Genomic DNA, 115,343 nt, shown 5'->3' on the forward strand with positions numbered 1-115,343 from the left:
GATTGGTCGTCTCCGGTTAAAAAGCGTGCGGCAACTTCCACTTCTACACTTTGATCGCCAGTATCAATCCATTGGTAGTTAAGCCACTGCGTGACAATCACACCACCATCTTGCGGCGACAACATCACATCCAACGTAGGGGTTACATCACTTAGCCAGCCCATATCCGCTTTACCGTTCCATGCAGCCCACGCTTCCAAATCCCAACTCCAGTGCAGCATTAGGTTATGCTGAACGATATTGGCATGCTGAAACCCTTGGGCGTAGCTTGTCGCAAGTAGAGCGCTGCTAGCCAACAGAGAGTTGTTAGGTTCAGGGATCTGAGAGAGTAATTCGCCACGCTCTATTGCTTGTTGCCATTCGCTTTTCGACCATGCTTGGCTGTCGTACCAATATTCAGCAATCACGTTGTGTCCGGCTTGGTTTGCCCAATTCACCCCAACTAAGGCTTGGAATGCGCTGCCCTGCTCCTCAACCGAAACGGGTTGGTAAAGATCATCCTGATGAAACTGATAGCCAACACTTTGCTTTTGCCACAGCATGGAACCGTGCATGGCGATGGATTCATCCCACACCGCAATGGCACTGGCTCCGAGTAAACCTCGGCGCACATCATCGTAATAACCAATAAGTTGATACTCGGTATCACCCACCAGCGCATAACGACGAATACCAACACCTTGCTGCTCTGCGGCTTGATCCAGTGCACTTTGGTCTTGTTGCCCCCAACTTGAATCCGTTGCAATCACCGTCCACTCGCCTGCCATATCGTAGTGTGAGAGTGAAAACACACCCGCACCTTCTTCTGCTACTAAGCCAACAGGGTTTTGTCGATACGGCTTAAACAGATCCAAAGGTCGGTAGCCATAACCCACGCCCCAATCCACGCGCAACTTACCCAAACTCACATCAAGAGTGGTATCTCCGACTTGCCACTCCCCTAGCCAAGCCAGCTCTCTAATCAGCAATTGGTTATCAGCTTCACTCCACCAATCACTCTTTCCTTGTTGATTGAGGTACAAACCTTGGCTGTACAGAGCAAACAAGCCACTGAAGTTCTGATAATTCACCTGCACATCCAACAGTGCATTAAGTGAATCACGAGAACTGCCCTGCGCCTGCATAAATGCGCTGTCACGCTGCTTGGCAGTTTCGTAACTGACAGCCCAATCCCACTCAAAACTCAGCTCATCATTGGCAAAAACAGGGGCTGACGCGCCCACACACAATGAGGCAGCAATCAACAAACTGGTGCTTTTGTTAAGGTTAGGCTGGCGCGATTTCATGTGTCTTCCTTGCTCGTTTTAATGGTTCTATTTACGAAGCTCAGACTAAAGCTGAGTCGTGTTGGCTTTTGGCAAATAACTTGGATTGTAGAACTTGTTATCCAGCTGCCAAGGCACGATTTCTTGGTACTCGATAACGGTCTTTTTGCTCGGCTGAATGCTATCAAGCAAAGTCATCTCACTGACGTAGTCTTCGCCATTGTCGCTTGCACGTCCGTATTGCGCTTGCTTGGCGAGTTTGCCAGAGCGCAAGTAGAGATCAGCTTTAATTGGAAACGCATCTTGCTCAGACAACCATAAGTCGATCTTCTGATAGCTCGCCCCTTTGGTTTTCGCGGTTAAGGCAAGGTGATAAGCCGCAACACTTTCTCCATTCACCGAAACAGTTTCTGTCGCTTTCCATTCACCTTGATAATCTTGGCTCCACGTCAGGGTTGAGATGTCGCCGATAGACGCTTCACCAAGCAGCTTCTGCATTGGCGTAATGCGAATCGGACGGCGGCTCTTTGGCATTTGCAGCCAGTAGTTGTCGCCCATCATCAACATCTTTTGCCCTGCTTCAACCGCTGATTTGAATACCACCAACGATTCACGATTTGGACGCGTGTACACGTGGTAAAGGCGAGTTTTATCTAACTCTTGGTCTTGATATAAGCGCACCAGTGACACCACTTTGGAGGAATCATCTTGCAAGCGGTAGCTGTCGGCTTTTTCAATCAATTGCGCGACTTGCTGTGCATCTAACGCTGTTTCATTCGCACTGGCATTCATGCTTACAACGCCGCTTGCCGTCAGCAATGCAATTGGTAATAGTGATTTGAAATTAAACATAAATCAGTGCCTCCGTAATTGGCTTGTTCACCCCTTTGCGCGCCGAGAAAAACGCCGCAACCAAACAAATCATCAATACTGCGAATCCTGCTATAGCCACCAGCTCCCAAGAGAAGTAAATCGTTAATGGGTAACCTTCTGTGCGTCCTGGCGGTGGCGGCATTTGCACATCCACGACCATCAGTAAGACGGTGACTAACGCAGTAAACAAAGCGCCGATTAAGCTGCCAATCACGGCAAGTAACCCTGCTTCGCGCAAGAACCCAGCAACAATTTCGCGAGGGTAGCTACCAAGTGCTGACAAGGTGCCAATTTCACGGGTACGCTCGGTGACCGACATGGTCATGGTGTTAAACAGCGCGACAAATACCACCAGTGCCATTACTGCACCCATGATGCCGAAGATACGGTCGTACAAATCTTTCACTTTGAGATAGAAGAACGCGCGCTCTTGCCAAGGCGTAATCTCAATATCTTGGTCGCCAAAGTTCTGCTTTTGCTTACTCAGCACCGAAGCCACTTGTTGCTCGACTTGGTTAGTTAAACTGGTATCGAACAGGAAGACAGATAACGCACTGACTTTGTCTGAACCGAGCAACGATTGCGCGCTGTTGATGTGTATGTAAAGTTGGCGTTTATCAAGCTCAGGCACGCCAGTTGAGTAGATGCCACGTACTTTGAAGTCATACGCATTCAATGCACCGTCGGTTGTGGTCGCCAGCAAGGTGATCCAATCGCCAACGTGCACGCTTAAGTTGTTCGCCAAATCAACGCCAAGCATCACTTCCGGCTCTGCTGGGTCATAACGCGATGCATGAATGTTGGACAGCGTTTGCCCTTCGCGCACATCCAAAAACGGTCCTTTCATATCGAATTCGCGCTCGTTCACGCCAATACCGATAAAGATCGATGATTTGTTGCCGTTGGAAATCAAACCACTGAACTCAACTCGTGGCTGCACGCCTCGCACTTCGTTTAAGCCAATCAATTGCTTGGTGATGTCGTCGGCGTGAGTTAAACCGTTACTCAGTGGCATCTCTTCTTCTTTAGCGAAGTAACCCGGCGTGGTTAACGTCAGATGCCCCGTGTCACGTGCTGTCGATTCTTTCAAACTGTCGTAGGTGTAAAGACCAAAACCACCCGCACTGGTTAACGCAAACACGGCAATGGCGATGATCAGCATCGACAACAAACTGCGGCGGCGATTGCGTTGCAGGTTCAACCAAGCAAGGCGAACGGAAACTGGAATTAGCTTGCCCATGAAACCTCCTCCACACTTGCGTGCGTTTGGGTAATTTTGCCATCCACCAATTCAATGGTGCGATCACAGCGGGATGCCATACGAGGGTCGTGTGTGGCGACGATAAAAGTGGTGCCAAGCTCATGTCCAAGCCCTTTCATAATGTCGATGACCTTGTTGGCAGTTTGGCTATCAAGACTTGCGGTTGGCTCATCAGCAATCACCAACGCTGGTTTGTGCACTAACGCACGAGCAATTGCCACGCGTTGCTGCTGACCGCCAGATAGGTTATCGGGCATGTGATGAATAAACTCACCCAAGCCAACGTGTTCTAGCATTTGTGTGGCGAGCTCGGTTTGTTCTGCTTTTGAAAAACCGTTGAGATGTAGCGGATAAGCCACGTTCTCTAACGCTGTCATCACAGGGACAAGATTGAATTTTTGGAACACAAAACCAAGCTTTTCACGGCGCATTTTCGCCGCCTGCATTTGTCCGGTTGGGTATGGGCTGCCTGCAAATGTCACCTGACCTTGGTATTGAGTATCCAGCATGCCAAGCACGTTAAGTAAGGTGCTTTTGCCTGAGCCAGACGGCCCGCATAATGCCACCATTTCGCCGGCAAACACTTCACCAGACACGTCTCGCAATGCACGTACGGTTTGGCTGCCAAGGGCGTAATCGCGACTGAGTTGATTAAAAACGATCATGACGCCTCCCTAATACTTGGCTAACAACGCTTTCGCGGTTTGCGTTTCTAGATTGCTGTCGCCCAATTGCTCCATTTGCGCTAACCATATTTTGGCTTGTTGAACATCTTCAGCGCGCAGTGCCGCTTCAATGGCATAACGGTAAATCCACGAAGTAGCCGCGAAAGGTTGTTGGCTAAAACTCGGTTCATCGAGCAGAGAAAGGTACAGCTCGTAGCCACGCTCAAAGTGATTGAACATGTCTGGCAGAGAGGTAAACGTAGTAGCTGCCATGGCGGTAGCTAGCTGGTATTCCGGCAAGCCTTGTAAGCGTTGTTGCTCTTGCAGTGGTACTGGCTGATTCGCCATTAAATCCAAACCTTTTTGGATTGTGGCAAGACCACGCTCGGTAAACTTCATCTTGTTCCAAGGCATAAACGCCTCACGACCTTGCAACGTCTCCGCACTGCCTAAGTAAACCAAGGTCACTGGCGTTGCGCCCTGCTCTTCGAGTTGTTTGGATAATTCGCCGTAAACGGTATCAACTAAGCCAGAGTCACCTTGCGCTGCTTGGTTGAATTGACTGAGTGTGCGCTCGCTTGGATTAGCCAGAGCCAAATTGCTGCTGAGTGCAAATGCGGCGATAAACGTACTTGCCAGTTTAAGAGCTTTGATTGAGCGAGATTGAGAAACCATCATGTACTGTCCTTAGTTGAACGTGATTTGATGGTTTCAGGTTAAGGGAGAAGATCGCACGCTGCTTTTGCATGCGACCAATGGCAGTTATGCGGAGTGAATGGTATTGAGAGAGGATGAATGACATTCACTTAAACAGAAAATACAATTCCGTTCATTCGTAACGCTACATTTTTACGGCAGTCACAATAAAAACACTGGCTTAAAATCTGAGGCTAGTGTATTTATCCATCCCACAACTACCCATAACAGACAGTGCGCACTCTCCTTTCTTACACACCTTTACATGGTGTCTGTTGTTTCCAAATCGAGATTCTTAGCATCGGAATAGTTTGAACTCTTCGAGTTTTAGTTGTTTTCGCACTCAAAATAGGTGCGTTATTAGGTCGTTGACAATGAATAAGCGTTATTTCCCAAGAGTTGATTTGCCACTACTCATGGCGATCATTCCGATCATGCTGTTAAGTTCGCTCACTCTCTGGAGTGCCAGTAGCTTTAATGAGGCGATGCTCTTCAAACATTTGGCGCGCTGCGGACTGACATTAGTTTGCATCTTGGTCATGTCCTCGATTCCAGCGTCCAGCTATCAGCGCTCAGCTCCATATCTCTACATTATTGCGGTTGCGCTACTACTTGCTGTTGCTTTATTTGGTGATAGCACCAATGGCTCTCAACTTTGGCTCGATATCGGCTTCTTCCGCTTTCAACCGTCTGAACTAATCAAACTTTCCATTCCAATCATGATCGCCTGGATGCTTCATATTGAAGGAGGTCGACCAAACAGTCGGAAAATTGCGTTTTGCTTACTTATTACAATGATTCCTGCCGGGTTAATCGCGCTACAACCGGATTTAGACGGTGCAGTTTTTACCATCATTTATGCATTGTTCGTTTTGTTTTTGGCTGGCATGAGCTGGAAAATAATCTGCGGGTTTATTGCAAGCATTTTAACGTTAGCACCTATTTTATGGTTCTTCGTTATGGAAACCTATCAAAAGAGCCGTGTAACACAGTTCTTGCACCCTGAGTCCGATCCACTGGATTCGGGCTACCAAATCATCCAATCTTTGATTGCGATTGGCTCAGGCGGTATGAAAGGCAAAGGTTGGATGAATGCAACGCAGGGAACACTTGGCTTTATTCCAGAAAGTCATACGGACTTTATTTTTTCGACCTATGCGGAAGAATGGGGCTTTGTTGGCAGTTTAGTCTTACTCGCATTGTACTTGTTTATTACTGCACGCGTTATGTTGCTTGCATGTCAGTCTGACCACTTTTTTAGTCGGCTGGTAAGTGGCGCATTAGCGATGAGCTTTTTTCTGTATGCTTTTATCAATACGGGCATGGTGAGTGGCTTGTTGCCAGTAATGGGTAGCCCACTTCCCTTCTTTAGCTATGGCGGCACGGCGATGCTAACTCAAGGTATCTGTTTTGGTGTAATCATGTCGCTGTGTTATTCCAAATATCGTAACGCATAGCTCTGCTTGAGAAAAAGCGATCAAAAAAAGGCTTCCCTGAGGAAGCCTTTTTACAACGATATGAGCGAGTTAATTACAGCTCTGCGTTGTGGTAGACCTGCTGAACATCATCACAGTCATCTAGAAGATCTAGGAATTTCTGGAACTTCTCAGCATCTTCACCCGATACAGGCGTATGAGTTTGCGGAACGAATGTGATTTCTTCAACATCGATCGTTAGATCTGGGAATGCACCGTTAAGCGCAGTTTTTGTTTTGAAGAATTCTGTGTGAGGTGCGAATACAGTGATAACACCGTCTTCTAGCTCAACGTCAGTAACGTCTACGTCTTCCATCATTAGCGTTTCTAGGATGATTTCATCATCGTCGCCTTTGAACTGGAATACCGCTTGGTGGTCGAACATGTGAGAAACCGAGCCCTCAACACCAATTTTCGCACCGACTTTCACAAAGCATTGGCGTACATCTTGGAAAGTACGGTTACCGTTGTCTGTTAGACAGTCAACGATAACGCTAGTACCGCCAGGGCCGAAGCCTTCGTAACGTGCTGGAGTGTAGTCTTCACCACCGCCACCGTTCGCTTTGTCGATCGCTTTATCGATAACGTGCGCAGGAACTTGGTCTTTTTTCGCTTTTGCGATCAGGTGTTTCAAAGACAAGTTCATGTCTGGATCACCACCACCGTTTTTCGCGCACATGTAAATTTCTTTACCGTATTTGGAATAAACTTTAATTTTCGCGCCTGCAGTTTTCGCCATAGAGGCTTTGCGCACTTCAAAACTTCTTCCCATCGGGATGTCTCTCTAAATTCAAATTTAATGCGAAGGATTTTAGCAAAAAGCGAAACCTTTTCAATTTCGCTTAGCAAAGGAATAGGGAGGTTACCTCATTCGTCGCATTGGATTGAACCATTACCACGGTTCGCGTTAAGCGACACCCATTACTCGTTTGTACTTTTCGACCGATTGCTGGAAAAACGCCTTTTCATCAGCATCGTTAATCTTGGACAACTGTTCTTCTATTGCTTCAGGACCAGATTTGGCCTCTCTGAGCTTCCAAACCAAAAACGACGCCTGCTTATCCAGTTCGATTTTGTTTTTTTCGTCAGGCGGCAATAGGGATAGATTAAACGACATTCACAGCCTCAAGGTACTTTAAATACTAGCCGGGCACTATATCACACAGAGTTACAATTACAGAATAGAAACGCACTTAACTTGATCGATTTCAAGTTAACTATTTAGGCACAGCGCTGATTTTCAGTGCTTTTGGTAAATGCTGTTCGAATATTTGTTGTAATCGAGTCTTGGTAACGGGTTTAGCCACGAACTCGTTCATCCCAACATCGAAGCAATGTTGCTGATCCTCTTTAATGACATTGGCACTTAGCGCAATAATTGGAACGTGTTTCCCCCACTCTCCCATTTTTCGAATTCGCTCCGTAGCAATAAACCCATCCATCACAGGCATTTGGCAGTCCATAAAAATCAAATCGAAAGGCTGCTGATCACACAGCTGCAATGCTTCTTCGCCATGGTTGGCGACACTCACTCGCACACCCAGTTTTTCTAACATGATGCGAACTACCTTCTGATTGACGATGGTATCTTCAACAACCAATACCCAAGGTTTATCATTATCTTGAGGGCTGATTTCGTTGTCTTCCGCTTTCGGGAAATCTAATACATTAAGTTGGTCGGTATAGGTCGATTGCGCATTTATTACAGCAACAGGAATCGAAAATTCAAAACAGCTTCCCAGCCCAAGCTCACTTGTTATTTGTATTTCCCCTCCCATCAAGTTAACCAACTGTGCAGCTATCGCCAAACCAAGCCCTGTCCCACCATACTTTCTGGTGGTACTACCATCAGCTTGTTGGAAGCGTTCGAAGATTGCTTGTTGGTGCTCTTTCGCAATACCAATACCAGAATCCACAACTCGAAACCGTATATGAGCGGTCTCTCCATCAAGTCGAGATAACGCTACAAGAAGCTTCACATGGCCGCGCTCGGTAAATTTAATCGCGTTGCTCAACAAATTGTTCAGAACTTGTTTCAATCGTGTGGCATCACCTTGCACTTCCATTGGCAAGTGGGGATCAATATCGCTGAGCAGCTGTAAGTTTTTCTGCTTGGCTTTGACACTATGTAAACTGATGACATCGTCAAGTAGCTCGCGAAGATCATAGCTCGTGTATTCTAGCTCTACTTTGCCAGCTTCAACTTTAGAGAAGTCCAAAATGTCGTCGATGATCGTCATTAGTGAGTGAGAAGAACTGTCAATGATCTCTACAAACTCTTTTTGCTGGGGATCGAGGTCGGTGTCATTGAGCAACGACGACACACCAATAATGCCATTCATCGGTGTGCGGATCTCATGACTCATAGTGGCAAGAAACTCACTTTTCTTACGATTAGCGACTTCTGCCCTATCGCGTTCAGCCTCTAACTCAGTCTGGTGCTCTTTCACTTTCTCAACACTTCGGTTGTATTTCTCTGCCAAAACACTCACTTCATCAAAGCACCATCGTTTAGGGAGAGTCACTTTACTCGGCACTGTACCGCCACGAAAATCGCTCACCGCACCAGACAGCAATTGTAACGGATTGACCAACAAGCGAAACGCCACCCAAAGAACACCAATGATGAGGACAAGAATTTTGATCGCTTCTGTCGTAAGTAGAAAAAAGAACTGCTGCCAAAGATCTTCATATATCGCGCTAAGATCCGATTGAACCGTTAATATCGCGAGATCATACGTTTTATCGCCGACCCGATACTGCATCGGCCAGCTTCTCTCGACAACATCCTCAGAAAGCGCCGAACCTAATTCAATGATAACTTCGTCTTCACTAGCAATACGTAAGTAGTCCACCGAGGGCATACGCATTGCACCTTGAGCTTGTGTCAGCAACAGCTCCCTATCCTCTACCCACAAACTCGCAGAAAAGCTCGATAAATAGCTAGACTCAACCTGCTTTAATTCAACATCTAAATGGGCTAAATCTTCGTGAAAAACTCGATATAAGCTCACTGTAGAAATGATGACCGTAAAGATTAAACTCAACGTTAATACCGCCAACATAAGTTGGTTGCCGATACTAAAACGACGTTGAGATCGCTCTTTTTCATCCATATGAAACCGCTCCGATAAACTTGCGCTACTCTAAATATAGCTACGCACAAATAATAATCGAGGATACGATGAAAAGACTTCTACTTAGATTGGCTTTTAGCTTAATTGTTGTAAGTTCTCATGTGACCGCAAATCAAGTGAACTATTACGTCATTGCTGAACAAGCTCGACCATTTCAAATTGAACAACAGGGACAAATGCACTCCGGAATTGTGACCGATATCGTCAGCGCTATCTTCGCGGAGTCGGATTACCAAGTGAATTATCATACTTATCCATTTAAACGTATGATTTCCATATTGGAAGAAGGCGCTGAGCCAAACTGGTTAACTTATGGCAGCCCGAACTGGGGCAAGGTGCAATCGGAAAATTTATCTGAGGAGCCCATTTACACTGTAAAACATGTACTGGTGTCGAGTAGCGAGAAGCCTTTAGAATTCAAAAATATGGATACGATGCATGGTCGTTCTATTGTATTACTGCTGGGGTTTGATTATCCAAATTTAACACCGTTCTTTGAAAATGGCGTTGTCAATGAAATGCGTGTGAAAGACTACAACGCCGCATACCGAGTGATAAGCCGAACCCCTGGAGATACAGCTTTTGTCGAGATGGAATCCCGAGTCCTTTACAACTTAAAGCGACTCAATTTGCCGTTAGAGAATTTTCAGATACAGCCTTTCAGCTCGGTTATTCCTGACTACTCAATCTACCTGGCTTTTTCACCTCAAATGCAACCAGAAACTCAAAATTACATCAATACACGACTCGTTGAATTAAAAGCCTCAGGGGAAATTGATGAAATCATTCAAAAGTATCAATGAATCAACTCATTAACAAAAACGCCAACGATGATACGTTGGCGTTTTTGTTAATGAGAAATCTGTAGAACTTACTTAGTGTGGTTAACAAACTTAGGATCAAACATATGCCCCAATTTACTCGCCTTGGTTTGCAGGTAATGTTGATTACTTGGGTTATTCCCTTCTTGTAATGGCACTCGTTCAATGACGTTAATATCAACCGCTTTTAAGGCGGCGAGCTTGCGTGGGTTATTCGTCATTAGACGCACAGCGTCAATCCCCAAATGCTCTAGCATTCCTTTACAGAACGCGTAATCACGCATATCAGCGGCAAAACCTAAACGCTCATTTGCTTCCACGGTATCTGCGCCATCATCTTGTAAGTGATAGGCACGAATTTTATTAATCAAGCCGATTCCACGCCCTTCTTGACGTAAATAAAGCAGCACGCCACATCCCTCTTTGACGATGTTTTGTAGCGCTCTATTAAGCTGAAAACCACAGTCACAACGCGTGCTAAATAGAGCATCTCCGGTAAGACACTCCGAATGCAACCGAATAAGTGGAGCTGCACTTTTTGTTGGCTCACCATAGACCAGAGCAAGATGCTCTTTATTTGTCGCGGCTTCAATAAAGCCGTACATCATAAATGTGCCCCACTGGGTGGGCAATTTGGCTTTATCGATAAACTTCACGAGATTGTAAGGCTCAACATGTCTCAGCTCTGCCCGCACATTCATCAGAATCTCTCCTAGATGATTTTCTCCTTTACCATCTCCCCCGTCTCCCCAAAAGGCATCTTTATGAGAATGCTCTGTTAGGCAAGCGTTACCCGTTCTCATCAATTGCTGCGCTAATGGTGGATTTTGTAGAAACTTTTCCCTAACGATGAAAGCCATAACAGCCAACTTTATATCGTCCCAATCGCTTCTGACAAAGTGTTCGTATTTGCGGCTTAAAGCAAACGCTTCGTCAGGGGTGCTTGCGTGCTGAATTTTACTTTGCAACTGAGCATCGAGAAACTTTTGGGCTTGGTAATAATGTTCGCTGGTGGGCCAAGTTTGGGAGGAGATATTGACTGGGGCATGGCAAAAATTTGAGAGAAAACCGTGGGGCTCATCGGGCTCATAAAAAAGGATTTGATCAACCATACTTGCGCTCCTTGCTTTGTGGTTGCGATAATCAACAAAAAGCATATCGCTACTGATATATCTAGTAACACAAGGTCAGATTGTCAAACTTCTTCGGGACGGGACGTGAGTGTGAAACTCGTGCTTTTGAGGCGCAAGACAGATAAATGGAGGGTTTGAATAAGAGAATAATAGAGTGAAAAAATAAAAAGGGCAGTCCGTCGACTACCCTATGGGTTGCTAAACCAACCTGAGGCGATCAGTGTATCAAGCCAAGCTCCCTTGCTTCTTCAATGGTCAACCCACTTTCACGGATCTCACGTAACGCTTCAATGCGTCTTCTGGCTTCTGCTGATTTCACTGTTTTCTCTGGCTTCACAACGGTTTCCTCATCAGGTAATTCCCATTTGTGAGCGATGTTGGTCATCTCGTCATGGTCGATAGAATTAATAGACATATTTCCTCCGAACACACCATGTTTTCGATGCGTAATCTATAGCAAAACCGGAACAAGGTGGTAAGAAAAACTGTAGGGAAATGTGACCCCTCCCGCCCTTTCGTTAACTCCTTAATAGATTCATCATTTAAGTTTTGCCAAGGGACAAATTTACGATTAAATTTGAGTAATTCCCCCTACGAAAAGTGTGCTGATCTAGCTCTCAATTCTGCTCTTCTTTAGCTTTATCAACGACGAATTACACCACTTCCTGTTTCATCTAACTTTCGAGTCACTTCACTGATTCATGGTTTGATACTTTCTAAAAACCGCCACACCTGATAATGATAATAATTATCTTTTAGATTGGTTAGGTGTTTATATGGATGGTATTAACTTAAGTCATGCATACCACAATGACCCGGTCATCCAGATCCGAGATTTGTGCGTCGATTACATCACTGATAATGGTGATTTTAATGCGGTAAAGTCCGTCAGCCTTGATATCGGCAAAGGCGAAGTATTTGGTCTTGCCGGTGAATCTGGATGTGGTAAAAGCACAATCGCATTCTCAATAAATCGTCTTCATAAGCCGCCAGCGTTCATTTCTGGCGGTAAAATATGGTTTGATGGCAAGGATATCCTTAGTATCTCAGACTCTGAGCTGACCGCTCTAAGGTGGAGTGAAATCGCCATGGTGTTCCAGAGCGCGATGAACTCACTCAACCCTGTCTTAACGATACAAGAGCAATTTGCAGATGTGTTACGACACCATCAAGGCCTCACTAACGCTCAAGCAAAAGATAGAGCAGAAAAGTTGTTGGACTTGGTCAATATTCCTCGAGAACGCTTAGCAGAATATCCTCATCAATTTTCAGGAGGAATGCGTCAGCGGTTGGTGATAGCCATTGCTTTGTCTCTAAATCCAAAACTGATCATTATGGATGAACCCACAACAGCATTAGATGTAGTGGTACAGAGAGAAATTTTACAGCAAATTTATCAGCTTAGAGATGAGTTCGGTTTTTCAGTCCTCTTTATCACTCATGACCTGGCACTCATGAGCCAACTATGTGATCGAATTGCAATCATGCGTCACGGAGAAATCGTCGAAGTCAATCGAGCATACGATATACGCAATCATCCTCAACACCCCTACACGCAAAAGCTATGGGCTTCTTTCCCAAACATCCATGACGTCCACAAACAACCAGAGTTACAAGGAGCGTAACCATGAGCCAGCCTATCATCCAAATGAAAAATGTGATTAAAGAATTCAAAGTGGGCGGTGGTTTAGCGAAAGAGGAAACCTTTCGTGCGCTTCAAGGAGTGACTTTTGATCTGTACGCAGGAAAAACCTTGGCTTTGGTTGGAGAATCAGGCTGCGGTAAGAGTACTTGCGCTCGCTTAATAACCAAAGTCTACCCTGCAACGCAAGGCGAGATCCTTTTCAATGGCACTGACATAAATGAGATCACGTCACGATCGGCTCTACAAGAATATCGCAGTAAAGTACAAATGGTGTTTCAAGATCCGTTTGACTCTCTCAATCCAACTCATACCATTCGCCATCACCTAACACGTCCTTTAAAAATTCATAAACAAGTCAAAAACGAGCGCGACATCCCAGCCCGCTTGGAAGAGCTCCTAAAGCTGGTGGAACTACCAGAAGAGACACTGAATAAGTTCCCTCACGAACTCAGTGGTGGGCAACGTCAGCGAGCAAACTTAGCAAGGGCTTTAGCGGTAGGTTCGCAAATCATTCTTGCGGATGAGCCTACGTCTATGCTGGATGTTTCTATTCGCTTGGGAGTGTTGAATTTAATGCAACGAATGAAGCAAGAACTGGGAATTGGTTTTTTATACATCACTCATGATCTGGCGACTGCGCACTACATCGCGGAAGAAACCGCAGTAATGTACAAAGGGCAAATCGTTGAATGGGGCGACACTCATTCAATACTTAAGAACCCGCAGCATCCTTATACTAAGCTGTTGATTTCTGCCGTTCCTGATCCTGACTTACCTTTTGGTAACTTAGTGAAAAATGAGCCAAACTATTCGATAGATGCCGATGAAATTCGTCAACGTAGCAGCATAATTGTCGACGAATTTGATCAAATAGGGCCAAATCACTATGTAAAACAATGGACTGAGGCAGCGTAATGGATTTGAGTACTTGGCAAGATCAAATAGCCATGTGGTACGAACAGCGGAAACATGATCAAGTAGAAAAATTGGAAACGATCTTATATCAGGTGCCTGATGACGTGTTTGGACCCGAATTGAGTGATCTTCAAAGTAAAGCGATTGCTTGCTGGTTGGATGGATGTTTACGCGTGTTTCAACATGCAAGGTACCAAGACCCTCAGAAAGCATATCAAACCTTGCTTTATACGAGTGCAAAGCTTGAACAAGCAGCATGCCAAGTCTCGACTGATATTCTGATCAAAGATTGGTGTTTGAGACGACTTCAGCATCTCACCGTTGTGGCGTTAGAGTTTTGTAATCAGCAGTGTGATCAAAACAAGTGGCAGGAACAAGCCCATAGCTTAATCGAATCACATGTTGCGTTGATGCGTTCATTACATTGGAATGAACCTAAGAAGCATGATCAAGGTTTGCCTCATTAGTCCGGAAAAATGATCAAGGCTTAATTAGCGGAATTTTAGGTAAAAAAAAGCGAGTTTCCTGAGGAGAAACTCGCGAAGTCTATTCAGAATGAATGTAACAATATGAGCCAATCTATTAATCATCAGAAAGGACAAAAGGTTGTCTATTCGGGATAAATAGTAGTAGTAGGCTTGGCTTCTAATGTCAGTGGTTTGTAAGAGTTAAGTCTGTTTTTTATCATCGAAAGACATTGTTACATTTCAAACCGATACATCACACCTATAGCTTGATACACATCAAGCGACACTTTTAAATCGCCATTTCATCCAAGGCACGAAATACCATTTCATCCATGTGACCATCGAAGATTTGACGACAAACTTTCCGACGCACCGCTAACCCCGCAATCAAGCGCTCGATGGTAAGATGCTTAACATCGTTCTGGGTGTTAAACAGCTCGACGGTTTTACTTAATGTCTCATAAGGAATCGGCTCATCCCCTACCCTTAGCCAGTCGAGCTTCTCTATGTAATCTGAGCACTCTTCTTTGATTGAGGCATACGAGTGCCCTGTCATCGCAGACAAAGCCGTTATACTGCGTTCTAGAGCCTCTGGTGAGGTGTATTTAGATAGAGTAATGGTGATCTCATCAGCATTGATCTCTACCAAATGCTTTCTTTGCTTCACGCGTCTCCCTAAATTTCCTCTTGGAGACGGTGCTTTGCGTTGAATAGGCTCAAATTCGCCGTCTATGATGCCTGAGAGCTCCTCAAGCTGTTGTCGGGTTACCATCTCATTACGAAGTGGATTTGGCAGCGTAGGCGCCATGTTACGCTTTCCTGCGTTGGTCGTTCGCGCTCGCGAGTAACGTAAGACCTCTTCGACATCACATTTGATGTCGATCTGGTAGTCCATCACTTTGTCATTTTCGATCATGGTTTCGATCGTCAGGTGATAACCCCACAAATTAACGACGAATAGATCATCATTCCCTTTTCCATCAGACAAACGCTTTAGTTCTCGGATCAGATCCATGGAGAAACGTCGCCATTCAATGTTACGTGCAAGTTTCTGGTTTAACTCACTCAATAGCATGCAATCCGTGTGACGACGAACCATGCGACTACGGAAGAAAGAGTACAGTTGAAACACCAAAGTATGTTGTTTCAAGATCTCTGGCGGAAACAAGAAGAAATAATCGCGCGTTAACAGCTCTTCATAAAACGAAGGTTCCCAAACTAAAATATATAAGTTTGGCTTGATACGAATTTCACCATCGCTTCCCTCAACTGGTGCCTCTTCAGAGGCTGTGATGGTTCGAGCAAGAAAACGAAAACGATCACTTTTGAAGCCCTCTGGCATGTTTTCACTTAGCCAACGTCCAGTAAGTTCATGGAGCTGAAAATCAGTGAATTCAATGCGATCAATGCTATCGCGAATGGAATCACGAGCTGGGCCACTGTCTTTTTTGCCTCTGAGCGACAAAATATCAGTGATGTATAGCGGCGTTTTGTTTGGTACGTGAGCCGCATCAAGCTGATACTGATCTTTGTGATGATCATGATATTGAACCGTTAACGTGAAGAGAGCGAACAGGGTCATGAGATCATCCACAGTCATGATATTTTTGGATGATCGCGTCTCAATAACGGCTTTTGTGCCAGAGATCGACACCATGGATTTCTGATAACTTTTTCGAGTTCTTGGTGGCGCAAGTGCTTGGTCAATTATCCCAGCCCAATTTGTTGGAGATACAACAAATTGATCGGCTTCATCTTTCATCGTGGGAGGTGTGTTTAACCCGTGCTCATTCAACAAACGTTTGTTTACTTGAGTCTGAGCCAATGCTTTCGAACGTTTTTGTTTCTCGTTCTGGCGAACTTTGTCGGTAACAAGACTTGTTGCTCCCAACACAGATATAAGCTGATTGGGATTCACAAATTTATGTAGCATCGTTTTACCAGCAAGTCCCTCTTCAAAACGCACTGGAGTTTGAGTAAATAAACCAATATTTACTGCCGCGCGCAAACGTTGTTGCAGGGCTGCGCGTGTGAGTTGCCCATCTGTTGCTTCCACAATCTCTGTGGTTGAAACCAAACCATCCTTGCTGCTGAAGCCTCGTAATGAGATCAGATTAAGCAACTCTAAGATGCTTTTGGTCACCCCTTTGAAATGTTGGTACTGCTCTACCCAATCCGCAGAGGATTCATGTACCTCAAAAAGATGGCCATCTTTGTGGCTTCTCGGTGCTTTAATCAGAATTTTTTCATCAGCCGTCATTTTAGATCCAGATCACACTAGCCGTAGTTGTGCTATGGTTCCGAAGAATAAAGAAAAACAGATCATAAATAAAGAAAAAAGATTGTTTTTTAAATAACTGATCTTTTTGATTAATCTGATCTTAATTGATTATATGATCTAATGATCTGGCTTGAAATTTCTTGCTAAGCTTTTGTTCTATAAGACTATTATTTCCATGTGCTTCGGAACTATGATCATAAGAAGTCTGAAAGTATGATCAACAATAACCTGAAAGCATGATCATATTTATTCGTAAGCATGATCATTAAGGTTATGAAAAGATGATCAAAAGAGTCTTGAAACGATGATCATGATGTTTTTACAGGTTATCCACAGATGCAGTATTTAATAATGATCTTCACGATGATTATATTGTGCATTGGTGATGTTATTTATACTCGGATCGATGATCAAGAGCCAATATATCTATCGTTCTGGCGCCCATATTGATGAGATATCACTCATCTGATTAAAATATATTCAAGTCGCTCATATTTAGAAGTAAATCCTAGTCTCTGCTTATTTACAGGAAGCATGATCATGAGAGCGTGATTTATCATAGCAACTTGAGCAATTTCATTGTTCCGGCTTCTATAACGTCAATTTCTGCTCAATCCCCCATTCTGTCTGCACTCAACCGTAAATCAGAGAAGAAAACTCATGCTTCCGAGAGATTCTAAGGCTTGATCATATTTCCGATTAATGGATCTTATTTTATTTGCGTGTTTACACCGTACTCTGCTCAATTTTGCCATGATCATGCTTTCGGATTTGTTTATTAACACGGAAGCATGATCATAAGTATACCTTGATCATACTTCCATAGATGTTTCGCTGGAACTGCCCTATTTTGTTCGGAGACATGATCAAGGTGTTCAGGTCTTTATTGTTCCGATATTACTTACTATTTTTCGTTTAAATTAGGTTGGTCTAACATAATCCGTAATTTAGCTTAAGATTATAATCGTTCCGGTAGAAAATTGATTTACATTGTAAATGAGTGACGCTGTAACACTTTTTATTTTTAAGTTTAGGTGTCCACTTATGAGAAGATTATTTGATTAAAAATAGTTATCTTTTTGACCATAAATCATAAAAGCGTCGATTTGGGTGTTTTTTTATGTGATGGTAATTCAAAATGTTCGTGCACCTTTTTGTTGTTTTTGGTCTTTACTGCTGTACAATTGCAATTATAAATCCTTCCAACGGAATTTGGCATGAAAAGAGAAAAAACGATTGAAAACCTTCTTGAGTTAGCGGAGCTGACTCAGCAGGTTCAAGCTGACCGTATTGAAATTGTTTTAGAAGAGCGAAGCGATAACTACTTCCCACCAATGTCGAAAGCGATGATGGAAACCCGTTCTGGTCTAACTCGCCGTAAGCTCGACGACGCGATTGGTAAAATGGAAGCCGCTGGGCATCAATTTACTAAAAACAACGCGAATCATTATTCAATTACGTTAGAAGAAGCACACATGCTCATGGATGCGGCTGAAGTGCCTAAATTTCATGAGCGTAAAAAGAATTCAGGTAACAAACCTTGGATTATTAATGTGCAGAACCAAAAGGGCGGTACAGGTAAATCAATGACCGCGGTTCATTTAGCGGCATGTTTAGCGCTAAATTTGGATAAACGATACCGTATTTGTTTAATCGACTTAGACCCACAAGGCTCGCTACGTTTATTCCTCAACCCGCAAATCAGCATGGCAGAGCATGATAATATCTATTCTGCGGTAGACATTATGTTGGGTAACGTGCCTGATGGTGTGGAAATTGACAGTGAATTCTTACGTAAAAACGTATTGCTGCCAACGCAATATCCGAACTTAAAGTCGATTTCAGCGTTTCCAGAAGACGCGATGTTTAATGCGGAAGCATGGCAAACGCTATCTGAAGACCCATCACTCGATATCGTCCGTCTGCTGAAAGAGCAACTGATTGATAAAATTGCTGATGACTTCGATATCATTATGATTGATACCGGTCCACACGTTGACCCATTAGTATGGAATGCTATGTATGCATCAAATGCCTTGCTAATTCCTTGTGCGGCTAAGCGTCTGGACTGGGCTTCAACAGTAAACTTCTTCCAGCATTTGCCTACGGTATATGAAATGTTCCCGGAGGACTGGAATGGTCTTGAGTTTGTTCGCTTGATGCCAACCATGTTTGAGGACGACAATAAGAAGCAAGTTTCTGTTTTAACTGAAATGAACTATCTTCTAGGTGACCAAGTTATGATGGCTACTATTCCTCGTAGCCGTGCGTTTGAAACCTGTGCCGATACCTACAGCACAGTATTTGATCTGACAGTAAGCGATTTTGAAGGCGGTAAGAAGACACTAGCCACCGCGCAAGACGCTGTTCATAAAAGCGCACTGGAATTAGAGCGTGTGCTGCACTCTAATTGGCCGTCATTGAATCAGGGGTAATAAGTAAATGGCTTTGAAAACGTCTGAATTAAACGCGAAATTATTTGGCAAAACGAATAAGCGTCGTGTTGTGACTCCGCAAGAGGCGCAAACTGCGGCAAAAGAGAAAGCTCAAACGATTGAACTAGCAGTTGCAGGTGAAAATATTGTTCAGTTTGAACTTGTGCGTATTCCTGCAAATAAAGTTGCGACAGAAACAACAGTATTTGTTGATAACGCTCGTGAGCAATCGTTCTTAAACGAACATGCTTTATCTGATGTTTTAGTCACACTCAAAGAGCGTGGCCAACAATATCCAGCTGTGGGTCGTAGAACTGAAGATGGCAAGATCGAAGTTTTAGATGGTAGCCGTCGTCGCATGTCTTGTATCCTCGCTGAACAAGATTTTTTGGTTTATGTTGCTGACAACATCAATACTGACCATGCTAAGTTTTTGTCTGATGTGGCAAATGCTCACAAACCGCTCTCTTTATACGAAAAAGGTAAAGAGATGCAGGCTAAGCTTGATAGTGGTGAAGCTGAGGATCAGAAAGCATTGGCAAAAATGTTCCAGTGCAGTGAAGCGTTGGTAAGTGGCGCTTTAAAAGCCGCAGCATTACCGTTAGAACTGCTTCAAGCGTATCCGAATGTTGGCGATCTCGGTCGCCCAACAATCGTGAAACTGCACAAACAGTTTTCAACGCTAACGCCAGAGCAGCAGCAAGAGCTGTTAGATAAATGTCGCTCTAGCGAAGGGTTTTTATGGCAGCGAAGCACAGCTCAAGGCGTTGCTCGTCTGACAAAAGAAGTCACGGAAAGCATCGAAAATTGGATTACTGAACTTGCACCAGCAAAACCTGGTAAGAAGACGGAAAAAGTCGACTTAGTTAAAGGTCGAGCAAGCTATAGCCGAAAAGGTAGCAGCCTGGCGTTGAACTTGAAGAAAGTTGACGACAGCTTAATGGAAGAGATTCTTGCGTTTGTACAAACCAAACTGCAATAACAAATGATGATTGAATCAACCGCCTCCGGGCGGTTTTTTTATATCTCAGAAGCGTCAAATTAAAGATGTGATACCATTGCGTCAGTTCAACGTTGGATAGACAAAATGCAGACACAATCTGATTTCCTTTCATCACTTCAACATCAAGCTCACCAATCTTTCCAAAGGATTGGTGTTGTCATTCAAGGCGAGGCTTCTTGGCAAAATGCGTTGATGTCAGAGTTCCATAAAACGCAGCGCCATCAACGTTGGTTTTCTGTTGGTGATTTTGGTTTGAAAAACGTATCCAGTGTTTCGTCTAAACAAGGGCACATGTTGCTAGGCAGAGAGTGTGACGTTCTATTGTTTGATGCTCGAAATGACTTTGACGCAAATAGTTTTACCGCCGCGCTTGGCTCATTGGTTGGCGGCGGTTTTCTTATTGTCATTACTGAGCCGCGACAAAATGCGAATTTTGCTCAGCAATGGATGCACAAACAATGGGAGAAGCTCGTTGTTATTGAGCAAGACAAACCATTGCCAACGGCTCCAGACATCAAGCAAGCAGAAAAAGAAAGCCACTACACGGAACAAGAACATGCCATTTCTCTAATTGAAAAGGTGGTAACTGGACATCGAAAGCGACCGTTAGTTTTGACCGCTGATCGTGGGCGCGGAAAAACAAGTGCCCTCGGCATTGCGTGTGCGAGCTTATTACAGCAGAAGCCACTTAGAATCTTAATTACGGCACCATCTATAAAAGCCGTTGAGCCTGTTTACCTGCATGCTTTGCGGCTACTTCCTAATGCGCAGCGTATTAGGAAGGACAGATTAGAATCAGGGCAGGGATCCATTCAATTCATTGCTCCAGATGAACTATTATTGAGTCGACCTGAATGTGATTTGTTACTTGTCGATGAAGCGGCTGCAATTCCAGTTCCTATGCTCAAAAGCATTACCGAACATTATCATCGACTCGTTTTTTCTACGACTATTCACGGTTATGAAGGTTGTGGCCGGGGCTTTACGATTAAATTTGTTGATTGGCTTCAGAAACAGCGTTCGGGAATGAAAACATGGCACATGACACAGCCCATCCGCTGGAGCATGAATGATGCGCTTGAATCATGGCTCTATGACGCGTTTTTGTTGGATGCGGAGTTAACGCACCATCAACTTAAACAGGTCGACTCAATTTCCCTTTCTAAAGCCGATAAGAACAATTTGATATCGCAGCCTAGTTTGCTGCGTGAGTGCTTCGCTCTTTTGGTGAATGCTCATTATCAGACCTCGCCGAATGATTTGATTCACCTATTGCAAGACGACAACAGTCAGCTCTATTTTGCTAAGCAAGATAATGCGGTTGTGGGGGTGATATTAGCGGTCGAAGAGGGGGGCCTTGACGATGAATTGATTGAAGAAATCCAGCTTGGTAAGCGTCGTCCTAAAGGACACTTAGCCCCAATTACGATTGCAAACCACCTAGGATTCCCGAATGTCGCGAATCTATCGACGCTGCGAGTCATGAGAATTGCGGTTCATCCAGCATTGCAAGGCAAAGGCATTGGTCAAAAAATTCTGCAGCAACTTGAGCAAATGGCTGCTAAACACATTGCCTACTTATCCACGAGTTTTGGTGCGACGGAAGAGTTGCTCTATTTCTGGCGACAATCGAACTTCCGTACAATTCGCTTAGGGTCAATGCGCGATGCTGCTAGCGGTTGTTATTCAGTCTTGATGGTCAAACCTTGTGATTCCCAACAGACGGCTTGGGTCGATGAATCTCAGGCGCTATTTGAAGAAATGTTGTCTAACAATGTGGCTGACGTCTATCCAAAATTAGAAGCCTCTATTTTTCGAGCTCTATTACCGCAACCTTTGGGAATGAGTCCACTTCATCCCGCTAAGTTATTACTAATTGAATGTTATGCTGATGGTGGTAACAGTTATGAGTCTGTGTCTGTGTGGCTTCAACAGTGGTTACTTAATTTAGGTTTGAACTCTGCTTCCGACTTGATGATTAGTAAGCTTTTTCTTAACCGTAGTTGGACTGAATGTGCTCAGCAATTTGGTTTACCTGGAAGAAGGCAAGTTGAGCAGCAGTTAAGGGACGAAGTAAGACACATTTGGAGCGATTTACACTGTAAACAATAAAGGGAAATTTACACTGTAAATGAAGTTATTGGGAGCTGATTTTACACTGTAAATCCAGCTCCTTTTTGTTTCAGCGTGTATTTTGATTGAGCTTTAGGTTAAATCGAGTTTTCTCTTAATATGCTGTTTAACCGTTATTGATGGATTACTTTCTTTAGTGACGTGAGCCCTATAATAAGAAATGCGAGGTTTGTTCAGAAAACGGATTTGGTTAGACTGAAAGTGTTGATGGGAAGCAAAGTGGTAAGGGTATGTGGAAGCTGTGTCTTGAGTTATCTGAAGATAAGACCAAGGTGATAGCCCGTCTTCCGGGAGAAGTGGACCTCGGTGGTGAGCTAAATCAAAATGAATTAAACGAGCAGCTCGTCGCAATGAACGCTGAAAGGATGTTTGTTGTTGAGGGGGAAGTCGTGAGATTCATTAACTGCGCCAAAGAACGTAAAGCCGAAGCTTACGAAGGCATCGTCATTGCGGAAAAACGCAACGCGCAAGTTGAGGTCGAATTATCGAATAATGACATGCTCGCCAGTATGAACGTTGTCGGTGCGTACGGAGGCCGAGGTTTACGTGGCCCCGAGATTGTTCAAGCCCTTGCTCAAGCGCGAGTTTCGAAAGGCATCAACAAACTGGCTTTGAAGAAAGTGTTGGTTGTCAGCACTCAGCTCAAACCTGGCGAAACTTTTTCTCAACCTGTAGCGGTTGGTAAGCAACCTAGCAAAGGCAAAGACGCTCTTTTTACTCCTCTTGTTAAAGACATCACCAAACGCATCCTCAAACCCAAAGACGGCCAATCTGCTAGCGACAAAATTGATTTACGTAACCTCGGTGAAACTATCGCGGTTGACGTAGGCGATGAGGTGATGCGCCGCACGCCTGCGACCAAAGGTACGCCAGGTTTTACTGTTCAAGGGCGAGTTATTCCTCCACAAGCTGGAAAAGACAGCCCAATGAAGCCAGGCAAGGGCACCGAGATAAGCAAGCACGACCCAAACCTATTGATTGCATCGGTATCCGGTACGCCTCTAATTAAAGACAAAACCATTGAAGTTGATAACGCACTCTGTCTCAATAGCGTTGGCGTGAATACAGGTCACGTGAAATTCAAAGGGAATGTGATTATCGGTGGCAACATTGAATCCGGCATGATTGTTAAAGCGACGGGTTCTATTACTGTAGGCGGCTTCATTGAATCGGCTGACGTACAAGCGCAAGACGACATTCAAGTTGGTAAAGGGATCATTGGCCACACCGTGAGTGATGGCCAGCCAAAGAGTTGTCACGTCAAAGCCAAAGGTTCGATTCGCGCAAGCTACGCCCAATATTGTGATTTGCAAGCCGGAGAAGATATTGAATTGGCGGTGCACAGCATGAATAACGATATTGTTTGTGGGCGCAATCTGACGGTGCTGGATGCGAACGGTAGGAACGGCACGCTCAGCGGCGGAGATGCAAAAGTCGGTGACAAAGTGGTGTGCTTACAATTGGGCGTAGAAGGCGACACCGCCACTAAGGTAGAAGCGTTCGCGCACTATTCTGCATTTAAGGAGCGATTAGCTGAGCTCAAAGATCAATACAAACGCGCTCAAGAAGGAACGATGGATGTGATTCGTAAAGAGCTCGAATTTAAGAAACGTCCTAAAGCCGCACGTACCGACGAAGAACAAGCTCAGATTGATGTGATGAAAACACAAAACAACGAGCAGCTTGAAGCGATAAAGCAAAAGCTAGAACAAACGGAACATGACTTTGAAGTCGCGTTAGAAGAAAATATTGTCGAAGCCAAAGAGCGTGTCTTCACTCGCGTGACGGTGCAGTTTGGCGACGAACAAGTAACGACAAAGCGTACTCATGGCGGTTGTTCGTTCCGTTTCAATCAATACGAAATTAAAGTCTCGGCGAACTTGGAAGAAGAGGACGTCGCTGCGGTTTAAGCTTTCTTACTCACTGAGCCCACACGTCGCAACAAGATGTGTGGGCTTTTGTTTATCTACAAATCGACAATGTGCTCTTGATAGTAGTCCGCAAGCGCACCGACTTGGCTGCTACACATTACTTTCATTGCTTGTTTAATGTGTTCTATTGGCCAGTTCCACCATTGGATATTGAGTAGAGTTTCAATCTCTTTATCGCTGAATCGTTGACGTACGACTTGGTTGTTTCCAACCACTACCGAATAAGGTTGCACGTCTTTCGTCACTACGGTGCGTGTTCCGATGACGGCTCCATCGCCGATGTTTACTCCGGGCATGATCATCGCCTCGCTGCCAATCCAAACATCGTTCCCCACCACTGTATCTCCGGCACGCTCGAAACCGTCTTGTACGCCTTCTCCAAATTCTTCAGGAGAGAAGGGGAAGGTCGAAATCCAGTCAATGCGATGACCTTGGTTTCCTGCCATCATGAAGGTGGCTCCAGAAGCGATGGAACAAAACTTGCCAATGATTAATTTGTCGATGCTATCGGGTTCTCTACTTTGCCATTCTTGAAGTGTGACGGGGTCACCCAACAAGTAGCGTACCGCTTGCTCTTCGAAGCTTTTTTGATGATAGAAGCCCGAGTAATAGCTGTAATCGCCAACGATGATATTGGGATTAGTGATGTGATCTTTAATGACTTGACCTTTTAACCACGTGTCGAAAACACTCATAACTCATCCTTTCAAATTTAGGTTGTACAGAGTTTAGAGGCTTTCTATTATTTCCAGTAGTTTGATTTTAGAGATTCAGAATTACTGTATGGAAATAAAATGGCTCAGCTACGTACCACTTTACGTCGCTTTGTGTGAGGAACGAAGTATTGCTGGTGCAGCAAAGCGACTGAATTGTTCGAATGCGCATGTAAGTCGGCAACTTAAACAGCTTGAAGACATATTGTCGGTGCAGCTTATTCAGCGAACTACGCGCCAGTTTAATTTGACCTACGATGGTTTGCGGTTTTATCAGCAGGTAAAGCAACTGCTCGAAGGCGCTGAGCAGATCAATGAGCAAGTCATGGCAAACGAGATCGTATCGGGAAAATTGAGAATAGCGGCGTCCGCTTCTTTCGGAGCTGCGTTACTCAGCCAAACATTGATCGAGTTTCGATTGCAACATCCACAAGTGAGTGTTGAAGTGATCTTCACAGAGACACCTCTCGACTTGATTGAGGCTGGGTTTGATATCGCATTCTACTTTACCGATACTCCCCCAGAGGGATACGTCGGCCATCAGCTACGCACTTTACACTGTAAACCGATCGCTCATCGCTCGTATTTAGCTGATAAACCAAATGTAAGTACGCCAGAGGAGCTTGGTGACTTAGAGCACATCCTTTATAAAAGTCGTGACTTGGTGTTAGACAAGTGGACGTTTACGCATAAGCAAACTCAACAGCAGTGCAGCATTGAGTTAGAAAGTACGCTGAGTTTTAATCTTGTCCAGTCCATGTTGGATGCTACTTTGACTGGCTGTGGTGTAGCCATGTTAGATGAATTTGCACTGGCTAAACTCGACCCTGCACAAAAAGAACAACTCGTGAGTTTGCTGCCAGAATGGCAAACGGATGCGATTTTGCCGCTTTATCTGCTTTACCCAAAACGTGAGCACTTACCAAGAAGAACGCGAGCGTTCATTGATCACTTTAGGAACATATATTCTGTCGGCGAATAGCGACAACAAACTTAGCAACAATTGAGGAAGCAAAGGAATGCGAAAACACTGTATTGCGATTGGCGGTGGGGGCTGGATGATGGGAGAGAATCCGAGCCCGCTCGATCAATACATTTTGTCTTTGTCTGGTAAGGAGAATCCAAACATTTGTTTTCTACCTACAGCCACGGGAGATGCCGATGAAGTGATTGAACGTTTTTACGATGCGAAGCTTAGTGAAAACGTGACCCATTTTCCGCTGTTTAAGTTTGAAGCTGGTTGGAAAGAAACGCTATTTGAACAAGACATCATTTACGTCGGTGGCGGTAATACGCGTTCGATGTTGGCCATTTGGCGCGAATGGGGAATCGATAGAATACTCAAGCAGTGTTATGAACAAGGCATCATCATTTTTGGCATGAGCGCTGGTGCAATTTGTTGGTTTGAGTTTGCGGTGACAGACAGTGATCCCGAAGCATACCAAGTTATGCGTTGTCTTGGATTTATTGACGGTTTGGCTGCGGCGCATTTTTCTCATGTAGGTGAGAAGTTCGAGGTTTTCCAAGCCTTTGCTCGTTCTCAACCGAGCATCACTTGTTATGGCATTCACGATTATGCGGCATTGCACTTTGTCGATGGAAAATTGTTAGCTACAGTCACCAGCTTTCCTGATGCAGGCGTGTTGATCAAAACAGGTAACGAAGAAAACATATTGCGAGGGTGAGCTTCTTCAAATCAGCATTAAAGGCAATAACTACTGACCGGACATAGAAGAAGCTCATGGATTCAGCTAACTTACATTAAGTATCGTGCTTACAGCTCGTAACGCAGACCTAAGTGGTAGTAGCTTTCGTCTGCGTGTGCACCGCCAAACGAGACTTCTTGTCCATTGCTGTAGCCATGCGAACCGCTACGATCAACGTAGTTTGTGTAGATAGAAGAACGAGGCGTCAGTTTGTATTGCACTTCTAGCGTTGTATCTTTCAGCTCTAGCTCGTCACCATCACTGTTTTCTAAAGAACGATAACCAGCACGCAGTGCCCATTTGTCATTTACACTGTAAACCGCCGTCAGTTCCATCACTTTGTCGGTGCTGGTTTGTGAGTAATAGCCCTCTAGTTCATCTTCCGAGTACAACGCACCCAACATCAAATCACCTAGGTAGTAACGCGTACCTGCGCCCCAGAATGTGTAATCGGTGTCGTTGCTTTCACGTGCATTACCTTTATTTTTCTGCATCGCTACCACTGGTGCCAAGGTACCCAAATTCCCCATGTCTAGCGTATAACGCAGTGCAGCGTTGTAACCGTAGTCGAGCTCAGAAGTGTTGTTTCCTAAAATGTACGCGACAGAAAAATCGAAATTACCTAGGTTGTTTTGGTATTGCAGCGTGCCATCTTGACGGAAAACTTGCGTCGCGGTTTTGTCGACTTTATTCGCTTGGCGCGCCATAGAAACATCGGAAGAGGCGAACACATCACCAATGTCGGTAAACATAATCAATCCAGATGCCACGCGACCACCAGTAATGCGACCATAATCTTTCGCATCAATCCCCGCCCATACATAACGTGCGGTCAGAGACGGTTTGTCGTTTACTTGGTTTGCGTATTCAGCTGCACCCACTTGGTATTGCGCTTGGCCGATGATCGACGCGTACTCGTTGATGGTTTGTGAACCGTTTAAACCAATACGGCCATCAAACTCGCCATTTGCATCGCCGTGCTCGTCATTTTTACTGGTGACATTGAAACCAAGACGAGAGTAAATATTTAAAACTGACCCATCTTCCGCTTGATACAGCTGCGCTGCCATTGCGTTTGATGCCATCAATGTAGGGAGAAGTAGAGTCAAAATGTGCTTTTTCATGATTAACGACCTTTCATTTCTATTGTTTTAGGTACGACAAAGCCCCTTCCGAGTAACGGAATAAGAAAAATTGTCGTGAAGTAGAGAGAGGGTGCGCCCTTGTTTGCCAAGGGCGCGAGCTAGTCCATTCCTATAGGGGAAGAATGATTTAGCTTAAATCGACGTCTTTGCAGCCAAAGAAGTAAGTCGCGAGGAAGCCGACGATGTAAGAGATAAGCAGGCCAGCAACAAACACCATCATGCCCGGGAAGATGCCATTTTCAGATGTCATGAGAGGAATCGCCACGATACCGGACGGGCCAAACACCGTATTAAGACCAACTGGTAAGCCAAGGTAAGAAACTAAACCGATAAAGAAGCCGCCCGCAGCACCACCAATACAGGCGGTAACAAATGGTTTTACGCGTGGTAATGTCACGCCGTAAATCAATGGTTCGCCAATGCCTAGAAGGCCCGGAATAATAGCGCCTTTAACTTGAGTGCGCAGTAGAGCGTCTTTTTTTGCTTTGAAATACAGCGCCATTGACGCGCCAACCTGACCGCCACCAGCCATCGCCAGGATAGGAAACAGCGAGTTAAAACCCTGTGCTTCCATCAATGCGAAGTACACAGGAACAAAACCCTGGTGGATGCCAAATACCACAGAAATTAAGAACAAACCTGCCAAGATTGCAGCGCCTAATGGGTTATCGTTTAAGTTGAGGAACAACCAAGACATCCCTTTAAACAGCTCGCCGCCGATTGGCATGATGATCAAGAAGGTTACCGCACCCATGATCAACAGAGTGATAACGGACGTTAAGATCATGTCCAGATCATCTGGCATGTATTGACGAACCTTACGCTCGACTTGCGCACCGATGATCGCCGCCAAAAGTACGCCGATAATGTTGCCGCGCGGATCAATCGCAAAGCCGAAAAACTCGTTCATGCCAGAGTAAATACCGGATGTAGCCTCTGGGTTGTAACCCAGCACAAACAAAGAGGCGAGAATGGCACCATTAACACCAGAGCCGCCAAACGCTTGCTGCGCGTTGTAACCAATCAGAATACTTAGGAAAGCAAACAGACCCTTACCAAAGACTTTCATGTAGGCGATCAAATCCAACATAAACTGGCTTGGTGTCTGGTCGAGAACAAACATTTGTTCCAATAACGTCGCAAAACCTAGCAACAAACCAGCGGCAATAAAACCAGGGATCAACGGCGTAAAGATAGTGGCAAACTTGCTTAAAAAACGCTGAACCGCACTGGTTTGTTTGCTCTTCATCTGCTTTTTCTGCTCGGCTGCGACGGCAGAAAGATCTTGTTGCGGCATATCTGCTTCTTCACTGTCACCAGAGGTTAATCTGTTGATCAATTGATTCATCATCTCAGCCGCTTGTTGAGCTTTTCCGGGACCGAGAATGATCTGAAACTGCTCATCGCTTTCCACCACACCCATTACGCCGGGAATTTGCTTGATAACTGATTGATCAGCCAAGCCATTGTTGGCGAGCGATAAACGCAAACGCGTCATACAGTTACCACATTTGCTTACGTTGCTACTGCCACCCACTGCGGACAGCAACTGCGATACTGTGTTTGAAGTTATTTTTGCCATAGGGTCTATCCTTCAGAACTCGGATTATTTAGTTATTATTTAGTGCTGCGCGAATAAAGCCGTTGTGCGCGGCGAGGCGTGATTTGGCTTGTTCGGCATCCAAATCGGCCAAAATCATTAAGATGGCAGTTTTGCAGTGGCGATCGCAGGCATTTAATGCTCGCTCTGCTTCTTCTTTTGATGCGCCAGTTGCTTCTACAACAATGTTAGTTTGGCGTTGGATGAGCTTGGCGTTGGTGGCCTCTACATCCACCATTAAGTTACCAAATACCTTACCGCTACGAATCATTGCACCTGTCGTGAGCATGTTTAGCACCAGTTTTTGTGCGGTGCCGGATTTCATGCGAGAAGATCCAGTGACAACCTCTGCGCCAACTATCGGCAGAATCGCGATGTCGGCCGCTTCTGCCATGGCACATTCTGGATTACAGGCGATAGATGCGGTCGTGGCTCCGATGGATTTAGCGTAGTCCAAACCACCTATTACATAAGGTGTACGGCCACTCGCTGCAATGCCTACAACCACGTCATGCTTGGTGAGGTGAAGTGCTTTTAAGTCGTCTTGACCCATTTTCGCGTTGTCTTCTGCGTTTTCTACCGCTTTTAAAATCGCTTGATGTCCACCAGCAATTAAGCCAATCACCATATCTGGATGCGTGCCGTAGGTAGGAGGACACTCGCTTGCATCAAGAATGCCTAAGCGACCTGACGTACCAGCTCCCATGTAAATTAAACGGCCACCATTTGCAAAAGCTTGGGTAATTGCGTCAACTGTCTCTGCAATTTGTGGTAGCACCGCTTTTACCGCGAGCGGGACTTTTTGATCCTCTTCATTAATGACTTGCAGCATCTCGATGGTCGAAAGCGTATCGATCTCGGCACTGGCTGGGTTACGGCTTTCTGTCACCAATCTGCTTAAATCAATTTTCATGTTTTGCACTCTTCGTAATGTTCAATCTGAGGGCGATTTTATGGAATAAAATATTCAGGTTTGGTGATAAAAATCACACTTGAGGTTATTCTTTATGCAGGAGAAATTTGGAATAATGAGAGAAAATATACGTCTATTACATCCGGGATTAACTGTCTTGGTTAGAATAATCAGGGGGTTAAATCAAACGCCTATTATTTCTGTTTTGGAATAATTTATTTAAAATTTTTGAGGTTTTTGTTGTGTCAGTTATCAATAGGATAGTCGCGAGGCGTACTCAGCTTTCGCAAAGTGGTCGTTTGGTTGGCGATTGGATTGTTGAAAACGCAGAAAAGGCGGCGCTGCTCACCAGCCAAGAACTTGCGGCGCAAGTAAAAGTGAGTCAATCGAGCATTGTGAAATTTACTCAGCGTATTGGCTTTAAAGGTTACAGCGAGTTTAAGTTAGCTCTGAATGAAGAGATTGGCCGTAAGCATGCGATGCAGTCGACACCGCTGCACAGTGATATTTTGGCTGACGACCCCATTGCGGTTATTTCACAGAAACTGGTGAAAGCGAAAACCGACGCTATGTTTCAAACCACCAATACGCTGTCTTACGAAGCGTGTCACCAAGCGGTGAAATGGTTGAGTGAAGCGCGTCGAGTGCAAGTGGTCGGGATTGGGGGCTCTGCACTGACCGCGAAGGATTTAAGCTTTAAACTGCTTAAACTTGGTATTACGGCGCTTTCTGAACAAGACAGCCACGTGCAGATTGCTGTTGCCCGCACGCTCTCTCCAGAAGATGTTCAGATCGCAATCTCGTTTTCGGGTGAGCGCAAAGAAATTCTCGTCGCGGCAGAAGCGGCAAAAGAGCAGGGCGCGAAGGTGATTGCGTTATCTGCGCCTGGAAGAAGTCGCTTGCGCGGTATCGCCGATATTACGTTTGATACGATTGCCAATGAAACGGAACATCGCAGCTCATCCATTGCTTCGCGTACCGCGCAAAACGTGATCACCGATTTGCTGTTTATCATCTTGGTTCAACAAAGAGACGACAGTGCCCGTCAGTTGATCAGCGATATCAGTACCGACATTAAACAGATCCTCACATGATCGCTTAACCAACAGCGGACTAAAGATCCGGATCGTGCATCAGTAAAGCAATAAAAGCGGACAGATGCTTTTCAATGGTGAGATCGGCAGAAATCGCGGGCAATTCCAACGTGATGCAAGGTAAATCACGTTCATTACACCAAGTGCCGAATGAGCCGGGTGTTTCGTAGTCGACATCGTCAACGATTGGCAGTTGAAACTGCTCGCCGAGCCATTTGGCAAGGTTGGAATGTTTGGGATCATCCACAAACGCAAGCGGTTCATGAAATGACACCACAAACTTTGGCCTACGTAGTTCAATCAAGTTAATTAATGCGCCAACTTCTGGCTCTAGCTGGTTTTTAGAGCCTGTTTTCACCTTTACGTCTCGAACGGGTGTGTGAGAGCTCCATCGATACACGGTGCCATGCTCTGTCCAATTTGGGGTTGGAAACGCGCGATTGAGATCCACTTGGTTTGCATTTGCACGTGTGCCTAGCTGGTTGCCGTCCGGATTCATTGACAGAATCACATCATGTCGTAAGTTTTCAGCAGGCAAGCTTCTTAGCGCGCAGGACAAACCTGCAATCGAGGCTGTCTCATCCCCGTGAGTGCCTGCCAAAATCAAACCTCGTGAAGCACTTTCGACTTGAGCCGGAAAATACAGTAATGGCGCACCAAGCACGGATTGACCGTATGATGTTGGCCGAATTAAAAATGCCGCTCTTTCCGTTCTTGGAATTAGACTCACCGTAATCTCCTGATTGATGAAGTAGTATCAATATCTAAGCTAATTACACCTAGCTAAACTGAACCGTTTAAACTCGTCAACGGTTGAAATGTTAATTGTGGCACTTGCTTCACAAGACGCGTTAGGAGAACGAAAAACGATATGGATTTTAAAAAACATTCAACGGCGTTGCTGATTTCCTCTTTATTCACCCCTTTTCTTGCTACATCGGTTGCTGCGGAGACCTTACCTAAAGGCATTCAACTTGCCGCAGAACAGCATTTAGTACGTGCGAATGACGCAGAGGCGGCGACGCTTGACCCAGCGAAAGCCGAAGGTCTGCCAGAAATGCATGTGATTCGTGACTTATTTGAAGGGCTTGTGATTCAAGATCGTGACGGAAACATTATTCCCGGTGTGGCAGAATCATGGGAAACCAAGGATAACCAAACCTTTACTTTTCACTTGCGCAAAGACGCGAAATGGTCGAATGGCGAGCCTGTGACAGCGGATGATTTTGTCTATTCACTGCGCCGAGCGGTGGACCCGAAGACCGCTTCTCCAAATGTTTGGTATCTCAAACTCACCAAGATCAAAAACATCGCCGATGTAGCAGAGGGCAAAAAGCCTTTGGACGATCTCGGTATCAAGGCAGTGGATAAATACACCCTACGTTTTGAGTTGGACAGTCAAGTGCCGTACTTTGTTGCTATGACTGGGCACACGTCCATGATGCCAGTGCATCAAGCGACAGTGGAAAACCGCGACAAGCCGTGGAGCGATCCAGACCAATTTGTTAGCAACGGTGCATTCACATTGGATAAGTGGGTCGTGAATGAACGCATTGAACTGGTTAAGAGTCCAAGTTACTGGGACAGCGCAGATACGCATCTAAACAGAGTGACTTACATTCCGTTTGAAAACCAAAACGCGTCTATCAATCGCTTTGCGGCAGGAGAGCTGGATATCACGTCAGATGTGCCGACTCATATGGCGCAGAAGCTTAAACAAGATTACAAGCAGGCTTACACGGTGGTGCCATTATTGTGTACGTATTACTACGCGTTCAATACCACTCGTCCGCCATTTGATGATGTGCGAGTGCGTCAAGCGGTGTCGTACTCCATCATGCGCGATGTGATTACGAATGGTGTCACGCAAGTGGGCAACCTTCCTGCTTATACTTTTGCGCATCAGTACACCGCAGGGTTTGATGCGACGCCGCCTGAATACAGTAAGTGGAGTCAGCAACAACGTGACGAGAAAGCGCGTCAGTTGTTAAAAGAAGCGGGTTACAGCCAAGACAAGCCGCTCGATTTTAAATTGCTGTACAACACCAGTGAGGCAAACAAATCGATCGCGGTTGCGATAGCGTCGATGCTACAAAAAAATCTCGGTGCAAACGTGGAGTTAGAAAACCAAGAGTGGAAGTCGTACTTAGTGGCGCGTAAACAAGGCAATTTCGATGTGATGCGCGCTTCCTGGTGTGGTGATTACAATGAAGCGTCTACTTTCCTGAGCTTACTTCGCTCAGGTTCCTCGGGTAACTTTGCACGTTACAGCAGTGAAGCGTACGACAACGCGATGAACAGTGCATTGGCTGCAACCAATGAGAAAGCACGCCAAGGTTTCTATGATCAAGCCGAGCAATTGTTGGCGGCGGATATGCCAATCGCACCGATTTACTACTACATGCAAGCGCGTTTGGTTCGTCCTACGGTTGGCGGTTTTGCCAAGAACAACGTAGAAGGTCGTATCTACTCGAAAGACCTCTACATCAAGAAGTAGCGCTCAAAACAAGCGATAAATATGAAGCCCCGAAGATGTATCTTACGGGGCTTCTTTTTATTGTTAGCGAGTGGAGAGCTTATTCACGAGCATAGCGACTCGTTTGCCAAGATACTCCGCCGTTGCAACATCAGAAGCATGCAACTGACCACCTTCACCACCTTGTGCAACAATACCACCTTGTACACCATAACGATTCAGGTTTTGCTCCCCAGAATTGCTGATCTTATCCAACCCGACCCACATCATGCCGTGTTGGTTAGCGAGCGTTTGTAGATATTGTAATGTGCAAGATTGGTCGCCATTCATTGCCCCACCACTGGTAAAGCCAGCCGCGATTTTGCTCGCCCATTTTTGGTAATACCAAGATTCACTGCTTGCATCTGCAAATGCTTTAAACTGCGCTGCTACACCGCCCATATAGGTCGGTGAGCCAAAGATAATCGCATCACACTCAGCAAGTTCATCCATTAGTTTAGGGTTCACAAAACGTCCCTCAATAATCTCACTGCCTTCAATTCGGTGAGAGAGGATTTCACATTCATCTTGCTGCTTAATGCCTTGTTGTTCAACACCTGCGGCAATCGCGCGAGCAAGCTGACCAGTAACGTCGGTTTTAGAGAAATAAATAATCGCAATTTTGGACACAATGGTTCCTTTTTTCATTGTTGATTTTTAATCGTGCGACTAAGGCTAAAACCTCAAGATAAGTTGAGGTCAACACTAAAACTTAAAAAGAAGTGCATTAAAAAAGCCGATGTAGATACATCGGCTTTTTAGTGGGTTATTTCTTTCTGCGAGTATAAATCCGAGATTTTGCTTTACTTGGCTCTGGCTTGTTTTTTGCCAGCTTTAGCACTGCTTTTTGCAAAATCTGGTTGTTTGGGTAAGTGATCAAGTTACCGTTGTCGTGCTTAATTAACACGTGAAACATGCTGATTTCTTGAATCTCACCGCAGATGTCTTCATCTTTGTCTACGACTTTAATTCGGTCACCCACTCGGTATGGGAAGACAAAAAAGATCAAAAAGCTGGCAGTGATGTTGCTCAGAATTGACCACTGCGCAATAAACGCCACACCTAATACGGCAAAAATGGACGATAGGAACAAAGACACATCGCCATAGCCAATACCTGTGATAATGGCAAAAATAGAGGCGGTCAAAAATAGCAGCGCGACATTGAAACAGCGCTGAATAAAACTCAAACGAGCCTTTTTTACACCTTTCGTTGTTGCCAAATTTAGGATGGCTCTATTTACAATCCTCTTCAGGATGCGATACGCGATCAGGACAAAAATGCCCATCAATAGTTTGTAACCGAGGGAGCCCGTAGTGAAATACTGGCTCACTTGCTCTAATTGGATCCAATCATTCATTTCTTCATCTCGACGATATCTACAAAGCGGCTTTTATAGCTGATTTTTTGCTGTAAGTAATCACAATTTTTCTTTACACCATTTGTCTCTGTGTTGAGGTACCACAGAGTACTATATTGGCTAATCAAAGACTTAGTGAGCATTGCGAACTCTTTGGCTTTATTACTTATATTCAACCAAAGCTGACGTGATTTTGAATAGAGCAATCTTTGAGCTGTATCCCATATCCGACATTCTATGATGCTAGTTCCTCATAAACGAGCTGAATATGACTTTTGTCCTGATAACCTAAGGTGTATTAATTGAAATAGCTTTTAGGGCGTTGAAAAATGGAAGAAGATGAAAAGGCGATTATGATTTTATTCGTGATTGTTGGCCTTGTACTCGTTTGGGTCGCGCTTGAAGAACTTAATTATCTCGGGCTCCCAATAAAATAAGCCCCGTTAAACACAAGTTAAACGGGGCCCTTGTCTTTTATCAATGTGAATTCAGGCTAGCTAACCGCACGCACTTTGCCTTGTTTCAAATCGTTCAGCACTTGCGCTTTAGGGCCATCTGCGATGATGCTGCCTTTCTCCATCACAATTACGCGATCAACGATGTCGAGCATAGACGTTTTGTGCGTAATCAGAATCAGCGTTTCACTAGGTTTCAACTGTGCTAATTGATGTTTAATGTGCATCTCTGAGCGATTATCCATCGCACTGGTTGGTTCATCCATTAGTAGAACAGGAGGACGACCCAAAAATGCACGAGCGATCGTGACTGCTTGACGTTGACCCCCCGAAAGCATTGCACCACCTTCACCAACTTGGCGTTCTAAGCCCGCTGGGTCAGATTGCGTAAACGCAGTAACACCGGCACGATTCGCTGCGTCTAGTACGTCACGGTCATCGGTTAATGGGCGACCTAGCGTAATGTTGTCGCGGATAGAACCAAAGAACAGATTCGAATCTTGCGGCACACAACCAATATTACGGCGAATGTCGACATGATGCAGCTGTGCGATGTCGGTATCATCAATGCGAACATGACCTTCCGTCGGCTGATACAAGCCCATGATGAGACGCTCTAACGTGGTTTTACCCGAACCGATACGGCCTATGATCGCTACTTTTTCGCCTGGGTTAATGGTCAAGCTCAAATCTCGAATCGACGCCACCGGTGAATCTGGGTAGTGGAAGGTCACGCGTTCAAGTTCAATTTTGCCTTGTACTATTGGACGGTGAATGTAACGTTTACCTTCTTCTTGTTCATCCGGCATTTCCATGACTTGATTGATAATTGTCATAGAAGACTTCGCTTGGTTGTAGCGCGTAGAGAGTAAGGATAACTGAACCAAAGGACCAATCGCGCGGCCGCTAAGCATGGTTGCGGCAATCAAACCACCCATGGTTAAGTCGCCCTCTGCAATCAAGTAAACGCCTAGGATGATCATCCCTACGTTACTACTTTGCTGCACAAAACCTGCTGCGTTTTGAATGCTATCCGTAATTCGGCGGCTTTTTATATTCCAGTTCGCCATGTGTGCAACTGCCTCTTCCCAGCGGTATTGGAATTGGCTTTGCGCACTGAGCATTTTTACGGTTTCTAACCCAGCCAAGCTCTCTATCAAATTGGCATATTTTTGCGATGCTAGGCGTGAACCCTCCTCAATGGAGCGGCGCAGCGGCCCTTGTATCAGTAGCGAATGAATAATCAAAATGACCACGCCCACCATTGGAACATACACAAGATCGCCAGCCATTAGCCATATAATCACTAAGAACAGAATGGCAAAAGGCAAATCAATGAGAGCACTGACGGTCGCTGAAGTAAAAAACTCTCGAATAGATTCGAATTCTTGTAAATGGCGAGCGAAGGCACCGACCGAAGGCGGCTTCGATTCCATTCTAATCCCCATCACTTTGCTGAACAGTTTGGATGAAATCAGAATGTCAGACTTCTTGCCCGCCACATCAATGAAGTAATTTCTCAGCGACTTGAGAATGAAGTCGAACAGGAACACGACAAAGATGCCACTTGCTAGTACCCATAGGGTTTCAAACGCAAGATTCGGAACCACTTTGTCGTACACCAAGCGAGTGAATAGCGGAGCGGCAACCGCAAAGAGGTTGATGAGAAGTGATGCGATTAAAACATCACGGTAGATGCGTTTTGACTGCCACAAGGTTGACCAGAACCAGTGGCCTTCGTTGGTTTTGAGCACTTCGGGAGAGCGCTCATCGAAACGGAATTGCTTTTTAACTAAAAAGTACCGACCAGTGTATTGCTCAAGTAGGTCTTCTAATGGAATAGAGATCGGCACCATTCCACTTTCTAGGGTGGTGACTTCGGCCTCGCGTTTCTCCATATTGATGCTGTTGAGAACGCAAGAGTCTCCGCCTTTAAGAACTAAGATTGCCGGCAGAATTAGGCTGGAGATGCTCTCCAGCTCTGCGCGGTTTTCCTTGGCAACCAATCCGGCCCTTTCCGCTGCTCTTGGTAGCAAAAATGGGGTCAGTTTACCGTCAGATAGCGGTAGTCCGTTGACTAGCGCTTCTGGCGAGTTAGCTAACCCATAGTAACGGCTAACGTAGATGAGCGAATTCAGTAAAGGGTCTTTCATCGTTGATAAACCTTTTTATTCCTTGTCGACGATGAATCCTTGGAATACCTCAACAAAATGTTCAGTGAGGAAGTCCAACTGGATTTGAGTTTCGATGCGCGATGCGATAGTCGTAATACCAAGGTTGTGGGCAGTACGAGAGATCGACGTTAGCGTGAATTTCTGTTTTTCGTCGTGCAAGTTGTGTGTGAATAGGTAATCGAGCTTCACATAGTTCGGGCGGAACTCTTGGATGTATTCCAAAGATTGGAAGTTACGTCCGTAGTTATCTACGCCGAACTCAGCACCTGATTGGCGAATGGCATTACATAACAGTGCTGTGTGGTGAGGCTGATCGATAAAGCATTCCTCTGGAATTTCAAAATGTAGCTTAGAGGCCACTTTGGCGTGTTTTTCCAGCATGCTAGTTGTCCAGCGAATAAACGATGGTTGAGATAAGCTGCTTTGCGCGATGTTAATCGCGACTGGGTCATTAAGTTCACCATTTTCTAGCATCTTAATCATTGATTCAATGACATACTGGTCAAAGATGTTGGTGGCGTCTAACTGTTCTAGTGCGAATAGGTATTGATTCGCACGATACGTTTCACCATCTTTTTCGATGCTTGAAAATACTTCGTTGTGGAATACTTTACCCCATGTGTTTTTCGCAGCTTGGAAACGGAATTTAACCCAATCACTATGAATGGCTTCTTCAACCAACGCTTTCCATTGCTGTTTACCCATCAAACTAGAAGGTGTATCACTGCCAATGAAGCCGTATGGCTTGTCTGGTTGCGCTTTGGCTTTCGATAGTGCGTTGTCCACCATCGAGAGGATTTCAGAGCGCGTTTTCTGATCTTTGCTGTGTGCAACCCCTAGTGACGCTTTAGGTTTTGCTAAGCCTGTTGGGTCAGTATTTAGGCCGTTAACACAATTGACGATGCTGTCCGATAAAATGCGTAACTCGCTCTCATCCATATGAGGGAAAAGCAAGCCGAACTCATCACTAGACAAGCGAGCAATAGTGGCACCCGGTACATCAATGGTGTTTTTCAAACGTTGAGACAGTTCTTTAACGTGGGCATCTGCGCGTTGGTAATCTTTGGTCTCGTAAATGTCCCCAATGTATTCAGCATGGAGTAGCGCGATACCCCCTTGCGTTTGCTCTGCAAGCCATTGGTCGATTTGGTTGATGTAGAATGAGCGGTTACCCAATTTAGATATAGGATCGAGGTAAGCCTGAGCACGCAGACGTTGCGCCTCTTTGGCTTGCTCTTTGAATGATAGCTCGATTTGAGCAGACATCATGTTAATGCCATCTACCACCGCGATAAGATCTTTGGTTCTTGGACGAGCAAGCGGTTCACCAAATTGGTTATTCGCGATTTCATGCATTTTATTTACGATGGCCGTTAATGGTTTTAGCGAGCGACGTAGGATGTATGAAATTGCCACTAAACCAGCTAGAAAAATAACACTGAATACAGACAGCAAGCCAATAAAACCTTGCCAGAGCTGCTCGTAAGCTGCGCCTGGGTGACTAATGATTTCTACTTCGGCGAGCTGCATCCAACCACTGGTCACAACACGCTTATCGTGAATCGCTTTAAATAGATTCATGTCGATAAACCATTGTGGCACCGTACTTGGTTTAACTGGGTAAGTACGCACGATCTGGTAGTCAGAATCTAATGCTGTAAGACGAACAACGGAGTAGGTGCTGCCGTCAAATAGAGCATTAATCACGGACTCAACCGCGACTTTATCTTTGTCCTTTAGGTAAGGAGCCAGTGCCAAACCTACGGTGTTAATAGTGTTGTTGACCTCTGAACGTTGCTGTTGCTCCAAGCTGTCTCGAGTCGTGTTGAATTGGATTACGAATACTGATGCCAACAAGAGTATAAAGACCGTAACCATCCCCACCACAAGCTTCTTATATAGGGTCATGTTTCTCACTCGTCATAGTTAATTTTAGGTTTATTTAACTGCAACTTACGTTCGCGCGAGCGTAAGTCATTCCAAAGGCTCAACCGTGATGCTTTCCCTGCTAGCTCTCCAGTGCTAGCAGATGACTTCATCAACCACAGGTTTGTACCATTAAAACTGTATATCGGTAGCAAGTCGCTACGCTTAGAGGCTCGGACAATGTCAGGATTGATATTATCGAGAATGAGCGGCTCAGAACTTGGGGTAGGGTAGTAAGCTAATACCATGTGAAACTGATTCAGTTCGATGGCTTTTACGTATATTAAACGCATCTTTGAATCTGGTATTCCTAGCTCGAGTAAAGAGAAGTACTTAGCAATAGTGAAATCTTCACAGTCTCCTGCGTTACTCCCTAAAAATTCGAGTGGCGTAGCCCAATAATCTGTCTTTCCCCACAGTTTTATGTCGTCAACGAAATACAGCTGATTAAAAAAGTCGTTAACGCCAGCGAGCTGTTCATGAGTCTCTAATTGTTTAAATAAGTCGAGGTTCTTTCGCCATGTATTTACGCGCAATCCCGCACGTTCGCCGTACACCGCTGTGACCGTATTGACCCATCGTTGTTCTTTACTGTTCAGCGCACCAAGTTGGAACGACAAACAACTTAAGCTGATTAATAATGTAACTTTACGCTGCAAATTGGATCGCATATTCGACTCGTATCACAAGTATACTCTTCTAGAGAGTTCGTCAGTGAGAAATAAGTGCTTTTTATTTAATCACTTATCGCTCAATACTCCCTATCGCGAGTATCTTAATGTGGTTTACTCCTTCAAGGCGTTCGTTTTGGCACTTAAAATCGGTTTAAGTAGATATTCCAAAACGGTTCGCTTCCCTGTGATGATATCGACCGATGCTGTCATTCCTGGAATGATTGGTAAATCTGCATCTTGACCAAAGTTTGTTTTTTCGGTGCGTACACGAACAATGTAGAAGCTGTTGCCTTCTTCATCTTGAGTGGTATCCGCGCTGATATGTTCCAACTCTCCCTCTAAACCGCCGTACTTTGTGAAGTCGTAAGCTGTAAATTTCACGATAGCATGAAGATCTGGGCGTAAAAATGCGATGTCTTTTGGCGCAATTTTCGCCTCTACCAATAGTGTGTCTTCTGTTGGTACGATCTCGACGATATCCATACCAGGTTGGATAACACCACCGACAGTATTGATGTTCAGTGTTTTGATTTTGCCTGTTACTGGCGAATTCACAACCGTTCGGTTTACTCTATCTTCCAAGCCCACCGCTGATTCAACCAAAGCAGATAACTGGTCTTGGGCGCTGTTGAGTTTCTCTTGCTGTTCAGAGCGGAATTTGAGTGCAACATCAATACGGTTGAGCATGGATTCTCGAATCGCTGATTGCAATACGGGAATCTTGAGCTCACTGGACGTCATTTCACGACGGGTATCGTTGACTTGGCGCTGTAATTTGAGCAGTTCAATACGAGGAACAACGCCCTCGTCTGCCAAAGGTTTGGTGATATCGAGTTCTTTTTTCGCGTATTGGTAGCTTTGACGCAAGTTCCTTACTCGTGCTTGGATCTCTACCAAGTCCTGCTGCTTTTGCTGCACTTGTTGGTCAATAACAGAAAGTTGGTTGCGTAAATTATCTAGATCTTCGCGATATTCTGCTTTTTGACGCTGTGTGAGTTGAGGTCGAGTCTCTTCCAAGGTTGGTGGGAAGGTCAGTTTACCGTAATCAAGTAGTACACTTTGACGCCAGTTTTCCGTTTCAAAATCACGATTAACGGCAACACTGTTAATAGAAGCGGATAGTTGCAGCACAGATGCGGTAAGGTTGGCAACTTGTTGCTCACGTTCACGAAAATCTGAGCGAAAGCGGGTGTCGTCGATAAGCAGTAACTGTTGGCCTTTTTCAACCAACTGGCCTTCTTTGACCAAGATTTCTTTGACTAAGCCACCTTCTAAGTTTTGGACTACTTGTATCTGTGAGGAGGGAATCACTTTGCCTTGACCAACCGTGACTTTGTCGATTTCAGCCCAAGATGCCCAACCTATTGCTGCAATGAAAAATAGCACCATAACCCAGAGCATAAAACGCGCGCTGTTGGGGGTATTGAGGAGCAATGCTGCAGTTTTGTCATCAACAAAATCCAACTCTTCATCGTTGAGTTTGTTGTAGTTATCTCGGCTCATCACAGTCCCTGCTTATATAATTACGGATTATCTTTTTGATCTTATTATTATTAACCGATCATGTCAGCATGCTCGGCTAATAAAATATGAGAAGAGGGTTATTCTCTCTTCAAATGAGCTTTCTTACACTTTCTAAATCAAACAAAAGCATAATTAGCGCCGGAGTATAGCTATTACGCCTTGAACTTGGCTTTATCCAACTGATGTTTTTTTAGTTTGTCGTACAAGGTTTTGCGTGATACCTGTAATTCTAGTTGAACCTCTTTGAGTCTGCCGCGATGTCTTTGCAATGCATCGAATAACAAGCAATATTCAAAGTATTCTGTGCGCTGAGTCATACTCTGAATTTCAAGACTTTTCTCACTGTTCCAATCTTCCATTCTAAAAGTATCTGGCTTGAGGGCACGAAGTTCAGCAAATTGGCGTAGCTGCTTAACGTTTTCTGGCCATTCGAGACTGGTGAGGTGTTTGACCTCTTCTAGGCTGATATGTGGCGGCTGTAACTGATATCGACTCGCGGTGTGGCGCACAAAGTGCTTGTATAAAGGCCCTATATCTTCCTTTCTTTCATCGAGCGTCGGTAAGTGAATTAGAGTCGCCAGGGATTTTAGAGGTGGCTCGGCTTGGGTGGTCGCGCCAAAAACACGCTCAAGTTTTGGGTGCTTGAATAAGTATTCCCATTGCTCAAATGATACATGCTCTGCGCTATGTAAGTACAAACTGCAGTGGCGTTTTCCTTCACTTAAGCGGTGTATGGCTTTGTCGAGCGCTTCTAATGAAAGCTCATAGAGGTCTTCACCAGAAGCGGCGATTAGCTCACTATCCGGTGTTGCATGTATGTCGTGGGCAAATTGTGCAGCGAGTCGCCGACCCGTACCATCTTGACCTACAAAAATGAGCGGCTGGCTTGTGGGCGCACTGATCAAGGCGCGACGAATGCTCACCATGGCCTTACTGTGACCAATCATTTTCGGACCAACATGAGTTTGCATGTCGAGCTCTTTCTTAAGCCAGATGTTTTCTTGCAACAAGTTCAGTTTATCGCTGGCATTGTTGAGCGATTTCATGAGCTGTTCCGTTGAAAACGGTTTTTCTAGAAAGTCGTACGCGCCGCTTTTCATCGCATCTACCGCGGTTTTCACATCTCCATGTCCAGTAAGTACGATGAATTGAAAGTGATCGTTTTTGCTTCGCAAAGTTCGCATAAACTCCAAGCCATCCATCACGGGCATATGGATATCGGTAATGATAATCGCAGGCGTATTTGAGTCGATTACGCGTAAGGCTTCTACTGCGTTTGGTAAGCAGGTGACGTCTATCCCTTCAATCAGCAGGGCTTGAGACACGGCATCACGAATGTGTGGTTCGTCATCAACAAAGAAAACTGAGTTATTCATGGTCGTTTTCCACTTCTGGAGTACGTTTATTCTGATTGACTATTGGTAGCGTCACGATAAAGGTCATGCCTCCTGCTTGTTGTTCTGTGTTCTGATGTTTATAGGCACAGAGGGAGCCGTGATAGCTCTCTAAAATGCGTTTGGAGATGGTCAAACCTAATCCTAAGCCCTCTGGCTTAGTCGTAAAAAATGGGTCGAACACTTTTGCTAGGGCTTCGTCTGACATCCCTGGTCCGTTATCGGAAACAAGAATGTCGCAACTGTCATCATGACACTGAACAGCAATGGATATTTGCGGATCGATACAGTGGTTTTCCATCGCTTGTGCGGCGTTGTGGAAGAGGTTTATCAGCACTTGTTCTAATTCAACGCTGTGAATGGCCAGCTTCACATCATAGTCGATGGCCGGAACTTTTAGTGTTACTCCTTGCTTAATAAGCTTGTTGCTCAAAATGCTGGTGGCAGTATGTACCGCGTCGTGCAGTACCGCGATTTCATTGTGTGAATCGTGCGTGGCTTTCCGAGTAAAGACTTTTAAGCGGGCAATGACTTCCGAAATGGTGTCATTGAGTGTCAGCATTTTGCCCAAGTTGTCAGCGACCATTGGGTATTTTTCCATTGCCAACAAACGCTGCGAGTTTTCGGTATAGGTTCTTAGTGCGGAAAGTGGCTGATTTATCTCATGATTAATACTGGCTGATAGCTCGCCCAACAATGCCAATTTCGCGGCTTGCGTCAGTTCTTGTTGTGTTTGTTTAAGCTCTTGTTGGCTTTGCTCATATTGGCGGATGGTCTGTTGTAGTTTTTGGTTGGCTTCACTCAGAACTAGTGTCCGTTGCACTACTTTTTCTTCTAGGCTCACATTGAGATGGGCAAGGCGTGCTTTGTTAACTAGGGTTTGGAACCACGCTAACGCAATTAGAGCAATGAGCGCATATAAGATCAGGAAGACGATATCGGCCTGTAAAACGGCGGCAAGAACGCTGTTGTGGTTAATTAAGGCAACGACGCGAAACCCTTTATCCAATAAGTGTGTTGCGTATGCGAGGTAATTCGGTGATAGAAGCAATTGATTGTCATCAAACTCCGTGACACCACTGTGTGCCGTTAACTCACCAAAATATTCGGGTAAGGTATCGCCATATTGACGCGTTTCGGTAAGTTCATTTATTGCGCTCGATGACAGTGGGAAAAGTGCACGATAGCGCCAGTCTGGTAAATTGCTCATAAACACGACATTGTGTTTATCTGTAATGAGTACGTCAGTCGTGGTTTGCGAAAGGCGCTGTTCTAATTGCTCCAAATTCACTTTTACTGTGATCACGCCAACGACTTCCTCATTTACCCACAGCGGAGATGAGAAGAAGTACCCACGTTTATTCGAGCGCACGCCTAATCCAACATATTGAGCGGGCTCACCGCGTCGCGCATTTTTAAAATAGGGGCGATAGCTAAAGCTAGAGCCAACAAACGTATCTTCTTGCTGAAAGTTACTTGAGGCAATGACTAACCCGGTGCGGTCATGAACGTAAATCGTATCGGCCAAACTTTGCTTCAACCAATCTGATAACAGTAGGTTGAGCTCTTGAGAGGGCGTTCCGCGCTCTACTGCTTTGAGTAGTCTTGGGTCGTGACTTAATAGGTTTGGTATCTGTTCAAACTTTGCCAGTTCGTAGTCCACTTCTTGTGACACTTGCGCGGCTTGTCTCTCTAGCTTTTGTTGCCATTGATCATGTTGGTATTGAGTTGCGTAATGATGAGTAAGCGCAAGCCCTGAAATGCCGACGGCACACAGTAGCAGTAAAAAATGACGTAGGGCTTTGGGGTTGAGTAAGTTCACGATCGGCTCACTGGTTTTTTGTGTCATGGTATCAAATGACGCACTGTGATGCTGTGAGCGGCAACGATAACAAGCACAATGATGTCCTTGTATTTCCTCAGTATCGGGAGCACAATCGACAAAAACGAGTGAAGGAGTAAAGATGGAACTTGCTGATATTCGTCGTGAGTACACCAAAGGTGGGCTGCGTCGTAAAGATTTGAAAGCTGATCCTATTGATCAATTTAATCTGTGGCTAGAGCAAGCAGTTGAAGCGGGTTTAACGGACCCGACTGCGATGACAGTTGCAACGGTTGATGAAAATGGCATGCCGTTTCAACGCATTGTTCTATTGAAAAACGTCGACAAAGATGGTTTTGTGTTTTACACCAACCTAGGCAGTCGCAAGGCCCAGCAGCTAGAGCATAACAGCAATATTAGTTTGCACTTCCCTTGGCATCCGTTAGAGCGCCAAGTTCATATTACTGGTGTGGCTGAAAAGCTTACCGCCGTAGAGAATATGAAATACTTTACTTCTCGTCCTAAAGAGAGCCAGTTGGCCGCAATCGCGAGCAAACAAAGTAGCCGTATTTCTGCCAGAGGTGTGTTGGAAGGTAAGTTTTTAGAGCTAAAACAGAAGTTTGCTAAGGGTGAAATACCAGTACCAACCTTTTGGGGGGGCTTTCGCGTAAAACCAAAGAGCATCGAATTTTGGCAAGGTGGCGAACATCGCCTTCACGATCGTTTTCTTTTCTCCCAGCATGATGGAAGTTGGGACATTGATCGTTTAGCGCCATAGGCTTATGGTCCCTGATGAGTAAACAAACACCGCCGAATTGGGGCGGTGTTTTTGTAGGTAGAAGCGATGCGAATTATCGCTCTCCATTCAACACAACCGATAATTGATGCTTAAGCAGCGTTTTGGGTACAACAGAGCCGTAGCCTGCTTCCATTGCTTTATCTATTAGCTCGTTCTTGCTGTTCGCTGCAAACTTATTACGTAAGCGTGCGACGTGACCTTCAACGGTTTTTGTTGATATGCCCATGACCTGAGAGATAAATTGAGGCTTTTTGCCATAGAGCAAGAGGAAAAGCGTTTCTTGCTCGCGGCATGTGAGCTTCTCTGGTTTTGGTTGTAAGTCAGAAAAACGAAAGATGGATTGTTGATTTGGGTTGGTACTGATTGCACGACAAACCCAATACCCGACTTCAATCACGGCGGTGTCGGTGAGTTCCCTTCCGTAGAAAATGGTGCCTACGATGTCGCCTTTGTCATCTCGCCACGGTGTTTTAGTAAATATATGTGCTCGCCAGCGGCCATCTGGATAAGGGTGGATATCCAGAATTTTTAGTGACTCGCCAGTTTCGAGAACGTGTTTATCCTGGCGTTGAAATTCTTGCGCGCATTCAGTGGTTGGGCTGGCCATATCAAAATCAGTTTTACCCAAGCACTCCTCGGGCGACGTGTGCCCTAACAGTTCTGCGTATTCCTGGTTTACGTATAGGAATACCGAATCTTTATCTTTGCATCCCCAACAACCTGGTAGCTGTTTAAGGAGGGATTGTTCTATGGTATCGACTGAAATATTCACAAAAGGACTCACTACATACTGCTTTTACCAATACAGAGACGTCCGTGTTACATGGCTCGTATTGATGTTGCCAAGTAGGCAGTTACGTTGCTAGAACACGTTCGTTGATTGGCGCTCAATCCAATTAAATTCATGGTGTTCGATGTTTTCGTCAGGTAGTCATAGACAACGACGAAATGGAACGAAGAGTTTAATTGGGAAAATGGTCTGTTTCATTACAGATATGTGCGCTCACGGATGTCCGCCAATGTTCGGCTTACAACTCGTATCGTCCTTGATCATGCTTCCTACAACTCAGTTGTAATGTGGTTGACGTTCATATCACTTGTGAGTGAAAGAGCAGCACCTAAGCATATGAGAGGGACAGTGAGACAAAAGCTATGATATCAGCTTATGCCATTGTTTTCATTGTTGAGAAGCGAAAAAAAAGCCAGCCTGAAGACGGGCTGGCAACACAAGATATAATCTTGTCGACGTGTAGAAGAGGTTCTAAATTACCTAGCGAGGGTCTGCTAAGTAAGTTAGAGGTATCAATGAGATACCGAGAGCTTTAGATCGTATGCATCTTAAAGCTCGATAACTAATGTATTGAATCAGAAGCATATTAGTAAGGGGGGAAATCCCTCTATGTTGAGTTTAAGAGTGGGTTTCGATCCGTTTCAGGGACGAGTTATCTAATATGGAGCACGGTGTTTTACAAAATAACAGATTGTTCGGTAATAAGGATCTTTACATTGATTGATTATGTATACGTAAGGTGTTGCCTATCTATCCGTTTTTGTTAATAAAATTGGTTGCTCACTGACCGTAAATTAACCTCGCATGATCATCGTTCCGGAACTATGATCATGTAAATGAACTTGATCATGCTGATTTGATCTTGTCGATTGAGTTGGGTAAAAGTTGCAACCCAACAAAGAAGGTATATGATGCGAAGACGTAAGCTGACCGTGTAAAGACGACTGTTTAAAATGAGTGACTCAGATAACCAAGAAATCCTTTCATATCAAGAGATTATGCTGCCAAAACCGGCGGAGCTGATCACACTTCCGTCTTATATGGATTGCCACGATCATTCTTATACGCAGATCGTGATTGGTTTAAAAGGGCAAGCCGAATTTGAAGTGCGCGGGCGAGGTAATTTTGTCGGCCCTGGTCAAGGTTGTGTGGTCACCGCATGCTCTGATCATGCTTTCGGTGGCGTCATCAATCAATCGGATATTTTGGTGCTGAATATGCCCAAACCGACAAATGATGATCCTGAAATGCTTCAAAAAATCAATAACCTGGAGAGAGACCATGTCTACTTCCAGTTAGATAGTCAAATTCAGAAGCTGATACAGATGTTGGTTCAGGAAATGCGAAACCATCCGGATGACCTGCTGTTAAGTCGTGCGTGTAACGACACTGTGATTGCGTTAATGCAGCGCCATATCTCGGCATTTGAGACCAGTCGAAAAGAGTCGCGCTTTGATTTGGAGGCGATTGATCGTTACATTGAGCAGCACCTGAGTCATAAGATTAGTGTGGCTCAATTGGCCGGGCGAGTGTTTCTTGGGGAAAGTCAGTTCCATTGCTTGTTTAAAGAGCAGATGGGGATTACACCTCATCAATATGTTCTCGGAAAGCGAATCGACATGGCTCGTGAATTAATCGAGCAAGGGCACCTTTCTTTAGGGCAAATTGCCGAGTTTACTGGCTTCTCAAGCCAGAGTACTTTTACTCATACTTTTACTCGCTTACAGGGAATATCACCTTCCCGTTATAAAAAACAAGTTGGATAACAACGCGTTTTTTTAGGTCAAATAATCATCAATCAGAATGAAGCCATGCACTATGCATGGTTTTTTTATGTTTTATTCACGTGACCTATCTCTCGTTTTTTTAAATTCTCTGTTCTTTGCAGTGGTTGATATGCCACTTGATCCTACATTTTCTCTTAGAACGAGCTCTTCACAAAAATCTTATTGATATTCTTGATATTTTGTTGTGAATGCAATGAAAAAATTAAAATTTACAACACAAAATATTACCTATTTGAATGTGACTATGTGGATGTTTTGTTATAAAAGCGAGTTTTTGGCAAAAATGTCGTAGTTTTTGACAAGTATTCTTATCGGCCTCAAAATACACTGCCAGCCATTGATAATCCTCGAAGCGGTTTTCGAGGAGTGAGATTGAGGAACACACATGTTTACAGCTACGAACGTGTTGACACCGGAATTTATCGGGCAGCCGCTTGATAAGTTGTGGTCACTGATCTCGCCATTATATATGGTGGACGAGTCTCAATGGCTAGAGCAACTATTGCCACTAGCGACGCCGACAGAGGATGAAAAATCGGCGATCACTACCCAAACGACCCACCTTATCGAAGCCATTCGTGCCGATAAGAAGTCAATCCAGATGATTGATGCTTTATTGCTGGAATACAGCTTAGATACTCAAGAAGGTATCTTGCTGATGTGTCTTGCAGAAGCATTAATGCGCATCCCAGATGCCGCGACAGCAGATTCTTTGATTAAAGATAAGTTGAGTGTCGCAGACTGGAAATCTCACCTGAAAAACTCTGACTCTGTGTTTGTTAACGCATCAACATGGGGCCTCATGCTAACAGGTAAAGTGGTTGGTCTTGGTGAGCAAGGCACCCAGAGCCCAGGTCAGGCTGTAAACCGTCTGGTAAATAAATTCTCTGAGCCTGTGATTCGTAAAGCCATGTATCAGGCAATGAAGATCATGGGTCACCAGTTTGTTCGTGGTCGTACGATCGAAGAAGCGCAAAAGAACGGTCGTCCAATGCGCGACAAAGGTTTCACCTACTCATTTGATATGTTAGGTGAGGCGGCGTTAACTACAGCGGACGCGAACAAGTACTTCAAAGATTACCTAATGGCGATCGAAGCGGTAGGTCGAGAAACTTACGGCAATGACACCAGTCCAGCGCCTTCGATTTCCATCAAGCTTTCTGCATTACATCCGCGCTACGAAGTCGCAAATGAAGAACGTGTAATGACAGAGTTGTATGACTCACTAATGCAACTACTAAAACGTGCTATTGAAGTCGACGTTGCAATCACAATCGATGCAGAAGAGGCGGATCGCCTTGAGCTTTCTCTGAAGCTATTTGAGAAAGTGTACCGTAGCGATCTTGTGAAAGGTTGGGGCAAGTTTGGTTTGGTTATTCAAGCCTACTCAAAACGTGCGCTACCAGTCTTGGTGTGGCTAAATGCACTCGCAAAAGAGCAAGGTGACGTTATTCCTCTGCGTTTGGTTAAAGGCGCGTACTGGGACAGCGAAATCAAGTGGTCTCAACAAGCGGGTTATGCAAATTACCCAGTATACACTCGCAAAGAAGCGACGGACGTTGCATACCTAGCTTGTGCTCGTTTCCTACTTAGCGAAGGGGTTCGCGGTAATATCTACCCACAATTTGCAAGCCACAATGCTCACACGGTGACGGCAATTGCTGTCATGGCGGAGCACAAAGAATACGAGTTCCAGCGCCTGCATGGTATGGGTGATTCACTGTATAACCATGTTATGAAAATGTACGGTCAGCCAGTACGTATTTATGCTCCTGTCGGTAGCCATGCTGATCTTCTTCCGTACTTGGTTCGTCGTCTGCTTGAAAATGGTGCGAACAGCTCGTTTGTACACCGTCTAGTTGATGCGCGTTGTCCGATTTATGAGTTGACCCATCACCCTGTGGATGTGTTGACGGGTTTTGACACGCTACACAACGACAAAATTCCATTGCCTGCCGATATTTTCCCTGAGCGTAAGAACTCATACGGCGTCAACATTGACATCGACAGTGAAGCGAAGCCATTTGAAGCTCAGGTCGAAAGCTTCATGGACAACCAGTGGGTTGCAGGCCCGATGATCAATGGTGAACGCTTTGCCGAAAGCATGATCAAGGAAAATGCGGCTGAGATCATCACCGCACCATACGATCGCCGAATTGAAGTCGGCAAAGTGGCATTTGCAACTCTTGATCACGTTTCCGCTGCAATTGATGCGGCGCAAAGTGCTTTCTCTGATTGGAAAGGTGTTCCTGTTGAGCAAAAAGCGGCTTGTTTAGAAAAGCTTGCTGACTTAATGGAAGAAAATCTGGCTGAGCTGGTGGCGATTTGTCACAAAGAAGCGGGTAAAACGATTCACGATAGCATTGATGAAGTTCGTGAAGCAGTGGATTTCTGTCGTTATTACGCGAAACAAGCGCAAAACCTACAGCCATTTGAGCTAGAAGGCTTTGATGGTGTGAAACGCATTTCTAGCCGTGAAGGTCTTGGTGTGTTTGTGTGTATTAGCCCTTGGAACTTCCCGTTGGCTATCTTCCTTGGTCAGGTGACGGCAGCACTGATTGCGGGTAACACAGTGGTTGCAAAACCTGCTGAGCAAACAAGCTTAATTGCCGCTCGCGCTATTGAACTAATGCTTGATGCTGGCTTCCCTGCAGGTGTGATTCAGTTACTTACTGGTCGCGGCGCTGAGATCGGTCATGCACTGACTTCTCATGATGCTATTGCTGGTGTGGCATTCACTGGCTCAACGGCAACGGCGCAACGCATTAACGTTACGCTCGCGGAGCGCAGCGCGAAACCAGTTCCGTTTATTGCGGAAACAGGTGGCCAAAACGCAATGATTGTGGACAGTACTGCATTGCCAGAGCAGGTGGTGCGTGATGTGATTCGTTCGGCGTTTGCATCTGCTGGTCAGCGTTGTTCTGCCCTCCGTGTTCTATTTGTACAAGAAGATGTAGCAGACCGTATGATCAACCTGATTCAGGGTGCGATGAATGAACTGCATGTTGGTTTACCTTACCTACACAAAACAGATGTTGGTCCGGTTATCGACAGCAATGCAAAACAAAAACTCCTCGCTCACCTTGAGCAAATGAGCAAAGCACAGACTAAAGTCGCTCAGCTACAGCTGGATGAATCGTGCCAGCATGGTGACTTTGTCTCACCAAGTGCGTTTGAAATCTCGGGCATCGATGTGCTGAAAGAAGAACAATTTGGTCCAATCTTGCACATTGTTCGCTTTAAAGCGTCTGAATTACCGAACGTGGTTGCGCAGATCAACAAAACGGGTTTTGGCTTGACGATGGGTATCCATAGCCGTAACGAAACCACGTACCGTTGGATTGAGAAGCATGCTCGAGTAGGTAACTGCTACATCAACCGAGACCAAGTTGGTGCTGTGGTTGGTGTACAGCCGTTTGGTGGTCAAGGCTTGTCAGGTACTGGCCCGAAAGCTGGTGGTCCACACTACCTATTCCGATTTACTCAACATCTTCTTGCTCAAGCAGAAAACGCATAAGGAGTCGCATTATGGTTCATCAGATCACCTATTTTAAAGATGCATTCTCTGCGTGGGAGCAGTGGAATCTGACTGATTTTGATTACAAATGCGAGCATGTTCTGGCATTTAAATCTGCACTAGAAGGGCAGCAGTCTACCGTTGCCAAAGTGGTTTCTTACCACTTGCAACAAGCATCAGCTCTTCTTGCAGAAACTCACCAGTTAGTTGGCCCTACAGGGGAAACTAACGAACTGTATGCCGCAGGACGCGGTGTGGCTTTGGTGATTTGTGAAAACAACATCGAGCCTGCTGATAATGCGTTATACAGTGCTTTTGCGATGATCACCTGTGCCTTAATTGCAGGCAACAGTGTGGTCGTTTGCAGTGACAATGCAGAGCTAAACCAATTGGTTAAGCAAGCTGTAGCGTTGGCAAACTTCCCATCTAACTTAGTCCAGGTTGTTGCGTACGATGCGTCTGCCCCGTTGCTTGAGAGCGATGTACGTAGTGTGGGTTATGTTGGGCGTTCACAGATTGAGCATGCGCTCAATCTTCAACTAGCTAAGCGTGACGGTGCAATCGTCGGCTTAGTTTCTGAAACGGATTTAGAGTCACCGAAATTGGCTCATGATCCTCATCTCTCGTTGCGCTTCATTACTGAGCGCACTCGAACGATAAATATTACCGCGGTGGGTGGTAACGCAACTCTACTCGAGTTGGGGAACGAAACTCACTAACCTGACTTGTAATGCCAATCTGGAGTAACTGGACTGAGAGCCGGTCCAGATTGGTTTTTTATACTCTGATGTATTGCTGAGACGGTAAAATATCAGGGCAGGCAAGGAAGGAAATAATTATAACGAGGACTATCTAATGATAGAAAATAGCTTTGCTATCACGTCCACTTTTGTGGCGTATTTACTGATTATGGTTGCTATTGGCGTTTACGCGTATAAGAGGACTTCCAATTCATCTGACTACTTCCTAGGTGGCCGTAGCCTAGGTCCGTGGCCTGCTGCATTATCTGCAGGTGCTTCAGACATGAGTGGTTGGTTGCTGCTAGGCTTGCCTGGCTATGCGTACGCTGCGGGTATCGAGGCCTTCTGGTTAGCCGGCGGTCTACTTCTTGGTACATGGGCAAACTGGCTCATCAGTGCAAAACGCCTCCGTACCTACAGTATCCAAACTGACGCGCTAACGTTGCCAGAGTTCCTGTCACGTCGCTTCAACGATAAGTCGAAACTGATTCAGACAATCTCTGCGTTTTTCATTCTTCTATTTTTCCTTTTCTACACCAGCTCAGGTTTGGTCGCAGGGGGCAAACTGTTTGAGACGGTATTCGGTCTAGATTACACCTACGCTGTTATCATCGGTACGGTGTGTGTCGTTTCTTACACACTATTCGGTGGTTTCCTAGCGGTATCTTGGACTGACTTAGTGCAAGGTCTGCTAATGGCGGCTGCGCTAATGATTGTTCCTATAGCGGTAATGGACGGTGGTTTAGGTCAGCTAAGTTCTGATCTACATGACATCAACCCAGAACTTGCAACGCTATGGAATGACGCGAAAGGCGAACCATTGTCTGCGATTGCCATTATCTCTCTAGCGGCGTGGGGCCTTGGTTACTTTGGTCAGCCACACATCCTAGCGCGTTTTAAAGCGTCTCGTTCAAACAAAGATCTAACGACTGCACGTCGTATCGCAGTGATTTGGACGGCACTATCTATGGTTGGTGCAATGCTTGTTGGTCTTGTTGGTCTGGTTTGGGTTACGGGTCATCCGGGTACTCAACTAGAAGACGGCGAGAAGATCTTCATGCTATTGGTTAACGCAGTATTCCACCCTGTCGTTGCGGGTATGTTGTTAGCAGCAATCCTAGCGGCGGTAATGAGTACCGCTGACTCACAGCTCCTTGTTTCATCTTCAGCGCTTGCAGAAGATTTCTACAAGCAAGTATTCAAGCCAGAAGCGTCTTCTGAAGAAATCGTAATGATTGGTCGTATCGGTGTTATCGTTATTTCGCTTGTTGCGCTATTCCTAGCGATGACGCCTGATAGCTCAGTACTTGGTCTTGTATCTTACGCTTGGGCTGGTTTTGGTGCGGCATTTGGTCCTGCGGTTGTACTTAGCCTTTACTGGAGCGGTATGAACCGTAACGGCGCGTTAGCAGGTATTCTTGTTGGTGGTATCACTATCGTGGTTTGGAAGCAGCTAACTGGCGGTTGGTTTGATGTGTACGAAATCGTACCGGGCATCATCTTCTCTACGCTTGCTATCATTGTGGTAAGTAAAGCAACGGGCGGTGCTGCGCAAGACGTGTTAGACCAACACCAGTCGTTCGAGAAAAAACTGGTTGAACTAGACTAGTAACTTCCCGTATATGAACACAAAGCCCGCTATTTTAGCGGGCTTTGTTTTATCTGAAACTTAATTAACGTTAATGGTGGTAGCTTGAGATCAAAGCTTAGCATTGCTCGGTTAGATTGGAGTGTTAGTCGCGACGAATTTTGGCGTAAATAACGGTGTTACTCAACTCTCCCGATGTAGTCAGACGTTCGTTTCTGAGCTCTCCTTCGAACTCATAACCACAGCGCTCGGCTACAGCCCGGCTCTTTTGGTTGGTGCTATCAGCATGAATTGCGATTCTCTTGGCGCCCAAGTCATCAAACGCATAGCGCTCAACTTCGAGTACAGCCTCGGCAACATAACCATTGCCAACGGCAGCATTATCTAACCAATAACCTATCTCAAAGGATGGTACGTCGGGATCTCGAATCATCAAGCCGACCGCACCCAGTAAGCGATCGCTTTCCTTTTCAATGATGTAGTAACGCAGCTCTTCTTCGAAGTTTTCAAAGTTTGCGATGGCTTTCTCTGTCCCTTCTATCATCGCTTCTAATGTCAGCACATGAGGCACCCACGGCAGATAGACTTCGAGAGTCTTTTGGCTGCGAACGACAGCTTGATGCGCCTCTTCGGCTCGTTCTAAACAAGCAGGGATGAGTTTGAGACGTTTCGTTTCCATGCCGACTCTCCTATGGGTGAAAAATGAGCGGAAAATCATTTAAACAGATGTACTTAGAATGATCTAGTCAACGCCGTCATATTATTCACTTGGTTTGCCAGAGAGAAACTGAGAGAATCGAACCGTTATCAAACCAACTAGGTTCATTATGAAACTTTTAGTAAGAAACTTGGCTCGTCACATGACCGAGCAAGATATCCGCAAATTATTCTCAGCGTACGGCAAAGTAGAACTGTGTTCGCTAGTGCTTGATCAAGACACGGGTTTGTCGAAAGGCTTCGGTTTTGTCATCATGCCGGACGAAGCAGAAGCCATTTCTGCTCTTGAAGCACTGAATTTGACGAACGTAGAAAAAAGCAAAATTCGCGTGAAAGTCGCACAAGACTAACACAGAGAAAAGCCAGCGTTATTGCTGGCTTTTTTGTCTTTCTATTTAGAGACCAAATTGGCAACATTCTAGAATGTCTTCTCTTTTCGTTTTAGCGAGATTGATCATCAATTCTCTCTTCAAGTTGTTTCATTAAATCCTTTAACTGTAGAGAATCGAAATTGTTTGAATTCGGCACTTGGTAAGCGTCGTTGACTGTGTAGAGCATCAAACTTTTGCTAGAGAAGAACTCTTTCTGTATTTGGACTTTGACAATGTCATCAAGAGGTAGACGGAAGTAAACCGTTGAGCCCTGGCGGTACTTCAAGGTGTTGGTGCTTGCATCGATATCTAGCGTTTTAGGATTGAACACGCGGCGCGTGAAGTACGTTGAGAGAAGTTTCAATCCTATTATTGTGAGTGCTACGAGTCCAAACTCGACGATCTTGTCTGCTAGGTAGGAAAAATAGAACAGCGACAAAAATACAGTTCCTAGCAAGAAAGGGTTGTTCTTGGGCAGATTTTGTGAAGTTTCATGGATGATCATCCGACATATCCCTCTTCGATACGCGGTAAACTCACTGCACCAAGTAACTCCCCAGTGTTTTGCAAGGTAATAGCGTACGCCACGCCTTGATGCTGCTGATACATCGGATCGTGCCTATCTATCCATGCTTGCGCCATCGGTCGCTCATAAGGATGAGGGATGTTTGCTGTCATGTCGGCAATTCGCTTATCTCCAGCGAGTAAAGCCACTTGTTGGCAGTCATCGATATTGAATGGCCGGAGGACGAGTCTTTCGGTAGTGAGAATCGGTTGTATCGTCATGCATTTCTTCCTTGATGAGACGGCTATAGCTGCTAGCAACTGGTTTGCGGGGTAAATCAAGATAACAAGGCGTCTCGAAAGCTCGATCTAGCCAGCTGTAAAGTTGTCATGCGCCTTACTAAATAATAAGCCCGAACAATTGCTTATGTGTAATGTGTCGTATTATTACACACATAAGCACGTTTGCTCATATTGATGGTACAAAAGTTGAGGTCTGACCAATGTCTCAGTTTTTTGATACTTTCGTTCAATTTTTTGAAGATAGGGCACAAAAAATTAAAGGAGCTTTTTAATTGTGGAATTATTTTGAACAAAATATGTCAACTGTCAGTAGGACGAAAAAGTAGGGAGAAGAGAAATGCCGGATATATATTGCGCAGCTTGTAGAAAATCAACGCAACATAAAGTGATTATGAAGCGTTGCGAGCCTCAGTCTGTTGACTCGTTAACAGGCAAAATGGTGAGTTTTACACAGCTGATGGCGAAATTTGTATCAGGTGAACATTATTACGAGATGGAGCCTCAATACTACTGCCGTTGTTGTAATCATCGTGCAATTGGAGAGGTTGTTCCACATCCTACACGGCATACATCGGCCGCACTCTAACTCTGAGTGATAGCCATAATTAATGGCTAAATAGGGCGGCGTTGCCCGAACGACATATCTATACAGGCGTGTCATGCGCTTTCAAATTTGCGACTCCGCGGGAGCCGCTAGGTTGCTTTTTATCTTCATATCACGGTTACTAAGTGAGCGGCAATAATCATAGCACTTTCCCTCCTTCGTTGTTTTCTGGTTATTCTCTGCTGAATTTCACATGCTGTGCATTTGATGGTTTGCAATTTTTTGAGCAACGATTAATGTGATGCTTTCTAAGTGGTTACAAGGAAGTGGGTTAATGAGTTATCAATTGGACCGGATTGATTTACATATTTTGAGAGTGCTTCATTCGAGAGGCAGAATTCCAGTTGTAGAACTAGCAAAGCTGATTAACTTAACGACTTCTCCATGTTCTGACCGTGTAAAGCGACTAGAAAAAGAAGGGTATATCAATGGTTACCATGCAGAGTTGAATGCGGAAAAGTTGGGGCTGGATGTGCAGGTATTCATCCATATTCGTTTAGACCAAACCAGTTTTTCTATTTTTGAAAAGTTTGCGAAAGCGGTGGAATTGATGCCTGAAATTGAAGAGTGCTACTCGCTCTCTGGAGATTTCGATACCATGATAAAAGTTCGTGTTAAGAGCATGAAAGCGTATCAGGAGTTTATGTCGAGCAAGTTAGGCACGCTTCCGGGCGTGATTCAAACTCGTAGTGAAGTGGTCATTGAAGAACATAAAACGGGATTTGGTGTTAATCCCGAGCTCCTTGGTTAGGCGAGGCATGTGTTGAGCCTCCTTATTTAGCGTGGCTTGGTATATTACTTTTTCTCGATTAAAAAAGGAGCCGAAGCTCCTTTTTTAATAAATCGGTGAGCGATTATGCCCCGATAAAGGTACTGATAAGGCCAATTAAACCTCCAAAAACACCGCCCCAAACGACTAGCCAGCCAAGGTGTTGTTTAATCATCTTTTGCACCATTTCTTTAACTAATGCCGGTGTTAATTCGCTTAAACGTTGATCGATGATACCTTCAATGTTCTGCTTTATCTCATCCATCATTGCAGGAGATTCGAATTGCTCTTTCAGTGCTTCTTTGATGTTATCGCTCTTGCTCAACTCAATGATGGATTCTTGCATTTTTTCGACGAAAGGTTGGCGCATGGGTTGTAGCGCTTCCGAGCCGCCAAACATCGCTAGCATGCCGCCAAATTGAGAGCCTTCAATTACTTCCACTAGGGAATCAAATGCTGGATTTAAATCTACTTTCTCAATTACTGGTTGAAGATCGATGTTCACACCGCCCGCCATTTCTTTATTCAAGAATCGGTCAATGTTCGCTTCAGTAAAAAACTGTTCCATCATTAAGTTTTTGATAGCCAGTTTAAACTCTTCAAATCGCGCGGGGATCACGCCAGAACCGTATAATCCAGGCACTTTCTCAAATAGCATATGGATGGCAAGCCAGTTGGTGATGGCGCCTGAGAACGCAAACAGCCCTGCATACCAAAGATAGTCGTTTTGTAATTGATGACCTCCAGCCATCAAAGCGATAGCGAGGACATTCGTTAGCAAACTTTTGTTCATAGTGACCAGTTATATGTGAATATCGGAATAAATAAGTGGGCCTGATTCTATACCTAAGTCACATTGAGATGCTAGGTTTTGCCGTGATGAGTGACCGTGTTGCGAAGGGATAAAAATGGATGTACAGAAAAACAAAACCCGACAATTACTGTCGGGCCACTGCTTTTTCTTAGAAAAACTAAGATTCTATTTTTAATTTTAGATGCGGTAGATCTTACAACAAAGTTGGCATTTCCATCTTTCTGAGTAGCCGAATAGCTTGTCAGCCCAACTTGGTTTGAGTTGTACGATCTGCATTGAACCACATTTACACATAAGCTAATTACCTTATTGTTAATATAATAACTAAGCCATCTATTGAGTATAGCTGTTTCTCAAAAAGTGAAATGACAAATGAAGACGGCTCAATACTCTGTATTGTGTTCATTGCAATGGATACGCAACGAGGCGGTATATTAGCAGAAAAAGTGTGAGCTTTATCATGGAGAGTGTTTCATATATGAGAAACCACAATGGCTATATGAGCGTCTAGCCATGGATTAAAATAAAAAACGGCGCTTAAAGCGCCGTTTTTATTGAGCTTATCACTCGTTAAGAAGCGTGTTGATTGTCTAGTTCTTCAGCGATAAATCCGCCAGTTTGATGCGCCCAAAGCTGGGCGTAAATGCCGTTATTCGCAATGAGTTCTTGATGAGAACCTTGTTCAACGATGCTGCCTTTATCTAGCACGATGAGGCGATCCATTTGTGCGATGGTCGATAATCGGTGAGCGATAGCAATAACCGTTTTCCCTTGCATTAATTCATTTAAGCTTTCCTGAATCGCTGCTTCGACTTCTGAATCCAGAGCCGATGTTGCTTCATCCAATACCAGCAATGGTGCATCTTTGAGTAGCACACGAGATATTGCGATACGCTGACGTTGGCCGCCAGACAGTTTCACACCACGTTCACCAACTTGCGCATCGTATCCGACATTACCAAATGGGTCGGTCAGAGTTTCAATAAACTCATGGGCATGCGCTTGCTTAGTGGCTTTCAGCAAATCTTCTTCTGTCGCATCTGGATTGCCATACAAAATGTTGTCTCGAATTGAACGGTGTAGCAGAGAAGTATCTTGGGTCACCATACCGATCTTTGAACGCAAAGAGTCTTGTGTGACTTCTGAGATGTTCTGTCCATCGATCTTAATGCTGCCGTCTTCGACATCGTGGAAACGAAGTAACAAGTTCACCAAAGTCGATTTTCCGGCGCCGGAGCGCCCAACCAAGCCTACTTTCTCTCCTGGTTTGATGTTGAGATCGAGATGGCTAATCACGCCTTTATTCTCACCGTAATGGAAGCTGACGTTATCAAAGTGAATGCCACCTTCAGTGACTAATAAGTCTTTTGCGCCTGGTTTATCTTTAATATCAATAGGCTTAGAGAGCGTTTTCATTCCATCGACTACGGTTCCCATATTTTCAAAGAGGGCGCCAACTTCCCACATGATCCACATCGACATACCATTTACGCGTAATGCAAGGCTAACAGCTATCGCAATCGCGCCAACGCTGATGGCACTATCCAACCACAGGTAAATCGATAAAGCAGCAACGGAAAATACCAAAATATAGTTTGAGATCTCTACAGCGACGTCGAAGCCGGTCACTAGGCGCATTTGACGATAGACCGTATTCAAAAATCCTTTCATGCCTTGCTCGGCATATTGGGTTTCGCGCTGGCTATGAGAAAACAGTTTGACGGTTTGAATATTGGTATAACTGTCGACGATGCGCCCTGTCATTGTCGAACGTGCATCGGCCTGTGCTGAAGCGACGTCTTTGAGCTTAGGGACAAAATAGATTTGGATAGCGATGTAAGCGAGTAGCCAGACAATCATTGGGATCATCAAACGCCAGTCTGCCGTCGCTAACATAATGATCATGCTGGTGAAGTAAACCGTAACGTAAACAAACACATCCATAGCTTTCATCACGGTTTCGCGCACAGCTAATGAGGTTTGCATGACTTTCGTTGCGACTCGACCTGCAAAATCATCTTGATAGAAGTTCAAGCTTTGATTGAGCAAATACCGGTGTGCAAGCCAGCGGATAGACATTGGGTAGTTGCCCAATAACGTTTGATGAACGAGCAACGAGTACAAGATCACCAATATAGGCATGACAACCAGCAATAAGGCTCCGTAGAAAATCAAATCCGATTTGTTGTCTTGTAAGAACGTTTCTGGATTGCTGGTAGACAACCAATCAACCAATTGTCCCATGGCGCCAAACAACATTACCTCAACAACAGCCACAATTGTGGCCATCAAAGACATGATGATCAAAGGCTTTTCATAACCACGAGTGTAATAACGCAGAAAAGCGAACATCCCTGAAGGAGGCTGATCCGGTGTAGATTTGGGGAACGGCTCTGTAAAGCCTTCAAATCGTTTAAACATAACTCATCCTAAAGTTAAAACAGTGCCATTTGGGGTGGCTAAATCCATCGATTCACGCTGCTTTGGACGAAACCGCGTGTATGAGAGTTTTTTGCCTGCTCCTCGATAAAGCAGACCGATTGACGAGAGGGGCGAAAAAATAGTCTAACCGATTGTGTCTTAAATGTAACTAGTTGGTTATGAGTGTGATTGTCTATGGTTCTGATTCTTATGATGAATTCTTATCATGTTCATCGTGGTGCCATAAAAGCTTAAACCTGCAAAGTGACAATAAAATTTAAGGAAAAATGAACTTAATGCAGCAAAAATTACTTTTGTGCAATTAAATTAATTGTCAAAACAGCAAAACTGAAGTTAACAATAAATTTACAATCTCCTCATTCTAGTGATAAGGAATGTATTGGATGCTATTACACGAATCAGTGACCCAATTTGCTAATGGGAAAGAAGAAAGCACGCAAAGTGCTCAGCGCCAAACCGCAAACTGCGTAGTGATGGTGCCACCGAAAGAGTTTCGTTTTAATGAAGAAACCGCACAAGATAATGAGTTCCAACATAAAGTGTCACTCAGCCAAGAAGAAGTCTCACGTCGAGTAATGGCCGAGTTCGCGAGTATGGTTGCAACGCTGCGTCAAGAGGGCGTTCAAGTTGTTGAGTTTGATTATCCAACTTCAGATGTTGCAACGCCAGACGCGGTATTTCCAAACAATTGGTTTAGCACTACGCCAGATGGCACGTTGTACACCTTTCCAATGGCCTGTGAAAACCGTCAAAAAGAAGTACGTCCCGATGCACTTGTGGCAGCACTAGCGCAAGCAGGGCGAGAAGTTCATCGACGCAGCAGTCTAACTGAATATCTTGACGAGCAAGCGTATTTAGAAAGCACGGGTGTGATGGTGTTTGACCACCTAAATAAAACGGTCTACGCCGCACTCTCACAACGTTGTGATCGTCTGGTTTTAGAAGATTACGCCGATCGTATTGGCTATGAACGAGTGATTTCTTTCCAAACTCGTTTGCCGTCTGGTGCGCCGATTTATCACACCAATGTGATGATGGCGGTTGGCGAACAGTTTTGCGTGATTTGTGACGAAGTGATCCCAGAATTTGAGCGTCGTTTTGTAATGAAGTCACTCGCCAAAGACAAGCAAGTCATCTCAATTTCGCTTGATCAGATGAACCAGTTCTGCGGTAACATTCTGCAACTAGAAACGATCAACGGCGACAAGGTGATTGCGATGTCGCAATCGGCGTACGATGCATTCTCACCAGCACAAAGAAACCAATTGGCGACGCACGGTAAATTGCTGCCATTCGACGTTTCTACCATAGAATCTATTGGTGGTGGTTCGGTTCGTTGCATGTTGGGTGAAGTGTTCTTACCGAATCGTAAAGCTGTGCTTTAATAAACTGCACATTTCTTTTCAGCCGCAGTGAAAGGCTGATGAAGCGTTCTCTTCAAGGGTTTTTAGCCGTTAGCTCTGTGGCAGTACAGACTAACGGCTTTTTTGCGCTTTTTAGTTTTCTGACGATTTGCGTAGGCTACGCTTGGTTTAAGCGCCTAAAATAGGATGGTTCACCTAGCAGATTGTGGTAAAGTCCGCGCCTGCGTTTTACCGCATCTTCATTATTTTTATTGCTTCTTCAACCCAAAGTACAAGGTTTTCGTTAATGCCATTTTCTACTCTCTCATTGAGTTCTGAGCTGATTCACGCACTGCCAAAAGACTTCAAGAAACCGACCGATATTCAAGCGTTGGCCATTCCTGAGCTGTTGGCTGGTCAAGATCTATTGGCTTTGGCAAATACAGGCAGCGGCAAAACCCTTGCTTATGGTTTGCCTTTGTTGGAAAAGCTGGGTGTCAATCCAGAGCAAAAAGCGCTGATTCTTGTGCCAACTCGTGAGCTGGCAATGCAAGTGAGTGAAGCAATTAACCAAGTTGGTCAAGTTCTTGAACTCAACGCAGTGTGTTTGTGTGGCGGCGTTGATAAAGAGCAACAACAGCAGGCGCTAGCGACAAATCCTCATATCCTTGTCGCGACGACAGGTCGTTTGGTTGATCTGGCAAACAACGGTTTAGACTTAAGCAATATCCATTACCTAGTGTTGGATGAAGCGGATCGTCTGTTGGATATGGGCTTTTGGCCTGACGTACAAAATATTGCGGGGCTGATTTCAAACCAGCGTCAAACCGCGATGTTCTCGGCAACGTTTTCAGATGAGTTGAAGGGTAAAGCGAAGCTGCTTATGCCGGCACCAAAGCAAGTTGCAGCGCATCAAGAAAACAGCACCAACCAAGATATTGCTGAAACGCTGTACCTCGTTAACAAAGGCAGTAAAACCAAGGCATTGATTGAACTGATTCAAAAAAACGCGTGGACTCAGGCATTAGTATTTATTGGTGCGAAAGAGAACGCCGATGGCTTAGCGAAGAAGCTGAATAAAGCGGGCATCTCAACCAATGCGCTGCATGGCAATAAGAGTCAAGATGAGCGAGAAGAAGCACTGGCGCAGTTTAAATCTGGGCAAATTCAGGTGTTGATTGCCACCGATCTACTAGCGCGCGGCATTCACATTGAGCAATTGCCTGTAGTGATCAACTTTGAACTGCCAATGCATGCAGAAACCTATGTTCACCGAGTAGGACGCACCGCTCGCGCAGGCGAACAAGGTGTGGCGGTGTCATTGGTTTGTCATGGTGAAATGGACGCACTAAGCGCGATTCGTCACCTGACTCAACGTGCATTACCAGTGCAAGATCTGGCAGGTTTTCCAGTAACGGATAAGCCATCAACTGGCGAGAGCAAACGCGCGCCACGCGATAAAAAAGCCAACCGCCGAACTAATGCTAAGAAGAGCATTAAGCAGTTTCAAGGTAAGTCGAAACGCCCAGCCCCGAGTGCGAAGTAAACCAAAAAAACACGCTCTGACGGCATAGTCGGTTCAGAGCGTGGCTTAAATTTTACTTTGGGGTGTTAACCCACAGTTGGGCCAACCAAGCGCATTTCCCAATCTTCAACTTCGCCAGTTTCTAGGCGGCGCTCGACCAACTTGCCCCAAGACTCGACTAACGGCAGCTCAGACAGCTGAGTGAGTTCTTTTCTATCTAAACAGCCAGTGAAAACCGCGCCCATGATGCGAGCCAGTGGCCATTCTGGATAAGGTCTTTCGCACAGAATAATCTCGTCACCTGCACCGATATCGCCTTCTTCCAACACTCGGAAATACCAGCCTGTTCGAAGCGTATCTTGCAGTTTTCTCGCCATGTCGTGTTGGTCAAAACGTACGTTAAGTTTCCAGCAAGGCATGCGACCTTGCGACACTTCCAGTTGTGTTGAGCCGATGCGAATTTTATCTTTCAAGCAAATCGTGGATTCGGTGACGCCTTCGGAGCTGATGTTTTCGCCAAAGCCGCCGGCGGATTGGAAAATTGGTCTTTCGCCTAATTCTTGTTGCCAGATTGGGTAGTGCTCGCTTGGGTAAATATGAAGCGCTTTTTGAATGCCACCATGAAAGCGCGGATCACCTTGCTCATCACTGGTAAAACCAAGCTCTGTTGCGTGCTGGCGCTCAGGTAGCACTTGTTTGTTGATTGCGCTTTGCGCTCCATGAGCATAAGGGACGGTTTTCCCTGCTAGCACAGCTTTTACGACGCCGATTTTCTTCATATAACCTCCTTATATTTGAATGAGAGATAAAGTGTTTACCTTCATTCGCAATGCGGAGCATGATAGCCTAGTAAACTTGTGTCGGTGTAGGGATGAAAAGACAACTAACAATGCTAACTCGCCAAATTGATTCGAAGTCAGGCGTCGTCACCTCCAATGAGATGATGGCCGCGAATCCCCATTCTCCTGTTTTAGTGAAAACCATCGACATGCCAAAAGGTTACATTGATGCGCTGCATCAACACACTTGGCATCAAATCATCTTTCCTATCAAAGGGTTATTGCAAACACAAACTGAGCATTATCAGCATTTGGTTCCGCACACCTCTGCGTTATTTGTTCCTGCGGGTGTTCAACACGAGTCGATTGCTCTAAGCAATACGATATTTGTTGGCATTTACCTCAACCCTGAGTTTGGCGCAACGTACGAGCCACAAGTGAGAACCATTGCTTTAACGCCGTTTTTAAATGAGCTTTTACAAGAGATCCGCAGACAGTGTGAAGGTGAGACAAGCCACGAAGAAGTGCTGCATTTGCTGGCGGTGTTGCATGATCAAATTTTGAAACGCAACGTGCAGACATTTCAGTTATTGCTACCACAAGACAGACGACTAAAACTGATTTTCGAGCAATTGACAGACGAGCCCGCGTTAAGCTGTTCGCTAAAAGAGTGGGGGGAGAAAATTGGGGCGTCTGAGCGTACTTTATCACGGCTGTTCGCCAAGGAATTCAACACTTCATTTCTGCTTTGGCGGCAACAAATTCGGCTAATTTACTCGCTTTCTTTGTTAGATGAATCGTTGCCAATCCAAGCCATTGCAGACCTAGTGGGTTATCAAAATGACTCATCCTACATCAAAGCATTTAAAGCCTATTTTGATATGACGCCACAACAGTTTAGAGTGAACGGCGCATCGCGCAGGTAGAAATACAGAGTTTCGACTTCACTTAATGCTTTTGAGTAGAAGTTACGAAACTTCCTTTTTGAATTTCAATTACATGGTATGAATAACAATGGCACCAACGATAAATACTCGAGTGAATCAATTCTGTTTTGGCCAACCCAAAACGTCGCTGTCGTTGGAAAAAGAGCCCCTCAAACCGCTTGCTCAGGGCAAGGTTCGGGTGAGACTCGAAGCTACAAACATTAACCCAAGTGACTTGCTTTCCATTCATGGTGTTGGGCAATACCGCCGCGTTCACGTACCACCTCGCGTGCCGGGATTTGAAGCGGTTGGGCGTGTGGTGGAAGTCAGTGCAGTCGGTCAAACTGACCTTCAAGTTGGGCAAAAGGTGTTGGTGGCGATGAGTGGTACTTGGCAATACTACATAGATGCCGCGCCTGAGAATCTTTTTCCGCTACCTGAGAGTTTGGAGAACGGCTATGCCTGCCAATTGTACATCAACGCGCTAACCGCGTGGGTTATCACCACTAAAGTGGCGAAGTTGAACAAAGGCGATGTGGTGATCATCAATGCGGCAGGGTCAGCGATCGGTAAGATATTCGCCCAGCTTGCTCACTCACTGGGTTTTACACTGATTGCTGTGACTTCAAAGCCAGAAAAGTATCCGTACGATACGATTCCAGTGTTGGACGCAAAACAAGACTTACACGCGCAGCTGCAAACGCGCCAACTGCCACAACCAACGGTCGCTTTGGATGCGATAGGCGGTGAGGCTGGCACGGATCTCATTCGTACCTTGAAAGAAAACGGCCAATACATCAACTACGGAACATTGTCGTTAACGCCTTATACGCCTGAGTTTTTTGAATCGATGAAGGCCAACAACATCGACTTTAGTACATTCTTTTTGCGGTATTGGGAAGAATCGGTAGGTAAAGGCGGGAGAAAGACGGTGTTCGCTGAAATGTTAGAACACTTTACTAGCAGCGACATAAAGTTAAACGTTGCATATGATCTGTCGTTAGAGGACTTTCAAACAGCGATTGAAATGGTTGAGCGACGCTCGTCAGCAGTGTCAGGTAAAATCATTTTGACGCTATGATTTACAGTGAGTCTGTTGAGAAAAGGGAGGATAAAATCCTCCCTTTTTTATGGGTTTATTTGTAATGATAGGGCTATTTTAGATGGAAGATTTGCTCTGTTTCGAGCGATGTCATCGCACGTACTTGACGCCAAATGTAATAAAAAATACCGAACATCATCAACATACTTGGGATGGCAATCATTGGGTAACTGTACAGCGTCATTTTTCCTAACTCTTCGTTAAAGGCAGCAGTACCAGAAGGGCTAGTCACAATCCAAGTCGCAAGGAAGTAGTTCATTGCAGATGAGAACGCAAAAGTACTTGCAAACAGGTAGTTAGAAGACATAAGGCAACGTTCGAACGCATCGGTTTTATCATTTTCTTTTAAACGTTGGTTAATCAACGCGAGGTTCAACACTGTGTCATTCAGTACTAACTTCTGCATCAGCGGGTAGCGGGTAAACGTTGAACCCAAAACCGCTAAACCGATCAGGCCAGGAATCAGGGCTTCTTTTAGTGCTAACCAGCGTGTATCAAGCTCTAACAAGCCGATGCCACCAGTTAGTAGAACACTGATAAAGCCCAGAGCAGAAATAAAGTTAAATTTCTTGTTACGGACAAGGTCCATACCGCCATAAATGATAGGAAATAGCAAAGCGACAACCAGCGCCATTGCTGTCCCTAGATGCTCATCGCCACTAAACTTCATCAAAATGAAGGAAGGGATAAATACGTTGAAAAGGATTTCAAATAAGGGATTCGGCTTTTTCGCCGTCGTGTTACTCATAATGTTTTACTGACTCTACTCTATGTCGGCTGTTATTGTACTTTGACAAGAAGTGTTCATCTAGTCGCGCTTGATGTAAAGCGTTAAAGCGTCGAGTTGTGTAACGACTTATGAAATAGACCGGAGCATAGCCAGTTAGTTTACATGGTTGACTACTTTTTGTGTCTTAATGACTCTCCTTCTGTGCGATGATCTGATTACGCGCTCTGAATAATCGAGTCGCCACTGTGTTGTGGTTGAGCCTCAAGGCTTGGGCAATTTCATCATGATTCAACCCAGCCACTAAGCTCAAGAGCAACGGCTCTCGGTATTTGGGTTCGAGAATCATCATTTGTTTTTGAAGCCAATCTTGGGCCATGTCGTAGTCACTGCCAGGGTAGGTTTTTGTCTGTATTGCACACTCATCAATGTCGACAAAATCGTACTGTTTTCTATCAAAGCGCCGAGCATTCTCACGACGCAAAATAGTAATGAGCCAAGACTTCGCGGCGTTGGGGTCATTTAATTTATCAAAGAATCGCCACGCTTTCAGAAAGGTTTCTTGCGCTAAATCTTGAGCAAGGTGGTGATCTTTGCATAACCAATACGCGAGACGGTAGATCTCTTGGTATCGATCTTTCGTCAGTGCTTCGTAACGTTTATGTTTTTCCATAGCATTAAGATAAAAAGTTTGGAGAGCACGTTGTGTCTGCCAGATGAACGACAACCCTTTTTATCGCTTTTACAGTGATAAAAAGGGTTGTTCGATTAGGAAGATAAATTCGAAGAGTTAACCTTCGAAATATCGAAGGGTGGCTCTGATTACTTTCTTACACGCTTAAAATGGTTGGTTGGAAAAACGTGAGTACTGGATGGCATCTGCGACTTCCTGAGCTTTAGACTCTGAAGTCATAAGGTGAAGTAGCTTAAGAGCAGCTTGATAGCTAACTAGGCTACCGTTCGAAGTGATAACGCCATCATCAATGACAAAATTCTGGTCGACTTGTACTTTGACTGCTGGGTAATCTCTTTGAAAGCCGTTTTCACCTCCGGCCCAAGTTGTTGCTTTTTTGCCGTTTAAAAGGCCAGCTTCGGCTAACAAATACGCGCCAGAGCAATTACTTGCCATCCAATCTGCCGCCTTTGAGGTAGTTTTAATAAAGTGAATGAGATCTTTATTTTCGATTAGTGCATCCATGTCATAGCTGGATGTTAAAACCAATACGTCGAGTTCCGGCAGATCACCAATCCAAGCATCCACACCAATTTTTAATCCTTCTTCAGTGGTGATGGTTTTCTGATCTGAGACGGAAATGGTGAGCACGTCATAATCACTAAACCAAGTGAGACGACTTGCGACGCCAAAAACCTCTAAAGGAGCAGTAACATCAGAGGTCAGTACGCCATCGTAAACCAGAATACCAATTCGTTTATCTGCGGCATGTGCTGTTTGAAGCACCCCAAAGAATAGGACTAGTGTCGCTATCAATAGTTGTAGTGCATTCTTCAATCCGTTTTTACCCATGGTTTTTTCCTCGCTAACAGAGCATCAAGTTATTGAGGTTCATTATATTTAGGCTAATTAGTGATTGAAGAGCCACTTGGTCTTTACTAAAGTGAATAAAATTCATGAATAGAGTTCATTGGTTATATGGATAAGATACGGTCCCTACGATTTTTTATTGCCACTTTAGATGGCGGTAGTTTTGCTGCGGCTGCCAAAGTGTATGGCACTGACCCTTCGACCGTGAGTAAAGCCATACATCGTCTTGAAAGCGATTTGGGTATACAGCTTTTTCAACGTTCTACGCGACAGAGCCGCCTGACAGAAGCTGGTCGTAGGTACGCAAATACTGCTAGGTTTGTACTGGAGGAGCTGGCGGCATGTGAGGATTCATTAAAAAGTCACAATGATGCGCTTTCAGGGCAGCTTAAGATTAATGTGCCAGTCTCGTACGGTCGCCTCTATATTCGTCCTTTATTAAAAGAGTTTTGTCGCCGCTACCCTAACATCACTATCGATATTCATTACGATGACGCCTACGTTGATATTATTGAGCAAGGTATTGATGTGTCGATTCGCTCTGGTGTCGTTCACGATAGTCAATTGATTGTGCGTCAGCTGAGCCCTATCGATTTTATCATTTGTGCCAGTCAGGATTACTTAGCGCGCCATGGTGTTCCGAGTGGCCCGGATGTATTCAATGACCATTCTTGGGTTCGTTTTCGTTTTAAACAAACGGGGAAACTGTTGCCGATTCGGATGCCAGAACCAGACGGTGCGAGTGAATATGACCCCGAAAGAAACTACATTGTAAATGACGGTGAATCCATGGCAGAGCTTTGCGCAGAAGGCTTAGGATTAACTCAGATCCCTCATTTTATCGCGAGAGACTGGCTTAAAGCGGGGCGTTTAGTGCCGATATTTCCGAGCATGCGCCAAGCAGGAAATGGCGTGTATCTTCTCTATGCCAACCGGGATTATGTGCCTGCACGAGTTAGGGTGTTCATCGATTTTATCACTCAAGCAATACAGGATATGGATGAAACGCCATTCCATACTTGGGCTGAAACGTTGCCGATTTATCGACCGAACCAAGGCGATTGAAAACTTCATGTGAGTCTTTGGTTAAAACCCCCTAAGCTATATGACGCTTTTATTGGTTTTTGTTAGTTTATTGGGCGTTATTATCGAAAAGCGCAGTTTGCTCTTCGTCACTCATAAAGGAAAGACAATGCCAACTAAGATCTTAGTGCCTGCTTTGGCCCTACTTCTCAGCGCATGTGGCGGCGATGGGGAGTCGTCAGCCCCAGCAGAAAGCGGCTCACAAAACACAGGTTCCACATCGTCACAAGGCACATTTGCCGAGCAGATGCTTGCAGCGGTCAACAGCGCTCGCTCTACTACACAACAGTGTGGCGCAACCACCATGCCACCTGTTGGGGCCCTGACTTGGAGCTACGATTTGGAAAGCGCCGCTTATCGACATTCAAGCGATATGGCGAACAGCGATTTCATGAGCCACACAGGCTCTGATGGCAGCAAAATGTCAGATCGAGTTAACGCAACGGGTTATGCTTGGAGCGCCATTGGTGAGAATGTCGCCGTAGGGCAAAGCACCATTAACGCCGTCGTGAATGCTTGGTTATCGAGTGAAGGTCACTGCCTTAATATCATGAGTGCGGATTTTGATCAGATGGGCGCGTCGCTTGTCGAAAATCACTCTGCACGTTACGGGTATTACTGGACTCAGGTTTTTGCCAAACAGCGCTAATGCGATAAAGAAGCCCGATAGATAAAAAATAAAACGCCAGCAGTCACTATCTGCTGGCGTTTTATTATTTACATCTCTTTTAGCTTGTCAGGTTACGAAGTTTTGGGTCATCCGCCAGGTATTCAACAAATTCAATCTCAAAACCTGCAGGGTCAACAAAATACACATTTTTGCGATATGGTTCATCAGCACCAGGTTGGGCAATCGGATAACCTGCATCGGTTAGTCTTTTGATGATTGCATCGACGTTGTTGGTCACATAAGCAAAATGCGCTAGCCCAACTTGGTGCCCGCTCAACTCGCGGTTTTCTCCTTCGCCATGGTCACTCATGGCTATGTATTGATACTCGTCGCCAAAATGTAGCCAGTTTCTTGGCTTGCCACTCCATTCGCCTTTACCTTCATCACGCACGTACCAATGTGGAAATGCAGTTTGGTAAAACTTCAGCATTTCAGGGATATCTTTCACGACTAAGTTAATATGTTCTAGTTGGATCATGATGTGCTCCTTTTTGTCATTTTCTAGCCAACGATGAATATGCTAAAATCTCAAGTTAAGTTGAGGTAAAGGGCTTTTTTAAAATTTTTTAGGGTTGATATCTTTGGATCTGGATACATTGAGAGATTCGGTGGGTTTGGTACTTTGAATCTGAAAGCTGGGTTAGGGGCTTGCAACCTTGTTTCACCTTTTGTTTGTTCGTGTTCTTGCTAATCATTTTCGATCGAGTTTGTGGTGAGTAGATTCCCAGTCTCACCTAGGTTCGCGGGAATGACGGAAAGAGAGTGCTAAACGAAGAGCGTCATTCTGAAAGAGCCTAAGCGAGTATTCAGAATCTACTTTCAGTGTGTTGTTATGTTGCGTTGTGAATTGAACTATCCGCGAGCACAGAACCAGTTCCTCCCTTTTGAGCTCTGCGTGTTGAGAGCTTCGGAGTTTGATACAAGGGGAGGTTAGGTGGGGTTGCTGGTTGAATGTTGGGTAAGGTGCTTGCAACCTTGTTTCACCTTTTGTTTGTTCGTGCTACTCATTTTCGATCGAGTTTACGGTGAGTAGATTCCGAGTCTCACCTAGGTTCGCGGGAATGACGGGGAGAGAACGCTAAACGAACAGCGTCATTCTGAAGGAGCCTAAGCGAGTATTCAGAATCTATTCGCAGCGCGTTGTGATGCTGGTGGAGTGAACTGAATTATCCGTGATTGTAGAGCCATTCCCTCCAGTTTGAACTCGGAGCGCTGAGAGATTTGCTTACACCTCTCCCCAAACCAAAAAAGCCAGCAGTTAATATCTGCTGGCAAAGTCTTTGGGCTTCTAGGTTTTTTGATTGTATTTCTTGTTACTCATCGCTGTCACGGTGCCCCGATTGGTTTTCCGGGGAAGAAAACACAGCACCGTGCGCTTTGTGCTCAAGAAATTGGAGATTAACCTTGCTTACGGATTAGGTAGTCAAATGCGCCTAAGCTTGCTTTTGCACCTTCACCCATCGCAATGATGATCTGTTTGTAAGGAACGGTTGTTGCGTCACCGGCTGCGAACACACCTTCTAGGCTCGTATCGCCACGGCTACCGACCTCGATTTCGCCGCGCTCAGATAGCGCTACTTCTGAATCTTTTAGCCATTCTGTGTTTGGTACTAGACCGATTTGAACAAAGATACCTGACAGTTCAATCTCTTTGATCTCATCTGTGTTGCGGTCTTTGTACTTCAAGCTTGTTACGCGAGTACCGTCACCCACGACTTCTGTTGTTTGCGCCATCGTGATGATGTCTACGTTTGGTAGTGAGTTCGCTTTGTCGATAAGCACTTGGTCTGCGCGAAGTACGTCTGCAAATTCAAGAACCGTTACGTGTTCTACGATACCAGCAAGGTCGATAGCTGCTTCGATGCCTGAGTTACCACCACCGATAACTGCGGTTTTCTTGCCTTTGAACAGTGGGCCGTCACAGTGTGGGCAGTACGCGACACCTTTGTTGCGGTACTCTTGCTCACCCGGAACGTTCATTTCACGCCAGCGTGCACCTGGGCTTAAGATGACACTCTTACTTTTCAGCGTTGCGCCACTTTCAAGCTGGATGTGAATCAAACCATCTTCTGTGTGTGCTGCGCCCATTAGCTTCTCAGCTTGTTGCTCAGTTACTACGTCTACGTCGTATTCTTTTAGGTGTTCTGCTAGGTCAGTTGCTAGTTTTGGACCTTCAGTGCGTTTTACCGAAATGAAGTTCTCAATTGCCATGGTGTCCATAACTTGACCACCAAAACGCTTAGCAACAACGCCAGTACGAATACCTTTACGAGCGGCGTATAGAGCAGCTGCGCTACCACCAGGGCCACCGCCGACAACAAGTACGTCGTATGGGTCTTTTTCGCTTAGTGCTTTCGCCGCTTTCTCGCTCGCGCCGTCATCCACTTTGTTTAGGATTTCAGTCAGAGACATACGACCTTGACCGAATAGCTCACCGTTCACGAATACGCTTGGTACTGCCATGATGTCGCGTTGTTTCACTTCATCTTGGAACAAACCACCGTCGATCATGGTTGCTTTTACTTTCGGGTTGATCGCCGCCATCATGTTGAACGCTTGAACCACGTCCGGGCAGTTTTGACACGACAGTGAAATGAAGATTTCTACGTCTAGATCTTTGTCTAGCGCTGCGATTTGCTCAATCACTTCTGGTTCTAGTTTGATTGGGTGACCGCCAGAATGAAGCAGTGCCAATACTAGAGAGGTAAATTCGTGACCCATTGGCAAGCCTGCAAAGCGTAGTGCTGTGCCTTTTGCTGGGTTAGTTACCGCCATCACTGGTTTACGTGCGCTTGCGTTGTCGTCACGTTCAACGGTGATTAGGTCGCTCATCTCTGCGATTTGGTTCGCTAGAGACAAAATGTCATTCGATGCTTTGCTTTCATCTAGACTAACCACTAAACGAACTTCTTCTTTTACATTAGCCAGATATTGTTTGAGTTGTTGTTGGATCGCTTGGTCTAACATAGTTGTTACTACCTTAATTAAAACTAAAAGTGGTTACTGTAGATAAAACCTGAGGGGGAGAGAGCAAATCAGGCAGAAGGTCGTCAAGGTATCTAACCTGAAGTGCTCTCTAATTCAGTTCTAATCAGAAAAAGGAAATCGGGAACTGATTAGAACTTAAATTTCAGTGGCTTAGATTTTGCCAACTAGGTCTAGTGATGGAGCTAGTGTCTCTTCACCTTCTTTCCATTTAGCTGGGCAAACTTCGCCTGGGTGCGCTGCTACGTATTGAGCTGCTTTCACTTTGCGTAGTAGGTCTTCTGCGTCACGACCGATACCTTCAGCAGTGATTTCCATTGCTTGGATAGTACCTTCTGGGTCGATTAGGAACGTTGCACGGTCTGCAAGACCTTGACCTTCACGCATCACACCGAAGTTGTTTGTGATGTTGCCTGTTTGGTCGCCAAGCATGTAGTACTGAATCTTACCGATTGTGTCTGAGCTGTCGTGCCATGCTTTATGAGTGAAGTGTGTGTCAGTTGATACTGAGTAAACTTCTACGCCACGTTTTTGAAGCTCTTCGTAGTGGTCTGCTAGGTCGCCCAGTTCTGTTGGACATACAAACGTAAAGTCTGCTGGGTAGAAGAAGAATACTGCCCATTTACCTAGAACGTCTTGTTCTGTTACTTCAACGAATTCGCCGTTTTTGTACGCTGTAGCTGCAAATGGTTTGATTTGAGTATTAATCATAATTTACTTTCCTTTGAATGTTTTAAGCTGAGCTGTTGTTGCTTTCGGAAAGTATATTCTCATCGGAGTGTGTTTAAGGAAAATCGCTTGTAGCTATCCTATTGATAGCCATTTCCTATTTCACTTGATAGGGAAATCTGATGTAAGTGGGTTTGCTTTGATAGGTTTTATTGAAGATGAAGGCAGAGTAGCAATAGAGAATACCGATGATTACTTTGAGTAGATCTTCTAGCTAAGATCGAAAGAGCCTGCATCTCGGCAGGCTCTTTCTAATAGGAAGTGGGGAAGCGGATGCTTTATTTTGTTAGCTCAGATTGTCGAGCACTTTGCCACACAACTTCTTCAGCATGATCATTTCATCTAGCTCTAAGGTGATTTTACACATCATGGCGTTTGGCACTGACTTAGCTTGCTCTTTAAGGGCACGACCTTGCTCGGTTAGATTGAGTACACGAACGCGTTCATCAGTTTCACTTCGGCCGCGCTCTACATAGCCTTTTGCTTCTAAGCGTTTAAGCAGCGGTGTGAGTGTGCCTGAGTCCAAATGCAGTTGTGACCCCAATTCTTTCACACTGGCACCGTCTTTTTCCCACAGCACCATCATCACTAAGTATTGCGAATAGGTCAGATCAAGCTCATCCAACAACGGTCGATAAGCTCGGATCACCGCATTTGCTGCGCTGTAGAGCGGGAAGCAAACTTGGTTTTCGAGTAAGAGTTTATCGTCGTCGGTCATGGTGTTGTCGGTGTAACACTGGCTCATTGGTGTTGCCTACCTGCTTACAGAGAAAGAGAGTTATAAAATAAATTGTGCACAATATAGTTGCAAACTATCTTCACTTCGATATAAGATTGCAAACAATTAAATTGTGCGCAACTTAAATTAAGAAGGACACTCGCATGACTACTCTATACAAAACTCAAGCTACCGCTTTGGCTGGTCGTAATGGTCAAGTAAAAACAGATGACGGTCTTCTCGATCTAGAGCTGTCATACCCGAAGGAAATGGGCGGCACAGGCGCAGCAACTAACCCAGAACAGCTTTTCGCAGCGGGTTATTCAGCGTGTTTTTCTAACGCGATTTTGCACGTAGCGCGTGAAGGTAAAGTAAACCTGAAAAGCGCACCCGTGACAGCGGAAGTGGGTATCGGTCCTAACGATAACGGTGGCTTTGCACTAACAGTGAGTCTAGCGGTAGAGCTAGACATGCCAAAAGAACAAGCGCTAGAGCTAACGCGCATTGCACACCAAGTTTGCCCATATTCAAACGCAGTTCGTGGCAACATTGATGTGGCAGTAACGGTAAACGGCGAAGCAATTTAAGCGGTTCTTATCACTGCACAAAGACAAGAAAGCCTGCAAGCACGCAGGCTTTTTTTGATTGGTATGAGTCGAGAATACTTAACGCGACTCTAGCGGGTAAGATCGGTAGCTCCACATGCCGTAAGTACGCAGTGCATCGCGGTAGATACCAAGCAGCTCGCTATCGCTGGCTTTGGCTAAGTCTTTCAGTGGCTTGTCTGGGTAGCTTACGGTGTCAAAAGTGATGCCTTGTGGGCCAGTTTGCCAGCTTGCGATTTCAAACAAGGTTTGACCACGACGTACGTGGCTCGCTGAGCTGATGATGGTTGCGTGTTTGATGTTATGACGCGCCAACGCGTAGCTGCTGAATAGGGCGTTACCTACCGTGCTGGTGGCGTAGTTTTCTTCAATGATGCGATCTTTGCTGATGCCTTTTTCAATCAGCCAATCTGCCATTAATTTGCCTTCGGTTTTGTGGTTCTTCGGTACGCCGCCCGTCAATACGATCAACGCGTCTGGGTTTGCCTTCGCCATGGCTAGCGTGGTTTCCAAACGCTCAACCAAGATCTGGTGCATAGAACCATCAGGGTTCAGCGCGTATCCCAATGTGACGATTGCGCCTTTGTCATCCAGTTTGCCTTTGTCGGCTTTCTCTTTTAGTGGCGTTGCAAGTACGCGGTCTACGGTGTCGAAGATGCGTTGGATGTCTGCCGCTTTACCTGCATTGAGCTTCGTGAGCGTCGCCATGTGTTTCGCTGATTCCGCTTGGTTGCCCTCAAAGAGTTGCCATACCGCTAAGTAAGCGTGCAAATCCACATCGTCTGGTGCGACCGAAAGGGCTTGTTCGAACAGTTCAATCGCGCGGTCTGCATTCTTGTTGTAGATCTGCGCGTTTGCTGCAGAAATCAGCAGGTCAGTACGATATGGCTCAAGTTTGTAGGCTTCTAGTAAGCGGTCGGTAACAATCTCCATGTTGCTCGGCATTTTGGCGGTAAAACCCGCATGCGAGATACGCGCAGGGGATTTGAATGCTTGTACCGCGTCATTCAGCAGTTGGTCGACAATCTGACGTTTGGTGACGATTTGTGAGTAATCGGCGGAAGATTGGACGGCAGCATCGTTAGCCGCGATAGAGTATGGGGCAGCAGTCAGCGCAATCACGCTACCAAGAGCAATGGCAAGTAAGTTCTTCTTCATGGAATGTCCTAGAGGTGCTGTAGTACCTAGTTTTTATTGTGCCTAGCGTTGTAGGTCGAACGGGGTCGATAGAATTTTTTCAGTCTAGGTTCGCTTCATGAATAATCTGTGAAATGAATCCCAACTCAGCCGAGCGAATGAATGCGCGTGGCCAAAACGCGAAGTAGGATCACGAAAATACTGAGGTATTCGTTCGTGTTCTAAGTAATTGGATTAAAAGATAAACAGCGTTTGGAAGAACGAATTTAAGCAACCAGAGTAAGAAATGAAAAAGCCTGCAACGATGCAGGCTTTTGGTTTATTTGATGGCAGTGCAGAAGCTAACGTCTGCATGGTGCGTTTGTGGGTCGAAGCTGTGGTAAAGCTCGAAGCAAGGACGGTCGTCGTTCTCAATACCGGATTCAATCACTTTGCTCATGACATCATCCCACGCTTTTGAGTATTGGCTTGGGTCAGTAATGTGCTGGCGCATCACCGCATATTGACCGCCGGGGAAGTCTTGCAGCTCAATGCCTTTGGGAACTTCGGTATCTTCTGGCACCATCAAGCAGATATCAGTGCGACACTTCTCGTCTGGCGTGATTTCTGGATTGTCATGGTAGATGAAGATGCAGGTATTGCCTGCCAAACCTTTCATTCCTGCCCATTGATACAGGCGACCTGATGGCTCTTCATAGCCTTGGCCGTAAGGGCCGTTTACGCGAATGTAAGCCAGTTTAGCTTTTTCAAAGTTTTGCGTTTCCATTGTCGTGCTCCATTTGGTGAGTTCAGAGCCAGTATATGAATCGCTTGGTGTTACTTCGTTTCCATTCTTGCGCAACGTGTGTCCAATCTTGCTGTTTCGTGCTAATTCAGAAAATTGCTGATAGTTTTCGCAGTCACGAAAGGCCGTAGGTGTAACGCCATAATGTTGTTTGAAGGCTTTGGCTAAGCTCTGTGAGCTAGAAAATCCGTACTCTAGGGCAATGTTCAATACTGGTTGCTTGGATTTGAATAAGTCATCGGCGGCGGCTTCTAAACGTAAACGTCGAATGAAGTCGGCCAGTGTTTCGCCTTGCACGGCTTTGAAGGTGCGATGAAAGTGATAAGGGGAAAGGTTCCCCAGCGCGGCCACTTCTGGCAGGTTGAGTGGCTCATTAAAGTGTTGTTCTAAATAACGAATCACAGGAACCAGTCGTTGGTGGTAGTCGACGCGCATCGGGGTATTTCCTTGTTCTGTTCAGCTTGTTTTCTCTGCTCAAAGCCTACCGCAATCCAACAAGCTTGCAAGGGAGCAGGGTGAGAAATGCGTGGCGAGATGCGCGTCAATCAGTCACACTCAACTAACAGATGTTTAAGCAAAAACGTTGCGCTTATTATCTTTACTAACCGCTAGGACAATCATGATAGCTTGGAAACACACTCTGCCAGAGTACGAATGGCTCATTCATCAAGTTTGGTACTTGGAAGTGCCAGAGGGTGAAGTCATTGACCCCAAGCCGCACCTTATTCCAAACCCGCGTGCTCATTTACTCTTTACGCCACCAGAGCAAGGCTACAGCTACGACACGGGAGACACAAAGCTTACTGGCAAAGGCTGCCATTTATTAACGGCTAACGAACACTTGCTGCTGTTGGAAGATACGGCTCCCATCAAGCGTATTGGTATCACCTTTCGCCCAGAGGGTTTGTATGCCATTGAGTCACTTTTTAGTGATGTATCTCAAGTTAGCGCAATTAACCAATGCGAATGGTTTGATTGGCTCAGCGCGGCGTTTGATGAGCGCTTTCAACAAGGTCTATGGCAGTTAGAGTTGCAAGATTCACCGCAATGTTTGCTGAACTACATCAAACAACATCTAGATGCGTTAGATATCGAACCTTGCCGTACCAAACCGTTTTTGGCGTCACAAAAAGCGGTATCCGTGATGGACGCTCAAGCATTACGCTCACCTGAGCTAGCGATGGATATTGATGAGATAGCCAAACAGTGCGCTTGTTCTCGCAGAACACTTGAGCGCAGTTTCAAGCAAGTGGTGGGGTTGAGTGTTAAGCAGTATCAACAAATGGCACGTCTGGAGCAGATGATTTTGACCCTCTACAAGCAACAAGAGGCGATTGATTGGGCGAGCTTCTCACAGCAATTTGGCTTCAGTGACCAATCGCATTTGATTCGTACCCTCAAACAGCAGCTAAGAAAAACGCCGAGCAAGTACTTGAAAAAGCGCGACTTAACCATCGATATCTATGGCGATTTTGAGTCGTGATACATTGCTACTCAGCCTGAAAGTTGTCGCAAAAATCCAATTTTTCTCTTATTCGCTGGGCTACTATTTTCAGCAGATAACGAGGTAACACATGTCATATCAAAAACTAAAACAAGGCGAAGCCATCCCATTTAATGAATCTTTGACGATCCAACTGATTCAAGGCTCTGATCTACAAGATATTTTCGAGATGTTGAACGACGATAAGGTCAATCAGTATCTGTTCTTCGCACCTGCTGACAACAGCCTGTATGAAGGTTTCTTTGGCCCTATTATTGAAAATACAGCACAAGCGATTAGAGACAGTGTCTGGCCAGATAGCCCAACGTTCGTGATTCGTGACCAGCAAAGTCAGTACATGGGAATGTGTGCGGTGACCGCAGTGATGTTCTTAACTGGCAACTACGAAGTAGGTTATCAATTACCTACTTACGCATGGGGCAAAGGCGTTGCGACTCGCGCTTGCCAAATGATGACCGAGATTGGCTTTACTGAGCTAAACGCCCATAAAGTCAGTGCCGATTGCTACGCTTCTAATGTTGGTTCTTACAAGACGTTAGAGAAAAATGGTTTTACTCAAGAAGGCCGTCAGAAAGACTACTACAAACTAGAGCAAGGCTTTGACGACAAGCTTTACTACGGTATGACCGCAGAACAATTCGCGTCTTTAAATCGCTAATAATTAGCTGACAAAAAAGTAGCTAACAACAACGTAGCCAACAAAAAAGGCCGTTAACCCACATGCTCGGGTTAACGGCCTTTTCTATATTCAGCGCTAAATGGCTAAGACTTAGTTGCCTTGGTTTTGGCTTTGAAGCTTCTCTTTTGCTTCTTCAACCTTTGAGAAATCCAATCCCAACTCGTCTACGGCTTCTTTGATTAGCGCAGGGTTTTGCATCACTTGCGCCATCAGCATTTGTAGCTTGTCTTGTGGCAAACCTAGTTGGCTGATGGTTGCCATTGCTGCGAGCGGGTTTTGCGTCAGAGTCTGGAAGATTTCGTTGATCTGTTCATCGCTGATGTTGTTCTCTTTCAGCAAGGCGATAATTGGGTTCATCATATTTCCTTTCAATCAGTGTATGACTTGGTTGCCAGTATTTGTTCTAGCAGAATAATTGGGGCTCCCGCGCAATATTTCAATACCCTGTTAGCTCCATGTAACCCGTCCCAGAATGAGAGCCATCAATACGCACCGGGCCTTCCCAATAAGGCACAGAAAGGGGCATTTTTGCGTTCGGGTTGAGTGCAGAAACCGTAAGCTCAATTTGCTGGTTCGTAATCGACACTCGCCACTGGGTTGGATACTTTCGCCCTTGGATTTCTGTTTGCTTGGTCGCCTTTAACTGAATGTCTTTTTGAGAAATGGCGATGCCAGCCCCATCTTGCTGCATCAGCCTTGCGCTGGAGTAACTGGCTTGACCGGTTTTGGAATCCCGCAACTGGAACACCACCAAGCTGGTGTCGTCACTCAATCTTAGGGCAAACCAGTCCCAGCCTTGTTGTGAGTCGAGTAAGAATTGCGAGCTCCACTCTCGGTCTATCCAGCCTTTGCCCGACACTTGATGGGTTTTGCTGTCGATCGTGACTTCACCGGAGACATCAATAAACGGTTGGCTGTAGTAATACGAAGCCACCTGACCATCGGCGCTTTTGGTGCTGTACCCTTGCTCTCCTTGTTTTTGATACGGTGCGCTGCTGGTAAGAGTGAGCGAATAGCCAAACTGTTCGGAGTTTGCATTCAATGTGGCAGGGAAGAGATCGGTGGTTGAAGAAGTCCACTGCCAATCATCGAGATAAACCCGAAATGGTGAAGTGTCGACGCCAGCGAGAGAGGCTTGATCGCGCGACCATTTTTCATCGGCGTAGTGTTTGTCTGCGGTCGTCACTGCGCTGTGCGCCATGTAGATTTGTTGAGCTTGCCATTCGGTTTTCTTCACGTCATCTTCGCCCGTTGGCGGCGCAGCAGCAAAGCGAAACTGTGTCCACTGGACGCCAAGTGGAGTGCCATCTTCATCAATTAAGTTAGCGGTTAAGTACCACCATTCATGACGAAAGTTTGGGTGTGCTTGATGGTCTGCAGGGAAGGTGAGTTCAATCCCTTTTTCTACGGGTGTGAATAAGTTGCTCTCGCTTTGTGTATCTCCACTGCCCAGCAACGTGCCCATATTTTGCGTGCCCATATTTTTTTGTTGGGCATCTTCACAACCGAATAGGAATAAGCTGCTTATGAGTAGAGTAAGCTTGCTTGCCAATCGAACCATCACAACACCTCGCTTTGCAAACTGGATACGACAGGCTTACTGACCAATCGCCACAGCGGAATCAAGGTTGCGATCACTGCCACCAAGATGGTGATTGCCGCAATGCTCAGCGCATCACTCCAATTCCACAGATAATTTAAGCTCCAACCAAAAGCGCGCAAGGTGACAATATCTGTCAGCACATATCCCACCATGGCTCCTAAAGGTAGGGCAATAACCAGCGTAAAACTGACTAAAGCGACGATCTGTCCGACCACCATGGTCATTAATTTACGACGGCTGACGCCAAGTGCATACAGCCTTGCAATAGCGGCTTTACGCGCGTCGAGTAACATGAAACAAGCACTGAACAAGCCAATCACCGCGACCATTAAAGTCACACCGTTGAGTGCGCGGGTAATGGCGAAGGTCTGCGAGAAAATATCCAACGCGATGGATTTGATTTGCGCCTGATCGTAGAGCTGATTTGGGTGCAGATTCAATTGCTCGCGCAGTTGCTCGTAGACGATTTGTGGGTCACCCGAGACTTTAATACCAAGGCTTGTTGGCAGGTCGGTAAAGCCACTCTCTTGCCATAATTTGGGTGCTAATAAGACTTCACCGTTGGGTGAGCCGTAATCGTGGAATACCGCACCCACAAGCAGGTTCTTATCTGGAACAGCATCAAGCGTGAGCTCGCTACCCAGTGATAAACCCAGTTTGACCGCAGTAGGTTCACTGATCGCGACTAACTTACCTTGATAAAAGCGTGACCAGAAGTTTTCCAAGTGCGATTTGAATACCATGGTTTGTTCTAAGGTGTCTTTGTCTTTGGTGCCAAGCAAAATCGGTAAGCCTTGCAGGTTATCGTCGACGTAGTATTGCTTGTAGACGGTCTCAACCTTATCGAACTGCCCTAATGCGCGCTCTACATCAGCGATTTCTCCTTGCGCAGGGCTGACGTAAATATCGGCGTGCAGCCTTTGTTCTAACCACTGTTTAAGGGTGGATTCAAAGCTGCCCACTAAGGTGTTCATCCCCATATTGGCAGTAACGGCGAGTAGCAGTGCCATCATGGCGAGAGAAAGCGGAGAAATCAGCTCGCGCAGCTCAGCAAACAGATACTGCATCAAACCGGAACTGGTGCGTTTTTCACACCAATTGGCTAATACGCTGATTGTTTTGGGTAGATACAAAGGAATCGACACCACAAGCACGCCGAGCCACGCCATGGTAAATCGGTGGTGCTCACTCAGCCATAAACCCGCAAGCGCAAGAATCGTTAACGCAGCACCTATCAAAAACAATTGGTTTTCGTTAGAGGCTTCAGGTGCTTGATAAAATCCGCCATGAGAGGAAAGCGGTTGGCGCACTCGCTGTTTAAAGTGCTGCCAACATGCCAATAGGGTGGCGGCTAACGTGAGCAGCAATGCTTGCGCCCACCATTGCCACTGCCAAGTGCCGGGCAGCAGTGTTGCGCCGTAAAGTTGTTCTAAAGTCAGTGCTACGGTCGGGTGCAGCCAATGGCTGAGCTGTATGCCCAACACAAAACCGAGGGAAGCACCGATGGTAACCAGAATCGTGAGTTCAACTAACAGCGCAGAGAACACAATGCTCGGCGCAACGCCCGCCTGTTGAATCTGCACTAACAGCCGATTGCGTTTCAGCAAGCTGTATTTTACGCCGTTGTAGGCAATGAACAGCCCGACTAAAAAGGCAAGTAAGCTCATTGCGGTGAGGTTGAGGTGAAAGCTGTCGGTCAGCGAACCAAGGTCTGTACTTTGGTTATTGGAAATCCATTGCCCTTGATCGCTAATCAGCTTCTGCCAATTTGCCTGCGTGTCTTTATCCCCTTTATCACCCGAATGGAAAACTGCAATGTAACTGAGCTGCCCTTGTTTATTGAGCAGTTGCTGGGCAAAGCCAATGTCCATCAACATTCGGCTACCTAACTGCCATTCGTCTGGTAGCACCACCACTTGGGTTGGAATGTCATCCAGAGTTAGGGTTTCTACTTCCCCTAAGTTTTGATGTTGAGATTGGCTCATCATCACGATCGGCTTACCGGCCAAAAGCTCAGGTAAAGGTAAAGCACTGTCGAACAAAGACACGTTTTGTTGGTTTTCTGACGAATAGCGCGAACGTGAGGAAATTGCGGCAATCAACTCACTACCTTGCACTGACCAGCGACGCCCTTGTTCGTCTCTCACTCGCCCTTCGATTACAGGTAGTGCTGCACTGAGCCCGTTTTGTCTAAGGGTGAAATAAAGAGACTCGGGCAGATAGTTTTGCCCTGCTGGTGGAATAATTAAGTTCTGAGCTTGTGCGCTAAGCTGCTCGGTAGATTCCGCATAACTTCGTTTGGCATTGAGGTTGATGGCTTGCACCGCAACGAATAAGGTCACAGCCAACACGATACCGATCAGAATCGCGGCGGCTTGCAGTGGCGCCTGCCGATAGTGCGCTGCAAACAGATTCAGGGCGAGTCGAGTATGAGTGAATCTGGTGTTTGATGGCTTAGTTTGCTTCATGGTGAAGCTCATGTTTGTTTACTTGATGGCTGTTCTGTAGCTGACTGTTATCCAATCGCAGCCGTGCTTTCATAAATTCAGCGCATTCATGGCTGTGGGTCACCAAGAGCACGGCGGTATTGCCTTGGGTGGTGATTTCACTGAGCAGTTTCATCACTTCTAACCCTGCTTTTTGGTCAAGGTTACCTGTGGGTTCATCGGCGAGTAGAAGCTTAGGTTTGTGTGCCAATGCACGTGCGATAGCGACTCGTTGCTGTTGACCGCCGGAAAGGGCAGAAACATGTCTGTCGAGAAGTTGGCTGATGCCTAGAGTCTCGACCAAATAATCGCACCAGTCGTTCCATTTCTTTTGATTCAAATGCAGAGGGAAGGCGATGTTTTGCTGCACGTTGAGCGGCGTTAATAGATTGAATTGCTGGAAGATAACACCGAGTTTTTGGTGTCGAAATCGGCTCCATTGTGGGTCTTTCCAAGCCGCCGTGTTATCGCCATCTAACCACAACTCACCATCGGAAAGCGGCTCAAAGCCAGCGATGACATTGAGCAAAGTACTTTTGCCGCTGCCACTTGCGCCCGTCAGCGCAACACTCGCTCCTGTGTTCAACGTGAAGTCGACGCCTTCCAACACGCGATGTGTCTCTTTGCCATCAACAAAGCTTTTGCTGGCGTGTTTGAGTGTGACAAGTGGGCTTTCCATTTCCTCTCCCTGTATTCAAAAGGTGTCGTTTCTTTTGGCAATCACTATTGCAGTTATGTCTCTAGAAACTTTAGACAACAATCAGATAAAAACAGCGATTTACATCGAGTTTAGGGTCTGTTGACCTTTCGAGCTGATTTTTGCAGCGAATTGTTGGGTGTTTGTGCAAGGCAGAAGCTTTGATGTGTAGTTAGCCTACATGAAAAAGCTGATAACGCAGGAGAAATGACCAACAAACGCTGCCCAAAGGGTTCGGCTAAAATCGTTCTATGCTTTGTTAAGGAGTATTTACTTAGAATGCTAGGCTACACACTCCTTGCCTCGCCTAAAACGATTTTATCTCGAACAAAACTTAATCTCGAAAGATAAACAGACCCTACTTTGTACTGAAAATAAGAGGGAAGAGATTAAATGAGGAAGGGATATGACAGGCATTAAAAAAGCCCGAGTCAAACTCGAGCTTTCAAAGATATTCAGCGTGGTCAGCTTACACGTAGTACGCTTCAACTTCGCCTTTAAGTTTGATTAGCATTGGGTTACCGAAACGGTCTTTTGCTTTAGGAGAAGCAATTTTCACCCAACCTTCGCTCACGCAGTATTCTTCTACGTCTGTGCGCTCTTGGCCGTTGATACGAATACCGATTTGGTGCTCGAAGCATTCTTTGATGAAGAATGGGCTACGTGGGTTACCCGCTAGGCGATCTGGTAGAGCTGGTTTAGCTGTGTCTGTCATTTTGTGTGACCTAAATTCCGTAAAAAGTGCGCTATTGTAGTCAGTGCACTGTATGTGTTCAAGATATGTTGAGAGTGGATGCGTTGTTTAACTTTCAAGTACCGCCTATAACCCCTTTAAATACTGCGCGTTGGCTGTTGGTTGAATCATGGCATTCAGCGTTTGGACGGCTTGTTCACTGTGATCTTCAAGTAGAGCTAAGAACGCGTCAATCAACTCAGGTTTGCTTGCTGAGACTTTTGTTTCGGTCTGGATATCACACAGATCGATCAACACATCGGTAAACAATTGCGGCAGATCGTGCAGCACTTGCAGGTTTAAGATGTTGTGCTCGCTGTAGATTGAATTGTGGCTGCCTTTTTGTTTTTGCACCAAGTAAGGATTGTCTTTTAAGTTGATGATAGACGTGCGTTTATCACAGCGTTTCAAACAACTTTTGTTGACCTTCACCTTACGGCATCCTTCGGTTTGTTGAAACAAACATTGGCGGCTCGTGAGTAGAGTGTTCGGGTGATAAATGCTGTAGAAGCTGCGCATGTTTTTCGGACGCTTTATGTGACGCACCTGCTTCATATTCAGCTCGTTAGAAACAAACGCGCCACTTGCCGCGAACTCGTCTTGAAGGCATTTAAACGCGTATGAGTTCACCGTGTTCAGTTGTGGGCCTGCCACCCAGCCTAAGCCGAGCTCTTTTGCGATCATGCCGACACCTGAGTTGTTGGTGATCAACAACTCAGGTTGGATGGTTTCCAAAAATACGCGCGCGGCGTGGTAGTCTTCGCCAATCAAAATGGCTGGGAACCAAGGTTTGAGCATTGGGTTGGCTTGGAACAATTCAATCATCGCGCTCAGTTCACCAGACAATCCCATTGGCAATTGATAGTAAACATCAACGTCGTGGTATTCGCACAGCATGGCTTCTTGTGCTGACGAGATCAGAACCGATAATTTTGGCGCACCTTGGCGAGGTTCTGGTTGAGGTAACGTTGGCAGAGTTGGCACATCAATCGACCCTTTCAAGCTGCTGCCGGATACTTGTGTTGAAGTGACATCGAACGACTTAGTTTGCTCTGCCACTTTCTCAATGATCGCGGTTTTGTCATCGTAGAGTTTCTTTTTCACCGCTTGTACATCATCAGCAGACTGGCATTGGTAAACCTTCGAAAAATGCTTTACAGCATGGTCGCGCGGGTTGTCGATGTACATCGCCTTGCCGAAATCACCTTGCAAAAATGCGTTGGAGAAATCACGGTTGAACACTGTGTATAACTCTGTGGTGTCTTCAGAGAGTTCCAAACCCTCGCACAAGCGATCAATCTGTTTACGCCAGTTATCGACCACGGTGTACACGTAGTGGGATTTCTTAATGCGGCCTTCCACTTTCAACGAATACACACCCGCATCAGCAAGCGCTTCCAAGTCCCCAAAGGCGGAGTTGTCTTTCATATTGAGTGGGTAGTTGTTGCCTGTTTTGGTCGTTTCGTACTGTTCGCGACAAGGTTGGCTACAGCGTCCACGGTTACCTGATGCGCCATTGCGAGCGGAACTGATGTAGCAAATTCCGGAGAATCCGATGCAGTATGAGCCGTGGACAAACACTTCCATCATTACGTTGTGCTCGCGACCAAATTGCGCCAGATGTTTTATCTCACTGATGTTAAGTTCGCGAGATAAGTTTACTCGGCTTGCGGTGAGCTGGTTGAGAAAGAGGATTTGGCCTTCGTTATGCGTGTTCAGTTGCGTTGAAGCGTGCACATCCAAATCGGGAAAGTGATGTTTGAGAATGTAGGCCAGACCGAGATCTTGTACGATCACGCCATCGATTTTGGTGGTGTTCAGTTGGCTGAGCAAGCGAACAATCGCTGGAATTTCACTTTCTAAAATCAGCACATTCAACGTTAGGAAAATCTTACAGCTGTGCTGATGGGCCAACGTTAACACGCCATTTAAGTTATCTAAAGTGAGGTTGGTCGCTCGGTTACGAGCATTGAAGCGGTCGAGCCCACAGTAAATTGCATCGGCGCCAGCGGCAATGGCGGCTTTGATGGAATCTAAATCACCACCGGGTGCTAATAACTCAAATTGATCGCGTGTCACTACTTTTCTCTTTCTTACTAAAATAGGCTGCAAATGTTACGTATTTCACGCTTTTGATGCTCAGCTAGTTAACGCTTTATTAATCTGAATCAATTAATCCGTGTTACACGGTCGACTCTTGAGTGGGTAGAGTGCAATTCGCGATAGCGGAATTTGACTTCTATAGTTTTCCTACACTTGGTTTTTCTATATCTAGTTTTCGACTCAGAGAGAGGAAGGGACGACAAATGAAAAAAGTAATCATTGGGTTGGTCGTGGCGTTGACGTCATTGAGTGCATTGGCTGGGGAGGGTGTGGTAACCGTTGCGAGCACGCATTCAGCAAAAAATACGGCGGATAAATTTGTCGCTATCGCGCAAGAAAAAGGGTTGAACGTCTTTGCGCGCATTAACCATCAAGAGAATGCCACGAAAGTCGATATGACGTTGCGACCAACCGAAGTTATCGTGTTTGGAAACCCTAAAGTAGGCACGCCACTGATGATCTGTGCGCAGGAAGTGGCGCTCGATTTACCCCAAAAAGTGTTGGTGTATGAAGATGATGAAGGCAAAACGTGGTTAGCTTATAACGATCCTATTTATTTAAAGCAGCGCCATCATATTGAAGGCTGTGACGAGGCATTGAACAAAATCAGCGGCGTGCTGGGCAATTTAACCAACGCGGCGGCGAAGTAGGGCTGGTTATTGGCTTCGCTTTTTTTACTCCGAAAACGAAAAAGCCAACCTCACAAGGAGGTTGGCAAATCTTACCTAGATTGGGGGAGGTAAGATCAGGAGGTGGCGAGTACGCTGTGCACTTTTGACTTAATTGAGTCAGACTGCGTGCCGAAAATCGCTTGTAAACTGTCGCCAATCACTAACACATCTCGCGCGCCAAGTGCTTTTAGCTTAGCAACATCAACGTTAGCGATGTCTTTCACCGAGACACGCAGACGAGTGATACACGCATCGACTGACTTAATATTGGCTTTGCCGCCCAATGCAGCTACTACATCCACCGCAATTTCATCAGGCTCTCCGGTAATCTTCACTTCTGCAATGTCGGTTTCACGACCCGGCGTTTTCAGATCCAACTTCACAATTAGGAAGCGGAACAAGCCGTAGTAGAGCGTCGCCCAGATTGGACCGATGATGATGAACATCCACGCGTTGCTCGACATTGGGTAGTAAAGGAAGAACTGGATCGCGCCGTGCGCAAAGTCAGTACTGTGTTTGATTTCCAAAAATGCGGTGATCGCAAACGCAATACCAGTTAGGAAAATATGGATCACGTACAGCACTGGCGCGACGAATAGGAAGGTAAATTCGATTGGCTCTGTGATACCAGTTAACCAAGAGGTCAACGCCGCAGACATCATCAAACCGCCGACGATTTTCTTACGCTCAGGAGACGCGCAGTGGTAAATCGCCAATGCCGCTGCTGGTAGCGCCCACATGGAGTACATAAAGCCACCAGACAGATAACCTGCGGTTTTATCGCCCGCGAAGAAGCGAGTGAGCTCACCGGTAAACTCTTTGCCGGTTTCTGGGTCTACATAGCTGCCGACTTCAAAGAAGAACGGCGCATTCCAGATGTGGTGCAAACCAACCGGGAGTAGTGAACGTTCGCCCGCGCCGTAAACCGCCCACGCGAGTACAGGGTTTTGGTACGCTGCCCAATGAGAGAATGCATCAAGAAGTTGTCCGACAGGTGGCCATGCAAACGCGAGAATCGCACCAACGACGATCGCCGATAGACCGGTGACAATGGGCACAAATCGCTTACCCGCGAAGAAGCCCAAATATTCCGGCAGTTTGATGTTGTAGAAGCGGTTGTACATGATTGCCGCCACCGCACCGATAAAGATGCCGCCAAACACCCCGGTTTGCAGCGTCTCAACGCCCATGATCGTGGCGTCAGTTTCTAGGCCGCGCAGGCCAGTCACGATACCGAGCGATGCGTTCATAATAATTAGGCCAACTAAGCCTGCGAGCGCAGCCGCACCGTCATTGCCTTTTGATAACCCGAGCGCCACACCGACCGCAAACATCAACTGCATGTTGCCGAACACGCCTTCACCGGCGGCGAGCATCACTTTGTTGACCGCGTCTGGAATAAACGCAAAACCCGCGTTACCAATACCCAGCATCAAGCCAGCCACCGGTAACACCGCCACAGGCAGCATCAACGACCGCCCTATTTTTTGTAGTTGTCCAAATATACTTGCAAACATGGTTTCCTCCTGACGAATGCCAGTGTTGTAGGACCTGATTCCTTCAGGTCATGTTGTTTCACGTAAGGTCAGGATGATCATAGCGAGCAAGGCGGCGCCTAAGGTTACAAAAGGCAATCAGTTTGTAAGTGGCCGCTTACAAATCTCTTACACCGAGAAGTGAAAATTGCAATCGGCTCGATTGTGCATGGGCGTTTAAGAATGCATCATATTGGCCAGCGCCAAACTCAGGGGCAGGCACAGGGACGGACACAGGGAAAGTAGGATGGAAAACAAGCAGATACTGGTCGTCGATGACAACCTCGACCTTCGCGAAGCGTTGTCGGATTACCTTGGCCGCGCAGGGTTTGAAGTGCTTTGCGCGGAAAACGGCGGCGTGATGTGGCAACTGCTCAACGATCACCATCCTGATTTGATCATCCTCGATATTATGATGCCCGGTGAAGATGGCTTTACCCTGTGCCAGAAACTGCGCAAAAACTCCGATATCCCGATCATCATGCTGACCGCCGTCACTGAAGAAGCCGACCGAGTCGCAGGGCTAGAAATGGGCGCTGACGACTACATCACCAAATCATTCAGCCCGCGTGAACTGCTCGCGCGCATCAAAACCATTCTGAGACGCAGCCAATCGACCGCCAATAGCAAACTGACGCGTAAAGTGCGTTTTGACGATTGGTTGTTGGATACCGTAACCCGGCAACTGACCCACATTGCTAGCCGCGAGGTCAAGCAACTGAGTGGCGCGGATTTGTCGCTGCTCGGTTTGTTCGTCAACCACGCGCAATCAATATTGTCTCGCGATGACATTGCGCGCGAGATCTGGGGACGCGATGCCGACCCGTTTGAACGCGGCATTGACGTGCAGATCAGCCGCTTGCGTCATCACCTTGAAGATAAAGACCGTTCGCTGCTCCTAACGGTGCGTAACAAAGGCTACATGCTGACCACGGACGTGCACTATGAGAATTAAACGCTGGACGGGATCACTGGTCGTTCGCACCAGTGTGTTCCTGTTGCTGGTGATCATTCTGGCGCAGGTATTATCCGGGATTATCTGGTATCAACACGCCAGCGAACGCGATAAAGAGGGCCTGACCACCACAGTCAAAAGCTTAGCACTGAGCGCTTCTTCCACCATCGCTTTCTTTCAAACCCTCCCTTCTGAATATCGCCACTTGGTGCTCAATCAACTGCGCAACATGGGCGGCACGCGCTTTTTCGTCTCACTCAACAATCACCAGATTGACGTCGACCCACTGCCAGAAAGCGAACGCAAAACGTTGGTCATCAACCAAGTTCGCGAGGTATTAGAAAGCGAGCTGAGCGGCATTCCTAATATCGAGGTGGAGTTCACCCAGCGCGACAAACTCAAAGTGTTCAACAACGAGCTACCTATCGACGAACTGCCGTTATTGTGGGCGCATTATTCGCTTTCGTTTGGTGACCTCAATCCGCCTATTCTGGTGATGCAGGTCGAAGTCGCACAGAACGAATGGTTTTATCTCGCGGCGGTGCTACCCGCGCCTTACATCAACCTAGAGACTAACTATTTTGAGCTGCGCCAATGGCTCACGCTATTACTGTCCGCGCTAATGCTGTTGCTGTGTACCTGGTTTATCGTTCGTAAAGAAATTCAACCCATTCGAGAGCTGGCAAAAGCCGCAACCCTGATGTCGAGCCGATTAGACGTGCCCGAAGTCTCTGAGCGCGGCAGTAACGAACTGAAAGCGGCGGTACGTGCGTTTAACAAAATGAACCGACGCATCGACAGCCACATTAAAGACCGCGAGATGCTGTTCAGTGCCATTTCACACGATCTGAAAACGCCTATTGCTTGCCTAAAACTACGGGCGGAAATGCTGGATGACGACGCCGACCGAGAACGCTTTATCCGCCTGAGTAACGACCTAGATTTGATGGTCAAAGGCGCATTGCAATGCATTAAAGAGACCGATATCCACGAGGAAATCGAGCCGATCAATTTCACCCAACTGATTCAGCACATTTCCGCCAATATCGCTGATGCGCCGGACACGATTCGCATCCACGGCGAAATCCGCACCCACTTTGCTGGTAAACCGTTAGCGATTAAGCGCTGCATTCAGAATTTGGTCTATAACGCGCTCAAATACGGCCATCAAGCGGACATTACGCTGAGTGAAAGCCCAGAGTCGATCCAGATTGAAATTGAAGATCACGGTGACGGTGTTGACGATTTATTACTTGAAAAGCTCTGCCAGCCATACTTCCGCGCTAGCAACGATAAAGAAGGCAGTGGGCTGGGGTTAACCATTTCACAGAGCATTGCAAAGGCTCATGGCGGCAACTTGTTGTTGAGCCATTCTCAGTTTGGCGGCCTCTGCGCCACGCTTATTTTCCCGAGAGACTGACTATGAACAAACTGGCATTCTTGTTCCCACTGTTGCTCGCCCCTTGCGTCGCTCACGCTGAGTCGCCACAAGGGGTAGAGTTTTTACATTGGTGGACTTCTGACGGCGAGCAGCAAGCGCTGCAAACACTCAAAGCTCAGCTAAAATGGCACGATATTGAGCTGCTGCAAAGCCCGGTGTTAGGTGGTGGTGGAGACAGTGCGATGACGGTACTGCAAGCTCGCGCGCTGGCGGGCAATCCACCAAGCTTCGCGCAAATCGAAGGGCCAAGTATTAAGGCGTGGGACGCCATCGGTATTTTGCACAACGTCAACGCGGTTGCCGATGAGCAGCGCTGGGACGAGGTGCTCTACCCACTGTCTATCGAAATCAATAAAACACAAAACGGCTATATCGCCCTGCCACTTACGCTGCACCGTTTGAACTGGCTGTGGGTCAACCACAAGCTGCTTAAACAACTGAATCTATCCGCGCCGAAAAACTGGCAAGAGATGTTCGCCGCCATGGAGCTTGCTAAGCAAAATGGCATTGTACCGATCGCGGTTGGTGAGCAGCCGTGGCAAGTCGCCCAACTTTTCGAGAACTTAGTGATCTCCACTGGCGGCGTTGAGTTCTACACCAATGCAATGGTTAAACTTGAGCGAGACAGCATCGACAGCGATACCCTGCGCCAAGCGTTGACGCAATTTCGCCGCCTGAGTTTGTTGATCGACAACCAATTGCCCGACAGTAAGTGGGATACGGCGACCCAAGCGCTAGCCGACGGTCAAGCACTGTTTCAAATCGGCGGAGATTGGATTTTGGGTGAGCTGCTCGCCAATCAAGTCTCGGTTCCGCAAGAGGTCGGCTGTTACCCAACGCCTGACAGCGATGGTGTATTCCTCTACAACATGGACAGCTTGGTGTTTATGTCGAGCAAGTCGTTTTCTGCCGAGGCTGCTCAGCAAACCGCAAGCGCGCTGGCAGACGTCGAGTTTCAAGCCAAGTTCAATAAGGTAAAAGGCTCGATTCCGGTACGCACCGATATCGACATCAGCGATTTTAATCCGTGTCAGGTCCAGTCATATCAAGATTTTCATTACGGCGTTAAACACAACCTCGCTGTGCCGAGTATGATTGATTCGATGGCGGTCAATCCGGTTGCTCAGCAAGCGATAAACTCGGAAATCTTCCGTTTTTACCGCAATCCCAAGATGGAACCCGACGAGCTGATAAAACGCATTATTGCTATTTCGCAAAGCGGTTAATGGCAATGAATTTGTGCTGAGATGGAATAAAAAAGCCCCAATGATTGGGGCTTGAATGAAGCGAAGTATGCCGTTTAAAAATAGTAGAAGATCGGCGGTTCATGCATCAAGAAGTTTTGATGGGAGATGTTCCACGCATACGCGCCCGCTAAGGTAAACACAACATAATCACCAATATCGACGTGGGCGACGTGTTGATTGCGTGCCAGCACATCTTTGGGCGTACAAAGCTGGCCGACAAAGGTCGCTTGTGCATGCTGAATTGGGTGAGAAATCTCATGGTGTTGCTCGCTTTTCAGGATGACGAATGGATGATCATGGCTCTGCGCTGCTGGCGTGCGGAAATGGTGGGTTCCTCCGCGCGCGATGACAAAGTTTTCGCCAAGATTTTGCTTAATATCCAGCACTTCCATCACGTAATAACCGCATGCCGCTGTGATGAACCGTCCGCATTCAAAACGCAGTGTCCAATCTTGAACTTGCTCTTTAGCGATGAGGAATTCCAACTTGTCGCAAAACTCCATCCACGGAAAGTGTTGCTCAGGGTTTTGGTAGTTGATGCCCATGCCGCCGCCCAAGTTGATCATTAGCTCACCGAGTTCGAACTCCTGCTGCCACGCCTTCACGACTTGGAAATAGCGCTGCATTAACGCTAAGTGGCGTTCAACATCAAGCTGATGCGACATCAAGTGAAAATGGAAGCCTTTGAGTGACACTTGCGGGAAATCGCGCAGCAACATCAAAGCATTGCTCAGTTCGGACTCGTCCAAGCCAAACGGAGTCGGCTTGCCGCCCATTGCCAACTTGCTGAGCGTGATGTCGCCAATATCGATGTTCATACGCAAAAAGATCGAAGCAGGGCGGTTGAGGCGCTCGGTTAGCGCACCAATGCGTTGCAGCTCAGTGAGGCTTTCGACGTGAATCGCATCGACATCAAGTTCAATCGCTTGTTGCAATTCACTTGGCATTTTTCCTGGGCCACCGAAGATCAATGGTTTATCGAGTTGTTGCTGGTGGAGGTGTGCCAACTCCCCGCCAGATGCCGCTTCAAAACCATCGACATACGGCGCGAGCGTTTTGAGAATCGGGCCCGATGGATTGGCTTTAGCTGCGTAAAATAGCTCGACATTTTTCGGCAAAACGTGACGCAGTTGTTTGATGTGTTCTTCTAAGGCGCTTAGGTCATACACGTACGCGCACAAGGGTTGACTTTGCTGCCGTGCGAGCGTGTGAACTTGTTGGCAAACGTGTGTCGGTAGAGAGAGTGAATTAGACATGTTGCGATCCTTTTTCGTGTTGCTGCCAAGGCGCGGCGACTTGGGTATAGCCCGACTCCTTATCGGCTTTTTGCATCAAACGCGTGGTGAAATTATTTTTGCTTGGGAAGTGACCGCCATTTAGCAACGTTTCTAGTTCCGGTTGTTTTCCATTCACTGATTGCCAATGCACAATGGCACTTTGCACCGCATTCCACAGCGTTTGCTCTAGTGGCTCATCACCTTCTGCGATGAAGAAAATCGCTTCGCTGATGTTGTTGATAAAGGTGCAGTATCCGATGCGATTCCAGCCTTGTTCGCGACTGTAGTAAACCGATTGTCGTGCGCGTTCAGACAAGTCAGTTAATGTTTCTGCTGGCCAGAACTCCGGCAGTAATTTAGTGCCTTCCAAATCACGAATCCAAACACAACACGGCATCTCTTGCTCAAAGCCAATCAGGGTGTTTTGCAAATGCGGCTCAAACGCCACCCCGTGTTTGAAGTAGTAATTAAATACGCCCGGGATCAGGCAATGCAAATAGCGTTCAAACCAAAGTGTCGCGATGTCGGAATAGCGATTTTGCGTAGTACGCGCTTTGTTTTTAAGGCGTTGAGCAATGCGACTGTTGCCGTTATTATCGTAAGCAAACAGAGCGCCAGCGAGGGTTGGTTTCAAGATGTCGACTTCGCTCAGCGAGAAATTTTCGCGATACAAAATCCCAAACGATTCGCGTGCTTTGGTGTTGTCGTCCCAGTTGTGCTCAGCGACACTTTCTAGATTCAACGTGGTGGCGTAAGGCTCTGTCATCACTTTAAATACGGGGTTGTGCAGCTGTTCGCTTTCTCTAATTGGTTTGAGAATCGACGTGAGTTGCACGGCGCTGTCGAGTTCGTACCACGCGTTTTTGCGCACGCAATTGGTTAATCGTACGTTGATGGAGAATTTCGCAAACCAGTCCATGTCAGGGTGGTAGAGGGTACGAACTGAAGAGGTCGGCTGCATCTTTTCACCACCTAAACCCAGTGGCGTGATCTTGCCTTGTTCAATGGCGCGCTTCACGCTTGGGTTACTCAAAATGGTGTAGCTTTCCCAAGGATGACAAGGGTAGAGGGTCTTCCCATTGCTGGTGGCGTGTTGTGGCGCGAGCCGTTGTAGCATGCGCTGCGCAGGGTTAGCTTCTCCGTCGGAACTCAGCACATCAAGTAAGGACGTATCCACTTCAAACCAGTACAACGGGACTTGCGCGCCGACTTCTGGAGAAAACGCCAAGAGATCATCCATGGTGACGCCCGAACGACTTTTCGGGGTCGGATGGAAAGTATGCCCCCAAATCAGAGATTGTTCCGAAGCGATAAATTCGTTGTGATGCGATTTGGGCGCGACGTTGAGAAACTGCTCGGTAACCAGCACGCTATTTTCCAGTTGTTCGATCAGCTCATGGTTAAACGGGATAGCCAATACCTGCTTGAGATAGTTAAGCAAAAGCGTAAGAGTTTGCGTGGCATCCAATTTCGCCCAACCAGATCCCGGCATTTTCGCCCAAGGCAGTTCTGCCAATTTGATTTTGCCCAGTTTGCTCGCGTAGTGAATCGGCAAAACCAACACGCCATTTTGTTGAGAAAGATGAACGGCTATCCGCTGTTTAGCGGGATAGTTGCGTTTTAACGTTTGGGGTAGCGATGTCGATTGGTAGTGCCATTCCACTTGTTGATTCGGTAGCGCAAATTCACGTAAGTAACAATTAAGAACACCCATTATCGTGTTGAGTTGGGCTTTCTCACGGTTGAGCTGCACCTCATGCGCGCGCAACTCGCTAGTCTGAGAGGATTGAGTTTGTAACATGTTGATTTCCAAATTTTGAGTGGAGAACCAGCGCGATCAAGGTGATTACGCTGACTATCGCAGAAAGTAGGAAAGGAACCTCAAGTAGCCCCAAGCTAGAAATGAAAGAAGCGCAAAATCCCGCTGCCACGCCACCCCATTTGGACATGGCATCAAAGCGAGAAAATACTTTGCCACTGAGTTTGCGATCCAGATTGCTCGCAAGATGCTGATGCAATCCGTGATAACAACACACCATCGCGATGCCGAAGATAATTCTCGCAGCAATGAGTGCGGTTTCGGACGCAATCAAATGCAAGGCAGAGCTCACGGCAAGCAATGCAAACCCAAGCCACAACGTGCGCAGCGGTTGATGGCGATTCAACCCATCTGACAACACGTGAATTTTTCCTGCCAGCAACAGATAGACGCCATGCGGCAGTGCGTACAAAAAACCGATCCATGCGTGGTTAGTGATGCCATATTGCTGCACAAACGGCGAGAAATAAGGAAAGGTCACCACCATAGAAAACGCAAACCCGAATTGAGCAAAGAAGATCCAACGAATGGCATGCATTGCGTTTTTCTGTGCAACCGGTTTTTCTTGCTGAGGTTCTGAGTTTGGCTTTTCGAGGTTTTGGTCGGCGGGTTTATCCGCTGGCAGTGTTAGCGTGATGCCCATCGCAATCAAAGGCAAAACGCATAACCAAAGGTACGCGTTGAGCGGGTTGGTCTCTGACAAGCTCCAGCCGAGCCCAATAGGCGCAACGATCAGCGCCAAGCGAGCAGATAGTTGGGTTTTATTGAGTGACTTGCCGAGTGTTTTGGCTTCTTTAATTTGACTAGATAAGTAGCTGTTCGAGGCGGCCATGGTGCCGCCAAAGGTTCCTTGAACAATAAGACCAAACACAAACATGGCGAGGTTGTCTGCCAAGCCGCACAGCGCAAACCCTGCTGCAAGGCCAAGTTGCGCACGCAAGAGTGAGCGGCGGCGACCGTAGCGATCGGCAAAGTTGCCCCAAAATCGCGCTGCCAACGCAGTACAAAACGTAGGTAGGATAAACAATATCCCTGCCCAGTCCGCATCAATGCTTGCGCCTAACGTTGGCAACACGACGGGTAGAAATAGCGGCATACCTAACGCGGCAAACGCAGCGATAAAGTGGCACAACAACACACTGTAGATGAGTTTGGTCATAATCGTTAACGTACGCTTTTTTTGATGGCTTCTATGTAGGCGCGTTGCGCTTCTTCGCTAGAAAGCAGTAAGAAGTTCGGGGCCGACAAACCATAGAACTTATTGATGTCGCTCGCGCCGGAGGCTTCTTTCGCGAGCAAACTGCCAGAGCTCAACAAGTACTTGGCGTACAAATCAGGTGCTTCTTGCAGTAACTCGCGTGCCAGTTTTGTCTCTAACCCTTCGCCTTTCAATCGGTTGAGTTGCTCTGCAATGCTTTTGGCCACGATGGCGTAAAGCGATGCTGAAGAGGCAATGCCCTTCGCTGCCATGGCTTCTACAATCGCTGCGATATCCAATTGTAATGTGATGGTGGTAAACATCTGACCGAGCGCCAATTCATTGTCGACTTTGATGCGTTGATCGAGCAGTTCATCGCAATCCACTGGAAGTAGTTTTGCGCCGTGTTTTTGGGCAGCATGCTCTGTTGCAAAGTGGAAGCGCTCTGGCCAAATTCGCGCCGCGTCGTTGTCTTTCATCGCGAGCGTCATTTTGCCCTGTTGATCAAAAGCAACGATGGCGTTTTGCTGGTTGGACTCCAATGCAATGCCATAACGAAGCCACAAGGTGAGGTGCACTTGGCATAATAGGTCGACATAATCTTTGAACCACGCCAGCGTATCTTGTTGATAGTACTGCTCTGCCAAGTGTTCTAAGAACAAGCGGTCGTCAGGCATTGGGCTTGCCAGTGCTGCAACCGGAACTAACGCTTTGTCTTCGCAATGAGTAAGTGGGTACTCACGTACGATGTACGCGAAGGTTTTATCCTCGCCGACGTGTCCACCGTGTTTTTCGTTGCAATGGAACAAGCGACTGTTTAAGTCGGCGTCCGTTTGTTCAAGGTGGTTGAGTAGGCGTTCAAACCAGTGGCCGTCATACAGTGTTGAAGGCTTGATTAAGCGAATATTTTTTGTGCCTAGCGATCGCATGATCAGCGGAACCTTGATGTGAATGTGCGGTGCCTCGTTCACGACCACAGTACGAACGGAAAGCGTCGGCGTCACGTCTAGATACGTTAAAGGCGCTTCTATCATACCTTCGGGTAAGGCTTCTAAAGATCGCAGGGTGAGCGGATGTGCAGGGAACAGAACGTGGCTCAGTGCAAAATCAGCAGGAAGCCCCACTTGCTCCATTGTTGGCCAGCAATCAGGTTGTTCGCTGGTTAATGTCACCAGTGATTTTTCGATCGCAATCCAATGTAGAGCAAAGCTTTGTGCGAACTCGGGCGCGTACTTAGCAAGGTCTTCATCGCTCAGGCCAAACTTCGCCCGCGCAGTTGGATAGTACGGGTGGTCAAGGTAAGAAGCGATCTGATCGGCTAGCAGCAGTTTTTGATGCCAAGAACCAAGCTCGGATATTGGTTGAGAAATGTGGTCTGCGTGATGATGAAACGCTTGGTCACACAGCGCTTTGTGTTGCTCTGCACATTCCAGTTCTTGAAGGTATCCCGCCAGCAACTCGTGAGAGCTCTCGTGCGCCAGTGTCGTTAGTAGCGCAATCCACTCTTTGTAATGCTGTTGATGCTCGACTTGGCCATTTTTCTCCACCCACCAACCTGGTGGTGTTTCGTCATTGGCGTGACCGTAGCGCCAGTGCTGCATGTAATACGTTGGCGCAACAGGTAAATACAACGTGAAATCAGAGTTGGCAAATATCAGCCAGACTTGCTCGTCTTGAGGAACAATTACCCCTTTTGGCGCGTCTCTACTGAACTTGGCCTTCGACAAAATGCCAAACATGTCTTCGCGCAAGCAAGTGTCGATCAATCGTTGCGTTAGATACAAAGCGTTGTCATTCATGCTGCCACCTCACGAGTCGGAGCGAGATCGAAATTGCTAAGCGCGTTCTGCAGCGCTTGGTCGAGGTTTCGCCCTGATGGTGAGACAATCGAAATTCGGGCGAGATAATCCTTATTGGAATAACTCTGTTGGAAGTGTTCTCCAGCGGTTTTTAGTACCTGTTGCTGGGTGATGATATCGTCATCGTGTTGGATGAACGACGTCGAACCTCCGTCAATCACACCACTGTGTCCCGCAACTACGTAGTGCACGTGCGCTGACCCATGAATTTGGTAATCGCCGTCCAATCTTCGACCCAGATGCAGACCCAAAATCGTGCTAAACCAGCCGAAGTGAGCGAGATTGTTGAGCAAGAATTCGCGGCCATCTCCAATACTGCGGTAGTTAATTTCCACCAGAACCGGGCCATTTTCCGTAATGATAAATTCGCTGTGGCAAACTCCAAAACCAACGCCGAACGCTTTCAGTTGAGCCAAGCAAGCTTCTCGGTGAGCAATGCCGTTTGGTCCGTTCCAGTCTGCGGCGGTTTCGATGAAGTAAGGCGGCTCAGAGAGCGACACATCAAAACCGCCCACGGCGATAAGTTGGTTACCGTCTCCTAAAGTTTCGAGCGTAACCAACGGTCCTTGAAGAAACTGCTCCACCAGAATGGCGGCGTTTGGGTGCTTTTGCCAAAACGCCTCGGAGTAAGCATCGAGCTCGCTTTGGGAGTCACAGCGCTGTACATCTAAACTTGCCACGCCTTCTTTGGGTTTTGCTACGACAGGGAAGGCCATGCCTAATGCCACATTCGAATGGCGATGCAGCAAACAGCTTTGTGTGTTGGGTAAGGATTTTTCATTTAACACCTGTCGAGTTAAGTGTTTGTTTTTGGCCTTTAACGTGACAGACCAATCTTTGGATGGGAGGCCAAAAAATTGCGCGCAGATGGCGGTGGAAGTTTGTAAGTGATCACTATTGCTGAAAATAGCGTCTGGCTCTAATTCATGCTCCGTGATGGTTTCGATGAGTTCTAATGGGTTGAAGACATCACATTCTAGAATGGTATCCGGATTAAAGTGACTATCACGACTCGCCAGCTCTAAATGGCTTAGCTTGTGGTCGGTGATAAGAACGACGTGAAGGTCCATCGCTTTAGCTGCAGGCACAAAGCCGTGAGTGACTGCATCGTTAACGACATGACTTACGATAATCATCGTAGATTTCATGAGCTTTCCTAATTTTCTAACATTTTCTTCTAACGTTGATAAAGTCGCTCACGGTCGTCTTCCAATGTGCCTCTCTCGAGACGGAGGGCAGAAGTTTTAGTGTTTATTGTTATGATATTTGGTTTTTTTTGTTGTTAGTTGTGTTTTTAGGGTAAATAAATATAGAGCATAAAATTAATATTGCAAATAGAAATAATATTTGTTCTTATTTCCATCCGTTGGCTTTATAACAACTAAACGGAATTATGGAATGAATAAATTATTGACCCTGACCCCCTTGGCGGTCGCGATTGGTTCTTCATTAGTAGCACCAAGCGCAGTGGCTTCAGAAGAGACGAACTCAACCCCATCAGCAACTGAAACGATTCAAGTCTTCGGTCATCAGTACGAAGGTTATGCTGAACACATGCCTCAATCAGGCACCAAAACCGATGTGGAATGGCTTGATGTGCCACAAGCGGTATCCGTAGTAACGAAAACAGAAATGCAAGACCGAGGCGCGGTGCGCTTAGTGGATGCGCTAGATGGGGTAGCCGGGGTCAATAACACCTTGGGCGAAGGCAGCCGCGATCAGTTCATGATACGTGGTTTTGATTCACTCAACGATATGTACCGTGATGGCTTGCGAGATGACGGTACGTTGCAGTCTTACCGCAGCTTAGCGAATGTTGAACGCGTTGAAATTGTGAAAGGCCCTGCGGGCGCTTTGTATGGCCGTGGCTCGGCTGGGGGCATCATCAACTTGGTGACGAAACGCGCTAACGGTGAGAATTTTACTCACGTAAACGGCAGTGTAGGTAGCAACAACCAGTATGTCGGTCAGGTCGACAGCTCAATGGCGTTTACAGATAAGGTCAACGGGCGTATTAACTTGGAATACCGTCAAGCCGACTCGTACGTTGATCATGTTGATTCAAACGATTTCTTCATTGCACCGACCATTCGTGTGTTACCAGCGGAAGGTCACACCATTGATGTTGACGTGGAATACGCCCATCAAGAACTAGTGCCGTATCGTGGTGTGCCATCAAAAAATGGCAAGCCAGTTGATTTGCCAGTAAGCACTTACTTTGGCGGCACAAACGACTATCAGGAGTCAGACAGTCTCCGTATTGCGGTGGATTACGAATGGCGTCTGAATGATCAATGGGTATGGAACAACCGAGCGGCATTCAACCATATCGAACTTGAGCAAAAAGGCACGCGTCAGGGCAAAGTGACGGGTAATGAAGTGTCTCAAACCGTCAACAACTTTGGTTACGATCCACGTACTACGACCACTTTACAATCTGAGTTGGTTTGGGAAACCAGGGACAATCAATTGATGGTGGGTGCAGATTTCAACCAGATCGATATCGACCTAACGTTGGCAAGTGACAAAACGCTTCCTCCGCAAAATATCTACGACCCAGTCGTTGGTCCAACGCCTGATCCGGGCTTTAAGCCATTTCGTGACAATACCACCACCACGACAGGTTTGTATGTGCAAGACGTCTATACGTGGGGCGACCTTTCTTTGATCGGTAACGTGCGTTACGACTCGATGGAGCTCGAACAACAAAAAGCGGGCTCAGATAAGGAAAAATTGGATGATGACAAAGTCAGCTACCGTGCTGGTTTGGTATACCGCATCAATTCCGACACATCCGTATACGCCAGTTTAGCGCGCTCTTGGCAGTTACCGTACGCTGGTATCTACATCAATCCAAAATTGGCGGAATTCTTCCACACCGACTTAAAAGAGGTGGGTGCGAAAGCGTACCTTTTGGATAACGCATTAATGTTGAATGCGGCACTGTTCCAGATTGATCAAGAGCAACCACAAACTAACGTGGACGGCGATGTGATCGATAAAATTGAAGTGCGTCACCAAGGTATTGAATTAGAGGCTCGCGGTCAAATCACCAAACAGTGGGACATCTCTGTGGGTTACAGCTACTTGGACGCGGAAGACAAAGCCACAGGCAAAAAGCCGAACGATGTATCAGACCACTTGTTCTCTCTTTGGAGCACTTACCAATTGAATGACAACTGGCGTTTAGGCGGTGGTGTGAAGTACGTGGGCGACCGTTACGCAGGTAACGACGAAGCTGTCGCACTTGGCGATTACACAACGGTGGATTTGATGGCGGCGTACACCACTGGTCGTCATAAAATCCAAGCGAACGCTTACAACATTTTGGATGAGAAATACATTCTTGGCGCAACAAACGGCACGTCTGGCTTAAACCAGATTGGCTACGGCGCACCAGCCGAGTTTATGCTCAGCTACGGATATCAGTTCTAGGCTTTTTGTGCGTAGTTAGCGCCTGTTAGCCGATTTTTTCCTCATATTGAGGATGTTTAGCCCCGAGAGCCTACGGGATGTATTCTGCCCGAGGCTCAATTTCTCGCAAAGGAGATCTTAATGTCTTACCAGAATTTGGATGGTAAAGTGCGTGTACGTGCTGGTTTGTCTACCACTTACAGTGTGCTTGCGATTGCAATCGCTTCTGCCACATCCATGAGCGCGGTTGCCGCTCCTGCTAAAAAAGAACAAACTACCGCGATGGAAACCGTCGTTGTCACTGGTAGCGTGATTGGTAAATCTGAAATTGAAGACGTCAAAGAGTACCCAGGTGCTCGTACCGTCATTACCCGCGATCAAATCGAGAAAACCGCCGCAGGCTCGATTGATAACGCGCTACAGCGCGTGCCGGGTATTAAAGTTCAGGATGAAAGCGGAACGGGCGTATTGCCTAACATTTCCGTACGTGGTTTGAAAGCAAGCCGTAGTGGTCATGCTCAGTTCTTGATGGATGGTGTACCGCTAACACTTGCGCCATATGGTCACACTGGTCAGTCTATCTTCCCAGCAACACTGTCGATGCTTGATCGTATTGACATTGTACGCGGTGGTGCCGCAGTACAGTACGGCCCAAACAACGTCGGTGGTGTGATCAACTTAGTGACCAAACCGATTCCACACACGTGGCAAACTGAAATCAGTAACCGCCTTACCGTGTTTGATGGCGGTGATGCGCCGCTGAATGATTTTTACCTACGCACGGGCGGCTGGTTAAGCGACACATTTGCACTACAGTTGGAAGGTAACTTCCTAAAAGGTGAAAGCTTCCGTGAACATTCCGATACGGACGTGAAGAACTTCCAAGCCAAAGCACAGTGGCTACTGAGTGACACTCAAGAGATTCAAGCATTCCTGCAACGTTACGATGCTGAAACGCAAATGCCGGGCGCACTTTCGCCACAAGATTACGAGCAAGATCGTCACCAATCGAAACGTCCTTACGATGATTATGAAGGTAAGTCGACGCGCTGGAGTGTTAAGTACATCCACGATTTGCCATTTGCCGACAGTGCCGAGCTAGAAGTGCTAACGTTTGGCCATAAGTCAGAGCGTCTTTTCAAGTGGGGCTTTAACAGCGCGGGTGGCCATTGGGCGGATCCGGCTCTGCCAGCGACGGACGTTCGTACCTCTCCACGTGAATTTACCGTGTATGGTATAGAGCCAAAAATGGCGATGTACTTTGGCGAAGGTAAATCCGTTACTCAAAACTGGATCGTGGGTACCCGTTATGTTAATGAAGACATTGACTACAAACTCACTCAGACTCCAATCGCCGGTGGTGCAACCAGCGTTCCGCGTGATTGGCATCTAGATACGGACGCGTTTGCTGGATACGTTAGCAACGAAATTGGTTTGTTCAATGATACATTGAAGGTAACGCCTGGGTTGCGTGTTGAGTCGGTTCGAATGACGTTTACCGATCGTGGTAAAAAACAAACGGCAGACAACACCGTGACGGAATGGTTGCCAGGTTTGACGGTGGCATACAACTTAACTGACCAGTGGGTGACGTATGCGAACGCGCAAAAATCACTTCGTGCGCCACAAATTGCCTACATCCGAGGTTTGGGTGAAGAAGGTAGCGAACTGGCTTGGAACTACGAAGTCGGCGCGCGTTACACCCAAGATGCGACCAGCTTTAACGCTGCACTTTATCGCATCGACTTTGAAGATCAATTGCAATGGCAAAGCTCAACGCAGACCTTCGATAACATCGGAAAAACACTTCACCAAGGCATAGAGCTTTCTGCTCGTTACGTGCCTGAAGCACTACCTGCACTGAGTTTAGGCGCAAGCTACAACTATCTAGACGCTACGCTTGAAGAAGAAGGCGCGAATAAAGGTAATCAACTGCCTTACACCTCTAAGCATCAGCTTGGTTGGGATGCAACCTACGCATTTTACGGCATGGACACCACGCTATCGGGCTTCTACTTTAGTGATTCGTATACCGATAACGCCAACACCAGTGCCGAAGATGCAACTGGCGCAACGGGTAAAGTACCATCTTACATGGTGTGGAACTTCAACTTGGGGACGGATTTATACAAAGACGACAAAGGCAAGTTACGCATGAATGTTGCGGTGAACAACTTGTTTGACGAGGAGTATTACTTCCGCGGGATTGATACAAGCCCAGTTGGTCGGTACCCAGCTCCGGGACGCTCTTACACACTGGATCTGAACTATCAGTTTTAAGCGTTTCGTTCACCGAGTTTGAAAAGAAAAGTCGCCAATTTACCTTGGCGACTTTGCCGATCTTAGGTAATGGAAAACTCTTAGGACTGGAAAAAAGCAAGATGAAAAATAAAAAACAATTTACGATCAAACACTTTTCAACCGTTTTGCTGATGCTGTTGAGCTCAGCTTTGATGTCATTTAGCGCATTTTCTCAGGCGCGCAGCGTGCAAGATGAGCAAGGCACTTTTGAGCTAGAAGCGATACCTCAACGTATTGTGGTTTTAGAATTTTCGTTTGTCGATGCATTAGCGGCAGTCGATGTCTCACCTGTAGGCGTCGCCGATGACAACGATGCCACACGAGTCATTCCTGCTGTTCGTGCCAAGGTTGGTCCTTGGCAATCGGTCGGCATGCGCTCGCAACCGAGTTTAGAGGCGATTGCGGTGCTCAAGCCGGATTTGATCATTGCTGATGCAGAACGTCATCGCGCGATTTATCAAGATTTGCAGCGAATTGCGCCAACTTTGCTGTTAAAAAGCCGTGGTGAGACATATCAAGAAAATCTCGAATCCGCACACAAAATCGGCGTGGCAATTGGCAAACAAGCGAAAATGACACAACGAATTGAGCAGCACAAACAGACAATGGCGGAGTTCAAACAGCATTTTGCAACACAAGAAACCATTCAGTTTGGTGTGGTTTCTGACAAAGGGATGTGGTTGCATAGCCCGGTTTCTTACGCTGGGGGCGTTTTGAGTATGCTGGGCATCCAAAGCCCGCTGGCTCCATCTGAGCAAAAAGCGTATATCCCAACCAGTTTCGAACTTTTACTAAAAACCAACCCTGATTGGTTGTTAGTTGGACTTTACTCTCAACCAAATATTGTGGATGAGTGGCGCAAAAATCCATTGTTTAAGTTGCTAACTGCTGCGAAAAAACAGCAACTTGTTGAGGTTTCTCCTGAACTGTGGTCGTTAAATCGCGGCATGTTGGCTGCGGAAGAAATTGCCCGCAATCTTGAAGCGTTATTGGAGCGCTCATGAGTGCGGCGATAAGCTCGGAAAGCGCGTCTTCGGTTAGCAAATCGCATTGGAAAGCGAGCTTGTTTGTCTGTGCTATGGCGTTGTGTACGCTCTCAGGCTATGCAGCCTCAATGATTGGCTGGTCCAACTTTTCTTTGAGCGTTAATGATCTGACAAGCTATTGGTTTGCGTTTGATGAGGGCAATATGCTGCATCAAATCCTCGCGACGTTGCGTGCGCCTCGTGCCTATGCTGGGTTATTAATTGGCGCTTCGCTTGCGGTATCCGGAGTGCTGATGCAAGGATTAACTCGTAACCCTTTGGCGTCGCCATCCATTCTCGGCATTAATGCTGGTGCGGCTTGTTTTATGGCCTTGGCGTCCATCGGCGTACCATTCTTTAGTCAATTGAACCCAATCATCAACGCAATACTCGGCGCGCTACTAAGTGGTGGTGCGGTCATGTTGTTGGGCGGTTTTTTTTCCGCGCGTTCTCACCCATTGCGTTTAGTGCTAGCGGGCATTGCCATCAGTGCACTGCTGATAGGGTTAACTCGTGCGTCGGTAATTTTGGCGGATGACATGGCTTACAGCGTGTTGCATTGGTTAACGGGTTCACTCTCCGCGGTAGATTCTGAACAGTGGCAGCAACTGTGGCCTTTTGCGACTTTAGGTTTGGTGCTCGCCATGGGCTTAGCGCGAAACTTAAATTTACTCGCGTTGGGGGACGAAGTTGCTGTTGGGCTAGGTGGTAACATTCGTCTTACGCGATTTATCAGTGGTTTAGCGGTTGTGCTGTTGGCAGGAACTAGCGTAGCGATTGCTGGGCCAATTGGCTTTGTCGGGTTGTTAGTGCCGCACTTGGTACGCCCGATTGTTGGTCACAACTATCACATTCTCATTCCGGTTTCCGCCTTGTGTGGCGCGGCATTGGTGACGTGGTCAGATGCTTTATCACGAGCGATTGCTTTTCCGGCTGAAACGCCAGTGGGCGTGATTACCGCGCTGTTGGGCACACCTTGCTTTATCGCGATTGCAATGAGGAAATCATCATGATGAATCAAACCAAACTGTTTGCATTAGTTGGATTGTTGCTGATTGCGTCTTCTCTCACGCTGTTTGTTGGCGCGGCGAACATGTCGGCTCAACAGGTTTTTGCATTGCTGTTTTCTTTCTCTGACTCGGACTTTGTGATTCACCAATATCGATTACCGAGAATGTTGCTCGCCATTGGCGTGGGCGCTGGGTTGGGGCTGTCAGGCGTTTTAGTTCAAGGCGTCATCCGTAATCCACTTGCCTCACCAGATTTAATGGGGATAAGCGCCGGAGCAGGACTGGCCGCTACCGCTTGTTTGGTGCTGTATCCGAATGCGCCAGTGGCAATGTTGCCGATGGTCGCCATGGCGGGAGGCTTGCTTGCTGCTGGCTTTATTGCTGTGCTGGCTTACTGGTCGAAACCAACACCAGCACGTTTGGCGCTGATTGGTGTTGCTGTCAGCGCATTTTTAGCCAGCGGTATCGATTTTCTTCTGATTGTGCACCCTATCGAAATCAACACGGCGATGGTATGGCTAACCGGCAGTTTGTGGGGACGAAATTGGCAACAAGTGCCGTTTATTTGGAGTGCTCTATTGCTGCTACTACCATTGGCGTTTTGGCTGGCTTGGCGGCTAGATGTTATGGGACTGGGAGAAGAAAGCGCCACTACACTTGGCACGAAACCAAGACAGATCCAAATTCTTGCGTTGATTGCTGCCGTGCTATTGGCGAGTATCAGTGTGTCTGTGGCAGGCACGATCAGCTTTGTTGGCCTGCTTGCGCCGCATCTTGCGCGTTTGCTGTTTGGCCACAACCACAAGTTGTTGATTCCAGCCGCTGCAACCCTTGGCGCTTTGTTGGTGATTTGCGCCGATGGTTTAGCGAGAGGCTTACAGCCACCAATTGAGCTACCAGCGGGAGTGCTAACATCTGTTATTGGCGCACCATATTTCATTTTTCTTTTGTATCGTTATAGAGGTTGGTAAGCATGTTACGAACGCAGAACTTATCCGTCGCGTACGGCAAACAGACCATCATTCCAGATCTCTCTTTGTCGATTCCTCAAGGTAAAATTACCGCGCTTGTTGGCCCAAATGGTTGCGGTAAATCGACACTATTAAAAACCTTGGTACGCATCAATAAACCCGCTTCTGGCCAAGTATTGTATGACGACAAACCTCTAAGCAACTACGGTGATAAACGCTTGGCGCGTTCGTTGTCTTTGCTGCCGCAGATTCTTGTCAGTCCTGAAGGTATTACAGTCAGAAAACTGGTCGAATATGGCCGCTCGCCTTATCTCTCTCATTGGGGCCGGTTAAGTCAACAAGACAAGACCTTAGTCGAGCAAGCAATGCAAGATACTGGCGTGATTGAGTTTGCTGACAAGCCAGTTGAATCGCTGTCTGGCGGTCAAAGGCAAAGGGCGTGGATTGCGATGGTAATGGCGCAAGATACCGACGTAGTGATGCTTGATGAGCCAACCACTTACTTGGATCTCTCTCACCAAGTTGAGCTGATGAAACTCATGAGGCAGATGAACGACAAAGGCAAAACAGTGGTCGTAGTGCTGCACGATCTAAACCAAGCGTGCCGTTACTGCGATCATTTGGTGGTGTTGGAAAAAGGTCAGTTAGTCACGCAGGGAACACCGCAAGAGGTACTGACAGAAGGTATGTTGGCATCGGTGTTTGATTTACAAGCGAGAGTATTTAACGACCCAATCTCAGGCACGCCGATGTGTGTGGCGGTGTAGGTTTACGTCTTTCGAAAGCTATCTGCAATAAAAACGTCGATCCATAAAAACAAACCCCGCTAGTAACAAAGTCGCTAGCGGGGTTTGTTGTTTTTAAGAGCGTCCTTAATGTGGCGTTTAAGCCAGTTTAAACGTTGCCACTTTCGAGTTGAGATCCTCAGCTTGCGATTTCAGCTCAGCAGATTGATTCATCGATTCTTCGGCACCAACTACCAAGTGATCGGTCACATCTTTAATGGACGTGACGTTTTGCGTGATTTCATTGGTTACGTGCGTTTGCTCTTCGGCGGCTGTCGCAATTTGCGTTGCCATATCGCTGATCAGCGCAACGGCCGCGTTGATTTCATCCAGAGCCAGTGCTGCGCGATCTGCATCTTCCACCGAACCTTGCGCGAGCTGAGAGCTTGTATCCATGATGGTCACGGCGCGTTGTGTGGTTTGCTGCAAAGTCTCGATCGTCGAGCGAATCTCTTCGGTTGAGGTGTGTGTGCGTTGTGATAGCACGCGAACCTCGTCTGCAACAACGGCAAAACCGCGACCTTGTTCACCTGCACGCGCCGCTTCAATCGCCGCATTCAGAGCCAGTAAGTTGGTTTGTTCTGCGATGTCTCGAATCGTTGATAGTACGGTTGAGATGTCTTGCGCGTGCTGGTTGAGCTCGCCGATGACAACGCTCGCTTGGTTGACTTCAGAAGACAAATTGTTGATGGATGACTTGGAGTTGATCACTAACTCATGACCATTTTGTGTGCTCGCTGAAGAGTCTTGAGCGGCTTTAGCCGTCTGCTCTGCATGTGCTGCAATCTCTTGCGTTGCCGATGCCATTTCAGTCACAGCGGTCGCCACCATCGTGATTTCTTGTTGCTGATGGTTCAGATCGGAAACCGATTGATTCGCGCGATTCGTGCTCAGCTCCGATTGTTGGCTCAGTTCTTCCGCTTGGTGACGAATGTGACCAATAAGTTGCTGCAAACTTTCAACGAACTGGTTGAAGTTTTCAGCCAGCTCACCAACTTCGTCACGGTTTTCTACTTTGATGCGTTGAGTTAGGTCGCCGCTACCGTTTGCGATTTGTGCAAGCGCATTCGAAACGTTGTAGAGCGGACGGAACAAGATGTTACATAGCAGATTAAACAAAGCTACGCAGATAACGACGACGATGGTGGTTGCGATGATCTGATCCCAAACAGCATCGTAGAGTGGGGCAACCAACGAGTTTTGATCTAACACCGTCACTGTTGTGAGCTTGGTACCCTCTATGTGGCGCGCGTAAATCACATATTCGGTGCCGTTAATAGAGACGCGACGCTCTGTACCTGAACGTGCGGCAGACGTAATGTCGTTGTTGTTGAGGCCTAGCTTGCTAACCGGTTGATTCAGCAGTTTACCGTTGTTATGAGTGAAAATATTGCCCTGTTCATTGGCAATAAACATATAACCTTCACCCGGTAGGATCACTTGGTTCAGGCTGTTCAGGATATCACCGATCTCTACGTCAGCACCCAGAACGACGGTTTGACCATGCAATTGCAGGGCTTTACCGAGCGACACGACGTTAGCCCCCGTGGCTGCTGCGACGGTTGGGTTATCCATAAAGACTTTCGATGGGTTGGCGATTGCATTGGTATACCAACCCCACTTACGAGGATCGTTATTACCTGGTGGCAAAACCACCCCATTAGCGTTGTCTTGTGACCCGTCCGGGTAAGCGAGGAAAACGTTATCGAACGCGCCAGAGTCTCGGACTTGTTTCAAATGCGTAACCAGAGAACGTTTCTCTGAATCAGAAGAGAGTGACGTTAGTGCGCGCTCTTTAGAGAGTAGCCAGTCCTTTACGTATTGATTGTAAGATGCGCTAGTGCTTTCTAGTCGCTGTGCGACTTCGACATCGAGCCTATTTAATGAATCTCGAAAAGACAGCCCCTCTACCAGCACTCCCCCTAGAATGATGGCGGCACTGGCAGAGATTGCCAGTTTGTTTTTTAATGATAGATTTTTGAACATAAAGCGAATAATAGATCTTTGAATAATAGTTGTTGTGTTTTTATTCTCATCAGTGCTCTCAGCGCTGTTGAATATGCAGCAGAAAGTCAGATTCGAATCTGTTCAATAATTATATTTTATTGCTCAAAATAAATACTGACTCCATGTCGCGAATTTGAGTTTTACATCAAATAAGCAAAAGGATTTGGGACGATATTATTTATGTATTTGTAAAGTAAGGATTTGTCGATTTTTGTAAATGAGAATTCATTTCAATAAATGGTGATCTTTATCACATTTGCGTATTTGATAATCCATTAAAAATGTGAAGGTTATAGCACCGGATATATATTGATTAGCTTAATCATTGTTATGGGCAATCGTTATGCGCAGTATATTGTTAGTCCCCGCGTTATTAGTGTCAGGGTGTGCTCTGATACAACAGTCGACGCCGATTCAACCTGACGCCAACTGGCACGTGGACCAGTTATCGAACGGTATGAAATACCATCTTTATCCAACAGAAGACCAAGAAGTCTCGGTCCGTTTGGTGGTGAATATCGGCTCATTCCAAGAAACATCTTCTCAAAAGGGTTACGCTCACTTTGTTGAGCATATGGCGTTTAATGGTAGTGAACATTTTACCGGTAACGACGTTGTCAAACTTTTCGAGCAATCTGGTGGTAGCTTTGGCGCTGATATCAACGCTTTTACCAGTTATCAGCAAACGTCTTACCAGCTTGACCTTGCGAATAATACGAAGCTAGAAGATGCCCTGAAGTGGATGAGAGATATCGGTAACGGACTTGAGTTTGCTCCTGAGCAAGTAGAGAAAGAAAAAGGGGTGATTCTTGGGGAATGGCGACGTGCTAATCCGGATGATAAGTCCTTTTCTATGCATGCTTACCAAGCCTCGATTGAAGGCACTATGTATGGTGAGCATGACCCAATTGGTACTCGCGAAGCGATTCAAAACGCTTCCTCGAGTAAGTTAAAGGCGTTTTACGACAAATGGTACCAGCCACAAAATGCCGAGTTGATTGTGACTGGTAATATCGACGTAGATTCACTGTCCAAGATTATCAAAAGCAAGTTCTCGAACTGGGAAAGTACCTCGGATACGGTAATAGAGAAGCGCCGTGATATTCGAGTGAACAACGAAAACAGAATCTTGCCAAGTAACACGATGGAATCACCCAGTCTTCATTTAGTGATTGAGCGTGGTCTAAGTGGCGGCACGACGATTGAGCAACAACATGAAGTGTGGCGTGATGAAGTCGCAACACAACTCATTCAACAGCGTTTGATCCGTGTACTCAGTGATGCCGCTGAACCTTTTCAATACGCTTATGCAGAGCCCTATTACTCTAACTATCAGCGTATGATGTCGGCAGGGATTTCGTTTGCACCAGATCGCCGCGAACAAATGCACCAGACTTTCATTCGTACCTTGGCGTCGTTGAGAGATTATGGTGCGACTCAATCCGAGTTAGATAGCGTTATGTCAAATTGGCAAGGTGAACTTGCAAATATTGATTCAGATTGGAGTCAGCGTAAGCCAAACAGTTACGCAGAAGCACGTGTTTTTCAAATTGGACAAGACAGTGTCAGCCAATCAAAAGAGAATTATGCCCAGAGTTTGGCAGAATTCATCAACAACGAGAATTTAGAGAGCATTAACACACAATTGGCGGCTTTGTTATCTCAGCAGCCAAGCTTTTTTATTGGTTTGGGGAAAAGCGAAACGTCAGAACAGTTCAATGGTGTATTTGCCGCTCTAAACAGTGCCTATCTTCAAACTGGCGAAAAACCGTTAGAGATGTATGACAAAGTGGATGGATTCTTAAAGCCTACCCAGGAAGGCAGCATCACGAGCATGCGTCAGGAAGCGGGTGGTTTTCAAGTCTATACGCTATCAAACGGTGTCGAAGTGTGGTTCCAAAAAGATACTAAAGCGGGTGGTCGAGCGTATATTTACTATGCGAGCCAAGGTGGTAAAGCCGCTGTTGATCCGACGTTGTATGCCGCTTATGAAATCGCAGCAACAACGGCAATACGCAGTGGGTTAGGGGCATTTTCTGGTTCAGAGCTAGATAGCTACTTACGCAAAAACAACATTGCGCTTGGCGCGATGCTTGATGCGACCAGTCACGGAGCACAAATTACGGCGCCAAATACGCACCTAACTGATGCTTTGAATGGACTATACAACCTAGCGACGGAGATTAAAGTCGACGAGCGCCAGATGGCAGCAGCGAAGCAAGAGTTTAAACAGCAGAGCGGCGCTTTTTTTGAATCACCGATGGGAAAACTGATTCAAAAAGCAAACGGCAATTCTTATTTGCCGGGTAGTCGTCATCGTATAGTGTCCAGTGATGATGTTGAACAAGTGACTTCCGAGCAGATACTAGCGGTGCATGAGCAACTTTTCAAAACCAATGATGGTTTTAAGATGGTTATTGTTGCAAACGTAGAGCCGGAAGAAATTACACCACTTTTGCGTAAATATGTGGCCTCTATCGAAATGAAACCGAGTCGTTCGATTGATTATCACGTTGCGTTTAACCCGGAAGTGCCGGAACGAACTGTGGTTTCGGATGGGCATGAACCTTCATCGTTGTATGTAATGCGTTTGACTAATACGAGCGATTACCAACGTACGGCAAGAGACACGGTTATCGAAGATATTTTGCAACGTATTAGTAATGCACGTGTTTTGGATATTGTGCGAGAAGAGTCTAGCCTTGATTACAGCCCGAGCATTTACACCATGACACAAGATCGCGAACCCATCTCTGATTGGCTCTTGGAGTCTCAAGTCGAGCCCGAAGACGTGGCTCTTTTAGAGAGTAAACTGGGCAAAGTGTTTGATGATTTAGCGTCAAATATTACCCAAGAAGAAGTGGATACGGCCGCGAAAAAACTGGCAGTCGCGATGCAAGGATTGGATGATAACCCAGCACAGAGATCATGGGCATATACTCGTTATTTGGTGCATGATTACGGCGTCGATGTGTTACTTGACGTTGAGAAAGTGGCTAAAAGTGTGACGTTAGATGAAGTGAAAGCGCATGCAAAATCAGCTTTTGGTCCACAAGCAAAACGCTCGGTGATGGTTTTAAATCCGGCCGAATAATCACGTAGTTTCTGACGAAAATCGTGGCAATAGTAATAAAAAGACGGCGTGAAAGCCGTCTTTTTAAGCACTTTAATCAAAGCTTTTATGCTGATTTACGCGAAAGTCGCTTTTCATTGTTGGTGTTGTTTTCTTTTGTGATCGCACTGTCTTGAGCCTTACCCTTTAACGTTACCACTTCCTTTTCAGGTAATTCGGCTGCTTCACCAAAGAATTTGCCACCAGGTTCAATGCTGAGGTTATTGCTCCAGATCCTACCGCTTACGCGTCCCTTGGCAAGCACTTGAATGTGTTCTGCGTGACAGTTTCCGTCCATCATGCCGTTAATGATCAGCTGTTTAGCGTAAATTTCACCGTTTACTCGCCCGCTTTCTGCGACAACGAGAGTGCCTTCCACGTTAATTTGACCATCGACGATGCCATCAATCTGGACATCGTTTTCTACTTTGAGTTCTCCGCTAAGAGAACAGCCTTTGGCGATGAGAGTTGAAGCTGCTGAGCTACTCGTTGTTCCACTGTTTTGATTAAAGATTCCCATCGTATTCTTCGCTCCTTAGTAAAAATGTCTTCGAAATCATTAAGGCTCCAATCGACAAATGGTTTCGGATTCAGTGCTCGCCCAACAAATCGCACCTCGTAATGCAGGTGAGGGCCAGAAGAGAGCCCACTGTTGCCGGAAATTGCAATCAGCTGCCCTTTTTTGACGAACTGACCACTTTTTACTTTGAACGCTTTCAAGTGCGAATAAGAACTCGAAAAACCGAAAGAATGTTGTAGCCTGAGGAAGTTACCAGAGCCTTTATTACTGCGGCGGGTGACTTCCACTACCCCATCGGCAGGGGCATAAATTTTGGTGCCGATATTTACGGCAAAATCGAGCCCACGATGCATCTTGGCAACTTTTGTCACCGGATGGATACGCTTACCGAATCCGGAAGATAGTCGTACGTTGCCGACTGGAGAGCCACTTGGTATTTGGTTTAATAACACCATGCGAACGTTTGAGGTTATCGCTGCTGCATCGAGCCTAGCATCCAAGTTATTTGTCGAGGTATGTTCTCCAACCCCAAGCACTTTCTCTAATTCACCCAAACGTTCCGAAACAAGTTGTACCCGTTCTTCCCGTTCTGAAAGGTCATTTTCTAGCTCTGATTTAAGTGTTTTCAGTGTGCTGAGCTCTTCACCCATGGTGCGTGAATGCTCTGTCAATTCAGCTTGTTTTAACGCTGCATTATCAACGCGAGTGTACAAGTGATGAATTAAGATTACGGTCGCGGCCAGAGCAACAACAAAAAAAACGAAAAACGTTTTTATGTTGCGTTGCATCCTTTTACTGAAGTACCAATGTCTTGAGCCATTGATAGTTGATATAGAGAT

At 46.2% G+C, this 115,343-nt stretch carries 95 protein-coding genes and 1 pseudogene (1 of these 96 running past the window's edge); 41 read left to right on the forward strand and 55 right to left on the reverse strand.

What is annotated here, in order from left to right; genetic code table 11:
• From R7P35_RS00005 to R7P35_RS00025, 5 genes are all read right to left on the reverse strand, one after another.
• The coding region (locus tag R7P35_RS00005; protein WP_318091547.1) for a hypothetical protein at positions 1–1,286 on the reverse strand (1,286 nt) is incomplete at its 3' end.
• A gap of 45 nt (positions 1,287–1,331) precedes the next feature.
• Complete coding sequence (locus tag R7P35_RS00010) at positions 1,332–2,117, reverse strand: outer membrane lipoprotein-sorting protein (RefSeq protein WP_158155607.1); 786 nt, start codon at positions 2,115–2,117, stop codon at positions 1,332–1,334.
• Positions 2,110–3,378 carry an ABC transporter permease gene (locus R7P35_RS00015; RefSeq protein WP_085569468.1) on the reverse strand — a complete coding sequence of 423 codons (1,269 nt, stop codon included), beginning with the start codon at positions 3,376–3,378 and terminating at the stop codon, positions 2,110–2,112. Before R7P35_RS00015 ends, R7P35_RS00010 begins: the two co-directional genes overlap by 8 nt.
• Entirely contained in the window at positions 3,366–4,064 is a 699-nt protein-coding gene (locus tag R7P35_RS00020) for an ABC transporter ATP-binding protein (protein WP_005374479.1), read from the reverse strand. Before R7P35_RS00020 ends, R7P35_RS00015 begins: the two co-directional genes overlap by 13 nt.
• A 9-nt stretch (positions 4,065–4,073) precedes the next feature.
• Entirely contained in the window at positions 4,074–4,742 is a 669-nt protein-coding gene (locus R7P35_RS00025) for a hypothetical protein (RefSeq protein ID WP_005383200.1), read from the reverse strand.
• 392 nt (positions 4,743–5,134) lie between these two features.
• Here R7P35_RS00025 and rodA point away from each other — a divergent pair, with 392 nt between their 5' ends.
• Positions 5,135–6,217, forward strand: a complete 1,083-nt coding sequence (gene rodA / locus R7P35_RS00030; RefSeq protein ID WP_213904671.1) for a rod shape-determining protein RodA — start codon at positions 5,135–5,137, stop codon at positions 6,215–6,217.
• 73 nt (positions 6,218–6,290) lie between these two features.
• Here the strand turns inward: rodA and R7P35_RS00035 are convergent, their stop codons facing one another.
• From R7P35_RS00035 to R7P35_RS00045, 3 genes are all read right to left on the reverse strand, one after another.
• Complete coding sequence (locus R7P35_RS00035) at positions 6,291–7,007, reverse strand: YebC/PmpR family DNA-binding transcriptional regulator (protein WP_005374482.1); 717 nt, start codon at positions 7,005–7,007, stop codon at positions 6,291–6,293.
• A gap of 135 nt (positions 7,008–7,142) precedes the next feature.
• The gene (locus R7P35_RS00040) at positions 7,143–7,352 is read right to left on the reverse strand and encodes a DUF3283 family protein (protein ID WP_005374484.1); all 210 of its coding nucleotides are present in this window, start codon (positions 7,350–7,352) and stop codon (positions 7,143–7,145) included.
• A gap of 100 nt (positions 7,353–7,452) precedes the next feature.
• Positions 7,453–9,351, reverse strand: a complete 1,899-nt coding sequence (locus tag R7P35_RS00045; protein ID WP_213904670.1) for an ATP-binding protein — start codon at positions 9,349–9,351, stop codon at positions 7,453–7,455.
• Positions 9,352–9,419: 68 nt separating this feature from the next.
• Here R7P35_RS00045 and R7P35_RS00050 point away from each other — a divergent pair, with 68 nt between their 5' ends.
• Positions 9,420–10,175, forward strand: a complete 756-nt coding sequence (locus tag R7P35_RS00050; RefSeq protein WP_213904669.1) for a substrate-binding periplasmic protein — start codon at positions 9,420–9,422, stop codon at positions 10,173–10,175.
• Between the two features lie 68 nt (positions 10,176–10,243).
• On the opposite strand, the gene ribA is transcribed toward R7P35_RS00050, so the two are convergent.
• Positions 10,244–11,305, reverse strand: coding sequence for a GTP cyclohydrolase II (gene ribA / locus R7P35_RS00055; protein WP_017635221.1), 1,062 nt, complete (start codon positions 11,303–11,305; stop codon positions 10,244–10,246).
• A gap of 238 nt (positions 11,306–11,543) precedes the next feature.
• Entirely contained in the window at positions 11,544–11,741 is a 198-nt protein-coding gene (locus tag R7P35_RS00060) for a PA3496 family putative envelope integrity protein (RefSeq protein ID WP_005374493.1), read from the reverse strand.
• A gap of 361 nt (positions 11,742–12,102) precedes the next feature.
• On the opposite strand from R7P35_RS00060, the gene R7P35_RS00065 reads away from it, so the two are divergent.
• The 3 genes from R7P35_RS00065 to R7P35_RS00075 are packed head-to-tail and all read left to right on the forward strand — an operon-like array spanning position 12,103 to position 14,353.
• Positions 12,103–12,951: an ABC transporter ATP-binding protein gene (locus tag R7P35_RS00065; protein WP_025768715.1), complete on the forward strand. Its 849-nt coding sequence runs from the start codon at positions 12,103–12,105 to the stop codon at positions 12,949–12,951.
• Between the two features lie 2 nt (positions 12,952–12,953).
• Complete coding sequence (locus R7P35_RS00070) at positions 12,954–13,886, forward strand: ATP-binding cassette domain-containing protein (protein WP_213904668.1); 933 nt, start codon at positions 12,954–12,956, stop codon at positions 13,884–13,886.
• On the forward strand, positions 13,886–14,353 hold the full coding sequence (locus R7P35_RS00075; RefSeq protein ID WP_005374501.1) for a hypothetical protein: 468 nt from the start codon (positions 13,886–13,888) through the stop codon (positions 14,351–14,353). The genes R7P35_RS00070 and R7P35_RS00075 overlap by 1 nt, the downstream gene beginning before the upstream one ends.
• 289 nt (positions 14,354–14,642) lie before the next feature.
• On the opposite strand, the gene R7P35_RS00080 is transcribed toward R7P35_RS00075, so the two are convergent.
• Entirely contained in the window at positions 14,643–16,613 is a 1,971-nt protein-coding gene (locus R7P35_RS00080; RefSeq protein WP_017635223.1) for a replication initiator protein RctB domain-containing protein, read from the reverse strand.
• Between the two features lie 1,238 nt (positions 16,614–17,851).
• On the opposite strand from R7P35_RS00080, the gene R7P35_RS00085 reads away from it, so the two are divergent.
• The 4 genes from R7P35_RS00085 (at position 17,852) to R7P35_RS00100 (ending at position 24,115) form a co-directional block, all read left to right on the forward strand.
• On the forward strand, positions 17,852–19,069 hold the full coding sequence (locus R7P35_RS00085; RefSeq protein WP_005374503.1) for an AAA family ATPase: 1,218 nt from the start codon (positions 17,852–17,854) through the stop codon (positions 19,067–19,069).
• A 7-nt stretch (positions 19,070–19,076) separates the two neighbouring features.
• Entirely contained in the window at positions 19,077–20,051 is a 975-nt protein-coding gene (locus R7P35_RS00090; protein ID WP_005374504.1) for a ParB/RepB/Spo0J family partition protein, read from the forward strand.
• Positions 20,052–20,156: 105 nt separating this feature from the next.
• Complete coding sequence (locus R7P35_RS00095; RefSeq protein ID WP_025768713.1) at positions 20,157–22,184, forward strand: tRNA(Met) cytidine acetyltransferase TmcA; 2,028 nt, start codon at positions 20,157–20,159, stop codon at positions 22,182–22,184.
• Positions 22,185–22,435: 251 nt separating this feature from the next.
• A complete protein-coding gene (locus tag R7P35_RS00100; protein ID WP_025768712.1) occupies positions 22,436–24,115 on the forward strand; it encodes a DUF342 domain-containing protein in 1,680 nt (559 codons plus the stop codon).
• A 56-nt stretch (positions 24,116–24,171) separates the two neighbouring features.
• On the opposite strand, the gene catC is transcribed toward R7P35_RS00100, so the two are convergent.
• Entirely contained in the window at positions 24,172–24,831 is a 660-nt protein-coding gene (gene catC, locus R7P35_RS00105; protein ID WP_205461217.1) for a type C chloramphenicol O-acetyltransferase, read from the reverse strand.
• An 88-nt stretch (positions 24,832–24,919) separates the two neighbouring features.
• On the opposite strand from catC, the gene R7P35_RS00110 reads away from it, so the two are divergent.
• Both R7P35_RS00110 and R7P35_RS00115 read left to right on the forward strand, forming a co-directional pair.
• Positions 24,920–25,831 (forward strand): LysR family transcriptional regulator, encoded by a 912-nt coding sequence (locus R7P35_RS00110; protein WP_015313728.1) that lies wholly within the window; start codon positions 24,920–24,922, stop codon positions 25,829–25,831.
• Positions 25,832–25,868: 37 nt separating this feature from the next.
• Positions 25,869–26,534, forward strand: a complete 666-nt coding sequence (locus tag R7P35_RS00115) for a peptidase E (RefSeq protein WP_205461218.1) — start codon at positions 25,869–25,871, stop codon at positions 26,532–26,534.
• A gap of 89 nt (positions 26,535–26,623) precedes the next feature.
• Here R7P35_RS00115 and R7P35_RS00120 read toward each other — a convergent pair whose 3' ends face one another.
• The 3 genes from R7P35_RS00120 to murQ all read right to left on the reverse strand — a co-directional run bounded on the left by R7P35_RS00120 (position 26,624) and on the right by murQ (position 30,213).
• On the reverse strand, positions 26,624–27,679 hold the full coding sequence (locus R7P35_RS00120) for a porin (RefSeq protein WP_318091552.1): 1,056 nt from the start codon (positions 27,677–27,679) through the stop codon (positions 26,624–26,626).
• A gap of 148 nt (positions 27,680–27,827) precedes the next feature.
• Positions 27,828–29,282, reverse strand: coding sequence for a PTS N-acetylmuramic acid transporter subunit IIBC (gene murP, locus R7P35_RS00125; RefSeq protein ID WP_213904664.1), 1,455 nt, complete (start codon positions 29,280–29,282; stop codon positions 27,828–27,830).
• 28 nt (positions 29,283–29,310) lie between these two features.
• On the reverse strand, positions 29,311–30,213 hold the full coding sequence (murQ, locus tag R7P35_RS00130) for an N-acetylmuramic acid 6-phosphate etherase (protein WP_213904663.1): 903 nt from the start codon (positions 30,211–30,213) through the stop codon (positions 29,311–29,313).
• A gap of 242 nt (positions 30,214–30,455) precedes the next feature.
• Here murQ and R7P35_RS00135 point away from each other — a divergent pair, with 242 nt between their 5' ends.
• Positions 30,456–31,307: an SIS domain-containing protein gene (locus R7P35_RS00135; RefSeq protein WP_005383578.1), complete on the forward strand. Its 852-nt coding sequence runs from the start codon at positions 30,456–30,458 to the stop codon at positions 31,305–31,307.
• A gap of 19 nt (positions 31,308–31,326) precedes the next feature.
• On the opposite strand, the gene mpaA is transcribed toward R7P35_RS00135, so the two are convergent.
• The gene (gene mpaA, locus R7P35_RS00140; protein WP_085569462.1) at positions 31,327–32,037 is read right to left on the reverse strand and encodes a murein tripeptide amidase MpaA; all 711 of its coding nucleotides are present in this window, start codon (positions 32,035–32,037) and stop codon (positions 31,327–31,329) included.
• Positions 32,038–32,178: 141 nt separating this feature from the next.
• On the opposite strand from mpaA, the gene R7P35_RS00145 reads away from it, so the two are divergent.
• Complete coding sequence (locus R7P35_RS00145) at positions 32,179–33,804, forward strand: ABC transporter substrate-binding protein (protein ID WP_064369550.1); 1,626 nt, start codon at positions 32,179–32,181, stop codon at positions 33,802–33,804.
• A gap of 63 nt (positions 33,805–33,867) precedes the next feature.
• On the opposite strand, the gene R7P35_RS00150 is transcribed toward R7P35_RS00145, so the two are convergent.
• The 8 genes from R7P35_RS00150 to R7P35_RS00185 form a co-directional block, all read right to left on the reverse strand.
• Positions 33,868–34,452: a flavodoxin family protein gene (locus R7P35_RS00150; RefSeq protein WP_017821885.1), complete on the reverse strand. Its 585-nt coding sequence runs from the start codon at positions 34,450–34,452 to the stop codon at positions 33,868–33,870.
• Between the two features lie 136 nt (positions 34,453–34,588).
• A complete protein-coding gene (locus R7P35_RS00155) occupies positions 34,589–35,182 on the reverse strand; it encodes a mechanosensitive ion channel family protein (protein WP_017820061.1) in 594 nt (197 codons plus the stop codon).
• A 493-nt stretch (positions 35,183–35,675) separates the two neighbouring features.
• The gene (locus tag R7P35_RS00160; RefSeq protein ID WP_005374556.1) at positions 35,676–37,790 is read right to left on the reverse strand and encodes a type I secretion system permease/ATPase; all 2,115 of its coding nucleotides are present in this window, start codon (positions 37,788–37,790) and stop codon (positions 35,676–35,678) included.
• Between the two features lie 15 nt (positions 37,791–37,805).
• Positions 37,806–39,719, reverse strand: coding sequence for an EAL domain-containing protein (locus R7P35_RS00165; protein WP_005374560.1), 1,914 nt, complete (start codon positions 39,717–39,719; stop codon positions 37,806–37,808).
• A gap of 5 nt (positions 39,720–39,724) precedes the next feature.
• The gene (locus tag R7P35_RS00170) at positions 39,725–40,408 is read right to left on the reverse strand and encodes a transglutaminase-like cysteine peptidase (RefSeq protein WP_005374561.1); all 684 of its coding nucleotides are present in this window, start codon (positions 40,406–40,408) and stop codon (positions 39,725–39,727) included.
• Positions 40,409–40,522: 114 nt separating this feature from the next.
• Positions 40,523–41,914, reverse strand: a complete 1,392-nt coding sequence (locus tag R7P35_RS00175; RefSeq protein WP_005374562.1) for an HlyD family type I secretion periplasmic adaptor subunit — start codon at positions 41,912–41,914, stop codon at positions 40,523–40,525.
• A gap of 173 nt (positions 41,915–42,087) precedes the next feature.
• Entirely contained in the window at positions 42,088–43,311 is a 1,224-nt protein-coding gene (locus tag R7P35_RS00180) for a sigma-54-dependent transcriptional regulator (protein WP_005374563.1), read from the reverse strand.
• On the reverse strand, positions 43,304–45,178 hold the full coding sequence (locus R7P35_RS00185) for an ATP-binding protein (RefSeq protein WP_213904662.1): 1,875 nt from the start codon (positions 45,176–45,178) through the stop codon (positions 43,304–43,306). The genes R7P35_RS00180 and R7P35_RS00185 overlap by 8 nt, the downstream gene beginning before the upstream one ends.
• A gap of 115 nt (positions 45,179–45,293) precedes the next feature.
• Here R7P35_RS00185 and pdxH point away from each other — a divergent pair, with 115 nt between their 5' ends.
• The gene (pdxH, locus tag R7P35_RS00190; RefSeq protein WP_005374570.1) at positions 45,294–45,929 is read left to right on the forward strand and encodes a pyridoxamine 5'-phosphate oxidase; all 636 of its coding nucleotides are present in this window, start codon (positions 45,294–45,296) and stop codon (positions 45,927–45,929) included.
• Positions 45,930–46,002: 73 nt separating this feature from the next.
• On the opposite strand, the gene R7P35_RS00195 is transcribed toward pdxH, so the two are convergent.
• Positions 46,003–46,722, reverse strand: a complete 720-nt coding sequence (locus R7P35_RS00195; RefSeq protein WP_017820063.1) for a PAS domain-containing protein — start codon at positions 46,720–46,722, stop codon at positions 46,003–46,005.
• A 971-nt stretch (positions 46,723–47,693) separates the two neighbouring features.
• Here R7P35_RS00195 and R7P35_RS00200 point away from each other — a divergent pair.
• From R7P35_RS00200 to putP, 4 genes are all read left to right on the forward strand, one after another.
• Positions 47,694–48,506 carry an AraC family transcriptional regulator gene (locus tag R7P35_RS00200; RefSeq protein ID WP_213904661.1) on the forward strand — a complete coding sequence of 271 codons (813 nt, stop codon included), beginning with the start codon at positions 47,694–47,696 and terminating at the stop codon, positions 48,504–48,506.
• Between the two features lie 406 nt (positions 48,507–48,912).
• Entirely contained in the window at positions 48,913–52,044 is a 3,132-nt protein-coding gene (gene putA, locus R7P35_RS00205; RefSeq protein ID WP_053303957.1) for a bifunctional proline dehydrogenase/L-glutamate gamma-semialdehyde dehydrogenase PutA, read from the forward strand.
• A gap of 11 nt (positions 52,045–52,055) precedes the next feature.
• Complete coding sequence (locus R7P35_RS00210; protein WP_005392153.1) at positions 52,056–52,763, forward strand: delta-1-pyrroline-5-carboxylate dehydrogenase; 708 nt, start codon at positions 52,056–52,058, stop codon at positions 52,761–52,763.
• A 136-nt stretch (positions 52,764–52,899) separates the two neighbouring features.
• Positions 52,900–54,393 carry a sodium/proline symporter PutP gene (gene putP / locus R7P35_RS00215; protein WP_005374582.1) on the forward strand — a complete coding sequence of 498 codons (1,494 nt, stop codon included), beginning with the start codon at positions 52,900–52,902 and terminating at the stop codon, positions 54,391–54,393.
• Between the two features lie 124 nt (positions 54,394–54,517).
• Here the strand turns inward: putP and R7P35_RS00220 are convergent, their stop codons facing one another.
• On the reverse strand, positions 54,518–55,051 hold the full coding sequence (locus tag R7P35_RS00220; protein ID WP_017820066.1) for a GNAT family N-acetyltransferase: 534 nt from the start codon (positions 55,049–55,051) through the stop codon (positions 54,518–54,520).
• A gap of 148 nt (positions 55,052–55,199) precedes the next feature.
• On the opposite strand from R7P35_RS00220, the gene R7P35_RS00225 reads away from it, so the two are divergent.
• Positions 55,200–55,439: an RNA recognition motif domain-containing protein gene (locus R7P35_RS00225; protein ID WP_005374587.1), complete on the forward strand. Its 240-nt coding sequence runs from the start codon at positions 55,200–55,202 to the stop codon at positions 55,437–55,439.
• A 91-nt stretch (positions 55,440–55,530) separates the two neighbouring features.
• Here the strand turns inward: R7P35_RS00225 and R7P35_RS00230 are convergent, their stop codons facing one another.
• Both R7P35_RS00230 and R7P35_RS00235 read right to left on the reverse strand, forming a co-directional pair.
• Complete coding sequence (locus tag R7P35_RS00230) at positions 55,531–55,965, reverse strand: hypothetical protein (RefSeq protein WP_054576534.1); 435 nt, start codon at positions 55,963–55,965, stop codon at positions 55,531–55,533.
• Between the two features lie 5 nt (positions 55,966–55,970).
• A pseudogene (locus R7P35_RS00235) lies at positions 55,971–56,246 on the reverse strand (GNAT family N-acetyltransferase); the annotation flags it as partial.
• Between the two features lie 358 nt (positions 56,247–56,604).
• Between R7P35_RS00235 and R7P35_RS00240 the strand changes: the two are divergent.
• The gene (locus R7P35_RS00240) at positions 56,605–56,853 is read left to right on the forward strand and encodes a hypothetical protein (protein WP_005374593.1); all 249 of its coding nucleotides are present in this window, start codon (positions 56,605–56,607) and stop codon (positions 56,851–56,853) included.
• Between the two features lie 292 nt (positions 56,854–57,145).
• Positions 57,146–57,622: an Lrp/AsnC family transcriptional regulator gene (locus R7P35_RS00245; RefSeq protein WP_005374595.1), complete on the forward strand. Its 477-nt coding sequence runs from the start codon at positions 57,146–57,148 to the stop codon at positions 57,620–57,622.
• Positions 57,623–57,725: 103 nt separating this feature from the next.
• On the opposite strand, the gene R7P35_RS00250 is transcribed toward R7P35_RS00245, so the two are convergent.
• A complete protein-coding gene (locus tag R7P35_RS00250) occupies positions 57,726–58,433 on the reverse strand; it encodes a DUF445 domain-containing protein (RefSeq protein ID WP_054576535.1) in 708 nt (235 codons plus the stop codon).
• A gap of 591 nt (positions 58,434–59,024) precedes the next feature.
• Positions 59,025–60,875: an ABC transporter ATP-binding protein gene (locus tag R7P35_RS00255; RefSeq protein ID WP_054576536.1), complete on the reverse strand. Its 1,851-nt coding sequence runs from the start codon at positions 60,873–60,875 to the stop codon at positions 59,025–59,027.
• Positions 60,876–61,279: 404 nt separating this feature from the next.
• On the opposite strand from R7P35_RS00255, the gene R7P35_RS00260 reads away from it, so the two are divergent.
• Entirely contained in the window at positions 61,280–62,281 is a 1,002-nt protein-coding gene (locus R7P35_RS00260; RefSeq protein WP_005374598.1) for an arginine deiminase-related protein, read from the forward strand.
• Positions 62,282–62,546: 265 nt separating this feature from the next.
• Positions 62,547–63,785: a DEAD/DEAH box helicase gene (locus tag R7P35_RS00265; protein ID WP_064369552.1), complete on the forward strand. Its 1,239-nt coding sequence runs from the start codon at positions 62,547–62,549 to the stop codon at positions 63,783–63,785.
• 65 nt (positions 63,786–63,850) lie between these two features.
• Here the strand turns inward: R7P35_RS00265 and R7P35_RS00270 are convergent, their stop codons facing one another.
• The gene (locus R7P35_RS00270; RefSeq protein WP_064369553.1) at positions 63,851–64,543 is read right to left on the reverse strand and encodes an MOSC domain-containing protein; all 693 of its coding nucleotides are present in this window, start codon (positions 64,541–64,543) and stop codon (positions 63,851–63,853) included.
• A 110-nt stretch (positions 64,544–64,653) separates the two neighbouring features.
• On the opposite strand from R7P35_RS00270, the gene R7P35_RS00275 reads away from it, so the two are divergent.
• Both R7P35_RS00275 and R7P35_RS00280 read left to right on the forward strand, forming a co-directional pair.
• Complete coding sequence (locus tag R7P35_RS00275) at positions 64,654–65,469, forward strand: AraC family transcriptional regulator (protein ID WP_017634526.1); 816 nt, start codon at positions 64,654–64,656, stop codon at positions 65,467–65,469.
• 88 nt (positions 65,470–65,557) lie between these two features.
• Complete coding sequence (locus tag R7P35_RS00280) at positions 65,558–66,550, forward strand: zinc-dependent alcohol dehydrogenase family protein (RefSeq protein ID WP_158155576.1); 993 nt, start codon at positions 65,558–65,560, stop codon at positions 66,548–66,550.
• Positions 66,551–66,623: 73 nt separating this feature from the next.
• Here R7P35_RS00280 and R7P35_RS00285 read toward each other — a convergent pair whose 3' ends face one another.
• From R7P35_RS00285 to R7P35_RS00295, 3 genes are all read right to left on the reverse strand, one after another.
• Complete coding sequence (locus R7P35_RS00285) at positions 66,624–67,319, reverse strand: VC0807 family protein (protein WP_053303949.1); 696 nt, start codon at positions 67,317–67,319, stop codon at positions 66,624–66,626.
• Between the two features lie 166 nt (positions 67,320–67,485).
• A complete protein-coding gene (locus R7P35_RS00290) occupies positions 67,486–68,016 on the reverse strand; it encodes a sigma-70 family RNA polymerase sigma factor (RefSeq protein WP_255209459.1) in 531 nt (176 codons plus the stop codon).
• A gap of 120 nt (positions 68,017–68,136) precedes the next feature.
• Complete coding sequence (locus tag R7P35_RS00295) at positions 68,137–68,823, reverse strand: DJ-1/PfpI family protein (protein ID WP_005374612.1); 687 nt, start codon at positions 68,821–68,823, stop codon at positions 68,137–68,139.
• 126 nt (positions 68,824–68,949) lie between these two features.
• Here R7P35_RS00295 and R7P35_RS00300 point away from each other — a divergent pair, with 126 nt between their 5' ends.
• On the forward strand, positions 68,950–69,906 hold the full coding sequence (locus tag R7P35_RS00300) for a LysR family transcriptional regulator (protein ID WP_054576541.1): 957 nt from the start codon (positions 68,950–68,952) through the stop codon (positions 69,904–69,906).
• Between the two features lie 127 nt (positions 69,907–70,033).
• Positions 70,034–70,573, forward strand: a complete 540-nt coding sequence (locus R7P35_RS00305) for a CAP domain-containing protein (protein WP_005398264.1) — start codon at positions 70,034–70,036, stop codon at positions 70,571–70,573.
• Between the two features lie 79 nt (positions 70,574–70,652).
• Here the strand turns inward: R7P35_RS00305 and R7P35_RS00310 are convergent, their stop codons facing one another.
• The 4 genes from R7P35_RS00310 to R7P35_RS00325 all read right to left on the reverse strand — a co-directional run bounded on the left by R7P35_RS00310 (position 70,653) and on the right by R7P35_RS00325 (position 75,053).
• Positions 70,653–71,072 carry a VOC family protein gene (locus tag R7P35_RS00310; protein WP_005374615.1) on the reverse strand — a complete coding sequence of 140 codons (420 nt, stop codon included), beginning with the start codon at positions 71,070–71,072 and terminating at the stop codon, positions 70,653–70,655.
• A 920-nt stretch (positions 71,073–71,992) separates the two neighbouring features.
• A complete protein-coding gene (ahpF, locus tag R7P35_RS00315) occupies positions 71,993–73,561 on the reverse strand; it encodes an alkyl hydroperoxide reductase subunit F (protein ID WP_005374617.1) in 1,569 nt (522 codons plus the stop codon).
• Positions 73,562–73,732: 171 nt separating this feature from the next.
• Entirely contained in the window at positions 73,733–74,290 is a 558-nt protein-coding gene (gene ahpC / locus R7P35_RS00320; RefSeq protein WP_005374632.1) for an alkyl hydroperoxide reductase subunit C, read from the reverse strand.
• Positions 74,291–74,594: 304 nt separating this feature from the next.
• The gene (locus tag R7P35_RS00325; protein ID WP_045484297.1) at positions 74,595–75,053 is read right to left on the reverse strand and encodes a MarR family winged helix-turn-helix transcriptional regulator; all 459 of its coding nucleotides are present in this window, start codon (positions 75,051–75,053) and stop codon (positions 74,595–74,597) included.
• Positions 75,054–75,190: 137 nt separating this feature from the next.
• Here R7P35_RS00325 and R7P35_RS00330 point away from each other — a divergent pair, with 137 nt between their 5' ends.
• Positions 75,191–75,613 carry an organic hydroperoxide resistance protein gene (locus tag R7P35_RS00330; protein WP_042522254.1) on the forward strand — a complete coding sequence of 141 codons (423 nt, stop codon included), beginning with the start codon at positions 75,191–75,193 and terminating at the stop codon, positions 75,611–75,613.
• A 78-nt stretch (positions 75,614–75,691) separates the two neighbouring features.
• Here R7P35_RS00330 and R7P35_RS00335 read toward each other — a convergent pair whose 3' ends face one another.
• Positions 75,692–76,789, reverse strand: coding sequence for a YdcF family protein (locus R7P35_RS00335; protein WP_054576542.1), 1,098 nt, complete (start codon positions 76,787–76,789; stop codon positions 75,692–75,694).
• A 298-nt stretch (positions 76,790–77,087) separates the two neighbouring features.
• Positions 77,088–77,987: an AraC family transcriptional regulator gene (locus tag R7P35_RS00340; protein ID WP_054576543.1), complete on the reverse strand. Its 900-nt coding sequence runs from the start codon at positions 77,985–77,987 to the stop codon at positions 77,088–77,090.
• A 184-nt stretch (positions 77,988–78,171) separates the two neighbouring features.
• Between R7P35_RS00340 and R7P35_RS00345 the strand changes: the two genes are divergently transcribed.
• Positions 78,172–79,035: a helix-turn-helix domain-containing protein gene (locus R7P35_RS00345; RefSeq protein ID WP_169628472.1), complete on the forward strand. Its 864-nt coding sequence runs from the start codon at positions 78,172–78,174 to the stop codon at positions 79,033–79,035.
• A gap of 91 nt (positions 79,036–79,126) precedes the next feature.
• Positions 79,127–79,714: a GNAT family N-acetyltransferase gene (locus R7P35_RS00350; protein ID WP_064355004.1), complete on the forward strand. Its 588-nt coding sequence runs from the start codon at positions 79,127–79,129 to the stop codon at positions 79,712–79,714.
• 111 nt (positions 79,715–79,825) lie between these two features.
• Here R7P35_RS00350 and R7P35_RS00355 read toward each other — a convergent pair whose 3' ends face one another.
• The 6 genes from R7P35_RS00355 to R7P35_RS00380 all read right to left on the reverse strand — a co-directional run bounded on the left by R7P35_RS00355 (position 79,826) and on the right by R7P35_RS00380 (position 87,333).
• On the reverse strand, positions 79,826–80,092 hold the full coding sequence (locus R7P35_RS00355; protein WP_004746427.1) for a DUF2999 family protein: 267 nt from the start codon (positions 80,090–80,092) through the stop codon (positions 79,826–79,828).
• Between the two features lie 79 nt (positions 80,093–80,171).
• Positions 80,172–81,296 carry a lipocalin-like domain-containing protein gene (locus R7P35_RS00360; protein WP_158155563.1) on the reverse strand — a complete coding sequence of 375 codons (1,125 nt, stop codon included), beginning with the start codon at positions 81,294–81,296 and terminating at the stop codon, positions 80,172–80,174.
• The gene (locus R7P35_RS00365; protein ID WP_205391315.1) at positions 81,296–83,806 is read right to left on the reverse strand and encodes an ABC transporter permease; all 2,511 of its coding nucleotides are present in this window, start codon (positions 83,804–83,806) and stop codon (positions 81,296–81,298) included. Before R7P35_RS00365 ends, R7P35_RS00360 begins: the two co-directional genes overlap by 1 nt.
• A complete protein-coding gene (locus R7P35_RS00370; RefSeq protein ID WP_054576548.1) occupies positions 83,793–84,503 on the reverse strand; it encodes an ABC transporter ATP-binding protein in 711 nt (236 codons plus the stop codon). Before R7P35_RS00370 ends, R7P35_RS00365 begins: the two co-directional genes overlap by 14 nt.
• Positions 84,504–84,990: 487 nt before the next feature.
• Positions 84,991–85,236 carry a DUF3297 family protein gene (locus tag R7P35_RS00375; RefSeq protein ID WP_025768686.1) on the reverse strand — a complete coding sequence of 82 codons (246 nt, stop codon included), beginning with the start codon at positions 85,234–85,236 and terminating at the stop codon, positions 84,991–84,993.
• Between the two features lie 105 nt (positions 85,237–85,341).
• Positions 85,342–87,333, reverse strand: a complete 1,992-nt coding sequence (locus tag R7P35_RS00380) for a U32 family peptidase (protein WP_064369561.1) — start codon at positions 87,331–87,333, stop codon at positions 85,342–85,344.
• Between the two features lie 227 nt (positions 87,334–87,560).
• On the opposite strand from R7P35_RS00380, the gene R7P35_RS00385 reads away from it, so the two are divergent.
• Positions 87,561–88,007 carry a DUF302 domain-containing protein gene (locus R7P35_RS00385; protein ID WP_033906624.1) on the forward strand — a complete coding sequence of 149 codons (447 nt, stop codon included), beginning with the start codon at positions 87,561–87,563 and terminating at the stop codon, positions 88,005–88,007.
• Between the two features lie 95 nt (positions 88,008–88,102).
• Here the strand turns inward: R7P35_RS00385 and ptsG are convergent, their stop codons facing one another.
• On the reverse strand, positions 88,103–89,545 hold the full coding sequence (gene ptsG, locus R7P35_RS00390; RefSeq protein ID WP_081886422.1) for a glucose-specific PTS transporter subunit IIBC: 1,443 nt from the start codon (positions 89,543–89,545) through the stop codon (positions 88,103–88,105).
• Between the two features lie 265 nt (positions 89,546–89,810).
• On the opposite strand from ptsG, the gene R7P35_RS00395 reads away from it, so the two are divergent.
• Genes R7P35_RS00395 through R7P35_RS00405 form a run of 3 tightly spaced genes read left to right on the forward strand, consistent with a single transcriptional unit; the run spans position 89,811 to position 93,185 of the window.
• Positions 89,811–90,518, forward strand: coding sequence for a response regulator (locus R7P35_RS00395; protein WP_017634509.1), 708 nt, complete (start codon positions 89,811–89,813; stop codon positions 90,516–90,518).
• Positions 90,508–91,938 (forward strand): ATP-binding protein, encoded by a 1,431-nt coding sequence (locus R7P35_RS00400; protein ID WP_213904658.1) that lies wholly within the window; start codon positions 90,508–90,510, stop codon positions 91,936–91,938. The genes R7P35_RS00395 and R7P35_RS00400 overlap by 11 nt, the downstream gene beginning before the upstream one ends.
• Before the next feature lie 2 nt (positions 91,939–91,940).
• Positions 91,941–93,185 (forward strand): ABC transporter substrate-binding protein, encoded by a 1,245-nt coding sequence (locus tag R7P35_RS00405; protein ID WP_182038144.1) that lies wholly within the window; start codon positions 91,941–91,943, stop codon positions 93,183–93,185.
• A gap of 74 nt (positions 93,186–93,259) precedes the next feature.
• Here R7P35_RS00405 and R7P35_RS00410 read toward each other — a convergent pair whose 3' ends face one another.
• The 5 genes from R7P35_RS00410 to R7P35_RS00430 are packed head-to-tail and all read right to left on the reverse strand — an operon-like array spanning position 93,260 to position 100,507.
• The gene (locus tag R7P35_RS00410; protein ID WP_213904657.1) at positions 93,260–94,462 is read right to left on the reverse strand and encodes a type III PLP-dependent enzyme; all 1,203 of its coding nucleotides are present in this window, start codon (positions 94,460–94,462) and stop codon (positions 93,260–93,262) included.
• Positions 94,455–96,284, reverse strand: coding sequence for an IucA/IucC family protein (locus R7P35_RS00415; RefSeq protein WP_213904656.1), 1,830 nt, complete (start codon positions 96,282–96,284; stop codon positions 94,455–94,457). The genes R7P35_RS00410 and R7P35_RS00415 overlap by 8 nt, the downstream gene beginning before the upstream one ends.
• Positions 96,256–97,461, reverse strand: coding sequence for an MFS transporter (locus tag R7P35_RS00420; RefSeq protein ID WP_213895986.1), 1,206 nt, complete (start codon positions 97,459–97,461; stop codon positions 96,256–96,258). Before R7P35_RS00420 ends, R7P35_RS00415 begins: the two co-directional genes overlap by 29 nt.
• Positions 97,462–97,466: 5 nt before the next feature.
• A complete protein-coding gene (locus tag R7P35_RS00425) occupies positions 97,467–99,299 on the reverse strand; it encodes an IucA/IucC family protein (protein ID WP_213904655.1) in 1,833 nt (610 codons plus the stop codon).
• Positions 99,296–100,507, reverse strand: coding sequence for an acetyl-CoA carboxylase biotin carboxylase subunit family protein (locus R7P35_RS00430; protein ID WP_213904654.1), 1,212 nt, complete (start codon positions 100,505–100,507; stop codon positions 99,296–99,298). Before R7P35_RS00430 ends, R7P35_RS00425 begins: the two co-directional genes overlap by 4 nt.
• 250 nt (positions 100,508–100,757) lie before the next feature.
• On the opposite strand from R7P35_RS00430, the gene R7P35_RS00435 reads away from it, so the two are divergent.
• From R7P35_RS00435 to fecE, 6 genes are all read left to right on the forward strand, one after another.
• Positions 100,758–102,794 carry a TonB-dependent receptor gene (locus tag R7P35_RS00435; RefSeq protein ID WP_053303932.1) on the forward strand — a complete coding sequence of 679 codons (2,037 nt, stop codon included), beginning with the start codon at positions 100,758–100,760 and terminating at the stop codon, positions 102,792–102,794.
• A gap of 120 nt (positions 102,795–102,914) precedes the next feature.
• A complete protein-coding gene (pvuA, locus tag R7P35_RS00440; RefSeq protein WP_053303931.1) occupies positions 102,915–105,053 on the forward strand; it encodes a TonB-dependent siderophore vibrioferrin receptor PvuA in 2,139 nt (712 codons plus the stop codon).
• A gap of 101 nt (positions 105,054–105,154) precedes the next feature.
• Positions 105,155–106,078, forward strand: coding sequence for a Fe(3+) dicitrate ABC transporter substrate-binding protein FecB (locus tag R7P35_RS00445; RefSeq protein ID WP_025768676.1), 924 nt, complete (start codon positions 105,155–105,157; stop codon positions 106,076–106,078).
• A gap of 74 nt (positions 106,079–106,152) precedes the next feature.
• Entirely contained in the window at positions 106,153–107,112 is a 960-nt protein-coding gene (locus tag R7P35_RS00450) for a FecCD family ABC transporter permease (protein WP_373920918.1), read from the forward strand.
• Positions 107,109–108,080, forward strand: a complete 972-nt coding sequence (locus tag R7P35_RS00455) for a FecCD family ABC transporter permease (RefSeq protein ID WP_005383459.1) — start codon at positions 107,109–107,111, stop codon at positions 108,078–108,080. Before R7P35_RS00450 ends, R7P35_RS00455 begins: the two co-directional genes overlap by 4 nt.
• A 2-nt stretch (positions 108,081–108,082) precedes the next feature.
• Complete coding sequence (fecE, locus tag R7P35_RS00460) at positions 108,083–108,847, forward strand: Fe(3+) dicitrate ABC transporter ATP-binding protein FecE (RefSeq protein WP_005383457.1); 765 nt, start codon at positions 108,083–108,085, stop codon at positions 108,845–108,847.
• A 117-nt stretch (positions 108,848–108,964) separates the two neighbouring features.
• Here fecE and R7P35_RS00465 read toward each other — a convergent pair whose 3' ends face one another.
• Positions 108,965–110,851, reverse strand: a complete 1,887-nt coding sequence (locus R7P35_RS00465) for a methyl-accepting chemotaxis protein (RefSeq protein WP_025768674.1) — start codon at positions 110,849–110,851, stop codon at positions 108,965–108,967.
• A gap of 364 nt (positions 110,852–111,215) precedes the next feature.
• On the opposite strand from R7P35_RS00465, the gene R7P35_RS00470 reads away from it, so the two are divergent.
• The gene (locus R7P35_RS00470) at positions 111,216–113,966 is read left to right on the forward strand and encodes a M16 family metallopeptidase (protein ID WP_025768673.1); all 2,751 of its coding nucleotides are present in this window, start codon (positions 111,216–111,218) and stop codon (positions 113,964–113,966) included.
• Between the two features lie 85 nt (positions 113,967–114,051).
• Here R7P35_RS00470 and R7P35_RS00475 read toward each other — a convergent pair whose 3' ends face one another.
• Positions 114,052–114,504, reverse strand: a complete 453-nt coding sequence (locus R7P35_RS00475) for a bactofilin family protein (RefSeq protein WP_080276973.1) — start codon at positions 114,502–114,504, stop codon at positions 114,052–114,054.
• On the reverse strand, positions 114,408–115,343 hold the 3' portion of the coding sequence (locus R7P35_RS00480) for a M23 family metallopeptidase (RefSeq protein ID WP_005374721.1). The gene runs 18 nt beyond the window's last position; the window shows 936 of its 954 coding nt (coding positions 19–954); its start codon lies beyond the right edge, outside the window; it ends in the stop codon at positions 114,408–114,410. Before R7P35_RS00480 ends, R7P35_RS00475 begins: the two co-directional genes overlap by 97 nt.

Source organism: Vibrio sp. Vb0304, assembly GCF_033338995.1.
Taxonomy (GTDB): domain Bacteria; phylum Pseudomonadota; class Gammaproteobacteria; order Enterobacterales; family Vibrionaceae; genus Vibrio; species Vibrio alginolyticus.

Coding starts and splice junctions, on each gene's coding strand:
- R7P35_RS00010 (WP_158155607.1), bottom strand. CDS start 2,117: ATGTTTAATTTCAAATCACTATTACCAATTGCATTGCTGACGGCAAGC.
- R7P35_RS00015 (WP_085569468.1), bottom strand. CDS start 3,378: ATGGGCAAGCTAATTCCAGTTTCCGTTCGCCTTGCTTGGTTGAACCTG.
- R7P35_RS00020 (WP_005374479.1), bottom strand. CDS start 4,064: ATGATCGTTTTTAATCAACTCAGTCGCGATTACGCCCTTGGCAGCCAA.
- R7P35_RS00025 (WP_005383200.1), bottom strand. CDS start 4,742: ATGATGGTTTCTCAATCTCGCTCAATCAAAGCTCTTAAACTGGCAAGT.
- rodA (WP_213904671.1), top strand. CDS start 5,135: ATGAATAAGCGTTATTTCCCAAGAGTTGATTTGCCACTACTCATGGCG.
- R7P35_RS00035 (WP_005374482.1), bottom strand. CDS start 7,007: ATGGGAAGAAGTTTTGAAGTGCGCAAAGCCTCTATGGCGAAAACTGCA.
- R7P35_RS00040 (WP_005374484.1), bottom strand. CDS start 7,352: ATGTCGTTTAATCTATCCCTATTGCCGCCTGACGAAAAAAACAAAATC.
- R7P35_RS00045 (WP_213904670.1), bottom strand. CDS start 9,351: ATGGATGAAAAAGAGCGATCTCAACGTCGTTTTAGTATCGGCAACCAA.
- R7P35_RS00050 (WP_213904669.1), top strand. CDS start 9,420: ATGAAAAGACTTCTACTTAGATTGGCTTTTAGCTTAATTGTTGTAAGT.
- ribA (WP_017635221.1), bottom strand. CDS start 11,305: ATGGTTGATCAAATCCTTTTTTATGAGCCCGATGAGCCCCACGGTTTT.
- R7P35_RS00060 (WP_005374493.1), bottom strand. CDS start 11,741: ATGTCTATTAATTCTATCGACCATGACGAGATGACCAACATCGCTCAC.
- R7P35_RS00065 (WP_025768715.1), top strand. CDS start 12,103: ATGGATGGTATTAACTTAAGTCATGCATACCACAATGACCCGGTCATC.
- R7P35_RS00070 (WP_213904668.1), top strand. CDS start 12,954: ATGAGCCAGCCTATCATCCAAATGAAAAATGTGATTAAAGAATTCAAA.
- R7P35_RS00075 (WP_005374501.1), top strand. CDS start 13,886: ATGGATTTGAGTACTTGGCAAGATCAAATAGCCATGTGGTACGAACAG.
- R7P35_RS00080 (WP_017635223.1), bottom strand. CDS start 16,613: ATGACGGCTGATGAAAAAATTCTGATTAAAGCACCGAGAAGCCACAAA.
- R7P35_RS00085 (WP_005374503.1), top strand. CDS start 17,852: ATGAAAAGAGAAAAAACGATTGAAAACCTTCTTGAGTTAGCGGAGCTG.
- R7P35_RS00090 (WP_005374504.1), top strand. CDS start 19,077: ATGGCTTTGAAAACGTCTGAATTAAACGCGAAATTATTTGGCAAAACG.
- R7P35_RS00095 (WP_025768713.1), top strand. CDS start 20,157: ATGCAGACACAATCTGATTTCCTTTCATCACTTCAACATCAAGCTCAC.
- R7P35_RS00100 (WP_025768712.1), top strand. CDS start 22,436: ATGTGGAAGCTGTGTCTTGAGTTATCTGAAGATAAGACCAAGGTGATA.
- catC (WP_205461217.1), bottom strand. CDS start 24,831: ATGAGTGTTTTCGACACGTGGTTAAAAGGTCAAGTCATTAAAGATCAC.
- R7P35_RS00110 (WP_015313728.1), top strand. CDS start 24,920: ATGGAAATAAAATGGCTCAGCTACGTACCACTTTACGTCGCTTTGTGT.
- R7P35_RS00115 (WP_205461218.1), top strand. CDS start 25,869: ATGCGAAAACACTGTATTGCGATTGGCGGTGGGGGCTGGATGATGGGA.
- R7P35_RS00120 (WP_318091552.1), bottom strand. CDS start 27,679: ATGAAAAAGCACATTTTGACTCTACTTCTCCCTACATTGATGGCATCA.
- murP (WP_213904664.1), bottom strand. CDS start 29,282: ATGGCAAAAATAACTTCAAACACAGTATCGCAGTTGCTGTCCGCAGTG.
- murQ (WP_213904663.1), bottom strand. CDS start 30,213: ATGAAAATTGATTTAAGCAGATTGGTGACAGAAAGCCGTAACCCAGCC.
- R7P35_RS00145 (WP_064369550.1), top strand. CDS start 32,179: ATGGATTTTAAAAAACATTCAACGGCGTTGCTGATTTCCTCTTTATTC.
- R7P35_RS00155 (WP_017820061.1), bottom strand. CDS start 35,182: ATGAATGATTGGATCCAATTAGAGCAAGTGAGCCAGTATTTCACTACG.
- R7P35_RS00160 (WP_005374556.1), bottom strand. CDS start 37,790: ATGAAAGACCCTTTACTGAATTCGCTCATCTACGTTAGCCGTTACTAT.
- R7P35_RS00165 (WP_005374560.1), bottom strand. CDS start 39,719: ATGACCCTATATAAGAAGCTTGTGGTGGGGATGGTTACGGTCTTTATA.
- R7P35_RS00170 (WP_005374561.1), bottom strand. CDS start 40,408: ATGCGATCCAATTTGCAGCGTAAAGTTACATTATTAATCAGCTTAAGT.
- R7P35_RS00175 (WP_005374562.1), bottom strand. CDS start 41,914: ATGAGCCGAGATAACTACAACAAACTCAACGATGAAGAGTTGGATTTT.
- R7P35_RS00180 (WP_005374563.1), bottom strand. CDS start 43,311: ATGAATAACTCAGTTTTCTTTGTTGATGACGAACCACACATTCGTGAT.
- R7P35_RS00185 (WP_213904662.1), bottom strand. CDS start 45,178: ATGACACAAAAAACCAGTGAGCCGATCGTGAACTTACTCAACCCCAAA.
- pdxH (WP_005374570.1), top strand. CDS start 45,294: ATGGAACTTGCTGATATTCGTCGTGAGTACACCAAAGGTGGGCTGCGT.
- R7P35_RS00200 (WP_213904661.1), top strand. CDS start 47,694: ATGAGTGACTCAGATAACCAAGAAATCCTTTCATATCAAGAGATTATG.
- putA (WP_053303957.1), top strand. CDS start 48,913: ATGTTTACAGCTACGAACGTGTTGACACCGGAATTTATCGGGCAGCCG.
- R7P35_RS00210 (WP_005392153.1), top strand. CDS start 52,056: ATGGTTCATCAGATCACCTATTTTAAAGATGCATTCTCTGCGTGGGAG.
- putP (WP_005374582.1), top strand. CDS start 52,900: ATGATAGAAAATAGCTTTGCTATCACGTCCACTTTTGTGGCGTATTTA.
- R7P35_RS00220 (WP_017820066.1), bottom strand. CDS start 55,051: ATGGAAACGAAACGTCTCAAACTCATCCCTGCTTGTTTAGAACGAGCC.
- R7P35_RS00225 (WP_005374587.1), top strand. CDS start 55,200: ATGAAACTTTTAGTAAGAAACTTGGCTCGTCACATGACCGAGCAAGAT.
- R7P35_RS00230 (WP_054576534.1), bottom strand. CDS start 55,965: ATGATCATCCATGAAACTTCACAAAATCTGCCCAAGAACAACCCTTTC.
- R7P35_RS00240 (WP_005374593.1), top strand. CDS start 56,605: ATGCCGGATATATATTGCGCAGCTTGTAGAAAATCAACGCAACATAAA.
- R7P35_RS00245 (WP_005374595.1), top strand. CDS start 57,146: ATGAGTTATCAATTGGACCGGATTGATTTACATATTTTGAGAGTGCTT.
- R7P35_RS00250 (WP_054576535.1), bottom strand. CDS start 58,433: ATGAACAAAAGTTTGCTAACGAATGTCCTCGCTATCGCTTTGATGGCT.
- R7P35_RS00255 (WP_054576536.1), bottom strand. CDS start 60,875: ATGTTTAAACGATTTGAAGGCTTTACAGAGCCGTTCCCCAAATCTACA.
- R7P35_RS00260 (WP_005374598.1), top strand. CDS start 61,280: ATGCTATTACACGAATCAGTGACCCAATTTGCTAATGGGAAAGAAGAA.
- R7P35_RS00265 (WP_064369552.1), top strand. CDS start 62,547: ATGCCATTTTCTACTCTCTCATTGAGTTCTGAGCTGATTCACGCACTG.
- R7P35_RS00270 (WP_064369553.1), bottom strand. CDS start 64,543: ATGAAGAAAATCGGCGTCGTAAAAGCTGTGCTAGCAGGGAAAACCGTC.
- R7P35_RS00275 (WP_017634526.1), top strand. CDS start 64,654: ATGCTAACTCGCCAAATTGATTCGAAGTCAGGCGTCGTCACCTCCAAT.
- R7P35_RS00280 (WP_158155576.1), top strand. CDS start 65,558: ATGGCACCAACGATAAATACTCGAGTGAATCAATTCTGTTTTGGCCAA.
- R7P35_RS00285 (WP_053303949.1), bottom strand. CDS start 67,319: ATGAGTAACACGACGGCGAAAAAGCCGAATCCCTTATTTGAAATCCTT.
- R7P35_RS00295 (WP_005374612.1), bottom strand. CDS start 68,823: ATGGGTAAAAACGGATTGAAGAATGCACTACAACTATTGATAGCGACA.
- R7P35_RS00300 (WP_054576541.1), top strand. CDS start 68,950: ATGGATAAGATACGGTCCCTACGATTTTTTATTGCCACTTTAGATGGC.
- R7P35_RS00305 (WP_005398264.1), top strand. CDS start 70,034: ATGCCAACTAAGATCTTAGTGCCTGCTTTGGCCCTACTTCTCAGCGCA.
- R7P35_RS00310 (WP_005374615.1), bottom strand. CDS start 71,072: ATGATCCAACTAGAACATATTAACTTAGTCGTGAAAGATATCCCTGAA.
- ahpF (WP_005374617.1), bottom strand. CDS start 73,561: ATGTTAGACCAAGCGATCCAACAACAACTCAAACAATATCTGGCTAAT.
- ahpC (WP_005374632.1), bottom strand. CDS start 74,290: ATGATTAATACTCAAATCAAACCATTTGCAGCTACAGCGTACAAAAAC.
- R7P35_RS00325 (WP_045484297.1), bottom strand. CDS start 75,053: ATGAGCCAGTGTTACACCGACAACACCATGACCGACGACGATAAACTC.
- R7P35_RS00330 (WP_042522254.1), top strand. CDS start 75,191: ATGACTACTCTATACAAAACTCAAGCTACCGCTTTGGCTGGTCGTAAT.
- R7P35_RS00335 (WP_054576542.1), bottom strand. CDS start 76,789: ATGAAGAAGAACTTACTTGCCATTGCTCTTGGTAGCGTGATTGCGCTG.
- R7P35_RS00340 (WP_054576543.1), bottom strand. CDS start 77,987: ATGCGCGTCGACTACCACCAACGACTGGTTCCTGTGATTCGTTATTTA.
- R7P35_RS00345 (WP_169628472.1), top strand. CDS start 78,172: ATGATAGCTTGGAAACACACTCTGCCAGAGTACGAATGGCTCATTCAT.
- R7P35_RS00350 (WP_064355004.1), top strand. CDS start 79,127: ATGTCATATCAAAAACTAAAACAAGGCGAAGCCATCCCATTTAATGAA.
- R7P35_RS00355 (WP_004746427.1), bottom strand. CDS start 80,092: ATGAACCCAATTATCGCCTTGCTGAAAGAGAACAACATCAGCGATGAA.
- R7P35_RS00360 (WP_158155563.1), bottom strand. CDS start 81,296: ATGGTTCGATTGGCAAGCAAGCTTACTCTACTCATAAGCAGCTTATTC.
- R7P35_RS00365 (WP_205391315.1), bottom strand. CDS start 83,806: ATGAAGCAAACTAAGCCATCAAACACCAGATTCACTCATACTCGACTC.
- R7P35_RS00370 (WP_054576548.1), bottom strand. CDS start 84,503: ATGGAAAGCCCACTTGTCACACTCAAACACGCCAGCAAAAGCTTTGTT.
- R7P35_RS00375 (WP_025768686.1), bottom strand. CDS start 85,236: ATGACAGACACAGCTAAACCAGCTCTACCAGATCGCCTAGCGGGTAAC.
- R7P35_RS00385 (WP_033906624.1), top strand. CDS start 87,561: ATGAAAAAAGTAATCATTGGGTTGGTCGTGGCGTTGACGTCATTGAGT.
- ptsG (WP_081886422.1), bottom strand. CDS start 89,545: ATGTTTGCAAGTATATTTGGACAACTACAAAAAATAGGGCGGTCGTTG.
- R7P35_RS00395 (WP_017634509.1), top strand. CDS start 89,811: ATGGAAAACAAGCAGATACTGGTCGTCGATGACAACCTCGACCTTCGC.
- R7P35_RS00400 (WP_213904658.1), top strand. CDS start 90,508: ATGAGAATTAAACGCTGGACGGGATCACTGGTCGTTCGCACCAGTGTG.
- R7P35_RS00405 (WP_182038144.1), top strand. CDS start 91,941: ATGAACAAACTGGCATTCTTGTTCCCACTGTTGCTCGCCCCTTGCGTC.
- R7P35_RS00410 (WP_213904657.1), bottom strand. CDS start 94,462: ATGTCTAATTCACTCTCTCTACCGACACACGTTTGCCAACAAGTTCAC.
- R7P35_RS00415 (WP_213904656.1), bottom strand. CDS start 96,284: ATGTTACAAACTCAATCCTCTCAGACTAGCGAGTTGCGCGCGCATGAG.
- R7P35_RS00420 (WP_213895986.1), bottom strand. CDS start 97,461: ATGACCAAACTCATCTACAGTGTGTTGTTGTGCCACTTTATCGCTGCG.
- R7P35_RS00425 (WP_213904655.1), bottom strand. CDS start 99,299: ATGAATGACAACGCTTTGTATCTAACGCAACGATTGATCGACACTTGC.
- R7P35_RS00430 (WP_213904654.1), bottom strand. CDS start 100,507: ATGAAATCTACGATGATTATCGTAAGTCATGTCGTTAACGATGCAGTC.
- R7P35_RS00435 (WP_053303932.1), top strand. CDS start 100,758: ATGAATAAATTATTGACCCTGACCCCCTTGGCGGTCGCGATTGGTTCT.
- pvuA (WP_053303931.1), top strand. CDS start 102,915: ATGTCTTACCAGAATTTGGATGGTAAAGTGCGTGTACGTGCTGGTTTG.
- R7P35_RS00445 (WP_025768676.1), top strand. CDS start 105,155: ATGAAAAATAAAAAACAATTTACGATCAAACACTTTTCAACCGTTTTG.
- R7P35_RS00450 (WP_373920918.1), top strand. CDS start 106,153: ATGGCGTTGTGTACGCTCTCAGGCTATGCAGCCTCAATGATTGGCTGG.
- R7P35_RS00455 (WP_005383459.1), top strand. CDS start 107,109: ATGATGAATCAAACCAAACTGTTTGCATTAGTTGGATTGTTGCTGATT.
- fecE (WP_005383457.1), top strand. CDS start 108,083: ATGTTACGAACGCAGAACTTATCCGTCGCGTACGGCAAACAGACCATC.
- R7P35_RS00465 (WP_025768674.1), bottom strand. CDS start 110,851: ATGTTCAAAAATCTATCATTAAAAAACAAACTGGCAATCTCTGCCAGT.
- R7P35_RS00470 (WP_025768673.1), top strand. CDS start 111,216: ATGCGCAGTATATTGTTAGTCCCCGCGTTATTAGTGTCAGGGTGTGCT.
- R7P35_RS00475 (WP_080276973.1), bottom strand. CDS start 114,504: ATGGGAATCTTTAATCAAAACAGTGGAACAACGAGTAGCTCAGCAGCT.